Source organism: Pseudoalteromonas sp. SG43-6 (assembly GCF_014164365.1).
GTDB classification, from domain to species: domain Bacteria; phylum Pseudomonadota; class Gammaproteobacteria; order Enterobacterales; family Alteromonadaceae; genus Pseudoalteromonas; species Pseudoalteromonas rhizosphaerae.
Genome location: NZ_JACJEZ010000002.1, coordinates 1 through 115,343 on the forward strand (window position 1 = coordinate 1; position 115,343 = coordinate 115,343).

Annotated in this window: 87 protein-coding genes and 3 pseudogenes (1 of these 90 running past the window's edge); 50 read left to right on the forward strand and 40 right to left on the reverse strand. The window is 40.3% G+C overall.

The window, feature by feature from the left end:
• Positions 1-82: 82 nt before the first annotated feature.
• The gene (locus H5201_RS00810; RefSeq protein ID WP_182783487.1) at positions 83-2,545 is read right to left on the reverse strand and encodes a prolyl oligopeptidase family serine peptidase; all 2,463 of its coding nucleotides are present in this window, start codon (positions 2,543-2,545) and stop codon (positions 83-85) included.
• Positions 2,546-2,710: 165 nt separating this feature from the next.
• Between H5201_RS00810 and H5201_RS00815 the strand changes: the two genes are divergently transcribed.
• The 9 genes from H5201_RS00815 to H5201_RS00855 all read left to right on the forward strand — a co-directional run bounded on the left by H5201_RS00815 (position 2,711) and on the right by H5201_RS00855 (position 18,667).
• A complete protein-coding gene (locus H5201_RS00815; RefSeq protein ID WP_182783489.1) occupies positions 2,711-3,718 on the forward strand; it encodes a LacI family DNA-binding transcriptional regulator in 1,008 nt (335 codons plus the stop codon).
• Positions 3,715-4,935, forward strand: coding sequence for a glycosyltransferase (locus tag H5201_RS00820; RefSeq protein ID WP_182783491.1), 1,221 nt, complete (start codon positions 3,715-3,717; stop codon positions 4,933-4,935). Before H5201_RS00815 ends, H5201_RS00820 begins: the two co-directional genes overlap by 4 nt.
• A 117-nt stretch (positions 4,936-5,052) precedes the next feature.
• Positions 5,053-6,279 (forward strand): threonine/serine exporter ThrE family protein, encoded by a 1,227-nt coding sequence (locus H5201_RS00825; protein WP_149980016.1) that lies wholly within the window; start codon positions 5,053-5,055, stop codon positions 6,277-6,279.
• 153 nt (positions 6,280-6,432) lie between these two features.
• Positions 6,433-8,481 (forward strand): S9 family peptidase, encoded by a 2,049-nt coding sequence (locus tag H5201_RS00830; RefSeq protein WP_182739532.1) that lies wholly within the window; start codon positions 6,433-6,435, stop codon positions 8,479-8,481.
• A 232-nt stretch (positions 8,482-8,713) separates the two neighbouring features.
• Entirely contained in the window at positions 8,714-9,139 is a 426-nt protein-coding gene (locus H5201_RS00835) for a hemerythrin domain-containing protein (RefSeq protein ID WP_149980014.1), read from the forward strand.
• Positions 9,140-9,446: 307 nt separating this feature from the next.
• Complete coding sequence (locus H5201_RS00840) at positions 9,447-11,771, forward strand: TonB-dependent receptor domain-containing protein (RefSeq protein ID WP_182757424.1); 2,325 nt, start codon at positions 9,447-9,449, stop codon at positions 11,769-11,771.
• A 250-nt stretch (positions 11,772-12,021) separates the two neighbouring features.
• On the forward strand, positions 12,022-13,032 hold the full coding sequence (locus tag H5201_RS00845; protein ID WP_182783493.1) for an alpha/beta fold hydrolase: 1,011 nt from the start codon (positions 12,022-12,024) through the stop codon (positions 13,030-13,032).
• 473 nt (positions 13,033-13,505) lie between these two features.
• On the forward strand, positions 13,506-15,647 hold the full coding sequence (locus H5201_RS00850; RefSeq protein ID WP_182717556.1) for a glycoside hydrolase family 16 protein: 2,142 nt from the start codon (positions 13,506-13,508) through the stop codon (positions 15,645-15,647).
• A gap of 74 nt (positions 15,648-15,721) precedes the next feature.
• On the forward strand, positions 15,722-18,667 hold the full coding sequence (locus tag H5201_RS00855) for a TonB-dependent receptor (protein ID WP_182783495.1): 2,946 nt from the start codon (positions 15,722-15,724) through the stop codon (positions 18,665-18,667).
• Positions 18,668-18,714: 47 nt separating this feature from the next.
• Here the strand turns inward: H5201_RS00855 and H5201_RS00860 are convergent.
• Positions 18,715-19,584 (reverse strand): annotated as a pseudogene (locus H5201_RS00860) (S41 family peptidase); the annotation flags it as partial.
• Between H5201_RS00860 and H5201_RS00865 the strand changes: the two are divergent.
• Positions 19,574-19,849 carry a hypothetical protein gene (locus tag H5201_RS00865; protein ID WP_259398454.1) on the forward strand — a complete coding sequence of 92 codons (276 nt, stop codon included), beginning with the start codon at positions 19,574-19,576 and terminating at the stop codon, positions 19,847-19,849. The pseudogene H5201_RS00860 and the gene H5201_RS00865 sit on opposite strands and share 11 nt — an antisense overlap.
• Positions 19,850-19,906: 57 nt before the next feature.
• On the opposite strand, the gene H5201_RS00870 is transcribed toward H5201_RS00865, so the two are convergent.
• Entirely contained in the window at positions 19,907-20,326 is a 420-nt protein-coding gene (locus H5201_RS00870; RefSeq protein WP_149980009.1) for a VOC family protein, read from the reverse strand.
• 196 nt (positions 20,327-20,522) lie between these two features.
• Here H5201_RS00870 and H5201_RS23525 point away from each other — a divergent pair.
• The 3 genes and pseudogenes from H5201_RS23525 to H5201_RS00880 form a co-directional block, all read left to right on the forward strand.
• A pseudogene (locus H5201_RS23525) lies at positions 20,523-20,713 on the forward strand (hypothetical protein); the annotation flags it as partial.
• Between the two features lie 208 nt (positions 20,714-20,921).
• Entirely contained in the window at positions 20,922-21,404 is a 483-nt protein-coding gene (locus H5201_RS00875; protein WP_149980008.1) for a DUF3015 domain-containing protein, read from the forward strand.
• A 76-nt stretch (positions 21,405-21,480) separates the two neighbouring features.
• The gene (locus H5201_RS00880) at positions 21,481-23,322 is read left to right on the forward strand and encodes a DUF4105 domain-containing protein (RefSeq protein WP_182717558.1); all 1,842 of its coding nucleotides are present in this window, start codon (positions 21,481-21,483) and stop codon (positions 23,320-23,322) included.
• Here H5201_RS00880 and H5201_RS00885 read toward each other — a convergent pair.
• On the reverse strand, positions 23,319-24,143 hold the full coding sequence (locus H5201_RS00885) for a sterol desaturase family protein (protein ID WP_182783497.1): 825 nt from the start codon (positions 24,141-24,143) through the stop codon (positions 23,319-23,321). The genes H5201_RS00880 and H5201_RS00885 overlap by 4 nt on opposite strands.
• Complete coding sequence (locus tag H5201_RS00890; RefSeq protein WP_182783499.1) at positions 24,133-24,582, reverse strand: SRPBCC family protein; 450 nt, start codon at positions 24,580-24,582, stop codon at positions 24,133-24,135. Before H5201_RS00890 ends, H5201_RS00885 begins: the two co-directional genes overlap by 11 nt.
• Positions 24,583-24,678: 96 nt before the next feature.
• Here H5201_RS00890 and H5201_RS00895 point away from each other — a divergent pair, with 96 nt between their 5' ends.
• A complete protein-coding gene (locus H5201_RS00895; RefSeq protein WP_013465771.1) occupies positions 24,679-25,677 on the forward strand; it encodes an AraC family transcriptional regulator in 999 nt (332 codons plus the stop codon).
• A gap of 93 nt (positions 25,678-25,770) precedes the next feature.
• Positions 25,771-26,532 (forward strand): ABC transporter substrate-binding protein, encoded by a 762-nt coding sequence (locus H5201_RS00900; protein WP_182783501.1) that lies wholly within the window; start codon positions 25,771-25,773, stop codon positions 26,530-26,532.
• On the opposite strand, the gene H5201_RS00905 is transcribed toward H5201_RS00900, so the two are convergent.
• Entirely contained in the window at positions 26,529-26,939 is a 411-nt protein-coding gene (locus H5201_RS00905; protein ID WP_182783502.1) for an NUDIX hydrolase, read from the reverse strand. The two genes, H5201_RS00900 and H5201_RS00905, sit on opposite strands and share 4 nt — an antisense overlap.
• A 203-nt stretch (positions 26,940-27,142) precedes the next feature.
• Between H5201_RS00905 and H5201_RS00910 the strand changes: the two genes are divergently transcribed.
• Together H5201_RS00910 and H5201_RS00915 are read left to right on the forward strand one after the other, a co-directional pair.
• A complete protein-coding gene (locus tag H5201_RS00910) occupies positions 27,143-29,032 on the forward strand; it encodes an AMP-binding protein (RefSeq protein ID WP_182783504.1) in 1,890 nt (629 codons plus the stop codon).
• Between the two features lie 118 nt (positions 29,033-29,150).
• Positions 29,151-30,419, forward strand: a complete 1,269-nt coding sequence (locus tag H5201_RS00915; protein WP_182783506.1) for a mechanosensitive ion channel family protein — start codon at positions 29,151-29,153, stop codon at positions 30,417-30,419.
• A 3-nt stretch (positions 30,420-30,422) separates the two neighbouring features.
• Here H5201_RS00915 and H5201_RS00920 read toward each other — a convergent pair whose 3' ends face one another.
• On the reverse strand, positions 30,423-31,307 hold the full coding sequence (locus tag H5201_RS00920) for a LysR family transcriptional regulator (protein ID WP_024601320.1): 885 nt from the start codon (positions 31,305-31,307) through the stop codon (positions 30,423-30,425).
• A gap of 110 nt (positions 31,308-31,417) precedes the next feature.
• Between H5201_RS00920 and H5201_RS00925 the strand changes: the two genes are divergently transcribed.
• A complete protein-coding gene (locus H5201_RS00925; protein WP_182783508.1) occupies positions 31,418-32,560 on the forward strand; it encodes an alkene reductase in 1,143 nt (380 codons plus the stop codon).
• Positions 32,561-32,642: 82 nt separating this feature from the next.
• Here the strand turns inward: H5201_RS00925 and H5201_RS00930 are convergent, their stop codons facing one another.
• Positions 32,643-33,173 carry a hypothetical protein gene (locus tag H5201_RS00930; protein WP_145234322.1) on the reverse strand — a complete coding sequence of 177 codons (531 nt, stop codon included), beginning with the start codon at positions 33,171-33,173 and terminating at the stop codon, positions 32,643-32,645.
• A gap of 324 nt (positions 33,174-33,497) precedes the next feature.
• On the opposite strand from H5201_RS00930, the gene H5201_RS00935 reads away from it, so the two are divergent.
• Complete coding sequence (locus H5201_RS00935) at positions 33,498-34,838, forward strand: L-cystine transporter (protein WP_149979997.1); 1,341 nt, start codon at positions 33,498-33,500, stop codon at positions 34,836-34,838.
• Positions 34,839-35,153: 315 nt separating this feature from the next.
• Positions 35,154-37,421: a catalase/peroxidase HPI gene (katG, locus tag H5201_RS00940; protein ID WP_182760760.1), complete on the forward strand. Its 2,268-nt coding sequence runs from the start codon at positions 35,154-35,156 to the stop codon at positions 37,419-37,421.
• A 147-nt stretch (positions 37,422-37,568) separates the two neighbouring features.
• Here katG and H5201_RS00945 read toward each other — a convergent pair whose 3' ends face one another.
• Both H5201_RS00945 and H5201_RS00950 read right to left on the reverse strand, forming a co-directional pair.
• Positions 37,569-37,766, reverse strand: coding sequence for a CPXCG motif-containing cysteine-rich protein (locus H5201_RS00945; protein ID WP_145234329.1), 198 nt, complete (start codon positions 37,764-37,766; stop codon positions 37,569-37,571).
• Positions 37,767-38,530: 764 nt separating this feature from the next.
• Positions 38,531-40,051, reverse strand: a complete 1,521-nt coding sequence (locus H5201_RS00950) for an aldehyde dehydrogenase family protein (protein ID WP_145234333.1) — start codon at positions 40,049-40,051, stop codon at positions 38,531-38,533.
• A gap of 189 nt (positions 40,052-40,240) precedes the next feature.
• On the opposite strand from H5201_RS00950, the gene H5201_RS00955 reads away from it, so the two are divergent.
• Entirely contained in the window at positions 40,241-41,143 is a 903-nt protein-coding gene (locus H5201_RS00955) for an AraC family transcriptional regulator (protein ID WP_182783510.1), read from the forward strand.
• A 306-nt stretch (positions 41,144-41,449) separates the two neighbouring features.
• Positions 41,450-42,832 carry a Na+/H+ antiporter NhaC family protein gene (locus tag H5201_RS00960; RefSeq protein WP_145234337.1) on the forward strand — a complete coding sequence of 461 codons (1,383 nt, stop codon included), beginning with the start codon at positions 41,450-41,452 and terminating at the stop codon, positions 42,830-42,832.
• A gap of 142 nt (positions 42,833-42,974) precedes the next feature.
• On the opposite strand, the gene H5201_RS00965 is transcribed toward H5201_RS00960, so the two are convergent.
• The 3 genes from H5201_RS00965 to H5201_RS00975 form a co-directional block, all read right to left on the reverse strand.
• Positions 42,975-43,214, reverse strand: coding sequence for a hypothetical protein (locus H5201_RS00965; protein ID WP_182717570.1), 240 nt, complete (start codon positions 43,212-43,214; stop codon positions 42,975-42,977).
• Between the two features lie 2,100 nt (positions 43,215-45,314).
• The gene (locus H5201_RS00970) at positions 45,315-45,788 is read right to left on the reverse strand and encodes an RES family NAD+ phosphorylase (protein WP_182739518.1); all 474 of its coding nucleotides are present in this window, start codon (positions 45,786-45,788) and stop codon (positions 45,315-45,317) included.
• Positions 45,788-46,222 carry an antitoxin Xre/MbcA/ParS toxin-binding domain-containing protein gene (locus H5201_RS00975; protein WP_182739517.1) on the reverse strand — a complete coding sequence of 145 codons (435 nt, stop codon included), beginning with the start codon at positions 46,220-46,222 and terminating at the stop codon, positions 45,788-45,790. Before H5201_RS00975 ends, H5201_RS00970 begins: the two co-directional genes overlap by 1 nt.
• 384 nt (positions 46,223-46,606) lie before the next feature.
• Between H5201_RS00975 and H5201_RS00980 the strand changes: the two genes are divergently transcribed.
• On the forward strand, positions 46,607-48,787 hold the full coding sequence (locus H5201_RS00980; protein WP_182739516.1) for an OsmC domain/YcaO domain-containing protein: 2,181 nt from the start codon (positions 46,607-46,609) through the stop codon (positions 48,785-48,787).
• A gap of 80 nt (positions 48,788-48,867) precedes the next feature.
• On the opposite strand, the gene H5201_RS00985 is transcribed toward H5201_RS00980, so the two are convergent.
• From H5201_RS00985 to H5201_RS00995, 3 genes are all read right to left on the reverse strand, one after another.
• Positions 48,868-49,272, reverse strand: coding sequence for a DUF1801 domain-containing protein (locus H5201_RS00985; RefSeq protein ID WP_182739515.1), 405 nt, complete (start codon positions 49,270-49,272; stop codon positions 48,868-48,870).
• Positions 49,273-49,422: 150 nt separating this feature from the next.
• Positions 49,423-50,013 (reverse strand): DUF1287 domain-containing protein, encoded by a 591-nt coding sequence (locus tag H5201_RS00990; protein WP_182739514.1) that lies wholly within the window; start codon positions 50,011-50,013, stop codon positions 49,423-49,425.
• 146 nt (positions 50,014-50,159) lie between these two features.
• Positions 50,160-53,039: an insulinase family protein gene (locus tag H5201_RS00995; protein WP_182739513.1), complete on the reverse strand. Its 2,880-nt coding sequence runs from the start codon at positions 53,037-53,039 to the stop codon at positions 50,160-50,162.
• A gap of 154 nt (positions 53,040-53,193) precedes the next feature.
• On the opposite strand from H5201_RS00995, the gene H5201_RS01000 reads away from it, so the two are divergent.
• The gene (locus H5201_RS01000; RefSeq protein ID WP_182739512.1) at positions 53,194-53,613 is read left to right on the forward strand and encodes an MAPEG family protein; all 420 of its coding nucleotides are present in this window, start codon (positions 53,194-53,196) and stop codon (positions 53,611-53,613) included.
• Between the two features lie 50 nt (positions 53,614-53,663).
• Here H5201_RS01000 and H5201_RS01005 read toward each other — a convergent pair whose 3' ends face one another.
• Positions 53,664-54,407, reverse strand: coding sequence for a peptidylprolyl isomerase (locus H5201_RS01005; protein WP_182783512.1), 744 nt, complete (start codon positions 54,405-54,407; stop codon positions 53,664-53,666).
• A gap of 263 nt (positions 54,408-54,670) precedes the next feature.
• Here H5201_RS01005 and H5201_RS01010 point away from each other — a divergent pair, with 263 nt between their 5' ends.
• Complete coding sequence (locus H5201_RS01010; protein WP_145234351.1) at positions 54,671-54,868, forward strand: hypothetical protein; 198 nt, start codon at positions 54,671-54,673, stop codon at positions 54,866-54,868.
• 77 nt (positions 54,869-54,945) lie between these two features.
• A complete protein-coding gene (gene ushA, locus H5201_RS01015; RefSeq protein ID WP_182783514.1) occupies positions 54,946-56,580 on the forward strand; it encodes a bifunctional UDP-sugar hydrolase/5'-nucleotidase UshA in 1,635 nt (544 codons plus the stop codon).
• Positions 56,581-56,658: 78 nt separating this feature from the next.
• Here the strand turns inward: ushA and H5201_RS01020 are convergent, their stop codons facing one another.
• Both H5201_RS01020 and H5201_RS01025 read right to left on the reverse strand, forming a co-directional pair.
• A complete protein-coding gene (locus H5201_RS01020; protein ID WP_182717579.1) occupies positions 56,659-57,606 on the reverse strand; it encodes a hypothetical protein in 948 nt (315 codons plus the stop codon).
• Complete coding sequence (locus H5201_RS01025; RefSeq protein WP_182717580.1) at positions 57,599-58,495, reverse strand: PhnD/SsuA/transferrin family substrate-binding protein; 897 nt, start codon at positions 58,493-58,495, stop codon at positions 57,599-57,601. Before H5201_RS01025 ends, H5201_RS01020 begins: the two co-directional genes overlap by 8 nt.
• Positions 58,496-58,716: 221 nt before the next feature.
• Here H5201_RS01025 and H5201_RS01030 point away from each other — a divergent pair, with 221 nt between their 5' ends.
• From H5201_RS01030 to H5201_RS01040, 3 genes are all read left to right on the forward strand, one after another.
• Positions 58,717-59,580 carry a S1/P1 nuclease gene (locus H5201_RS01030; protein ID WP_182717581.1) on the forward strand — a complete coding sequence of 288 codons (864 nt, stop codon included), beginning with the start codon at positions 58,717-58,719 and terminating at the stop codon, positions 59,578-59,580.
• A gap of 31 nt (positions 59,581-59,611) precedes the next feature.
• A complete protein-coding gene (locus H5201_RS01035; protein ID WP_182783516.1) occupies positions 59,612-62,788 on the forward strand; it encodes a TonB-dependent receptor in 3,177 nt (1,058 codons plus the stop codon).
• 275 nt (positions 62,789-63,063) lie between these two features.
• Positions 63,064-66,252 (forward strand): TonB-dependent receptor, encoded by a 3,189-nt coding sequence (locus tag H5201_RS01040; RefSeq protein WP_182760768.1) that lies wholly within the window; start codon positions 63,064-63,066, stop codon positions 66,250-66,252.
• 63 nt (positions 66,253-66,315) lie between these two features.
• Here H5201_RS01040 and H5201_RS01045 read toward each other — a convergent pair whose 3' ends face one another.
• Positions 66,316-66,747: a MarR family winged helix-turn-helix transcriptional regulator gene (locus H5201_RS01045; RefSeq protein ID WP_182760769.1), complete on the reverse strand. Its 432-nt coding sequence runs from the start codon at positions 66,745-66,747 to the stop codon at positions 66,316-66,318.
• Between the two features lie 129 nt (positions 66,748-66,876).
• On the opposite strand from H5201_RS01045, the gene hmgA reads away from it, so the two are divergent.
• Both hmgA and maiA read left to right on the forward strand, forming a co-directional pair.
• Positions 66,877-68,178 (forward strand): homogentisate 1,2-dioxygenase, encoded by a 1,302-nt coding sequence (gene hmgA / locus H5201_RS01050; protein WP_182760770.1) that lies wholly within the window; start codon positions 66,877-66,879, stop codon positions 68,176-68,178.
• Between the two features lie 7 nt (positions 68,179-68,185).
• The gene (gene maiA, locus H5201_RS01055; protein ID WP_182739507.1) at positions 68,186-68,815 is read left to right on the forward strand and encodes a maleylacetoacetate isomerase; all 630 of its coding nucleotides are present in this window, start codon (positions 68,186-68,188) and stop codon (positions 68,813-68,815) included.
• A gap of 6 nt (positions 68,816-68,821) precedes the next feature.
• Here maiA and H5201_RS01060 read toward each other — a convergent pair whose 3' ends face one another.
• The gene (locus H5201_RS01060) at positions 68,822-69,055 is read right to left on the reverse strand and encodes a TIGR02647 family protein (protein ID WP_145234371.1); all 234 of its coding nucleotides are present in this window, start codon (positions 69,053-69,055) and stop codon (positions 68,822-68,824) included.
• Positions 69,056-69,236: 181 nt separating this feature from the next.
• On the opposite strand from H5201_RS01060, the gene H5201_RS01065 reads away from it, so the two are divergent.
• Both H5201_RS01065 and H5201_RS01070 read left to right on the forward strand, forming a co-directional pair.
• On the forward strand, positions 69,237-69,539 hold the full coding sequence (locus H5201_RS01065) for a DUF1496 domain-containing protein (protein WP_182783518.1): 303 nt from the start codon (positions 69,237-69,239) through the stop codon (positions 69,537-69,539).
• A gap of 65 nt (positions 69,540-69,604) precedes the next feature.
• Complete coding sequence (locus H5201_RS01070) at positions 69,605-69,871, forward strand: VF530 family DNA-binding protein (protein ID WP_145234376.1); 267 nt, start codon at positions 69,605-69,607, stop codon at positions 69,869-69,871.
• A gap of 42 nt (positions 69,872-69,913) precedes the next feature.
• Here the strand turns inward: H5201_RS01070 and H5201_RS01075 are convergent, their stop codons facing one another.
• Both H5201_RS01075 and H5201_RS01080 read right to left on the reverse strand, forming a co-directional pair.
• Entirely contained in the window at positions 69,914-71,539 is a 1,626-nt protein-coding gene (locus tag H5201_RS01075) for a diacylglycerol kinase family protein (protein ID WP_145234378.1), read from the reverse strand.
• Positions 71,540-71,814: 275 nt separating this feature from the next.
• On the reverse strand, positions 71,815-72,816 hold the full coding sequence (locus tag H5201_RS01080) for a branched-chain amino acid aminotransferase (RefSeq protein WP_182783520.1): 1,002 nt from the start codon (positions 72,814-72,816) through the stop codon (positions 71,815-71,817).
• A gap of 363 nt (positions 72,817-73,179) precedes the next feature.
• On the opposite strand from H5201_RS01080, the gene H5201_RS01085 reads away from it, so the two are divergent.
• From H5201_RS01085 to H5201_RS01115, 7 genes are all read left to right on the forward strand, one after another.
• The gene (locus tag H5201_RS01085; RefSeq protein ID WP_182717590.1) at positions 73,180-73,719 is read left to right on the forward strand and encodes a sigma-70 family RNA polymerase sigma factor; all 540 of its coding nucleotides are present in this window, start codon (positions 73,180-73,182) and stop codon (positions 73,717-73,719) included.
• Positions 73,716-74,405 (forward strand): anti-sigma factor domain-containing protein, encoded by a 690-nt coding sequence (locus H5201_RS01090; RefSeq protein WP_182783522.1) that lies wholly within the window; start codon positions 73,716-73,718, stop codon positions 74,403-74,405. The genes H5201_RS01085 and H5201_RS01090 overlap by 4 nt, the downstream gene beginning before the upstream one ends.
• Positions 74,406-74,579: 174 nt before the next feature.
• Positions 74,580-76,172 carry a DUF4331 domain-containing protein gene (locus tag H5201_RS01095; RefSeq protein ID WP_182783524.1) on the forward strand — a complete coding sequence of 531 codons (1,593 nt, stop codon included), beginning with the start codon at positions 74,580-74,582 and terminating at the stop codon, positions 76,170-76,172.
• A gap of 11 nt (positions 76,173-76,183) precedes the next feature.
• Positions 76,184-76,699, forward strand: coding sequence for an Ig-like domain-containing protein (locus tag H5201_RS01100; RefSeq protein ID WP_145234389.1), 516 nt, complete (start codon positions 76,184-76,186; stop codon positions 76,697-76,699).
• A 51-nt stretch (positions 76,700-76,750) separates the two neighbouring features.
• A complete protein-coding gene (locus H5201_RS01105; RefSeq protein WP_182783526.1) occupies positions 76,751-77,758 on the forward strand; it encodes a hypothetical protein in 1,008 nt (335 codons plus the stop codon).
• Positions 77,755-78,873 carry a HupE/UreJ family protein gene (locus H5201_RS01110; RefSeq protein WP_182730773.1) on the forward strand — a complete coding sequence of 373 codons (1,119 nt, stop codon included), beginning with the start codon at positions 77,755-77,757 and terminating at the stop codon, positions 78,871-78,873. The genes H5201_RS01105 and H5201_RS01110 overlap by 4 nt, the downstream gene beginning before the upstream one ends.
• Before the next feature lie 140 nt (positions 78,874-79,013).
• Positions 79,014-79,601 (forward strand): GNAT family N-acetyltransferase, encoded by a 588-nt coding sequence (locus H5201_RS01115; RefSeq protein WP_182783528.1) that lies wholly within the window; start codon positions 79,014-79,016, stop codon positions 79,599-79,601.
• A 92-nt stretch (positions 79,602-79,693) separates the two neighbouring features.
• Here the strand turns inward: H5201_RS01115 and H5201_RS01120 are convergent, their stop codons facing one another.
• The 5 genes from H5201_RS01120 to H5201_RS01140 form a co-directional block, all read right to left on the reverse strand.
• Positions 79,694-80,308, reverse strand: coding sequence for a TetR/AcrR family transcriptional regulator (locus tag H5201_RS01120; protein WP_182739503.1), 615 nt, complete (start codon positions 80,306-80,308; stop codon positions 79,694-79,696).
• A gap of 137 nt (positions 80,309-80,445) precedes the next feature.
• A complete protein-coding gene (locus H5201_RS01125) occupies positions 80,446-81,855 on the reverse strand; it encodes an efflux transporter outer membrane subunit (protein WP_182783530.1) in 1,410 nt (469 codons plus the stop codon).
• A 5-nt stretch (positions 81,856-81,860) separates the two neighbouring features.
• Positions 81,861-84,986, reverse strand: coding sequence for an efflux RND transporter permease subunit (locus tag H5201_RS01130; protein ID WP_182717595.1), 3,126 nt, complete (start codon positions 84,984-84,986; stop codon positions 81,861-81,863).
• A gap of 12 nt (positions 84,987-84,998) precedes the next feature.
• A complete protein-coding gene (locus H5201_RS01135) occupies positions 84,999-86,156 on the reverse strand; it encodes an efflux RND transporter periplasmic adaptor subunit (RefSeq protein WP_182739500.1) in 1,158 nt (385 codons plus the stop codon).
• 408 nt (positions 86,157-86,564) lie between these two features.
• Positions 86,565-88,265, reverse strand: a complete 1,701-nt coding sequence (locus tag H5201_RS01140; RefSeq protein WP_182783532.1) for a cyanophycinase — start codon at positions 88,263-88,265, stop codon at positions 86,565-86,567.
• A 339-nt stretch (positions 88,266-88,604) separates the two neighbouring features.
• On the opposite strand from H5201_RS01140, the gene H5201_RS01145 reads away from it, so the two are divergent.
• The 3 genes from H5201_RS01145 (at position 88,605) to iadA (ending at position 94,284) form a co-directional block, all read left to right on the forward strand.
• Positions 88,605-91,535, forward strand: coding sequence for a TonB-dependent receptor domain-containing protein (locus H5201_RS01145; protein WP_182783534.1), 2,931 nt, complete (start codon positions 88,605-88,607; stop codon positions 91,533-91,535).
• Between the two features lie 163 nt (positions 91,536-91,698).
• Positions 91,699-93,105 (forward strand): putative basic amino acid antiporter YfcC, encoded by a 1,407-nt coding sequence (gene yfcC / locus H5201_RS01150; protein ID WP_182783536.1) that lies wholly within the window; start codon positions 91,699-91,701, stop codon positions 93,103-93,105.
• Positions 93,106-93,117: 12 nt separating this feature from the next.
• Positions 93,118-94,284, forward strand: a complete 1,167-nt coding sequence (iadA, locus tag H5201_RS01155) for a beta-aspartyl-peptidase (RefSeq protein WP_182717601.1) — start codon at positions 93,118-93,120, stop codon at positions 94,282-94,284.
• Positions 94,285-94,311: 27 nt separating this feature from the next.
• Here the strand turns inward: iadA and H5201_RS01160 are convergent, their stop codons facing one another.
• The 3 genes from H5201_RS01160 to H5201_RS01170 all read right to left on the reverse strand — a co-directional run bounded on the left by H5201_RS01160 (position 94,312) and on the right by H5201_RS01170 (position 97,671).
• Entirely contained in the window at positions 94,312-95,610 is a 1,299-nt protein-coding gene (locus tag H5201_RS01160; protein WP_182717602.1) for a hemolysin family protein, read from the reverse strand.
• A 131-nt stretch (positions 95,611-95,741) separates the two neighbouring features.
• The gene (locus H5201_RS01165) at positions 95,742-96,524 is read right to left on the reverse strand and encodes an ABC transporter substrate-binding protein (protein ID WP_259398455.1); all 783 of its coding nucleotides are present in this window, start codon (positions 96,522-96,524) and stop codon (positions 95,742-95,744) included.
• 34 nt (positions 96,525-96,558) lie between these two features.
• Positions 96,559-97,671: an arginase family protein gene (locus H5201_RS01170; protein WP_182717603.1), complete on the reverse strand. Its 1,113-nt coding sequence runs from the start codon at positions 97,669-97,671 to the stop codon at positions 96,559-96,561.
• Positions 97,672-98,100: 429 nt separating this feature from the next.
• On the opposite strand from H5201_RS01170, the gene udp reads away from it, so the two are divergent.
• Positions 98,101-98,856 carry a uridine phosphorylase gene (udp, locus tag H5201_RS01175; RefSeq protein WP_149979966.1) on the forward strand — a complete coding sequence of 252 codons (756 nt, stop codon included), beginning with the start codon at positions 98,101-98,103 and terminating at the stop codon, positions 98,854-98,856.
• Here the strand turns inward: udp and cdd are convergent.
• The 3 genes from cdd to ppc all read right to left on the reverse strand — a co-directional run bounded on the left by cdd (position 98,837) and on the right by ppc (position 103,240).
• On the reverse strand, positions 98,837-99,769 hold the full coding sequence (cdd, locus tag H5201_RS01180; protein WP_145234421.1) for a cytidine deaminase: 933 nt from the start codon (positions 99,767-99,769) through the stop codon (positions 98,837-98,839). The genes udp and cdd overlap by 20 nt on opposite strands.
• A gap of 48 nt (positions 99,770-99,817) precedes the next feature.
• Positions 99,818-100,195, reverse strand: a complete 378-nt coding sequence (locus tag H5201_RS01185; RefSeq protein WP_145234423.1) for a hypothetical protein — start codon at positions 100,193-100,195, stop codon at positions 99,818-99,820.
• 399 nt (positions 100,196-100,594) lie between these two features.
• Entirely contained in the window at positions 100,595-103,240 is a 2,646-nt protein-coding gene (gene ppc / locus H5201_RS01190) for a phosphoenolpyruvate carboxylase (RefSeq protein ID WP_182783538.1), read from the reverse strand.
• A gap of 220 nt (positions 103,241-103,460) precedes the next feature.
• Here ppc and H5201_RS01195 point away from each other — a divergent pair, with 220 nt between their 5' ends.
• The 3 genes from H5201_RS01195 to H5201_RS01205 are packed head-to-tail and all read left to right on the forward strand — an operon-like array spanning position 103,461 to position 105,184.
• Entirely contained in the window at positions 103,461-103,826 is a 366-nt protein-coding gene (locus H5201_RS01195; protein WP_149979962.1) for a thiol-disulfide oxidoreductase DCC family protein, read from the forward strand.
• Positions 103,826-104,560 (forward strand): SDR family NAD(P)-dependent oxidoreductase, encoded by a 735-nt coding sequence (locus tag H5201_RS01200; protein ID WP_182739495.1) that lies wholly within the window; start codon positions 103,826-103,828, stop codon positions 104,558-104,560. Before H5201_RS01195 ends, H5201_RS01200 begins: the two co-directional genes overlap by 1 nt.
• A gap of 9 nt (positions 104,561-104,569) precedes the next feature.
• Positions 104,570-105,184, forward strand: a complete 615-nt coding sequence (locus H5201_RS01205) for a flavin reductase family protein (RefSeq protein ID WP_145234432.1) — start codon at positions 104,570-104,572, stop codon at positions 105,182-105,184.
• A gap of 186 nt (positions 105,185-105,370) precedes the next feature.
• On the opposite strand, the gene H5201_RS01210 is transcribed toward H5201_RS01205, so the two are convergent.
• Positions 105,371-106,180, reverse strand: a complete 810-nt coding sequence (locus H5201_RS01210) for a peptidase S8 (protein WP_182783540.1) — start codon at positions 106,178-106,180, stop codon at positions 105,371-105,373.
• 230 nt (positions 106,181-106,410) lie between these two features.
• On the opposite strand from H5201_RS01210, the gene H5201_RS01215 reads away from it, so the two are divergent.
• Entirely contained in the window at positions 106,411-107,385 is a 975-nt protein-coding gene (locus tag H5201_RS01215) for a transposase (protein ID WP_182717609.1), read from the forward strand.
• A 197-nt stretch (positions 107,386-107,582) separates the two neighbouring features.
• Positions 107,583-108,092, forward strand: a pseudogene (gene ycaC, locus H5201_RS01220) (isochorismate family cysteine hydrolase YcaC); the annotation flags it as partial.
• A gap of 90 nt (positions 108,093-108,182) precedes the next feature.
• On the opposite strand, the gene H5201_RS01225 reads toward ycaC, so the two are convergent.
• The 5 genes from H5201_RS01225 to H5201_RS01245 all read right to left on the reverse strand — a co-directional run bounded on the left by H5201_RS01225 (position 108,183) and on the right by H5201_RS01245 (position 114,928).
• Positions 108,183-108,581 (reverse strand): hypothetical protein, encoded by a 399-nt coding sequence (locus tag H5201_RS01225; RefSeq protein ID WP_145234441.1) that lies wholly within the window; start codon positions 108,579-108,581, stop codon positions 108,183-108,185.
• Between the two features lie 70 nt (positions 108,582-108,651).
• Positions 108,652-109,596 carry an ornithine cyclodeaminase family protein gene (locus tag H5201_RS01230; protein WP_182717610.1) on the reverse strand — a complete coding sequence of 315 codons (945 nt, stop codon included), beginning with the start codon at positions 109,594-109,596 and terminating at the stop codon, positions 108,652-108,654.
• A 1-nt stretch (position 109,597) separates the two neighbouring features.
• A complete protein-coding gene (locus tag H5201_RS01235) occupies positions 109,598-110,683 on the reverse strand; it encodes a Xaa-Pro peptidase family protein (protein WP_182783542.1) in 1,086 nt (361 codons plus the stop codon).
• Entirely contained in the window at positions 110,680-111,729 is a 1,050-nt protein-coding gene (locus H5201_RS01240) for a proline racemase family protein (protein ID WP_145234449.1), read from the reverse strand. The genes H5201_RS01235 and H5201_RS01240 overlap by 4 nt, the downstream gene beginning before the upstream one ends.
• A gap of 205 nt (positions 111,730-111,934) precedes the next feature.
• Positions 111,935-114,928, reverse strand: a complete 2,994-nt coding sequence (locus tag H5201_RS01245; protein ID WP_145234451.1) for a TonB-dependent receptor domain-containing protein — start codon at positions 114,926-114,928, stop codon at positions 111,935-111,937.
• Positions 114,929-115,257: 329 nt separating this feature from the next.
• On the opposite strand from H5201_RS01245, the gene H5201_RS01250 reads away from it, so the two are divergent.
• A protein-coding gene (locus H5201_RS01250) for a dihydrodipicolinate synthase family protein (RefSeq protein WP_182767334.1) crosses the window boundary here: on the forward strand, positions 115,258-115,343 show its 5' end (the start). It continues 883 nt past the right edge of the window; the window shows 86 of its 969 coding nt (coding positions 1-86); it begins with the start codon at positions 115,258-115,260; the stop codon falls past the right edge of the window.

Sequence of the window (115,343 nt, forward strand, 5' to 3'; positions counted from 1 at the left end):
GGGAGGGTGCCCTGAGATTAAGGGTGGGTCTTCTTCCCCATATAATTAAATTAACAAGTGCGGCATAAACCGCGCTTTCAATTTACTCTGAAACAGAAGGTTCAGTATTTGCTTGAGCATCGCTTGCAGGAGCTTCGTCACTTAACAAATATTTATCCAGCCACTGCTCTTGTTCCCATAAAACATGTAATAAGCTTTTACGGGCACGATAACCGTGAGCTTCGTAAGGTAGCATCACTAAACGCGCTTCTTTACCTAAACCTTTTAGCGCAGCGTACATACGCTCGCTTTGCATCGGGAAGGTGCCTGAATTCGGGTCTTCTTGGCCGTGGATCATTAACATCGGCTCGTTAATTTTTTCAGCATGAAAAAACGGTGACATATTGGCGTATACATCCTGTGCTTGCCAAAAATCACGTTCTTCTCCTTGAAACCCAAACGGTGTCAAGGTCCTGTTATAGGCGCCACTGCGGGCAATACCGGTTTTGAATAAATCACTGTGAGCTAATAAGTTTGCTACCATAAAGGCGCCATATGAGTGGCCTGCAATGGCGATTTTATCTTTATCTGCAATGCCTTTTTCGACCAGCACATCTACCGCAGCTTTGGCACTTGCAACTAACTGCTTTCTAAATAAATCATTTGGCTCTTTACCATCAACACCGACGATTGGCATCTTCGGATCATCAAATACAGCAATACCTTTTGCGAGGTAAGGCATTGGCCCCCAATAACCTATGTAGGTAAATTCGTACGGCGATTCACGTACTTGCGATGCAACTGCTTTATCTTTATATTCCAGTGGGTATGCCCACATTAATACAGGTAATGGACCTTGCGTTTTATCGTAACCTGGAGGTAAATATAGCGTACCAGAGAGTTCAACACCGTCATCACGTTGGTAACGCACAAGTTCTTTAGTCACCCCTTTAAACGCCGGGTATGGATGCTCAAAGGTAGTGAGCTGAGTCAGAGTGTCGGCATCTAAATCGCGAATAAAGAAGTTAGGTTGTTCGGTCTTAGATTCACGAATAGTAATTAATCGCTCACCTTCATCATCAAGCATGGCACGAACTCGCTCGTAATATGGCGCTTTTGATTGCCATAAACGTTTGGTTGTATTGGTCTTAATGTCGTACTGATCTAAAAATGGCACATTCCCTTGCTCTGACGCACCATCACCGCGCAAAAATATATAACGTCCACCAACCACTTTAATAACGTTTACACCGAGATCATTTCGCTCATAAATAGCGTCGCCCGGATCTTTATAAGCATCGTTATAGCTGCGCTGTGAAAACAATACGCGGTTATTATCCGCATCGCGTGGTTGGATCACATAGGTACGTAACTGGCGATCACTAAAACGCCACTCGGTTAAAAACGCAACGTTTTCATTCGCCCACTCAATACCTGAAAAACGTCGTTCTAGTTTAGCAAATAGTTTTGGTTCACGTTTAAAAGGTGAGCGTAAACTATATAGATGATCATGATACGGCACATCGGTTTTCATATCGCCGCCATCTTGCGCCTGCGCCCAAATGATCTCAGCACCTTGGTCATCACGCCACTGAAAATCACGACGACCCGTTCGCACACTGTCATAACCTTGTGGAATGTTGTCGGCCAGTGGCTGTTTAGACAATTGCGCTAACGTATAACCACGCATGCCAAGCACCTGCCACGTTGTCGCAAAGCGGCTATAGGGTACTTGATACGAAAATGGTTCGTCGATAGTGGCTACTAAAATATTGGTTGAATCAGGCGAGATCGAAAATGATTTAAATAATGCTGGTTTGCCAATCGATAACGCACCACCGCTCAGGGGAATATAAGTTAATTGACCTTGGCCGTAAAACTTGAACTGCAACTCATCAAACGGGCTGGTTAATAAATTTTGGTAAGTCCGTGCTGGCGCTTTTTGACCGCTACTTTGTTGAATAACCGGCACAACGCTATTTGCATCACTAACTAATTTCGGCTTGCCAAGGTTAACCGCTTGGTTAGCAACAATTGCCGTGCTATCTGGTAACCATTGATAAGGAGTAGCTGTTAGCACTGAATTAAGAGCCACAGTTGACAACTGACGTGCTTGTTTAGTTTCGGCGTTATACACCCACAATTGCGCCTGAGTTGGTTGCTCAACAATAAACGCTAAATATTCGCTATTACTTGACCATTTAGGTGAGCGGATCACCCCTTGAGGTAAATTATTAACGGTAATCACAGCGCCAGTCGCAATATGTTTAACTTGTAACGCACTAAATTTAGTGCGAGGACGTGAGCGTGAAAAGTTTGCCGGGTTTAACTTTATACCCGCCAATTTCAATTCTTCTTTTGCTAAATCATCTAATGTTTCAACACGTTTACGCTCAAACAGCGCTAACCATTGACCATCAGCCGATAGGTAGCTACTCGGTGCTAATTTAGCATCAACCAGAGCGGCTAAATCACTTGAAGGGGTTTGATAGCCTTGTGCAGCAAGTACCGAGCCTGAAATACTTACGCTCAGCACTAACGCTAATAACAGCCTGATGCCTTTCATGGTGTATCCTTGATTTTTTATTATTAATAGCTGTATCTAAACATGTTTTGCAACATTCATAAAGTTTTTGCGATTCTCGCTTCAATAACGCCGATAGATGACTTATTAGCTCAAACTACGTTAAACTGGCGCCTTCGTTCAAGCAATTGCTGACGCATAATTAACATGAAAACAAAAACCGATAAAATAACTATTTTTGACGTTGCCAGAGAAGCTCAAGTTTCTAAGTCAACGGTGTCGTTAGTGCTTACACACAGTGACAAAGTCAGTGATAAAAGCAAAGAAAAAGTATTGCATGCCATTGATAAGCTTGGCTATGTATATAATAGAGATGCAGCAGCACTGAGAAGTCGCCGCTCTAACTTAGTGGCGTTAGTTATTAATGACTTAACTAACCCTTACTCTGCGCAAATAGCGGTAGGACTTGAAAACCATATTCATGCCCTTGGTATGCTGCCGATGTTAGTGAACACCGCCGAAAATGTTGAGCGCCAAACACAAGTTGTTAAAACACTCAAAGAATATAATGTTGCCGCATTTATCATGTGTCCTGCCCCGGGAACTACCCAGCAGTGGGTTGATGAACTTATCAATAGTGGTTTCCCGGTCATTCACATTATGCGCGAAGTGGCTTTTTGTGCCGCCCCGACAATATTGCCGGACAATAAAAAAGGCACTCATCTAGCCACTAGCCATATTTTACAACAAGGTATTGAGGATATCGCTTTTATAGGTGGAACTGATGATATTTCTGATCATCATGAACGTTTAAGTGGTTTTCACAGTGCCTTAAAGCAGTTTAATATCCATCAACACAAACCAACGATCACCGCCGCCACGAACCGTCAAGGCGGGCGCGATGCTTTTGCTACGTTGCATGCGCAATACCCTGCGACTAAAGCGATTATTTGTTTTAATGATGTTATTGCATACGGTGTCATAGAAGCCATTCGCCAACATGGTTTGATACCCGGTAAGGATATAAAAGTAGTCGGTTTTGATGATTTAGCTGATTCATGTTTAATGTCTCCCTCATTAAGCAGTGTCACCATCAATGCGGACGATATTGGTAAGCATACTTGCCAAGTACTGCAAGAATTACTTAATCAAGGCACTCCTGCGGTGCGTACCTTAGTCGATGTTCATCTGCAAGTAAGAGATTCAAGTCAATGAAAAAAGTCTTAGTAATTGGCTATGTATGGCCAGAACCAAATTCATCAGCGGCAGGCACTCATATGATGTCGCTATTAAAAGCGTTTAAAAATGAAAATTGGGCGGTTGAATTTGCCAGTCCCGCTCAAAAAACCGAGCATATGGTTAATCTGGATGACTACGGGATCAGCAGCGCAACTATTGCCCTTAATTGTGCAAGTTTTGATGAATATATTACCAACTACGCCCCTGATATCGTCATGTTTGACCGTTTTATGATGGAAGAACAATTTGGCTGGCGAGTAGATAAACATTGCCCTAACGCAGTAAAAATCCTTGATACTGAAGATTTACAATGCTTACGCAATGCCCGCCATGAAGCGCATAAAGGCAACCGAGCATTTAATCATAGTGATTTACATTCTGACATCGCCAAACGAGAAATAGCCGCTATTTTACGCTGTGATTTAAGTTTAATTATCTCAAGTTATGAAATGCAATTACTTGCTGATGTATTTAAAGTCGACAGTAACTTATTGCATCATCTGCCTTTTATGGTCGATTTAAGCTCACTCCCTGAGCAAACTAAATCGTTTGAGCAACGCCAACACTTTATGACCATAGGTAATTTTCGCCACGCCCCAAACTGGGATGCCGTACTCTATTTACAGCAAATTTGGCCGCTCATTCGTAAACAATTACCGCAGGCTGAGTTACATATTTATGGCTCTTACCCACCGCCAAAGGCCACCGCGCTTAATAACCCCAAAACTGGCTTTTTAATAAAAGGTTGGGCGCATGATGCCTATCAAGTAATGGAAAGTGCGCGTGTGTGCATCTCACCACTGCGTTTTGGTGCTGGCATTAAAGGAAAGCTGTTAGAGGCGATGATCATGCAAACACCCAGTGTTACAACGACAATTGGTAGTGAGGGTATGCACCATGATTTACCTTGGAGTGGTGTGGTTGAAAATGAGCCGCAGCAATTTGCCGATGCCGCTGTGGCTCTGTATCAAAATAAAAGTTTATTTACGCAGGCACAAACAGCCGGTAATACGATATTAAAAACGCACTACGACAAACAGCTTTTATCTAATAATTTAATCATTAAAATTCAATTGATTAAAGAGAAATTACAAGCTCACCGCGAAGCAAATTTTACAGGCCAAATGCTCAAACACCACACAATGCGCAGCACTCAATATATGGCGCAGTGGATTGAGGCTAAAAACAAATAAAAAAAACTAGACAGGCGGTGATTAGTGTTTAAAATTCCCGCCAAACTAGCTAGGCAAATTTAGATGTATTGTCTATATTTTTTAACTGAATAATTTAAATTTTGGCTCAATACAAATTTGAAAACCGCAACGTTCACAGAAAAGCGCAAATTTATCGTTAAACTGGGTAAGATGCTTCATAAGTATGGCACCCCAGCTTATCGACTCGAAGCTCACTTAATGGAAGTGGCTACTTACCTTGATCTTAAATCTTCATTTGTCATGTCACCCACTTCCGTTACTTTTGTAATTTGGACCGATGGCCATGAAGATGAATATACTCACGTTGCCCGTGTTGATCCTGGCGATCACGATTTAGGTTCGTTAGCTGATACCGATGATCTGGTTAATAAAATGCTCAATGGCGAACTCACGCTACAAGAAGTTGACGTTCAACTCGACGCCATTTTTATTATGCCAAATCCGTATAATCGCTTTACCACAGGGGTTGCCTTTGCCACCTCAGGCGGCGCATTTGCAATGCTGATGGGCACCAGCTGGAATGACGTATTTTGGTCAGCGCTACTTACCTCTGTCGTTTACTTATTTGTACTGTGGTCAGCGCGTTCAAAACGCGTGGGCCATATGTTAGAGCCATTAGTGGCGATAGTCTCGGCTATTTTGGCCTGCGCTGTAAGCGTGCATTTAGACGTCGGGATTAATATTCGTTTAGTGGTATTGTCTGCGATTATTGTGTTTATACCCGGGCTTGCATTAGCACTGGGCCTAGCAGAACTTGCAGCGCGGCATTTAGTTTCTGGTACAGCGCGTGTGATGGATGCTTTTATGCTGTTGTTTAAACTGTATTTTGGTGCCTTCATCGGCATTGCGATTGGTTTTGCACTATTCGGCCAAGCCGATTTCGTACAACCTGACCCTTTACCTAAATGGACGGCTTGGTTGGCAATCTTTTTACTCTGTAGCAGCTTAATCGTTATTTTTAGAACCAAACTAAAACATGCTACATGGTCTATCGCCTCTGGCTTTATCGCTTATGGCAGCAGTATTGGCTCTGCGATGTATTTAGATTACACCTTAGGAACATTTGTAGGTGCATTTGCGGTGGGTGTATTTAGTAACCTATTTAACCGCGTAGCAAACGCTCCTGCCTCAATTGTTGCCATGCAAGGCTTGATTGTATTAGTTCCGGGTAGCAAAACCTACATAGGTCTAAACTCATTAATTGAAGGGCAAGACTTTGTGTATGCCGAGCACATCGGCCAACAAACCTTCCTAATATTTATGTCATTGGTGGCTGGATTAATCTTTGCCAACGTTGCACTCCCACCGAAAAAGAGTTTATAAAGCAATTAAGTGCGGTAGTCACTATCGCACTTAAACCTTATCACTTTAATCTCTTCATTAAACGCCTACTTGTGCGTATTAATCGCATATTTTAGCATTTAAGGTACACCTTGTTATAATCCTTCGATAATTAAAACATGCGAAGGAAAATTCATGATAAAAACTAGCCTAGCACTGGCTCTTGGACTCTCAAGCTCACTGGCATTTGCAGCCACATCGCTTACTGTAGAAGATATCCCTAAAATTCAGTCAGTTATTCAAACCAGCATTAGTCCAAATGGTGACAATGTTGCATTTACCCGCTCAGTGCCACGTGAATTATACGTCGACGAGAATGGTGCCAATTATAGCGAACTCTATGTCGTCGATGATGAAGGTGTCGAGCGTCCTTTCATTACCGGCTCTGTAAGTATCAAGAGTATTCAATGGTCAAACGATAGCAAAACGATCTACTTTTTAGCAAAACTTAAAGACGACAAGTTTACCGCGTTATATCAAATTCCAGTGGATGGTGGTCAAGCGCAAAAAGTACTATCGCTTAAAGACACATCAATTTCTAGCTATCAGTTAAGCCCGAATAACAAACAACTCGCTATTTTAGCTATGCCAGCGGCTGATAAATCTGAAAAAGAGCTGAAAAAATTAGGCTTTATGGCTGAGGTGTACGAGCTAGGCTTAAGAGATAAACAACTATTTATTGTCGATTTAGCCAAAACAGATAAACCTCTTACACCAACAGCGCTTAACGTTGCAAACTATGTAAGTGATGTAAACTGGGCCGCAAAAGGCGATAAGTTATTAGTAAAAACCCAGCCTACAGCGCTAATTGACGACAAATACACTAAATCACAATGGCACTTATTTGATATTGCGACTAATCAAGTGACGATGTCGTTTGCTACTGAAGGTAAATTAGACGGTGCTGAACTGTCTCATGATGGTCGTTACATCGCAATTCTAGGTGCCGAAGATAAGCATGATCCAGCCGCTGGTCGTTTATTTTTAGCTGACACAAAAACAGGTGAAGTAAGTGATTGGTTACCTAATTTCATGGGTCATATCGTTGATTTTGAATGGTCACATAAACGCAACACGCTTAATTTTATTGCCAATGTAGGTACGCAAAGTTTTGTCGCAAGCATTAAAACCGGCTCTAATAAATACAAAAAAATTATTAATGAAGGCCAATTTATTGCATCAAATCTGAGTATTTCTGATTCAGATAAAACCTTAGCGCTACGTGCAAACACTGCAAAGCATCCAAATGAAGTATTCATTATTCGTGGTTCTAAAGCACAACGTTTAACGGATTCAAACAACTGGTTGAATGACAAACGTTTTGCTAAGCAAGAAACTATTTCACTTAAGGCTCGCGACGGTGTTGAGATTGATGGCGTATTAGTCTACCCATTAGATTATGAAAAAGGCACGCGCTATCCATTGATCATGTCAGTGCACGGTGGCCCTGAAAGCCATGACAAAGACGGTTGGGTAACAAACTACTCGCGTCCAGGTCAAATGGGAGCAGCACGTGGTTATGCAGTATTTTACCCAAATTACCGTGGCTCTACAGGTAAAGGCGTTGATTATTCAAAGCTTGGTCAAAACGACTATGCAGGTAAAGAGTTTGACGATTTAATTGACTTTAAACAGCATCTTGTTGAAATGGGCTTAGTTGATACTAAACGTGTTGGTATTACGGGTGGCTCTTATGGTGGTTATGCATCAGCATGGGCCGCAACAAAATTGACTGAACACTTTGCTGCGAGCGTGATGTTTGTAGGTGTTACCAACCAACTATCTAAATTTGGAACTACTGATATTTCTAACGAAATGAATCTTGTGCATGCACGTTCATACCCATGGGATAAATGGCAGTGGTATTTAGAGCGCAGCCCTATTTACTGGGCAGGCCAGTCTAAAACACCATTACTGATCATGCATGGTAAAGATGATCCTCGCGTACACCCTGCACAATCAATGGAACTGTACCGTTATATGAAAGTACAAGGCAAAGATGTACGCCTTGTATACTATCCTGGCGAAGGTCATGGTAACCGTAAAGTAGCCGCGCAATATGATTACAGTTTACGTTTAATGCGTTGGATGGATAACTATTTAATTGACGGCAAAAAAGACATGCCAGCATTCGAGATTGACCATGCAGGCAAGTTAAAAGCGGTAAAAGACGCCAATAAATAATCCTATTATTTTGTGTTAAATACGCTTTTAGGCCAACATTCGTGTTGGCCTTTTTGCTTTTAAATAACAATGAATATGGATGTAATATAAAGACCTAACTCGGTAATTTTTACAAGAAAACACCTTAACAAGCTCAAATATAAAAAATTAAATCAATATATTACAACAACTTAAAAGTTGGCTTCTGTCTTGCAATATTCATTGTAATTAATGAGTAAAGCAAGGAAAACCCATGAATATTTTTGAAGCACTTCGTAATGATCACGACAAACAACGTTCGCTTGTCGATGCGCTGATAAAAACCCAGGGGGAGTCACCGAATAGACAGTCTCTTATGGATAATTTAAAACATGAGTTAGTAGAACATGCTAAATTTGAAGAGCGTTATTTCTATAATCCTTTGATGTTTGATGATTTAACCCATGAAAAAGCCCGTCATAGTATTGCAGAGCATCATGAACTTGATGAATTGATTGAGCAACTTGAAGAAACTGATATGAGCTCACCAGTGTGGCTTGTGACCGCTAAAAAATTACATCATCTTGTACATCATCATCTGGCTGAAGAAGAGCATGAAGTATTTCAACTAGCCGGTAAAGCGCTAACCGAAAGTCAAAAAGAAAGTCTAGCCGAAAAGTATAATGATGCGATGAGTTAACTGCTATATGTGCCCGCTTTAATTTATAAAGCTCTCTAAATAGCAACAACTCTATACCATTTGCATTTATTAGGCACCTCTAACACGGTCAATACTTGGCTAAGCAAACACTCTTAAATTAACTAAGCCCGGCATCAAACGCTGGGTTTTTTAATGCTCATGCTCCATCCCCACCTTTATTTAATATGAAAATCATTCATTGAATGTAAATATTTCGCAATTGAACATACAACTGATAATTGTTATCATACCTACCTTGGTTGCTTATTAGATTAATAATCTTTATTCTTGTCATGAAGGAAGTACAATGAAATCCCGCCCGCTTTATCTGGCCTCACTGATCAGTGCATTATTAACATCAACAACACTTATTGCTGATGATGACACAGCTGAAAATATGGAAGTGATGGTTGTCACCGCTTCTGGTTATGAGCAAAAATTAATAGATGCACCTGCAAGTGTCTCGGTTGTCTCTCGCGAAGATCTACAAAATAAGCCATTTACTAGCCTTGCTGATGCGCTTCGTGATATCGAAGGTATCGATGTTGGTGCCGGACAAGATAAAAACGGTAATATTAGTATTACCATGCGTGGTTTACCCGCAAGCTATACTCTAGTGCTTATTGATGGCCGCCGTCAAAGTGATGTAGGTAATATAGGCCCAAACAACTTTGGTAACAGCCAATTTATGTATATGCCGCCACTTGAGGCTATCGAGCGAATTGAAGTCGTTCGTGGCCCAATGTCCACTTTATATGGCGCTGATGCAATCGGTGGTGTAATCAATATTATCACTCGTAAAAATCTTGATAGCACCCATGGTAGCGTCACGGTAAGCAGTAATATCCAACAAGACGATCAATACGGTAACGATAATAAAGTCGATATATATTTGACCGGCCCAAGCGGCGTTGAGGGATTAACTTACGGGATCCGTGGTAGTTTTTATGACCGTCAAGAAAGTGAGCCAACTTACAGCGAAAGTTTACCACTTCCAGATGGCAGCATGTGGGTTGATGATGGTAGCTTTGGCGATAAAAAAATCGTTGCAGCACGTAACTGGAATGCCGGCGCAACAATAAACTACCTGATCAATAATCAGAATGAAATTACCTTTGAGTACGACATAGCCAAACAGCGTTACGATAACACCGAAGGTCAAACGGGTACGTTAGATAGCCCAGTCAGTTTATGGCGTGTTAGCAAAGGCATTGTACAGCCACGCGTTGGTTATACTCCATATCAACGTGTTGAACGTGAGCAATTTGTATTTGCACATGTTGGTCGATACGATGTTGGTACGCTTACCAGCAGCATTACCCAAAGCAGCAGTGAAAACTTTGGTCGCTCATTACCTCTTAATGTACAAGAGCGTTTAGGTGTGCAGGCCATTTGGGACCAAGCAGTACAGGATCAAGGCATCGACAAGCCAGAACTAACGGATGCAATTTACGCTCAACTTGATGAGACTTTTTTACCACGCCCAATGCGTACACTAAAACTTGATAACTTAATTATTGATACTAAGTTTGAATCAAATATAGATAACCACTATTTTGTAGTAGGCGCACAATATTTTGATGCCGAAATGGAAGATGGTGTATTTGGTATGTACGGGGATGGCTTCCGTGAAGGTACGACTCAAGATCATCGTCAAACAGCTGTATTTGCTGAAGATAACTGGGAAATTACCACAAATCTAACTGCAACTTTCGGCGCTCGTTATGATCATCATAATATCTTTGGCTCACAAGTTAGTCCTCGCGCTTATTTAGCCTACTCTCCTGCTGATGAATGGACTTTCAAAGGTGGTATCAGCACAGGATATAAAACCCCAGAGCCAAACCAACTATTCTCTGGTATTACAGGTTTTGGTGGCCAAGGTACTAAACCTTTTGTTGGCACGCCAGACTTACAACCTGAAACCAGTGTAAACTACGAAATGGCTGCTTACTTTAATGGCAGTGATAGTTTTAGTGGTAACGTAACGGTGTTTTACAATGATTTTAAAGACAAAATCATTAACCAAGATAACTTACCAAACTGTGAAGTGGCCATAGCTGATGAACCTTGTGTTGAAATTGGCGCAGGTTGGGCAGGCATCGGTAGCACCACCTTTACGCAAGCTGCTAACGTAGATAAATCAGCTACTCGTGGTGTTGAAATTGCTGCTAATTGGCAGATTATTGAACAGTTGTCACTACGTGGTAACTTTACTTACACCGATAGTGAAGTGAAAAGTGGCCGTGATGAAGGACTACCTTTAGTTAATACACCTAAAAATATGTATAACTTAACGCTTGCATGGCAACCATTGGATGATTTGAGTATTTCACTTATTTCTGAAATCCGCAGCGATCGTTACCGTGGTACGGCAAATGTGTCTGGTCCACAGGGCCCTGAAACACAAAAGCTCTACTACAAAGCCTATGATTTATATCATTTAGCAGCAAGTTATAAAATTAATGATAGCCTAGCATTAAATGCCCGTATTAATAATCTGTTAGATGACGACTTATCAAGCCGTACTTGCTTATTAGCAACCTCAGAGGAAGAGTACGAATGTACATCTGATTACAATACCACCCAAAAAGCACGCAGCTTGTGGGTATCAATGAGTTACAGTTTCTAGAATAAAAAGCTATAAAAATAAAGCCCAGCAATAATGCTGGGCTTTTTATTATTACGATTTAACCGTGCCTTTTATACTTCATCACCCAACACAGATCCGTGGCCGAAGCAGATTAAAGCGTATACTCAATAAGGGTTCCCGATGAATAAGCAAAGGAAGCCTTAACTTATAGAATTAAATTTTAGAGTTTATTCGCTTAGTATGTAAAGATATGTTCTGAAAGATTTAATTTAAATCATTGAGGGATCTTATGTATAGAATATGGCTATTAAGTTTATGCTTTGTCTTCGGTGTTGCAAATGCACAAACGCCGCAACCACTGAGTTATGACGCATTATTAAGCAACTATAATTACGATTTTGACGTTAACTATTTTAACCTTGACTCACAAGGGCTGTCGTTAAAAATGGCGTATATTTACTTACCAGCAAAGGCTGGTAAACCCGTTGTGACTTTAATGCACGGTAAAAACTTTAACGCTCATTACTGGACTGAAACTGCACTATTGCTACAAAAACTCGGTTATGGCGTGCTGATACCTGACCAAATTGGTTTTGGAAAATCATCTAAACCACGAGATTATCAATTCTCTTTTGCAGCCTTAGCTAGTCACACCCATGCTTTAATGAGCCAACTTAATATAAATAAATCAATTGTATTGGGTCATTCTATGGGCGGTATGCTGGCAAGTCGCTTTGCGCTTATGTATCCACAAACAACCCAACAATTAATTTTACTCAACCCTATTGGCCTTGAAAATTACCTGCAATATGTTGATTATAAAGACACTAACTTTTTTTATAAAAATGAGTTAGCTAAAACACCTGCCGGGGTAAAAGCATACCAGCAAAAAAATTACTACGACGGAAAATGGAATAACCAATTTGCCGCTCTGACGAATTTTATCACCGGGCAAATTCAAGGCCCAGATAAAGAGGTAGTAGCGTGGGTTAACGCAAAAACATACGACATGATTTTTACTCAACCCGTTATCACCGAGTTTAAAAACTTCACCATGCCTGTTTCACTAATTATAGGTACAAGAGACAGAACAGGGCCTGGCCGTAACTGGAAAAAACAAGGGGTAGATTATGAACTTGGCCGCTACGATCAATTAGGTAAATCAGCCGCGGTATTAATTCCTCACAGCCAACTATTTGAACTGGCTGATTTAGGTCATTTACCCCATATTGAAGATTTTAAGCGCTTTAAAGCTGTATTGTTAAAAGCCTTAGAAGCAGGCTCAAAGCCACTAGAGTAATATTTAGGCAGATCAGCGGTTAAAGTTATTAACAGCTGATTTGATTACTCAACGCTGACCTTTGAAAACCAATTAATAAACATAAATGCCTACTATTAGATACCTTTTAGCGATAACAGAAAAATATTGTTAATTAGCATGTGGATTCACTTTTAATATTTTGATGGCACTAAAAAATAACAACTCACTGATATAATTAGACTAAAACCCTATCTCCATTAATATATTGCTATTCTGAAGTTATTTAAAAATTAAATAACTTTTCAGTTTAAAACTAAAAAAGCAGGTAATGTAAACTTAAAGTTAAAAAAATAAGCAGTCTGTTGTTGACCAAATTACAACCTTAGCTTACTCTATGTAAGCGCTTACAACACACACACTGATAAATGTAAGCGCTTACAACTTCGTTCGTAGACACAATAACAACCACAACGAAGTACTTTTAAATTTTTGTCGATACTGGGGTTCAACTAATGAACATGACAACAACCAAAGTAAGCCGCCTTGTTGCGGCAATATCCATGACCATGCTATTTGGCTGTGGTGGAAGTGCTGAGACAAAATCTGACTTCACAAAAGTCGATCCACAAAAGCCGGTTTCTGATTGGCAAATGGTTTGGAGTGACGAATTTGATGGCGCAAGTATTGATTCTAACAAATGGAATTTTGAATTAAGTTGTGCCGGTGGTGGTAACAACGAAAAACAATGTTACACCGATAACGAGCAAAATGCGTTTATCAAAGATGGCATATTAAATTTAGTTGCTTTACCGGCCGACGAAGGTGCCGAAAAGCCTTATACATCGGCACGTTTAAACACCCGCTACAACGCTGATTTTACTTATGGTCGTTTTGAAATGCGTGCAAAGTTGCCTTCAGGGCAAGGTAGCTGGCCTGCATTTTGGATGATGCCAACCGATGAAGAATATGGTACTTGGCCGCGCTCTGGCGAAATTGATATTTTAGAAGCGGTAAATTTAAAAACAGTTGCTGAAGATGGCACCGTTGAAGCAAATATTCATGGCACACTTCACTATGGTCGTGAATGGCCTAACAACTCGAACTCTGGTAAAGCGTACACATTTGCAGAGGGGATGAACCCTGCTGACGATTTTCATACTTACGCTATTGAATGGCAAGAGGGCGAAATTCGTTGGTACGTTGATGGTTACTTATATGCCACACAACGTCGTTCTGAAGTTCGTTATAACTCAAAAGACGAAGCTGTTGGCCTAAAACATAAAGGTTGGTTTGCTGAATACTTTGAACAAGGTAATGGCGAGCTTACAACACATTGGGATAATGCCCCCTTTGATAAAGACTTTTACCTTATTTTAAATAATGCCGTTGGCGGTGATTGGCCGGAAAACGTAAATAACTTAGGCGTTGACGCTGCAGCATTTGCAGAGGGTCAAAGCTTTGAGATTGATTACGTACGCGTTTATCAATGTGCAGCTAATACTGACACAGGTAAAGGCTGTGAGACAGTGCGCCCAGGTTACGACAACTTAGAAGATGCACTTGTTGAAGGTAAAGCGCCTGTACCTACTCCACCAAGTGATGGTGTTGCAAAAAACCTTGATATTTTTAATGGTAGCTTAGACGCAAACTGGATCGCTTGGGATTGTTGTGGCGGAACCACACCAGAAACCATTACCGACGCTGACAAAGGCGACGTGGTTAAATTTAATATCAACGATAATAACGGTACAGTATTAGGTTTTTCAACCCGTGGCGGTCACTTCCCTGATGGCTTTGCAGGGTCATCGTCTCCATTTGATGCTTCTTTACTGCTTGATTTAAATGGTCGTGTATCATTTGATATGAAAGTAGTGACTCCTCCAACATCTTCAACTACTTGGTTATTAAAGGCTGAAGCCGGTGATGGCGGTCCTAATACCGGCGATGTCCCACTTAGCGATAGTAATGAAGGCGTAACACCGGTTACAGGCCAATGGCAAACCTATACATTCCCACTTTCTTTACTACAAGAAAGAGGCCTCGATATAAGTGCCATTGATGTATTAATGGTATTTCCTACATGGCAAACAGGTGGCGGTGCCGAGTACTTAATTACCAATGTAGCTATTGAAGGTGACTTACCAAAAGTCGATCTTTTCAGTGATGAACAAAACCTAGATTGGCCAATGTGGGATTGTTGTGGTGGTTCAAAACCGGTTGAAGTAATGGATGATGAAGAACACGGTTTAACGGCTGAGTTTACTATTGGCGCAACAGCAACAGTAATGGGCTTTAATAGCCGCACAGCTGCAGGCGGAAGCGGTGAAGCATTCGATGCTACTTCGATATTAGAAAACGGTGTAATAGCGTTTGAGTTAAAGGTGATCTCAAAACCAAATAATCTTGATTCAGTTTGGAGTTTCAAAGTTGAGTCTGATAACGGTAGCTCTGCTGTCGAAATTCCATTAACTGACAGCGTCGAAGGTGTAGAACCTACTATTGGTGAATGGCAAACATATACCTTTACCCTTGCTGATTTAGCGGGTGCAGGTTTAGATGTTAGTGCATTAGATGTGGTGATGATTTATCCAACTTGGGACACAGGTGAAGGCGCTGTTTATCGTGTAGATAACGCATTCATTGGCATTCCATAACTAAGAATCACTTTATGGTAGGTGCGTATAAGCACCTACTTACCGTAAAAAATTTAGTAAAAAGCAGAGCAATTATGAACACAAATAAGTTTAAAAAAAGCCAATTAGCGGCTTCTGTGTCACTTATCATCGCTGCAAGCACATTTAACTTCGCTAACGCTGCGCAAGAAAGTACTGCCGAACCTGAAATCGAAGTAATACAAATTAAAGGTATACGTGGTTCACTGATCCGCTCTATGGACATGAAACGCGATGCATCTGGAGTAGTCGATGCAATTTCTGCCGAAGAAATGGGTAAATTCCCAGATACCAACTTAGCTGAATCACTACAACGCATTACGGGTGTATCGGTGAGTCGTGCAAACGGCGAAGGTAGCCAAATTACAGTCCGTGGTTTTGGCCCTTCATTTAATTTGGTAACACTTAACGGTCGCCAAATGCCTGGAACGGGTAACTCTCGTTCGTATAATCTTGAAAACATCGCCTCAGAAGGTGTAAGTGCCTTAGAAGTATTTAAAACTGCCCGTGCTGATGTGCCTAGCGGTGGTTTAGGTGCGACAGTTAATATTTCAACATCGCGCCCTCTGCAAAGACCTGGGCAGCACTTTTCAGCAACAGCAAAAGCAATTCATGACTCATCAAATGAAGTTGGTAGCGATGTAACACCTGAAATATCAGCTATTTACAGCAATACCTTTAATGATGAAATGTTTGGTATTGGCTTTTCATTCTCGCATCAACAGCGCGACTTTCAAAAACAAAGCGCTAATATTCAAGGTTGGCAAGCTAATGTAGATTTACCGACTCTTTCAGAAGATAAATTTATTGATGCTCGCCCAGTTGATGCAGACGGTAATCGCGTAGGTAATCACTTTTTTGCAAAAGACATGAACTACGCTATTGAAGATTTACAACGTGAGCGTACCAATGGGCAAGTAACACTGCAATTTGCACCCACTGATAATTTTGTGGCCACCCTTGATTACACAGCAAGTGAGGCTACAACAGGGTCAAAAACTCTCGGCTGGGGTATTTGGAACGACTTTGGCAGTAATATTAACGGTTACGAGCTAGATGAAAATGGCACCGCTATTTATGCCGATATTAGCGGTAACGATGCGTCATTTACCTCGAGTAAAAACACCACTGAAGTAAAAGCTCGTTCTATCGGTTTAAATTTAGATTGGCAAATTAATGATACATGGCAAATTGAGCTTGACTACCATGATTCTAAAAACGAAACCGACAATGGCGCAGACAAAGGTCTAGGTAGTGATGGGCAAGTTATTTTAGGTTCTGATCAGCTTGTTAATAAAATTTATGATTACCGCACTGGCGAAGTTCCGCATACGCAAGTTAATTGGAAAAACGGCACGAATGTATTAAGCCCAGGTGAGATTGATTCAAACTTTAGTCAGTTTATTCATTCACCGGGGGAATCAAATATTGAACAACTTCAACTACATGCAAGTTGGATAAATGAAAGTTTTGACATTGGTTTAATTGAAGTTAAGTTTGGTGGTTCGCGCACAGAGCAAAACACCGGTGGTTATGAGGCATGGAGTGGCTTAGTTGGTGGCCCTGGTTTTAATCCTTCTTACACTGAAATTTTCCCAGATGGTATGTTTACACTTCATGATACCTCAGGATTATTAGATCAATTTGCCGGTGGCGGTAGCAATTTACAACCAAACTATTACTACAGCTATGATTTTGACGAAGCCGTAGCAAGACAAATGGCATACTTAACCGCTGATGTAACAGGCGGCGATGCTTATGCACCTAATGCCTATCTTGATGGCATTGACAGTCAAAGCTCGGTTGAGGAAATTACCAACAGTATTTATGTTCAATCACGTTGGGAGTTTGACGTTAGTAATTACTACGTTAAAGTAAACGCAGGTCTTCGCTACGAAGAAACCGATGTAACCAGCTCTGTTCGTCAGCGTGTTGAACAACAAGTTAATTGGATCAGCGCTTCAGAGTGGATCACTCAATATTCAGCAGGTGGCGATGATAACTTCTTAGTGCAAGAAGGCAGTTATGATATTTTACTGCCATCAATTGACTTAAGTGTTGACCTAACTGATGACGTGGTTGCTCGCGTATCATGGGGCAAAACAATGTCGCGTGCACCTTTAGGCGATTTAGCTGGCGGTCGTTCACTAACAGGCAGTCCAAAACCGGGATCACGCGTAGGTAGTCAAGGTAACACGGGGCTATTACCGTTTGAATCAACAAATCTTGATTTATCTTTGGAGTATTACTACGCAGAAGGCAGTTATGCATCTGTAGGTTACTTTAAAAAGGACGTTGATAACTTTATTCAAACCACCATTACCCCAACCACCATTGAAGGCTTATATGATATTTTAAATGGCCCGCGCTATTTACAAGCTGTGAGTGATATTGAGGCACGTGGTGAGCAAGCAACAACCGATGCCATTTTTGCACAAATGCTTGCTAATGGTGATGGTAATGCCAATGGTCAAATTGAACCAAATAGTAACGATCCACTTATTACTTGGAACATTAGCCAACCACAAAATACCGATAGCAAATCAGTCGATGGTTTTGAAGTGGCAGTACAACACTTAATTGGCGAAACAGGCTTTGGTGTCGGTGTTAATGCTACATTTGTCGACGGCGATGTTGAATTTGATACAGACAGCTTAGACCAACAAGCTCCGTTAACGGGCTTAAGTGATTCAGCTAACTTCCAAGCGTTTTACGAAAAAGATGGCTTATCAGTAAAACTGACTTACGCATGGCGCGATTCATACCTTATTGGTGTAGGCCAAGCACAAGGTTCTGCTGATGCACCACCACAATATGCGAAAACATATGGCCAGTGGGATATGAGCGTAAATTATGACGTTAACGAGAATGTGACGGTATTCTTTGAAGGTATAAATCTCAATAATGAAACCGAGCAAGGCTATGGCCGTTACGAAGAGCAGTTCTTATTTGCTCGCCAGTATGGTCCACGCTACGCAGTTGGTGCACGCTATACCTTTTAATAAACCTAAGTAATTAAACAGTCCAGCCGCTCACTGAGCGGCTTTTTTTATAGCTGTTTAATTTTTTCTAATAGCTTATCGGTTGTCCAATCAATAGCGTTATAGGCAATATCGGGCTTATAGTAATCGCCCTTTGCTCTTGCTCTATCAACATACACTTTATTAGGGATAATAACTTTACCTAACCCTGAGGGTAACTCGGCGAGTCGAACATCCATATACAATGAATCAGCACTGCTTGGCGCGCCAAATAACTGAGTGTTTGAAAACTGCTTAAATACATCAATGGCATCAAGACACGCACTTGCACACTGTGGCGGCACAATAACAAAAACCTGTGTTTTAAAGTCACTTACTGGCACTGTAATTTCGCTTTGGTTTGATTTACTTTGCGGCTCTTCGATGTAAAATAGCTTATTGTTTTCAAGTGACTGCGCCATACCTGCAGCTATTTCTTTAAATTCTTTTTGTGCTTTAGGTTGATCTTTCAACACTTCAATTAATGATTTAACATGGTTAGTATTATCTTTTGACGCTCACCACCAAACCCGGCTATTTTGTGAGTAGTTATCCATTTTTTGTTCAACAACTTGCTCACCCCACAACGCTTTTGCAAGCTTTAAGCTCCAATACGACGAGCCACCTTGGTTGTGACGAAGATCTAAAACCACCGTTTTTGCACTGAGTAACTTAGAACGTTGATCAGTCACTTTTTTATACAGGTTATTGTAATCATGAGTTTGCTTATCGTTATTTGCAAAACTGGGCATAGCAATCCACGCTATGTTTTGCGTAGGCCAAGTTAAATCGGTTGTAAGCTCATCCCCATTATAGGCATGTGTTAAATGCTTACTTACACTCTTTGGCCGAACAGACCAATCAAGGGTTTTACTGTAAGTTTGCCCATTGGCTTTTATTACTCTGCTATTGAGCGGCGCAGCTTTCGCTGAAGATAACTGTTATTTAACAGCTATTGTAAACAATGTATCAACCCCTTTATTACAAGGTGTTGCATCAGACATAAGACTAGTAAAAGGGGTTAACCAATTTGAATTAGTATGTACACTAAGTAAAAGTGGTGTATTCACTTTTACTCGCCCTGCACTTAAGAGCTTTTCGTGGCAACAAGATGGCGCATTAAAAGCTCCCTTAAAAACGAATCATGCAGTACAAAATTATTAGCTAATGCTAGGTGAGTTTGATAAGTATGAGCTAGCAAACATGGCTAACTCAGCTATATTAATCCTTTTTAAATAACACCTGTGGATTAACCATTGTTTTCATTTCTAATACATTACCGTTTGGATCTTCAATAAAAAACGTCTCTTGTTCAAATTCATTGCCAACAAAACGACGGTATGGCTTATCTAAATATTCAAGACCTGCGTCTGCAATACGCTTTTTTAATGCTTGAAATTGATCTTCTGATAAGTGAATGCCAAAGTGAGGGACTGCCACCGCGCCCATATCAACATCATGACGTACCGTTGGTAAGCGCTCAACACTTTGATGAAGCGTTAACTCGTTACCCCAAAAATCAATGTCTACCCATCGCCCTGCTTCACTATTGCCCGTTTTACAGCCAAGTACGTCACAATAAAATGTTTTCGCTTTTTCGAGATCACCGGCAGGAATTGCTAGGTGCAAACAGTTGGACATAAATTACCTTTATTAATAACTTTTAACATATGAAATATGCTGCATTATACATAAACTGCAATTTATATAACATTAACAGCATTACTTTTAGTAATTAATTGCATACCACCAAATCTAAAACTAATACTTTATGATGTGTGTGCTATGCCTAAATCCATCTCCTTGAAGTTCATCGCTTTTGTAAACGCGTACAACATTGGCATTATCTATTGTTGTGTCTGCGGCTTTAACTGGCCTCATTGGTTCATTCCATATCCTGCAGATTATAAAAAACATTCTTATGCATCTATTTATACACGTAGTTTTGCCAGTATGTGTTTCACCGTTTTAATTAGCAACTACTGGAAAATTGCTATTATTTCTGCAACTGGCGCTGCGCTCACAACCGCTAAATAAAAGCATTCTAATAAAGAGTAATCCGTTCGCTCTTTGTCGTTTAATAACTAATATAAATATAAAACTATTAATGACCCTAAACCGCCTACGCTATAATAATTTCATATCTAGCCTTGTTATTTTTTACGTATATCTGTTAATATCCTCCGCGAACTTTATTTGCCCTAAATAAAGAATAATCATATACGGATTTATGAACATGAAAAAACTAATCGCAGTAGCAGCTCTATCTTTACTTCCTTTCTCAAATGCAATGGCTGACCAAGATATTGGTTGTGGTCTTGGTTCAATGTTATTTGCTGGTCAGCAAGGTAAAGGCGTGAAAATTTTAGGCGCTACAACTAACGGTACATCAGGTAACCAAACTTTTGGTATCACTTTTGGTACTCTAGGTTGTGATGGTACTGGTACAGTAACCTCTTCAGAAAAAATTGCTTTATTCATCGACGGTAACATGGAGCAACTTGCTCGTGATATGTCAAAAGGTGAAGGCGAAACTTTAGCTACTCTAGCTGAAGCTTGGGGCGTTGCAGATCAAGATAAAGCAGCGTTTAATGCGCTAGCTCAAGCACAGTATTCTTCAGTATTCACTTCTGAAAATGTGACTTCACAAACAGTTTTAGAAAACCTAAACACTGTAATTGCAAGTGATGCAAAACTTGCTTCTTATACTCTTTCTTAATCAGCTAAATTAGCCGGTTTTTATACGTATAAATAAAGCCGCTGGGGTTTATCTCTAGCGGCTTTTATTAGTGATTATGAAAAAAATATTATTTGTTTTACTAATTGCACTGTTCAGTGCTTACTCAAACGCTAAAAGTATTGAAATTAATACATTAGCAACAGATCCATACTGGCTTAAACTGGGTCACTATCGTCCGACGACGCTAGGTGGTTGGAAAAGTGAAGTAGACAGTGTTAAGTTTTTTTTATCCCCTAAAGGAAAGGTAAGCCCAAGGGATGAGCTCAACACCACTATTAACGCATTTAATGGCGATAATAGCCTCCCTCAACAAACACAACAAACTCGGTGCCAATTTCCTGCACGTTACACGTGGCTTAAAACAAAAATAAAAAATAACTGGCCAGAACTTAATTGCCCAGATCTACAAACTTGGCAAAAAATTATAAACCCTAAGGGCGTTACTTTAGTCTTTCCAACTGCATTTATGAATAGTCCATCATCAATGTTTGGCCATACCTTGTTACGTATTGATGCAAAGGATCAAACTCGGCATAAAGAATTACTCGCATTTGCCGTTAATTTTGCAGCAGAGCCAGATGGTTCTGATAATGCTGCAATGTATGCATTAAAAGGCTTAATTGGTAGCTATCCGGGCAAATTTTCACTGATGCCGTATTATAAAAAAGTACGCGAGTATAATGATTTAGAATCTCGTGATATTTGGGAATACAAACTTAATTTATCCGAGGAGCAAGTTAAGCTTATTTTATTACATCTATGGGAGCTACAATTAGCCACTTTTGATTACTTTTTTATAGATGAAAACTGCTCTTATCAGCTGCTCGCATTATTACAACTGGCAAAAAACGATCTCAATTTAACATCCTCATTTGACTTACAAGCCATTCCATCTGATACCGTTGCGGTACTTAGAAATAATAACTTGTTACAAACACCTAATTATCGTCCTGCGTTTGGTACTAAACTGTATCATTATTCTACTCAAATGACTGACGAGCAACTTAGTGATGCAAGAGCGCTTATGCAAGGTGGATCACTCAATACCCGAAACTACTCCGAATCACAATTGGTCGCTATATTAGAAATGGCCTATGAGTGGTTAAATTTTGAGTTTTACGATAAAAATTTAAACCGTGAAGAAATTGCCCCACGACTTGCTAAGTTACTCCTCATGCGTAGCAAATATAAAATAGCTTCGCCATTTACCAAACCAAATCGACCTGCAGCCTCTCCAGAGCAAGGTCATGGTTCTTCTAAAATAACGCTAGCAAGAACCCATTATAATCAACAAAGTGATTTAACAAGTTTTGCATATCGCCTCGCATACCATGACTTACTAGACACCTCTGCTGGGTTTATTCCTGGTGCTCAAATTAGCTTTTTTGATATTGAAGGCGCTATAAAAGATAACGGTAACACTCAGCTAGAACATTTTTATCTATTAGATGCAATGTCACTTGCACCCGATAACCGGATTTTTGATAGCTGGTCATGGAACCTTAAAATGGGCTTTGATCGACAGCCAAATAATGACTTTCAACAAGGCCGCTGGTTTACTAAAGGTGGCTATGGAAAATCAATCGGCAACCCAAACACCCTTCATGGCTATTTATTAGCACAAGTTGAGTTTAACAATGGCGATATAACGGATAAGTTAACAACGGGGTTTGGCACAGAAGCTGGTGTTATTTGGCAAATCAATAATAGTCATAAGCTTGCCCTTACAACAAATATAATGTGGCTTGTCGATGCAGACGTAGATAATCACGCTGATCTAACATTAAAATGGAATTACGCTTTGTCACGAAATTTATCTATACGCACAGAGCTAAAAAACCAGCGATGGTATACAAGCAGTACGTCGGCTAAACTAGCCATTCAATATTACTTTTAATCACTGGGTTTTACGGAGCTTGTTGGGTAACCAAACAGCACGTTTAACTTGGCTTTTAACCCTTTAGCTTGGTAGGTACTTTTAAATAAATACTGCCACTGATGAAAGGTGATTTTGATTGGGTTATTACTGTTTAGTTGGCCAATAATGCCGTATTTACAGGGCTTGTTTTCATCCTCTTCTACATAAGTGCCAAATAATTTATCCCAAATAATTAAAACGCCAGCGAAGTTTTTATCTAAGTAGCCATTATTTATAGCGTGGTGCACCCGATGATGCGATGGGGTATTAAATAATGCTTCAAACCAACCGAGCTTTTTTACCACTTGCGTGTGTACAAAAAATTGATAAGCCAAATTAAGTGCCACCACCGCAAAAACAATCACAGGCTCAAAGCCTATTAATATCATCGGTAACCAAAATAGCCACATTCCCGCCAGCGGATACATTAAACTTTGCCTAAATGCCGTGGTAAAGTTCATTTGAGTAGAACTATGATGCACTACATGAGCGGCCCATAACCAATGAATATGGTGTGATGCACGATGAAACCAATAGTATAAAAAGTCTTGCAGTAAAAAAGCGCCTAATACAGTAAATAGCGTCAATTCAATATCAAATAGCCGAAACTGATACAACCAATAAAAAAACGGCATTAATAATAATAACGCAATGGCATCAGCGCCTTGATGTAATAAAGCAAGTAACGCGTTGGCTAAGCTGTCTTTTATATCGTAGTAACGTCTAAATTTTATAAACTCAACCCCTACAAACAGCAAAAAAATAGGGCTCAGTGCCAATAAAATAATTTCAATGCTCATGACGTTTCTCCTGAAAATAGCTGGCTATTTTTTTAAGTGCTTGGCTAACATCTTTTTTTATAAAAAAAGCCAGTATAAAGTCGGGTAACCACAAAGGCGCAATACAACGAATATGGTAGCTGATCTCGGTGAGTGATGGCTGAGTATTATTGGCTTTTAAGTAAATATCACCACGGTGCTGTGCAACGGGTTTATCCCCTAAAATGCGGTAACAAATGTGGCTATTATCGGCCGTTATTATTTGCTCTTTAAATGTTGTACCTTGCATTTTTACTTGTCTAATAGTGCCTTTTCCACCACTTATTTCACCCGAATCTTGCGGTGTTAACACTTCAAACTGCGCATTAAAAAAGCGCCCCAAATCATCATGCGCTAATAATAAGATGCGTAATTGTTCAGGCGTTGCTGCCACACTATGTTTAACGTTTATCTCAATCATTGTGTGCCCCATATTATTTTTATAGATCTCTAGCATATAAAAATATTGCATGGCAAACTTGCGATTAGATGACTATTTTTTAGCTTTAGGCGACAAATGAAAACCTTAGCCGATCATTACTTTTCTAGCTGTTTGGATTATCTTCAAAGCACAGGATTAGATAGCCAAGAGATACTAACTGCCATTGAATTTGATGAATATACAAATAAGCAAACACAACAATTAGCGCCTCGTATTAGCTTAAAAAGCTATAATGCGCTGCTTAGTTATGCACAGCAAACGCTAAATGACTCCTTATTCGGGTTTGAATTAGGAAAACAAATACGTACCGCTGATTTTGGTGTACTTGGGTATTTAATTGAATCGAGTACTAATCTAGCCAGTGCCATTACTGCACTACTGAGCTACGACAGTTTAGTGGCTAACATAGGGCGTGCTGAGTTTGAACAGCAACAAACACTTTGCAAAGTAACTTGGTTAGCCGATCCACAGTGCAGCCCACAGGCCGTATTACGAAATATGACCGCGTGGGTAAGTGTTATACGCCAACTGCTTAATCCTCAGCTTTCGCCTAGTTGCGTTTATTTTACAGCACATTTTTCAGACAGTGAGTTACAACAATTAGCGCAATGGTTTAATTGCCCAGTAAAAGCTGGCGCTAACTTTAATCAAGTAGAGTTTCCAAGTAGTTACTTAACCCTTCCTTTTAAAACCGATAACTCCCAGATTAACGCTGTGCTAAAGCAAATGTCAGAGCAACAGCTATCCCAGTTTAAAAGTCAGCAATTATTAACAGAAAAAATTAATCATATTTTAATGGCTAAATATGATTTGCAGGACTGTTCACTGATCAGAACGGCTAGTGCTTTAAATATGACCCCGCGCACAGTGCAACGTCATCTAAAGCAAGAAAACACCAATTTTGCCGCTCTCCTTGAGCAAGAGCAAAAACGCCGTTTGTTAACATATATTCCTCATTATTCGCTAAGCAGTATTGCAACTATGTTGGGGTTTAATGATCAAAGCTCTTTTAATCGCGCCTTTAAGCGCTGGTATCAATGCTCACCTCGTCAATTTATAAAAAACAATAATTAAACAATTTGATTACCTAAAACACACATTTAACGTATACCTTTTTATTGATTTTATTTACACTAGCCTCATGTATTGCTTTAAAGACAATTATTTATGCGTTTGCGTATGATGTTAACTGTTTTTGTATTGGTTTTTTATAGTGCGGCCTGTCACGCAAACCCGGTTACCTTCATCGCTGAAGATTTGCCCCCTTATCATTTTAAAAACCCTCAAGGTGAAGCGCAGGGTGCCTTAGTAGATATCGCTAAAGCAGTATTAAAAGGCACGGCTTTAACAGCAACGTTTGAAATAATGCCGATGGCGCGTATGTTTCAACAACAACAAGCCAATCCTAATGCCATCATGCTGTCACTGTTAAAAACACCAAACAAAAACAGCCAGTTTAAGTGGCTGGGAAAAGTGTATTTTGCAGATGCATACCTAGTAAGTTTACGCAGTCATAACGATGAAGTGATTCACTTAAACTTTGCCAAAGAATACAAAGTAGCCACTATTCGCGGTTATTCTGCACAAGCTTATTTAGAAGCTCAAGGCTTTACTGAAAGTGAGAATCTAGTCTTAGTGAGTTACTACCAGCAGCTATGGAGAATGCTGTATAAAAATCGTATCGATTTTGTGGTGACTAACACCCTCACTCTTGAAAACGAGTTAAAGCGAGCAGGGCTCGACCCAAGCTTAATTACTAAGCGTATACACTTAGATGAGCTACCTTCTTCTCTTCACTTTGCAGCAAGTAAGCAGCTTAACCCGCAAACAGCGAAAATTATTACTGATAGATTAAACGCGATAAAAGAAAGCGGTGAATACCAACAAATTTTAAATAAATGGCAACTCCCTATTCCAATGCGTCTTTAGTATTGAGTAGGTAAAACGCCTTGCGTTAAGTAATTTTTCAATGAAGTAAATAAAGGTGAAGGTAAGTTATTAATATCGCACCAACGCCACTGTAAACATTTGTTAGGCTCTTTATTCACAGGCTCGCCATCTTCATACTTTGCCCGTACATATAAAGTAATATAGTGCTTGTTCTCGGCGCTAAAAATATCGTTGGTAAAATCGAGTTTACGAATATTAGTAACAGTAAGCCCTGTCTCTTCAGCGACTTCACGCACTGCACATTGCTCAACCGTTTCACCAAATTCTAAATGCCCCCCAGGGGTTGCCCAGGTATTTGCACCATGGCCGCCTATTCGCTCACCGAGTAAAATTTTATTATCATGCATTACTATCACTGCAACGCCTACTCTGACAACTTGACTCATTATTACCACATTAAATAGTTCATCATTTTTATATGTTACCTCATTTAAATCATCAAACTAGTCGTTAGTTCGTTATAAACCATAGCGTTAGCTAAAAACCACACAATCCGTTCATTATTTAACCGACCATAGTCGAATATCACTCCTGATAAAAAGCGCTTAGTTTTAAATAAAGTTATATTAAATTTTGCTCAGGAGCCTTTATGTCAGGTGAATACAAACAACACTACAACGAGTTTAAACAAAACCCGGCAGCGTTTTGGTTATCGCAAAGTAAACGCCTCCCTTGGTACCAGGCCCCCGAAACAGCTTACACACAAGATGAAAACGGTTTATATCACTGGTTTGCCGACGGCCAACTTAATAGCTGCTTTTTAGCGGTAGATCAGCATGTTATTGCCGGCCATGGTGATGAAACAGCGTTAATTTATGACTCACCCGTAACCCATACCGCGCGCAGCTACAGCTACTTTGAACTACAACAAGAGGTCGCTAAATTCGCAGGAGTAATGCAGTCTTTAGGCGTAACAAAAGGCGACCGCGTGGTTATTTATATGCCCATGATCCCCGAGGCCGTAATTGGTATGTTAGCCTGCGCCCGCATCGGCGCTATTCATTCGGTCGTATTTGGCGGGTTTGCAGCGCATGAGCTTGCCGTAAGAATTGATGACGCCAAGCCTAAGTTAGTACTCAGTGCTTCTTGCGGTGTGGAAGTGAATACCGTAATTGAATACAAAGAGTTACTTGATAACGCGCTCGAATCAGCCTCGTATAAAGTAGAAAATTGTATAATTTATCAGCGTGAGCAAGTAACTGCACCACTTATGCCTGAGCGTGATATTGACTGGGCTGTTGCAATGCAAACAGCTACTGGCGTTGATCCCGTTCCGGTAAATGGCGATCACCCGCTTTATATTTTATACACGTCAGGCACAACGGGTACTCCCAAGGGGGTTGTTCGTGAAAATGGCGGCCATGCCGTGGCCATGCATTACAGCATGGAAACCGTATACGGAATGAAACCCGGTGACGTGTTTTGGGCCGCTTCGGATATTGGTTGGGTTGTAGGCCATTCGTACATAGTGTATGCACCGCTTATGTACCGCTGCGCCACTATTTTATTTGAAGGTAAACCGGTTAGAACCCCAGATGCCAGTGCATTTTGGCGAGTGGTTGAACAGTATAAAGTAACGGCTTTATTTAGCGCACCGACAGCCTTTAGAGCGATAAAAAAAGAAGACCCCAATGCCGATGGGTTTAAACAATACGATACTTCAAGTCTGAAACGCTTGTTTTTAGCAGGCGAGCGCTTAGATCCCCCCACCTACGATTGGCTCAAAGAAAAAACAGGCCTACCTGTACTTGATCATTGGTGGCAAACCGAAACTGGTTGGGCGATAGCCTGTAATCCTGTCGGCATTGAGCACCTACCTACAAAAGCAGGCAGTTCAACGGTTGCGACTCCTGGGTTTGACGTACGTATTTTAGATATGAATGGCGACCAATGCGCCCCCAATGAACAAGGTGCAGTCGTTATTAAACTGCCTTTACCGCCAGGATGTTTACCTACTATTTGGCAAAATACCGAGCGCTTTAAAGCCGGTTATTTAAGTGAATATGATGGCTATTATCTTTCTGGCGACGGCGGTTATATTGATGATGATGGCTACCTATTTATTATGGGCCGCACCGATGATGTGATTAATGTCGCGGGGCATCGTTTATCAACCGGTGAAATGGAAGAAATTGTAGCCGCTCACCCAGCAGTTGCTGAGTGTGCCGTATTTGGTATTAATGATGCGCTCAAGGGTCAAAACCCCATGGCCATGGTAGTGTTAAAAAATGATTTTCGTGGCTCGCATAAAGAAGTAGAGCAACAATTGGTGCAAACCGTGCGTAATCAAATCGGCGCTATTGCGTGTCTTAAAAATATTATGTGTGTAGAGCGCTTACCAAAAACACGCTCAGGTAAAATTTTACGCAAAAACTTACGTCAACTTATTGATGGTGAAGAACTGCAAATTCCATCAACCATTGACGATCCGAGTATTTTTGAGGAATTAACTCTGCAACTTGCTGAAAGTAAAATATAAATATTATTTCTAAAACGTCTATTTAAGCACGGCTTAAATAGACTTTTCACGCCCCATCTGCTTAACTAGATTTCATTAAATAGTGAAACTCACGCAAATAAATCTCTTGGGAATATAAATGACTGAAATACGATCGCAGCTGCGAGAATTTTTACTGCAATGGTTTAGTCTTTATTTTCCTGGGAGTGCGTATTTATGGTACGACATATTAGTACTGTGCTGGGTTGGCTTATTTGCGCTCATATTGCACCTCATTTTAAGGTCAGTTTCAAAACGACTACTTAAAGGCCGCTTTAGTGATAAAGTTGTTCAAACCGATATCCACACGCCTGCCGACTTAGCGCTTAAATTAACACGTAATATTTCCTTTGTTTTACAAGGTGCTGTGGTTGTTATACAAGCAAGGCTCTGGGTTCCCGAAGGAACGGCTTTTTTACATATCATTGAGATGTTTACTGATCAGTGGATCATTTTATTTGCACTACTTTCGCTGTTCTCTTTGCTTAATATTTTTCAAGCGATATCTGACAGGCAACCCATTGCAGCTCACTTTCCATTACGTGGTTTTTTACAAACAATTAAACTGATCGCCAGCGTATTAACCGGTATTTTAGCGATTTCATTATTAATGAATAAATCCCCGTTAATATTACTCAGTGGTTTAGGTGCGCTATCGGCTGTACTGCTACTGGTGTTTAAAGACGCTATTTTAGGGCTGGTGGCCGGTATTCAGCTCTCAGCAAACAATATGCTTGCGGTTGGTGATTGGTTAGAAATGCCCAAATACGGCGCAGATGGCGATGTGATTGATATAGCCTTGACCACAGTTAAAGTAAGAAATTGGGATAAAACCATTACCACTATCCCAACTTATGCGCTAATTTCTGACTCATTTAAAAACTGGCGCGGTATGTCAGAATCCGGTGGCAGGCGCATAAAACGGAGTATTCACATAGAAATGAGCAGTGTGCGCTTTTTAGATGAGCAAGAGATCACCGCGCTGAAAAAAGCAGATTTATTAAGCCACTACCTCGAAATTACCCTACCGGTTATTAACGAGCAAAATACCACGAAAAAAATAGATATGAGCTGTACGTTAAATGGTCGCCGGCTCACTAATGTTGGCACATTTCGTCATTATTTAGTCGCGCTATTAAAACATCACCCACATATTCATCAGGGAATGACACTGATGGTAAGGCAGCTAGAGCCAACTAAAAATGGCTTACCCATTGAGATTTATGCATTTACCAATACAACTAATTGGGGTGAGTATGAAAATATTCAGTCAGATATATTTGACCATATATTAGCGATATTACCCGCCTTTTCGTTACGTGCCCATGAGGCACCAACAGGGAACGATATTCGTCAACTAATTAAATAGTCACTAAATCCGTTTTAATTGCGCTATTAACCACTGGTGAATATCGCTGTTATTTGAACGTGGATGCCACGCTGCAATCACCTTAAATGGCGGTGGTAATAATTCAACTTCAAGCTGTTTCACTTTGGCGTTTGGCAGTAAACGCGATGGGTAAAAAGCAATTAAGTCAGTACTGCAAAGCAAATCGGGGACAAATGAAAAGCCAGGCACTGACATAACAATATTGCGCGCATACCCCTTATCAGCAAACCACTGGTCGTGAGAGCCTCGTAAGTTAGCACGTGACGCTGAAACCACTAATTGAGGGTGTGCGGCCACTTCAGCAAGGCTCAACGTCGATGAAGAAAACACCGTGTTTTTCCCCGCAATACAAATATGTTGTTCTTCAAATAATGTGTCATAGATTAAGTTTGCAGGGATAAATTCAGGAAAACTAATTAATAAATCCAGCTCTCCTGCACTTATTAATTGATTAACATTATCAGAGGCAAAGTCACGAATAATCAGCTTTAATCCTGGCGCTTCGCGTCTTGTTATTTCTAATAATTGTGGCAAAAGAGCTGCTATAGCGTAATCAGTCGCACTTATTGTAAATACGCCCTTGTAGCTACTTGGGATAAATTGTTTAGGTATTAATAACGCTTCTACCTGAGTTAATATTTGATTAATGGGCTTCTCTAGTGCAATTGCTTTAGGTGTTGCAACCATTGTATTGCCTTGGCGAATAAAAAGCCGATCGTCAAATAAGTCACGCAATTTTCGCAGCTGCTCACTAATAGCCTGCTGGGTTAAGCCCATTTTGCGGGCCACATCCGACACATTTTTTAGTTTAAGTAATGCACTCAATATTCGTAATTGTTTTATATCAAGCCGAGATATACCATTCATAATTGTATCTTAAACAAAAAAGCATTGTTTCAAATTGTACCTTTTAATCCCTATGCTCACCAGCATTGTAATTGGCACTAAACAGCATTATTAATTTAAAAGGTATTAAAATGAGTCAACCAAGTAAAAATATCGACAGTCTATTTTCATCAATCAATTTAGGCCCATACACACTTAAAAACCGTATTGTAATGCCGCCACTTACACGTTCACGTAGCACGGTTCCTGGCAATATCCCCAACGAGGTGATGGCCACATATTATGCACAGCGTGCTAGTGCTGGTTTTATGGTTACCGAAGGCACTCAAATTGAACCAAGAGGACAAGGGTATGCCTGGACACCGGGCATTCATTCTAATCAACAAATAGCTGGTTGGAAAAAAGTAACTGATGCAGTACATGCAGAAGGTGGAATTATTTTTGCCCAGCTTTGGCATGTTGGCCGCGTTTCACATACTAGCTTACAGCCTAATGAAGCCAAACCTATTGCTCCCTCAGCTCTAACAGCTGATAGCGTTAAAGTCTTTATTGAAACAGGACCGGCTCAAGGCGCTTTAGCCGATCCAAGTGAACCACAAGCTTTAACAACCAATGAAGTAAAAGAGCTTGTTGGCATGTATGCACAAGCTGCCCGTAATGCGCTAGAGGCGGGGTTTGATGGCGTAGAACTGCATTGTGCTAATGGGTATTTAGTAAATCAGTTTATTTCTGAGCACACCAATAAACGAGATGATGAATACGGCGGCTCTCTTACTAATCGCCTGCGCTTTTTAAAAGAAATTGTCGCGGCAGTAAGTGACGTAGTAGGCCCTGAGCGCTTAGGGGTTAGATTTGCGCCCTTATTTAGCAGTACTGATGAAACCCGTGTTTATTTAGGCTTAGTAGAATCAGACCCGCACCATACCTACATTGAAGCAATTAAAGTACTTGAACAAGCCGGTATTGCCTACCTCTCAATTGCAGAAGCTGATTGGGACAATGCCCCTGATTTACCAGAGCAATTTTATCAAGCAGCCAGAGCTGAATTTTCTGGGCGTATTATTTACGCTGGTAAGTACACCGTTGAAAAAGCGGTGGCGATGTTAGCTAAGGGCTACGGTGATTTATTTGCTTTTGGTCGCCCTTTTATTGCAAACCCTGATTTACCAGCGCGCATAAAAAATAAATGGCCATTAAATGAAGCCGATGCAGCCACTATGTATGGCGGGACTGAGCAAGGTTACAGTGACTATCCTTGCTATAAAAATGATTGATAAAAATAACGGAGTAAGAGGCAGCTTAAGTTAAAAATAAATGACCCAAACATGCAGCCCATGTTTGGGTCATTACAGGGTATTACTGCTTTTTATCTATCACCATTTTTAGTTCATTTAATGCAGCAACCGAAAAACCCCGATCATAAAAGTAAATAATCTTACCGCTACCATCAATTAATACGATGCGGCTATTATTCGGATTTTCATTACCAGTGAACGCTTGTACTGCATCACCGTCTTTATAAATAGTGATCACCCCGCCCCACAGTTCTTTAGGAATGCCTTTTCTCATACCGCTATCAATAAAAGTACTAAACATACGCGGCACCATGCCTTGAATTGTGGGTAACTCATAAGCGGTGACGTTTATGCCACTCATATCCAAGCCAATAAGCCAGCGATCAATATCAAATTGACTATCTTGTTTATACCCAATTAACAGTAATGTCTGTGCGTTGTTAAAGTCTGTAGGGATAGTAAATTGCTGTTGCTCCAAGCTTTCACCACTGATAGTTGGAAACTGTTTACCGACTAAGTTCTGATTTGGGTATTGACTCGAACACCCACTTAAAAAAATAAAAAACATTAAACCAACAACTGATCGCAACATCTCTGTTCTCACTATTAATTAATAAACGATTAGGAAAAATTCTTTTGAATACAAATTTTTGATACGAATAAACACGCTATTAAGATCTAAATAACAACCAAAGAAGTCCATTCATACTGTTTTTTATCATTGCTTAATTTACCATTGATTATTAGCACCTTTAAATAGAAGCTCAACGGTTATATTTGTGTACAATAGTATTTTTTATACTCAAACATTATTAGCACATATCAATTTGTTCTATAGCATATCAAAAGTGTATTTTCGTTACCCGATACAAAACGCTAAAGTGCCGCGCTTATTCACAGCTTTAAAGAGGATGCTATGTCGCTTGCTGTTTTATTAATGCTGGCATTATTTGTCGGTTTGCTGTTTGCGATTTATCTTTTTTCGCAAAAAAGTAAAACCTTATCTCGCACTGTTTTATTTGGCTTAGTTGTTGGTAGTGCTTTTGGTTTAGCCTTACAATTTTTATTTTCCCACTCCCCAGAGTCTATTAATGACGTTTTAAGTTGGGTAAGTGTTGTTGGTAAAGGCTATGTTGGGCTATTAAAAATGATCATCATGCCATTGGTATTGGTGTTTATGATTGCCGCCGTGGTGAAACTAGAAAACCAAGGCTCTTTGGGCAAAATATCGTTCATTAGTATTGCTGTTTTACTCTTTACTACGGCAATTGCAGCCTTAATTGGTATTGCCGTAACCTATGGCTTTAATTTAAGTATTGAAGGCTTAGTTTCGGGAACCCGTGAGGCAGCAAAAATGAGCACGCTAGAGGGTAAAGCAGCCAATGTAGCTGATTTAAGTGTGCCACAAATGCTATTGAGCTTTATTCCAGAAAATCCATTTGCTGATTTAAGTAACCAACGCTCAACCTCTATAATTGCCGTCGTTATTTTTGGTGTCCTTGTAGGGATTGCCGCACGCAAGGTGATGCTTGAACGTAGCGAACTAGCAGATCCAATTCGCAACGGTGTTAACGCCTTACAAGCCATAGTAATGAACTTAGTAAGAATGGTGATAGCGCTAACGCCTTATGGCGTCGCAGGGTTAATGGCAAGCGTTGTGGCAAACTCAAGTAGCAATGATATTGTTAATTTACTGGCGTTTATTGTGGCTTCCTATGTCGCTATATTATTAATGTTTATTGCTCATGGTTTATTACTTAGCCTAGTTGGTGTGAACCCTAAGAGTTACTTTGAAAAAATTTGGCCAGTACTGACCTTTGCATTTAGCTCGCGTAGTTCAGCAGCCTCTATTCCTATGAATGTGGATGTACAAATTAACCAGCTAAAAGTGCCGCCTGCTATAGCTAACTTATCGGCTTCTTTTGGCGCCACTATTGGCCAAAATGGCTGTGCCGGTATTTACCCAGCCATGCTGGCAATGATGGTAGCACCCAGCGTAGGAATTGATCCGCTGACATTCGAATTTATTTTACCGTTAATTGGCATTGTTGTTATAAGCTCTTTTGGTATTGCCGGAGTAGGTGGTGGCGCAACGTTTGCTGCATTGGTTGTATTACCGACCATGGGATTACCGGTTGAGATAGTCGCGTTACTGATCTCAATTGAGCCATTAATAGACATGGCACGCACCGCATTAAACGTATCAGGGTCAATGACCTCAGGTGTTATAACGAGTAAATTAATTAAAGTGCACTAGATTTTTTGTAGTCGCCCAGCTTTGGCTGGGCTTTTTTATCTGTATTACTCCCTCCGCCTTAAGTAAAAACAATCCATTTATCTAATCACTAAAACAAAATCAATCATATTTATAGATTGTAGTAATCGCTTTATTTCGCACACACATTTCAGCCCGTTGCTATATTCTTTTCATTGCTTTGTTATTCAGGCTTGATTAAGCCTCACTTGAGCAAACAAATTTACAACTCAATAATTTTTAAAACGATTGAGATCTCTGTTTAAAGTAGTAATACGCTTTGTATAACGAAATTCGTTAACTTTAAGGAAGCTGACAATGAAAAACCGTTCATTCAATAAAAAAGCGCTTGTTGGATTTATAAGTATGGCACTTATATCTGGCACCGCTGTTAGCCAAGAAAAACCACAAATGTCAAAGCCACAAGGTGCTGTTGGCATGGGTGAAGCTAAAATGGGCGCAACCAGAACAAACCAGTTTTGGTGGCCAGATCAACTTAACCTTTCACCTCTGCGTGATCATGATGAACGCTCAAACCCTTACGGTGCCGACTTTAATTATGCCAAGGCATTTAATAGCCTAGATTTAGACACAGTAAAAAGTGATATTGATGCCCTACTAACACAATCTCAAGATTGGTGGCCGGCGGATTTTGGTAACTATGGGCCATTTTTTATCCGTATGACATGGCACAGCGCAGGTACTTACCGTACGCTTGATGGCCGCGGTGGTGCTGGTGGCGGTCAACAACGTTTTGAACCTCTCAACAGCTGGCCAGACAACGTAAGCCTAGATAAAGCGCGTCGTCTACTTTGGCCTATTAAACAAAAATACGGAGAAGCACTTTCATGGTCAGATTTAATCGTATTAGCCGGTAACGTTGCTCTAGAAAACATGGGGTTTGAAACCTATGGTTTTGCCGGCGGCCGGACTGATGACTGGGAACCAGACATGGTTTACTGGGGCCCTGAAGTAGAAATGCTTGCCAGCGACCGTGAAGATGCCAGCGGCAAATTAGAACGCCCATTGGGTGCAACTCACATGGGTTTAATTTACGTAAATCCTGAAGGCCCTAAAGGGGTTCCTGATCCAATCGGTTCAGCTAAAAATATTCGTGTGGCGTTTTCTCGCATGGCCATGAACGACGAGGAAACTCTTGCACTTATCGCAGGTGGCCACACCTTTGGTAAAATGCATGGTGCGCACAAACCGAAAGATTGTGTGGGTGCAGAGCCCGCAGCAGCAGGCATTGAAGAACAAGGGTTAGGCTGGAAAAACAAATGTGGTAAAGGCCACTCTGAAGATACCGTATCAAGTGGTTTAGAAGGCGCATGGACACAAGCTCCTACTCGCTGGTCATCACTGTACCTTAGCAATCTACTTAACTTTGAGTGGAAACAAACTCGCAGCCCAGCGGGTGCGATCCAATGGATCCCAACCGACGAATCTATGCACAAAACCGTACCTGATGCTCATGTGAAAGGTAAGTTTAATTCACCAGTCATGACGACTGCAGATTTAGCACTTAAATTCGATCCTGAATACCGCAAAATTGCTGAACGCTTTTTAAACGACCCTAAAGAGTATCAACTGGCATTTGCTAAAGCATGGTACAAATTGACTCACCGAGATATGGGGCCACCACGTAACTTCTTAGGTAAAGAAGTTCCTAAAGGAGACTTAATTTGGCAAGATCCTATTTCAGCAGAGACTCAATCAAACATTGATGCTGGCGCAGTAAAAGAGCTTAAAGCCAGTATTTTAGATTCAGGTCTTAGCGTATCAGAGCTAGTACGTGTTGCATGGGCATCTGCAGCAAGCTACCGTCATTCCGATATGCGCGGTGGTGCTAATGGTGCACGCCTTGCACTTGCACCACAAAAAGACTGGGCTGTGAATAATCCAGCTGAAACAGCAAAAGTAATCAAAACCTTAAAAGCGATTCAAACCGACTTTAATGATAGTTTCTTTAGCAAAAGCCAAGTGTCACTGGCCGACCTGATTGTGTTAGCTGGTAATGCAGCGATTGAAAAAGCAGCGAAAGATGCAGGCTACACAGTAGACGTACCGTTTAATGCTGGCCGTGGCGATGCTACGCAAGCTCAAACTGACGTTAATGCATTTAGTTTATTAGAGCTGCCTGCCGATGGCTTTAGAAACTACTTTGATGCTGAACAAAGCTACAAATCGCCAACTGAAATGCTAATAGATAAAGCAGATCAACTTGATCTAACAGTGCCTGAAATGACGGTATTAGTAGGCGGATTACGTTCGCTTGATGCGAACTATAAAGGCACTGACTACGGCGTATTTACTGACAAGCCAGGCACTCTAAATAACGATTTCTTTGTTAATTTATTGGATATGTCTACGGTTTGGAAAAAGTCATCAGATGCGGGGATTTATCAAGGCTTTGATCGTCAATCAGGTGAGCAAAAGTACACAGCCACTTCAGTTGACCTTATCTTTGGTTCAAATTCAGAGCTGCGTGCAGTTGCAGAAGTATATGCCTTTGATACATCAAAGCAAAAGTTTGTAGAAGACTTTGTTGCGGCATGGACTAAAGTAATGAACTTAGACCGTTAATAACCATTAAGTAATGCAACCATAGCGCTGCAATTAATTGCAGCGCTTTTTATGTTGGTTAATCATACTCTTTTATATATTACTGCATTGCTTTGCAGCTAAACATACTGCCCAAACCTTGCTGAGTGTAAGTGCCTATAAAGATAGTCAATAAGCTTCGTCATCACTAAAAACCGTCACTGAAAGCTCTTCATCTATATTTTCAAAAACTAAAAAATTAATAGGCTTACAACAGACTTGGCAGTCCTCAATATATTGTTGATCAACATCTGCCGGATCGAGCAGCACGTCAATATTCTCACCACAATAAGGACATGCTATCGTTTTTTCAGTTAATTGATTCATTGCTATAACCTCACATATTACTTGCTATACCCATTATCATTAGACATATAGTATCAAGCTGCATTTCTTTGTGCAGGCTCTTTGTTGAATTTCTTTGCAGGAGCAATCAGCATACTATACTCACTCATAGTACTGCCGATAACATACTTACACTCAAAGTGTTTTAACAAACAACTTAATTTATTGCTATATTAAACTCATTAAATTTAAGGGTGTTGGGTAAAACGAAAAAGCAACAGGCATAAATATCTTTGCCTAAGATAGTGCATATCTAGCCTCACAAAATTTAGGACATTAAAAGATATTTGCATAAATATATTCAAATTCATCATCTTTTTCATAAAATACGACATCACAAAGGGATCCTTTTGCTCCGCCTCGCTTTTTGCAAACTCAATATTTTTGCGCATATAAGAGCTCAAAATATCTAAATGACTTCAAGGAATTGGGATTTAATTTTTAGCAGCTTAGATTGCACTCCAGCCTCTATAAAAATCTAACGAGCCTGAAGAATAATTCGTTTTTAATTTATTTTTTATTGATGTACTAACCACAGTCGAATTCCTATTTTGATTCAATCGGTTACTTCTATTTCACGAAAAATATAAAAAGAGGACTTGGTGTTGTTTTAATTGGCATTTTGGAAGTTATTACAGGTGTTTGAGGATATAAAGCGCAGTGCTTTAGAAAAGTAAAAAAGCGCTGCAACAATACAGCGCTTTCATTACTCATAAAAATTATTTGTTTAAGCTTAACCGCTTTATTTAAAAGAAGCCGAGCGGATCTTCGCTGTAGCTTACTAATAAATTTTTAGTTTGTTGGTAATGGTCAAGCGCAAGCTTGTGGGTTTCGCGGCCGATGCCTGATTTTTTATAACCACCAAACGCAGCGTGTGCAGGATACATATGGTAACAGTTGGTCCATACACGGCCTGCTTCTATTTTGCGGCCAAAGTGATAAGCACGGTTCATGTTGCGGCTCCATACCCCTGCGCCTAGACCAAATTCAGAGCTATTAGCCAGTTCGAGTGCTTCGGCTTCGTCTTTAAAGGTCGACATTGAAATCACCGGGCCAAAAATTTCTTCTTGGAATACCCGCATATCGTTAGTGCCTTTTAACAGCGTTGGCTGAATGTAATAACCGCCATTTAGCTCATCTGTTAGTTGCTCTACATTGCCGCCAGTAAGTACTTGTGCGCCTTCTTTTTTGCCAATTTCAATATAGCTGAGAATCTTATCAAACTGTGCTTTAGACGCTTGTGCGCCTACCATGGTTTCACTATCAAGCGGGTTACCGCGTTTAATTTTTAATGTGCGCTCTAAAATACGCTCAATAAACTGCTCGTAAATATCTTCTTGAATAAATAGTCGCGATGGGCAAGTACACACTTCACCTTGGTTAAAGTACGCAAGTACTGCGCCTTCAATGGCTTTACTTAGGAAGGAATCGTCTTTTTCCATTACATCGTTAAAGAAAATATTCGGTGATTTACCACCGAGCTCAACCGTTGATGGAATAATGTTATCAGCGGCACATTTTAAAATGTGTGAGCCAACAGGAGTTGAGCCGGTAAAAGCAATTTTAGCTATACGCGTGCTGGTTGCCAGCGCTTCGCCCGCTTCTTTACCGTAGCCATTTACTACATTAAGCACGCCTGCAGGCAATAAATCACCAATAATTTCCATCAACACTAAAATAGATACTGGTGTTTGTTCAGCCGGTTTGAGTATCACACAGTTACCTGCGGCAAGCGCTGGTGCGAGTTTCCATGCGGCCATTAGAATTGGGAAGTTCCACGGAATGATTTGTCCAACAACGCCCAGTGGCTCATGAAAATGATACGCGACTGTGGTTTCGTCTATCTCGCCAATACTGCCCTCTTGGGCGCGAATACAACCGGCAAAATAACGAAAATGATCTGCCGCCAGTGGGATATCTGCCGCCAATGTTTCGCGAATGGCTTTACCGTTATCCCACGTTTCAGCAACTGCAAGAAGCTCAAGGTTTTGCTCTATCCGATCAGCTATTTTTAATAATATATTACTACGAGCCGTTACTGAAGTTGTACCCCAAGCAGCTTTTGCAGCGTGGGCTTTATCAAGGGCAAGTTCAATATCCGCTTTATCAGAGCGTGGTACTTTACAAAATACTTTACCATTAACGGGGCTAATATTATCAAAGTACTGACCATTTACAGGCTCGACCCACTGTCCGCCAATGTAATTACCGTACTGGGATTTAAAGTTAATAAGTGCGCCGTCGCTGCCAGGATTTGCATAGATCATTGTGTGTGTCCTTTATTCAAAATGTTGCTTTTTAAATTTAATCAAATTGACTAAGTTTGACGGGAGATTGTTGTTTATTTATCCGTCACCTGTTGACATTAGCTTATAAGAAGCATAAAAACTTGATTAGCTGTCCAAAAAACATGTCTGTGCGTCCAAACTCTGTTGGTCGTGTTTAAAGGAAATAAAATGAATACCACGTTATTGACTGAAAAACTGACTAAAAAGCGCCAAGCGGTTGATGTACTGATCGAAAATAAAATTACTTTTGCCTCAGACAACGCCGAGCTGAGCATTTACGACACCTACCAAGACGCACAAAAAGTAGCACTGCATTCCAGCGAACTGCTGTTTTGCGGCATGATCAGCGGTAAAAAAGTGATGCACGTTGCTGACAGTAACTACCATGAAGAATTTTTACCCCAGCAATCATTTGTATTAGCACCCGAACAAGGGGTTTTAATCGACTTCCCAGAAGCATCAATGCAGCAACCTACCACCTGTTTGGCTATCGAAATTAGCCGCGATAAAATCAGCCAAGTAGCTGACGCGCTAAATATGCAGCAGCAAATAAGCAGCGATGATTTTTTTCATTACATTCCAAAGCTGGTGCATACCCAACACAATCAACAAACCCAACAATTACTTGAACGGATGATTGGGTTATTTAGCGAAAACGAGCAAGATCGTCATTATTTAATTGATCTATCAGTAAATGAGTTAATCACTCGATTATTACAACAACAAAGCCGCGATTTAATGCTCGCCAATTGCCAACAAACTATTGCATGCCCATTAACCGATGCCCTACATTTTATTAAAGAACATCTTAATCAAACTTTAGATATCGATACTTTATGTAAAATAGCCTGCATGAGCCGTAGTAAATTTTACCAGCAATTCAAACTCGCCTTTGGGCAAACTCCGGCCATGTGGCAACAACAGCTAAGATTAAAGAGATCTCGCCAACTTCTACAATCAGGACAACAAATAAGTCAAGTTTGCTACGATCTTGGCTTTACCAACCCCAGTCACTTTAGCCGTTTGTTTAAGCAAAAATTTGGTGTTTCACCTAAACAATGCAAGCATTAATATTCATCTATTAAGAATTTTTAACTAAATTAAAAGTTTTTATTGACTCGAACGCAATTGCAGATTATTTTCCCGCTGATGTTTTTATCGGCATAACAATAGCGGCATGCATCCCCTGCACCGTCTGGCGCCAAGCCAACGCATTTTACTGTGTCGCAATTGTGCTAAACCCACCGCGAAACCTAACAGTGACTTCTGCGTGCAAAAGCAGTGACTTGGAATATCAGCCGTTGGGCTAACATTCTTTGTTTTTGTTAAGCAGTTTGAGCCAATTACTCAAATGCTTTTTATTTTGTGAATACTTAAATGCTCGAACCTTCTGCGTTAAGTCTTGTGCCGCCAGTTGTAGTGGTGGTTTTGGCGATCGTGCTACGTCGTCCTATTTTATCTTTGCTGATCGGTGCCCTTGTTGGCCTTGCTATGCTAAATCCTGTTGAAATGCTTAGCAACTTTGCTGCGGCATCGTTAAAAGTAATGGTAGATGAAACAATCGGCTGGCTTATTCTAGTGTGTGGTGGCTTTGGTGCGTTAATCGCATTACTAGTGCGTACCGGTGGTGCAGCAGCATTTGGTAGTTTTGCGCTGCGTTTTTGTAAAGGCCCACGCTCATCTTTACTCATGACCTTTTTGCTTGGTATCGTTATTTTTATTGATGACTACCTCAATGCGCTTACCGTGGGTGAAACCATGAAACGCATTACTGATAAATTTAAAATCAGCCGTGAAATGCTTGCCTACGTGGTCGACTCTACCGCAGCGCCAATCTGTGTATTAGTGCCGCTGTCTACCTGGGCGGTGTTTTTTGGCGGCTTGTTGGTTGATAACAACATAGCCGTCGAAGGCCAAGGTATTGCTGTGTATATTCAAGCAATACCCTATATGCTGTATGCATGGTTTGCCGTGTTACTTGTGCCATTAGTGGTACTTGGTGTTATCCCTTTATTTGGGCCGATGAAAAAAGCCCAATTACAGGCGATGCAAGAACAACCGCAAGTAGATCCTGCACAGTACAACGAAGTGCAAACTGCCGATGAATACGCAGTAAAAGCCGTTGAAGAAAGCTTTGAAAGCGCAGACAGCCACGGCAAACTGTACAACTTTTTACTACCTATTTTATTGCTCGTTGCGTTCACTGTGTATTTTGACATCGACGTGTACAAAGGGTTATTAGCGACATTCGCCGTGACGCTGCCATTTTATATGCTGCAAAAGCTAATGCCATTTGCCGAAATGATTGAAAAAATGCTCGATGGTTTTAAAAGCATGTTGCCAGCAATAGGAACTGTGATCGCCGCATTTATTTTTAAAGATGTGTGCGACCAACTACTATTACCACAGTTTGTAATTGATTCCTTAAGCCCATTCATGACCGCAGGCTATTTACCTGCAGTGGTGTTTTTAGCAATGGCAATTTTGGCGTTTGCTACAGGCTCAAGCTGGGGTATTTTTGCGGTAACAATTCCTATTGTGATGCCTCTGGCAGTCGCGGTTGATGCAAATATACCGCTGGTGATTGGTGCGCTGTTATCTGCCTCATCATTTGGTAGCCAAGCATGTTTTTACTCAGATTCAACTGTCCTTGCAGCACAAGGTTCAGGCTGTAACTTAATGAGTCACGCAATTACTCAATTGCCCTATACACTCATCGCAGCAGCCTGTGCATTTGTCGGGTTTTTAGTGATAGCATAACGACAAAGGTTAAAAATGGTCTAGCTTTTCAGCGCGGGAAATAAATACCCGCGCTAATTTTTTATCAAGGAAAGAATCGGATATAATAACGAAGCTAGAAATTTTGTAAAAGGAGTAATATTTTGCTCTACACTTGCCATTTCTAAAGCTTCCATATATGCCACACAAAAGGACGTATAGCAAGCGTTACATCGCCTTGCTGTTCATCTGGGCTTGAAGGAATATACCAACCTCGCATTACCTCTTTAATGAAGCCATGCTTAGTCAAGCGCTCTCTATCGGTGCGCTCAAGCATTTTCGATTGCACAGCAATAATGCCACTATCTTGCAATAGCTTTAATCGCTCTAGAGAATGTGTAAGCTTTACTGACACTTGATTCATGTTAACACAGCTAGTTTTTGCTGAAGTTGAAAATTAGCTTTTAGTGTAGTTAATTACTAGCTTTTAATGCAGCTGTGATAGCTTAGGAGAATTAGGTGCAGGAAAAAGTTAGCGAGGTGAAGGTTAAAAACAAACCCATTTAACTATACAGCCACTTTAATTGAGCAAACAAAACTGTACAACTAAATTTACTTTTTAGGCTCAAAACATTTCTATTGCTACTTGGTACTTGGTACTTGGTACTTTAATTTCAGCTATTAAATGGGTCATTATCCCTATTAAAGTCAAATTATTCGAAAAAAAAAATAACTGACTGATACTATTTAACTTTTTACTAAGTGGCCGGATTTTTAAGCTAACAACTATTTTGGCGTGAAATGCCTGCAAAACGTAAGATCTTTTAGATTGTTTGCCTGTGATTGTACTTTCTAAGCGTTTTTCACGCTGGTATGCATGAGTTGTAAAATAGGAACGCCCTCTTTATACTGAACGCATATATCCTTAGCCATCTAAAAAAGCCATAATCATTATGCTCAAGACTATTTATCCATCCAAAAGCTTGTTTATCCAGCTCTTATTTATTTTTATAATAGTAGCATCCATAATGCTTTCACATGAAGAAAAATCAAGCATAAAAACGGGGTACAGCCTTGAAACTCTCACTACCAAAATAGTTATCAACCATGGTTGGCCTCTAACTTATAAAAAAAGCCAAAGAGGGTGGCCTTCCATTATCTATTACACCAACTTGTCAATCATATTGTTAATTGCTTTTTTGGTCGGTTTGGTAATTCCTTTGGTGATTAATCTCGGCACTTTCTATTGTGAAAAAAGAAAAAAATAGAAAAATAAAGTTAAGAATACCATTAATTAGAGTGATATGGGATTAGGGGGCGGCTTTAACAATGTCTTTATTGGCTTGGCATACTCCTAGATAAATAAGCAGAGATAAAATCTGAAAGTTACTTATCTCTTTACTTATCTTTGCCTTCTACTTTCTACCTATTATGTCGTCGATGACACAACGTTTAGTAAAGTGTCTGTTAACGTAGGCTTTGCGCCAACTGCATTAAATGAAAGTTCATTTTAAGGCGACCTAACTATCTAATAGCTACGTTGCTTTCAATCAAAATAATAAGCCAACTATTACTCAATAATTACTCCTGTAATATTCCACTACGGGCCCTATGTCATAGTCAATCACGCACCTTGTTATTGAAAATTTATACACGCTAACAAATTGTTCACTAAATTTATATATTTGGTATTATTCGCTTTTTCGTATAATAAGTTAATAACGAATGAAGTAATAACAAACCTATAAGCTCACACACCGCTACTTCAGCAGTAGAGGTAGAACTAGTATAATAGAAAATAGAGGTTATTTTATAAACTCTTGTTGATAAGAAGTAACCAAACACACTAGGAAATATCAATAGTAATACCGAGCAGAGAATGATGAATCGTATGATCAAATGCTGATTTTTTAAAATAATATCTTCCCATGCTCGAACTACAACATACAGGTACGGAGCAAATATGAATGGGATATACAAAAAAAGATTTAAGCTCTCGTCGCTACGAGTGAGTATTCCGAAAATCAATAGAATACTAATAATTAGAAATAAAAGACTACAAATGACCGACAGTGTTTTAACAAAGAATTGTTTCATGAGTGCTTATTGTCGCCTAGATTATTAAATAAATTTAAGATGAGATAGGTTAAGTTATTCTATCTATCAAATCAATAGATTAAAGAATCGCCCGCAAGCGCCCCCCCGTTTAAAGGAGTCCTAACTAAGCACTGTGCTTTTCTTTATTATCTAATTCGACTAACTGATTTTTGAACACTCCCCTCCCGGTCTGCAATCAAGCACCCGAGGTTTTCGCTACGCTCTGTTAAATTGTGGCAGACACAAAGTTTAAGAAATTAAACCCAGTACAATTAGTGAATAGCGATTCTTGCTTACAGTCTGAACTGTTTTGTATAAATAGCACTTATTGGAAGCAATGAAAATAGGCTCTAAAAACATGCCTAAGTGGTTGAAAATATATTTTCAAGCTGATAGTAAGTGGTCGAATCAGCCACTTACTAAATCACTAAAGCTTTAAAGCTAATCTTTTAGGGTAACTAAATGGTTGGCATTCAACGCATTTTATTTCATGCGCATCAGTATGTGCGGGATTTATTATAAAATTATACTCATCTGAACAAACAGATGAAGGAACTTGCAGTACAGCTTCTCCCATACTCGTTAACCAGTCGCTACCCACTATTTGGGTTTTTAATATATAAGGGTGATCATCCCAGTCACTTGGTAGATCAGATACAACCAAGCGTTTAATTTTCAGTTTATCAGGTATCAATATAGATGTGACTGATAGCTGCTTGTTAAGTATATCCGTAGAGTCGTTCACTAACCTCTCAAGCATTGCAAGTGAACGGCTACTTGCTGTGTAAACAACAGGTTTACCAGCCATGTGCCATCTACCTTCTGCATAAAGCCCACCTAGGCCTGATAGCGCGTTATTTGAATTGTTATGTTCAGTTGGGGCAATTCTATAACAAATCATCAAGCAGTGAATCCATACTCTAGCCCATAAATAATTCGCTTAATTAACTCACGGCCGCGAATGGTATGCAAAAATTCTTTTGGCGCATTGCCATCGAACTGCGTATGAGCGGTGTTCAACCACTCATTCCAACGTTTTACATCACCAAAGTATGAAATACCTATAGACGACAAACGTGCAACTTCCAATGCATTTTGACTTAAGTTAATACCTAAACGTTTGCGCTCTTTTACATGTCGCTCCAATGTCCGCGTAGTAGTACCAATAGTCTTAGCTATTAGTTTTTGTTCCCATCCAAGCGATTTACTAAGAAGGAAAATAGACGAAGCTTTCAAGCCTGTAGTAGCAACAGTAATTTCTTCTAATGCATTAGAGTTATTAGTGATTAACCCACCACTCACTACTTTTATAAAATCAAACTTTAAAGTTTCCATAGACACCTCCAGCGACAATTGTCGTTAATTATAATACCAAGTGTCAAAACTAGCAAGGTGACATAGCGCTATTCACTGATAGCTGAACGAGATGGCCGCTGGGGTTCTTGCATCTCATGCGCACCATGCAATTTGTCTAATTCTGTATCAGTCTAATGTAAAGTACTCTCTTGAGTAAATTCAAACACACTAACAACTTTGGCCTTTAACCTTGCTAACTTTACCCTCGCGAGCATTACTCTTTTTCCAATTAACCACGACTATTACTTGTATCTGCTCCCCTAAAAAGCGGATAATTGCAGCTAAATGAAAATACACTGACTAAGTCTGGCGCAAACACCTGCAAGCCTTACTTATTAGTGCGCATGAAGGTGGACCAACTCAATGGAAATTAAAGTTAATTTTCTCGATAATCTTAGATTAGAAGCTAAGTTTGACGATTTCTCAGTCATTGCGGATCAACCAATCCGTTACAAAGGCGATGGCTCTGCGCCAAGTCCATTTGACTACTTTTTAGCATCTTCGGCTTTATGTGCTGCGTACTTTATTAAAGTGTATTGTAATGCCCGTGATATCTCGACTGACGGTATTCGTGTTGCGCAAAACAACATTGTTGATCCTGAAGATCGTTATAACCAAATCTTCCAAATCCAGGTTGAACTCCCTGAAAGTATTTCTGAAAAAGACCGCACCGGCATTTTACGCTCTATTGATCGTTGTACCGTAAAGCGTGTTATTCAAACCATACCTGAATTTAAAATTGATGCCGTAGAGAGCTTAGATAACGACGCGCAAGCCATGTTAATGGCAAAATCAGCAGGCAGCGAAAACACCTTTATTTTAGGTAAAGATTTACCGCTTGAGCAAACCATTGCTGATATGACTGCGATTTTGGCTGACTTAGGCATGAAGATTGAAATTTCATCATGGCGTAATATTGTACCAAACGTCTGGTCATTGCATATTCGTGATGCTGCATCACCGATGTGTTTTACCAATGGTAAAGGCGCCAGCAAAGAAAGCGCATTATGTTCAGCCCTTGGCGAGTTTATTGAACGTTTAAACTGTAACTTTTTTTACAATGACCAGTTCCTTGGTGAAGAAATTGCCAACAGCGAATTTGTTCATTACCCGAACGAAAAATGGTTTCAGCTCACTGATGATGACTCACTACCAGAAGGTATTTTAGACGACTATACCTTGAGCATTTACAACCCTGAAGATGAACTGTGCGGCTCGCACCTTATCGACACAAACTCAGGTAATATTGAGCGCGGTATTTGCTCTATCCCGTATGTGCGTCAATCTGACGGCGAAACCGTATACTTTCCATCAAACTTAATTGAAAACTTATTTTTAAGTAACGGTATGAGTGCCGGTAATAACTTTGCAGAAGCCAAAGTACAATGTTTATCTGAGATTTTTGAGCGCGCGGTTAAACGCCAAATTATCGAACAAGAAATTGTACTGCCTGATTTACCGGAAGAAGTACTTGCTAAATATCCAGGTATTGTTGCTGGTATTAAAGGCTTAGAAGAGCAAGGCTTTCCAGTTGTGGTAAAAGATGCCTCCCTTGGCGGACAGTTTCCAGTGATGTGCGTTACCTTAATGAACCCAAAAACCGGTGGCGTATTTGCTTCATTTGGTGCACACCCAAGCTTTGAAGTCGCCCTTGAGCGCAGCTTAACTGAGCTATTACAAGGTCGCAGCTTTGAAGGCTTAAATGACGTACCAAAACCCACCTTTAACAGCATGGCCGTATCAGAGCCTGAAAACTTTGTTGAGCACTTTATTGACTCAACAGGTAAAATTTCATGGCGCTTTTTCAGTGCGAAGCACGATTATGACTTTGTTGAATGGGATTTCTCCGGCACTAACGAAGAAGAAACCGCAAGCTTGTTCGGTATTTTAAAAGACTTAGGTAAAGAAGCTTACATTGCTGAGTTTTCAGACCTAGGCACAGCGTGTCGTATTTTAGTGCCTGATTACTCTGAAGTTTACCCAGTAGAAGACTTAATTTGGGATAACACCAACAAAGCCCTTAAGTACCGTGAAGACATTTTAAATCTGCACAGCTTAGATGAAGATCAGCTTGCCGATTTAGTTGAGCGCCTAGAAGACAGCCAGCTTGATAACTACATCGACATTATTACCCTAATTGGTGTTGAGTTTGACGAAAATACCGTTTGGGGTCAGTTAACGATACTTGAACTTAAGCTGTTAATTTACTTAGCACTGGGTGACTTAGAAGCGACGATGGAACTGGTTGAAACCTTCTTGCAATTTAACGATAACACCGTTGAACGCGGGTTGTTCTATCAAGCAATGCACGCGACTTTAGAAGTTGCGCTAAATGATGACTTAGAAATTGAAGACTACATTCACAGCTTCACCCGCATGTTTGGCCAAGAAGTAATGGATGCAGTAGTCGGCTCTATCAATGGTGATGTGATGTTCTACGGTTTAACTCCAACCAATATGCAACTTGAAGGGTTAGATCGTCATCAGCGTTTGATCGACAGCTATAAAAAACTGCATGGGGCTCGCGCTGCAAGAGCCAAATAACTATTGTCAGCGCGAGATTTGCGTAGGCGGGATTTTATATCGCGCTGTTACTCTTTCTGTCGGACAATAACTTCTTAAATTTAAGCACCTAGCAATGGCAGGTGCTTTATTTTTTTATAGCGCAAAGCCAACGATATACAATGGGCTAACTCTTTAACTGGCACGGTTTGATTAAGCTTAAACACCAAAGCACGGTTACCTTCATAGCTAAACGTATCACCATAAAGCTCTTTGAAGGTTTCAATAAGTTTAGTTTTACAGTTAAAGTAAATACAAAATTGCTCAGCTGATTTTGGTTTGTGATCAAAACGAATGGTAGTGCCTATTTTTGAAATATAACTCGGCTCTCCCCACTTGAGTGTTTCTTCAAGTTCAGTGATGCCATCCTGCACAGCTACCTGCAAAATCAGACTTCTGATCTCATGTAATACAACCGCGATATTTTCAGGGTACGTCGTAAATTTTTGTTTAACACTCTGATTCATTTAACGCTCCTTAAAGAGTCGTAAAATTAGGCTATTTCGTTAACTCAAGTATTTTTACTTTGTTTATCTGTGCTGAGTAAATTTTGCCCTGCCACTTCGGCTTTTTAGCTAACCATGCCGGCTTTTCTGAATGTTTCCAGATACCCGCAATCAATTAACGGCTGGCTCATACCGATAATGGCCGGTGATCTTATAACGAAACAGTACATCCTCAAGTTGCGGCCCTGCGCCTATGTTATGCACTATTAATGGGGTTTTGTTATCTGCAGTGTATGTATCTACCACGATACCGATATGCGGCAAATTGCCCGGCAGCATCCACGTGACAATATCGCCTGCTTTATAGGTCTGAGCATTATTAGTTATGGGCAGTACTGTACCGTGGCGTTTAAAAAAAGCCTGTAAATTAGGCACGCGACGATGATCAATATTACTATCGGGTTTAGTAAGCCCCCATATTCTTGTTGATGGGTAGACTGAAAAATTATCGCGCATATCTTCATGAACTAACTTTTGTAAATCGATACCCAGTGCTCGGTAGCTGCGAATAATCACATCTGTGCATACGCCAATATTGGCAGGTACATCGCCATTTGGATAGGCAATACGGTGATAAGCGCCGTCATAGCGCACGCTTTGTGTTGTTCTATCATTTGCAGCGTTTACAAAATCATCAGCAAATGAGTTGGCTAAGCTATAAAAAGGGCTTAGCAGTAGCAATATGCACACTATCTTATTCATCAAAATCCTAGCGGTTTGAGCTGTTCCTTTTTTATATAGTTACACTGTACATACATTTTGTAAATTATTTAAAAGATAATGATTCATAAAAAAGCCCAAGCAAATCGCTTGGGCTTTAATCTTTTTCAACGCTTCAATGTGCTAAATTACTTTTGCAATTTAATGCCATTAAAGTGCGCTTGTAAGTCTGTTACCAATGTTTGTTTTGGTAAATCTGCAAACGGTTTGTCGGCAAATTTGCTACCACGAAGCTGTACGTTTAAACGCGCAGCTTGTGGGTTTAACATAGTTTGCTGGTAGTAGTCTTTGATATCAGCAAGCGTGACTTTTTCAACTTCAGCGATTAACTTATCCTTTGAATCAAAATCAAAGTTTTCACGATACCAATCGCCAATCAGTGGGCCCATTTCATCGCTAAGATTTTTAGGCTGCTGTTTAAGCGACACTAATACGGCATTTTTAAGCTGCTCGAAGGTTTCTTCGCTCATGTTATCAAGCTCTACTGCATATTGCATTTTGAACTCTTCAAAACGCGCTTGCATGGTTTTTACATCTTTTACTGGGGTTTGAATAAACAAGCCAATCGCTGAGTAATCTTCAATCGGCCTTGCTAAACCACCAACCGCATACGCTAATTGCTCTTCAGTACGTAACTTGTCAAACGCGACGGTGCTAAAGTGACCTTGTAAGACTTGCGCTTGCGCTTTTTGCTTATAGCCTGCAATCGGGTGTACAGTCATATCAATGATAGCTACATCAGCCACATCAATATCTTTTTGCAATACAATCGTTTCGCCTGGTTGCGGTAACCACGCTTTACTGCGCGCAAATTCAGTGCTTATATGCGCCGCTGGTAAAACTGCCGTTAACTCTTTAGCTATCGCTTCAACATCTGTTTGGTTATAGTTACCATAAGTAAACACCCGCATTTCGTTATTAGCGAAGGTATGCTGTTTAAGCTGCTCAAAATCTGCAATGGTTAATGCTTTTGCCGTATTGATCAGTGCATCGGTGTCAAAGCTGCCAGTTCGTATTAATTTAGAATACTCACCAAACGCTTGATAATATGGGAATTGTTTTTGGGCGTTTAATAAATCACGTTGGTAACGATCAAGCGCTTGAGCAAAACCTTGCTCAGTTACTTGCACATCAATATTTGTCAGTGCTTGCGCGAGTAAAACATTTTGTTTATCGGTAAAACCACTCATTGAAAGGATAAGTCCGTTACTTGCTTCAAGGCCAACACTCATACCTGCCACGGCAGCTTCGGTACTTAGCTTGCTTTGTTGTAAGTTAAATAAGTCAGACCATACTGAATAAAGTACTTTAGCTTTGATATCCGTCAAAGCATCTGGGGTATTTAAGTAAACTTCGACCAAACCTTTCGGTTGCTCGGCAAAGTTTTGACTCGCTTGACGCCATACTTTTACGCCATTTTTATCATATACCAGCTTAGGGTGTTTTTGCTCTGCAAATTGTGCTGTTTTAATCGCAAAACTCTCTGGTAATAAACGGTTTACCGTGGGTAATGCTAAGGCAAACTGACTAGGCTTACTCCAGCTGGCAATTTCAGCATCACTGATATCTTCAATGCGGTATTTACCATCGTAAAAATGCAATTGCGAATCGGTTTCTTCTTGCTGTGAGGTATACCAAATACGCAGAGTATCAGCATTGAGTTGCGCAAGTACGTTGTTGATCGCAGCTGCATCAAACTTAGCATAATAGAAAGGCGCATTAATAACGTGGTTTAGTGGATAATCTTGCATGCTACCAGTTAAATTACTGACATAGCCAAATTCATCGCCTTTTTCTAAAAATTGAAATTCATTATTAAGTGAAGTGCGAATTTCATTAAAGTATTTACTATCTACACCTTCTTTTTTGATCAAATCAATATATTGCATTATTGTTGCAACGATCGTTTCACGGTTTTTCATGCCTTCGTCTGTTAATTGCACATTAACCGTCAGCGCACCGTAATTACCATATTGGGTTGGCGCTGCCCCGGCTGAAAGTTGTGAAACCCAGCCTTTATCACGCAAAATTTGCGCCGGGCTACCTTGCATTTCATTGCTTAATAAGTATGCTACAAAACGGTTAGGTTTAACGGCAAATTCATTGCTGTTATCGGTAATAGTAAAATCAAGTTGTAACTCTTTTACGTCTTCATTTGGCGCGTAGTGAACGCGTTTTCCACCTACGTTATCAAAATCTAGCTTTGTGGTAACAGTTGGTTTGTCGATCTTTTTATCTTCAATATCAGCGAAGTATTTTTGTGCTTTCGCTTCCATTTCCGCAAGTGGTAGATTGGAAATCATTGCTACTTTCATAATGTTAGAAGAGTAGTATTTATTATAAAAATCAACGGTTTCTTTATGTAAAGAGCTACCGTCTTTATCACCTAATGTTTCAAGATTACCGATTAAAAAACGATTAGCTGGATGATCGCCCATCATTTGTCGGGCAAGCTTAAACTGACCAAAAAAATCCATCTCGCGACGCATTGACCATTCGGCGTTTACTGCGTTTTTTTCTTTATCGGTGTATTCTGGGTAAAGCTTAGGGGATTTAAAAAAGTCAGCAAAACGATCCAATGCTTCATCGTAAGCATCGTTATTTACTTCAAACATGTAATTAGTAATATCTAACCATGTATAAGCATTGTGGGCGCCGCCGTTTTTAGTCATAAAATCAGAGTAACCCTTGGTATCTGGGTAACGATCTGTGCCTAAAAATAGCATGTGCTCTAAATAATGCGCCATTCCCTGCTGGCTAATTGGATCATGTAATAAACCAACACCCACACTCAATGAAGCTGCTGATTTTTCAGCAGTTGGATCCGACACTAAAATTACTTCAATCTCATTCGCAAGTTTAAGGGTTTTATATTGACGAGTATCGTTGGGACTTATTACCAGCGTATCTGAAAGTAATGACGTTTGCTGCTGTACCGCTGTGGTGGTAGTCCCGCAGCCACTTAATACTGCTAAAGCAATAGCGCTTAAAGTAATTATTTTTTTCATATTGAGAATGTGATCCATACTTATTTGTTGTTTGAATGATCGGTAAAATTCAAAAAGCTTGCAATCATTTTTCTAAATACTTTGTAACACATTGTGAATTATAAAGACAAACTGCTAGGCTTAAAGTTACGTTATTTATCAAATGAGACTCTTAATGGAAAAATATGTATTACTCGCGATGTTTTCTCAGGTACTACTCACTTTTACGGTAATGGTAGTCATGGGCCGCCGCCGTTTTAGTGCGGCGCGTAACAAAACGATTACTATGCAAGATTTTGCCACTATGCAATTAAATAATGCGGGTGATGATGTATATATTGCCGGTAGAAACTTTATTAATCAGTTTGAAATACCAGTGCTATTTTTTGTAGCCTGTTTAGCTGCTTTACAGCTCAATGCAGCGGGTTATGTATTTATTACTTTAGCCTGGGGTTTTGTGATTTCGCGCGTCATTCACAGTATTATTCATTTAGGCAGCAATAGCGTAAAACCTCGCTATTATAGCTTTTTGCTTGGCTGTTTACTGGTTTTAACTATGTGGGTGTTATTAGTAATGCGGGTATTTGCACTCTAAAGCGTTACGTTTGCTATCGGGACACATAACCCGATAGCAAGTATATACCTTTAAGCTGCGCGGCGGCGTTTAAAGCCAAGCAATAATAATGGTAGTAACCAGCTCATACTACCACTTGAGCTATCCCCATCATCAGGCTGAGTTGGAGTCGAATCGTCAATTAGCGTATTTTCTTTTGGAGATAAATTTACTGACGAATTTGGATCATCATCAAGTACCAGAACACTATTGATCGACACTAAATTAGCAATAGTCAACGTGGTATCTGCACTTGCACATTGGTCTTTAGTTAGATTAACTACCGGTATTTCACCGCAATGCACTAACGCAGAGATCTTATCAAGCACAGCATAACTATCTGCTGTAATCTGACCAAATACGGTAAAACCGCCATTTTGCTTATCTAAGTTTGCGCTATTATCTTTGAGATTAAAAAACCATTGACTTGTGGCACTATTCGCATTATTGCTTAATTTAGCCATGGCAATCGTGCCTTTTACATTCGATAATTCTGGCTCATTCACAACAGCTGGTGACGTTGTGATCGCTTTAAAATCATCGGTAAAAGTAAAGCCTCCACCTTGAATAATAAAATCCTTGATTGAACGGTGGATCACGGTTTGATTGTACGCATCACTTTGTATATAACTTAAAAAGTTCTCGACCGTTTTGGGGGTCTGTTGATCAAACAAATCAACCTTAATAGCACCTTGTGAAGTTTGCATTTCAACTACAGTTGCATGGCTTGCAAATGAGGTTGCGGTTAACAAACCGCATAGTAATAGTTTTTTCATTATTATATTTATCCTGAAGAATGTTGTGGTTATGTGAATTTAATGCAAATAGTAAAGAACTCTTGTGGAGATTACGATAGCAAAACGTACCTTTAAACAAATCAAACCGAATTGATTACATTTAAATTACATGTGGTTACAATGTGTTGTTATTCACTCACGTTATAAATAAATTTTGTTTAAAACGAAATCGTCTTAATAGCCGAGTTTATTTTGTTAGTATTATTTATAACAATAAAACACACACAACAGGATTAACAACTATGTCGTATGAAGAGCAACACATCTGTGATTTTGGTTTACACCAAGGAGAGGCGTACACTAAGTTACCGGCAAGCTTTTTAAACTGGATGGTGGGTAATAACCATGAAAAATCAGCATTAGCAGAACAAGAGTTACAGCGACGTCAATTAGCGGCAACTGGAAAGTTAAATTTCCAAGATGACATTAAAATAGAATAATTACGTTATTTTGCAATAAAACTAGTTTAAACTATGCGCTTAATAAATAGCACAACACTGACAACACGGGTCATATTATGCGCATATTACTTTCATTTTTCCTATTACTAAGCATTACTGCATGTAGTAATCATCAAACCTCCGTTCAACAAGCTGACACAGCAGATATTCACTATCTCACCATTTTACATACCAATGATAATCATGGCCGTTTTTGGCATAACGAAAAAGGTGAATACGGTATGGCTGCACGTAAAACCTTAATCGACCAGTTACGTGCTGATGCGCAGCAACAAGGTCACGCAGTGCTACTTCTATCTGGTGGTGATATAAATACAGGCATTCCAGAATCAGACCTGCAATTTGCAGAGCCTGATTTTAAAGGAATGTCATTAATTGGTTACGATGCGATGGCGATTGGTAATCATGAATTTGATAATCCACTGAGTGTTTTAAAACAACAGCAGCAGTGGGCAAATTTCCCGCTTCTTTCGGCTAATATAATTGATAAAAAAACCGGTAAAAATGCCTTCGAATCTTATAAGATTTTTAACAAACAGGGGCTGAAAATCGCCGTTATTGGTTTGACAACCACAGATACCGCTAAAATAGGCAACCCGCAGTATATCGGCGGCCTTGAATTTCAAGAGCCCGTTGCAGTAACCCAAGCTTTAGCCGAGAAAATCAAAGCACAATATCAACCGGATATCACGATTGCAGTAACTCATATGGGTCATTATGTTGATGCGAATTATGGTATAAATGCACCTGGCGATGTTACCCTTGCCCGCTCTTTACCAGCTCATACCCTTGATATGATCATCGGCGGTCACTCACAAGAACCTGTGTGCATGGCAAGCGAAAATAAAAATGACGATAACTTTAAACCCGGTATGACATGTAAACCAGACCAACAAAATGGTACGTGGATAATGCAAGCTCATGAATGGGGTAAATATGTCGGCAAAGCCGAGTTTAAACAAGAAAACGGCGTATTAACCTTATTAGATTATAAACTATTGCCAGTTAACTTATACGTTGATAAAACGCAAGCTGATGGTTCAATTAAGCCTGAGCTTGCCAACGAATACATCAAACCAGACGCTGCCTTAAAAACATTTTTAGCTGATTACCAAGCCAAAGGTGCAAAACAAATTGAAGGTGAAATTGGTTATGTTGATGCAAAGCTTGAGGGCGATCGCAATAAAGTTCGTTATCAACAAACCAACTTAGCGCGCGTTATTGTGCAAGCACAAATGAATGTTGTTGGCGCTGATTTTGGTATCATCAGTGGCGGTGGCGTACGTGATAGTATTGCTGCAGGTGCAGTTAGTTATAAAGATATTTTAAAAGTACACCCTTTTAAAAATCGCATCGCGTATGTTGATTGGCAAGGCCAAGAGCTTTGGGATTACCTTGAGACTGTAACTAGTTTCCCACCGGATTCTGGTGCTTATTTGCAATACCACAAATTAAGCTTCGAGCGTAACGATAATGCGCTGACTAAAGTGATGATCAACGGCAAAGTTCTGGATAAAAACAAAACCTATCGCATGAGCATTAATAGCTACAATGCATCTGGCGGTGACGGCTACCCGATACTGATAAATCATAAAGGATTTGTCAGCACTGACGAAACAGATGCACAAGCATTAAAACGCTTCTTTATTGAAAATAGCCCAGTCAAAGCCATTGAATTTGCTCCTAAATAATCAGAGCTTACCTCACACAGTTTAAGTATTAGCAGTGTGAGGTTTTTATTCTGAACTAACTTACTAACTAGGTTAAGGTTATTTGCCTATCACCTCTATATCATCTGCTTTGATATTCGATAAACCATAACTATGTAACCGTGACCGAGAGCCTTCCCCATGTGCCTTAGGTGGGTAATATTTCTCCTTCAGCTGTGAGTGTTCAATAAGTACCTCATCCAATGCAGCCCTAATTTCACTCAAGGTTTTTTCTAGACTATTAGTAAAATTAGGCCGTTTACGAATAGTATGGCCAAGTTGTGTTAATCGGTAAAAATACTTATTAGCAAGTTCAATTAACTCATCCGGCACATCTTTGTTTTGATTAAGTATCACGTCCGGATTCTCAACGCAAAACTCGATTAAAGCCAAGTAAAAACACAGTGGTTTGTTAGCTAAGCCAGCTTTTATCTCAGCGTTATCATTAATAGCCAAAACTTTGGCTTGCAAATCAATCACTAGTTTCACTTGCACATTAATCAGTGGAAGTTGCTCTACTTGTTCTTTTAATGCTAAGTGTTTCAGCGATGTTCGGTTAATAAGTTCAGCCCACTTAGAAAATAAAAAAGCCAATAATAACAATACCATAAAGGTATAAATATCGCTTATATGCCACCAACGCGTCTCAATTAAAAATGTAATCGCAACTTTTTGATCACTTGTTTCAAGATACTCTATCCGACTTTCGCGGCCATTATTTGTTAATGCCAGTGAGACATCATTGATGGTATTAACTTGAATTGGCTGTTGTATCAATTGCATATTCAAACGTTGTAGATAACCAACAATAGCATCATGATTACCCGAGTGTTTCAAAAAACGATTTGATAAGTCTAACCGAGGTAAATCTAGTGCAATTCGGTTTTCAATATCAGCCATTATTAAATCGTTATGTTGCGCCTGCTGCAGATAACTAGAGAGTTTAAACGTCAATAGCGCCGCACTAAAAATAAGCAGTGTCACGCCAAACAAGCGCTTATTATTCATCACGTTGCTCTCCTAAGAATTCAGCTTTACCCGCTGAACAATGCCAATATGGTTCAACATGATTAAAATAAGTCGACACTTGCTGCTTAGATAATTGGATTAATTGAGATTGGATAGCGCACAGCAAATCAGTGTTCTCATGCTGCATTTTAAAGTACCAACGTGTGCCTATTACATTATCGCTGATTGGAGTTATATAATTTTTAGAAAAATGCGCCTGATCTGCTTCCTTCCAAAAAGAGGCTATTAAATCAACCTGTCCATTGGCTAATAACTCCCTAAGCTCATTATGTGAACTGGCGTAAGTAATTTTTAAATTTTCAAGGTTGATCCCTAAATCTTTAAACTTTTGTTTAGGTAGTATATGCCCAGATCGGCTTGTAGGATAATCAAGTAAGCCAATCCGTTTCCCCAAAAAGTATTGCTTGTTAATTTTTGGCTTTTCTTTAGCTGAAATAAAAAACGCAGTATAACTTGGAAAGCCAACCACAGGCTGGTAGTTATAGGTCGATTCAGCTTTGAAGGCTGACATAATGTTGTTTTTTGCTAAAATTAAATCAGCAATACCTTTACCAATGAACTCAATGCTATCGGCAGTACGGTAACCCCATAAAGCGATCACTTCGCCATATTGTTTTGCTACAACGGGATCGTCACACAGGTTTTGTGTTAAAGAACGAGCAACCTTTTGCGACGAGGCATAGACAATTAATTGCAATTGGTTTTCTGTTGCCCTCGTCTGACAGCGACTAGATGTTTCAATTAAAGGCTTCAAGGTCCCCGTTGATGTAACCACACTCAGCTGGCCACTGAGCCAAACCAACAAAAAAAACAGTAACAAAACAGTAACAAAGAAGCTGTGTTGCAAAAGCAGCTGTTTAATTTTCAAAAGTTCAACAATCCAAAACGATTCATCCTCCTATTTGACCAATTTAAATTACTTATTACAACAAGTAATTTTACCCAAAACAGTTAAGCTTATGAATTGAAAGAACTATCAATGGGAAATTATGAATTTCTTTGAGTCCTTCCTATTTATCTCAAAATCAGGACAATTCGCGCCATAGAAGAGGCCGCTCTTGTCAAATAAGATCATTGAGGAAAACACAAATGTTACGCAAAATTACACATGGATTTAGTTATCTTTTAGTCGGCGCAGTACTTTTATCATCACAAAATGTATTGGCTTGGGGACAAAATGGCCACAGAATTGTCGGTAAAATTGCCGAAAATCACATAACAGACGCAACTAAAGCAGAGCTTAAAGAACTTTTAGAAGGGCAAAGCCTAGCGCAAATTGCTACTTGGGCTGATGAAATGCGCTCTGATCCGAGTCCTTTTTGGCAAAAAAAATCTTCTCGTTGGCATTACATCAACGCGCCAAGCAACTCAACTACATTTACTCACAACCACGATGAAAATTTAAATAAAGATAATGTAAGCAACATTCTTGAAGGGATGTATTTTGCCATCGATACACTAAAAAACAAAAACAGCTCAATAGATGCCAAACGTTTTAGCTTACGCTTTCTTGTTCATTTAGTTGGCGATAGCCATCAGCCGTTTCATGCCGGACGTGCAGAAGACAGAGGTGGTAACCGTGTTAACGTTACCTTTTTTGGCCAGCCAACCAACCTGCACTCATTGTGGGACACTAAATTAATCGAAAATGAGAACCTATCATTCACTGAATTCGCGCAGTTTATTGATACTAATAATGCAGAAATAATTGCTGAGTACCTAGCCAGTTCACCAGAACAATGGGTAACAGAGTCACACAATTTAGCTGACAAACTATACAAGCTAAATAATGACGAGATTGGCTTTAGCTACATTTACGAAAACACACCGATTATTAAAACTCGCTTACAACAAGCCGGTATTCGATTAGCAGGATTATTAAATACGTTATTTGATAGTTCAGCAAAACCGTTAGCAAAGGCACTTAAGATGTCAGCTAACACAAACAAGTAATAAACCTTAACTTTCCACGGGAATCAACAAAATGAATAAGCTTCGCCTTTCGAAATTAACTGGGGCTGTGATCCTAGCCTTAGGTGTTTCTACAAGCGTAATGGCAGCAGATACCTCATCCGCTATGCGTGGTAAAATTACTACACCTTCTGGCACTGCAGCTGCAAATGTGAAAATTAAAGTTATTCACCAACCAACTGGCACTGTAAGCGAATTAACAACCAATGAAAGCGGTACCTTTATTGCCAATGGTTTACGTGTTGGCGGCCCTTACACTGTGTTTATTGATTCAGACCAATTTACCGATACCATGCTTGAAAATATATATTTAGAACTGGGCGATACATATCGTCTTAATTCTCAGCTTCAAGCAGCTAACATCGAAAAAATTGAAGTATCAGGCTATAAAATTATTCAGCAATCTGGTGGTTCAAGCAGTACCTTTGGCGAAGATACAATCAATAACATGCCAAGCTTTAACCGTGACATTAAAGATATTGCCCGTCTAAATCCTTTAGCAAGTATCAATGGTAATGGCGAGTTAACTTTTGCGGGGAGCAACCCTCGTACTAACGGTCTAACTGTTGATGGTATTGGTCAAAACGATGACTTTGGTTTAAATTTTGGTGGCTACCCGACGTCTCAACCTCCTGTTTCACTTGACGCAATAGAGCAAGTTTCAGTTGACGTATCGCCTTTTTCAGCTTCTAAAGGTAACTTTGGCGGCGGTACAATAAACGCCGTAACGAAGTCTGGTACTAATGAATTCAAATTTTCAGGTTTCTATGAAACATCTACACCGGATATGGCCGGCGATGTTCAAACAATTAAAGAAGAAGATACTGATAAAGCCGGTTATAAAACTTATTCAACGAATAAAGTAAAACCGATTCAAACTGAACAACGTTTTGGTTTTAATGTCGGTGGCGCAGTTATTAAAGATGAACTATTTTACTTTGTAAACTACGCACAGTGGTCAAGTGAGCAGGATTTAGATTATGGCTTTAAGGATTCTGGTGCTGCAAATGAATTTAAAATAACAGAAGACAGCTACAATCGTTTTATTGCTATTTTAAATGACGAATATGGTTTAACCGATTCATTAGCAGGCGCGCCTGAAGACACCAACAAAAATTTATTAGTTAAACTTAGCTGGAATGCCAGTGATGAGCATCGCCTAGATTTCACATATCAATGGCAAGACGATCAAGCTGAGAAAAATGAGAGTAAAGGTGGAAATAGAGTAGTCTTAAAATCAAATACATATGCATATGTTACTAAGTTTAATAATTTTGCCACTAAACTTTATTCTGATTGGACTGAAGACTTTTCAACAGAGATTGGTATTGCCTATAAAGATGTGACCTCTGACAGTATTACTCGCTCAAACTTAGGTAGCATTACCGTAGAAGAAAATAGCAGAAAGGGCCCTAACTTTAATTTTGGTACTGATAGATATCGCCATGCGAACAAATCTGAAACTGAAAACTTAACACTGACACTTGATGCAACTTATCTAATGGACGAGCATGAAATTAACTTTGGTGCTCAATATGAGTCACTTCGTTTATATAACTTGTTTGCTGAAAACTCATTAGGTACATGGAAATTCACTAGTCTAGAAAATTTTGCTAACCGCGAAGTAAGTGCTTATGACTTCTCTTATCAAAATGCGTACACTAATAATTCAGCAGATACCGCCTATGATGTAACACGTAGTCAATTAGCTTTATATATTGAAGATACCTTTTACTTAAATGATGACTTAGAAGTGACAGCTGGCCTTCGCTATGAGCGCTTATCATCTGATGATAAACCGACTCTTAATGAAAGCTTTCTAAGCACCTATGGTTTTAGTAATCAAGAGAACCTTGATGGTTTAGATATTATTCTACCTCGCGTTGGCTTTAAATATTATGCAACTGAAGCATTAACTATTAACGGTGGAATTGGTCGTTTCCAAGGCGGTATTCCAAATGTCTGGTATAACAACTCATTTCAAAAAGATGGTATTACCCTCGTTTCTGCACCAAATAGTGTAATAAACGACTACTACCAAAATAACCCAGCAGATATCACTCAGGTCCCTGATGTTATTAAAAATTCGTTAGAGCAAGGGGCAGGAAGTACTGCTTACATTGATCCTGATTTCAAGTTACCTTCAAGTATTCGCGCTCAAGTTGGCTTTGAATATGAATTTGATTCTGAACTATTAGGTAATGGCTTTAAATGGCAGGCCGAAATTGCTTACCACAAAAAAGAAAATGAAGCTGTATGGCATAATACCTCTATCCGTCCTATCGGTTTAGCGGCTGACGGCGAGCGTGTAATTAATGAAACCATCTACAGTGGTGCATTGAAAGATAATGTTGATATTGCAATGACTAATTCAACCGACGATGGTCGCTCTATCATTATCTCTACTGGTATTGCTAAAGAATGGGATAACGGTTTATTTGTTTCTGCAAGTTATGCTCATCAAGATGTTACTGAGTCTTCTGTTGGATCAGCGTCGCAAGCCGAAGGTAACTATAAGCACAATATTACTGCTAATCGTAATCAAGATGTGGCAGCACGTGGCTTTTATGAAGTTGAGCATAGTTTCAAAATTAACTTAGGCTACAATGCTGAATTTATTGCCGGTTATGCGACTAAATTTAATATGTATTTTGAACGCCATTCTGGTCGTCCATTTAGTTATACAATGAATATGCATAAAGATGCTCACTTAGGTGACACAAGTTCTTTATTTAGTAGCAGTGCTTATTTGGCCTATATTCCAACGGGTGCTGATGATGCGAATGTCAATTGGGCTGATTCTGAAATGAATTGGGCACAATTAGCAGAGCGTTTAGATCGCGCAGGTATCTCTCAACGTGGCGGCATTATCGGTAAAAATACTGGAACGCAGCCTTGGGTTACCACCATGGACATCAGCATTAAACAAGAAATCCCTGGCTTTGCTAACGGCCATAGTGGCGAGCTATACCTTATGATTGATAATTTCGCTAACCTACTTAATAGCGATTGGGGTATAGAAAAAAGCTTGGGCTATTCAGACCAATCTATTTATGATTTTGGTGGTCTTGATGACCAAGGACGCTATATTATTGATAATAGCTTTGGTGGAGCTGATGTAAGAAACTATAGCCAAATAACGAGCTCATCAACATGGCAAGCTAAGATTGGTATCAGCTACAAGTTCTAATTTTTAAAACTCTATGTAAAACCCGCTTTTAGCGGGTTTTTTTATGCATAAAGCACTGGGTTTCATACTTTTGTCATATTTAATGAGTAAATTGACCCATGGGTACTAAATTGCTCGAAAAACCGCAATTTTGTTCTAAACTACTTTTATTACAAATTTATGTGCAATGTAACTTATTTGTAATGAAATAATAGGGTACAATTTAGCTGCTTGGAAAATCCGAGTAAATTAATACCAAAACTAAAAAATATTACACCTTACACGGGAAATTAATAATGAAAATTCAACTACGCAAAACAGCACTTTCACTTGCTATCGCAGCTTGTGTTGGCGTAAGTGGCGCAGCGTTTGCAAATGAAACGACCTCTGCAATTAAAGGTCAGATCAAGGGACCTAATGGTAACCCTGCTGCAGGCACAAAAATTACTATCGTTCACGTTCCATCAGGTTCAACAAAAGAAACTGAAACAAACGATGCTGGTTACTTCACCGCGAAAGGTCTTCGTGTTGGCGGTCCTTACAGTGTTGTTGTTGATTCAGATGTATTTGCTGACCAATCATTTAATAACATCAACTTGCAAGTAGGTGCTGATTACCCAGTAAACGTAACGCTTGAACCACAATCGAGTATAGAACAAATTGTAGTCACTGGCCGTGCTATTAGCACAATGTCAGGTGGTACAGGTCCGGCTTCAACATTTACTCTTACGGACCTTGAAAACCAACCTGCAATTAACCGTGATCTAAGAGATATTATTCGAATCGACCCACGTGTTGCTATCGATGACAGCCGTGGCACAATCAACTGTGGTGGTGGTAACCCACGCTTTAACAGCTTAACGCTTGACGGCGTTCGTATGAACGATAACTTCGGTCTTAGCTCAAATGGTTACCCAACTGTTCGTGCACCTTTCTCTTTCGATTCAATCGAGCAAGTTGCGGTAGAGTTAGCGCCATTTGACGTTCAGTACGGTGGCTTCACATCATGTAACATTAATGCCGTTACCAAGTCTGGTGGTAACGAAATCCACGGTGGAGTTTTCTACGATTACACTAACGATTCGATGAAAGGCGACAAAATTGAAGGTGATAAAGTTGATAATGGCGATTTCAGCGAAAAGCGTTACGGCTTTAATGTTGGCTTACCATTAATTAACGATAAACTATTCTTGTTTACCTCTTATGAAAAACTTGAAGGTGTACAACAATTTAATTACTCATCGTTAGTTTCTTCTGATGAAATTGAGCAAATTAAACAAATTACTAAAGATGTATATGGCTATGATGCAGGCGCTACACCATCTAGTTCACCAGTTGAAGATGAAAAAATCTTAGTAAAACTAGATTGGAACATTAACGACAATCACCGTGCAAACCTTATCTATAACTATAACGATGGATTTACATTGTCACAATCAGATGCTGATGGTGATGAACTCGCTTTTGATAGCCATTTTTATGAGCAAGGCGCCGAGTTTACATCAATCGTTGCTTCTTTATACTCTGACTGGAATGATAACTTCTCTTCAGAAATCCGTTTAGGTAAATCAGAACTAGACGCACGAGTTGAATCTTTAGATGCAGCAAGTAGTTTCGGTGAGTTCCAAATCAGCACTGATAATGCAACTGTATACGTAGGCCCAGATGATTCTCGTCAATCAAATGACTTAAACTACGATACTACTACAGCTAAGTTTGCCGGTACTTACTACCTTAACCAACATACAATTACAGCTGGTTTTGAGTATGAAAAGCTAGAAGTATTTAACCAATTCGTACAACACACTGAAGGTGAGTGGCGTTTTGCATCAATTGATGCGTATAGAAATGGTATAGCTAATGCAGTTTATTATAATAACTCTGCAAGCACGAATAACCCTGATGATGCCGCAGCTAACTTTGCTTATTCACAAAATACATTTTATGTCCAAGATGAATACAGCTTCTCAGATATCGATGCTTCTCTAACATTTGGTCTTCGTTACGACAGCTATTCAAGTGATGATAAACCAACACTTAATCAGAACTTTACTAATCGCTATGGCTATAGCAACCAGTCAACTTTTGATGGTATTGATTTAATTCAACCGCGTGTTGGCTTTGAATGGTATGCAACTGATGCATTAGAAGTGCGTGCGGGGGTTGGCTTGTTCTCAGGCGGTAACCCAAATGTATGGCTATCTAACTCATACTCTAATGATGGTATTACCAATATTGGTACTTACATTAGCGATATCAGTAACTCTTATAAAGTTGGCTCTGGTGATGACGAAGTTACTCTAGTTGACTTATTTGATACGCCAAATGTAAATAGTGGCACTCCAGGTTATGAAGTTCCACAAGATATGTTTGATAAAGTTGCAAACACTGAAATTGGTTCTGGTGATGCAACTGCAAACGCAGTTGATCCTAACTTTGAAATCCCATCTGAGTGGAAGTACTCTTTAGGAGCAACTTACACAACTGAAAACGATTACGTGTTTGCTTTGGATTATTTGTATACCAAAAAACGTGATGCTGCTACGCTTGTAGATATTGCTTTACAAGATTCTGGTGATACTACTTTCGATGGACGCCCTATCTATGAAAGAAAGGAAGATCCATTAAACCCTGGTAAATATCGTAGTGGCGAACTATTACTAACTAATGTAAATGGTGACAGTGGTGATTCGTCGATCATATCCGCAGCAGTAAGTAAGTCATTCGATAGCGGTATCTCAGTACAATTCTCTTATGCTTATACTGATGCTAACGACGTAAATCCAATGACCAGCTCTGTTGCTAGCTCAAACTACGGTAACTTAGCAACAACTAACCCAGGAAATCCTGGAGTAGCTACATCAGATTACGAAATTCCACATCGCTTTACATTAAACCTTGCTTATAATCATGAGTTCTTCAATGGTTATAACACCCGCTTTAACCTATTTGGTGAAGCTTATAAAGGTTTACCATATAGCTTTACTTATAAGAGCAATAGAAACACAAATGCAGGTGATATCCAGTTTGGCGATAGAAACTCTAATGGCGCACGTCAATTGCTATATGTACCACTAGAAAACGATCCTAATGTTGTTTACAACATGAGCGCTGATGAAATTAACGAGTTTAACGACTTTATCGCTTCTGAAGGTTTGAAACGTGGTGAAATTTCTTCTCGAAATGCGCAAAACTCTGATTGGTTTGTTAAATTTAACTTCAAACTTACTCAAGAAATCCCAGGCTTTATGGACGGTCATAAAGGTGAAGCATTCTTCGTTATCGATAACTTAACTAATATGTTGAACGATGATTGGGGTGTATTGAAGAAAGGTTCTTTCGTTGGTAATAAAATGGTTGAAGTGAACGTCAATGACCAAGGTCAATACGTTTACTCAAACTTCAGTGCACGCAGTGCAGAGCAGTCAATACAACGCAATGCCTCTTTATGGGAAATGCGTGTAGGTGTTCGTTACACGTTCTAATTTGCTAAGGTAACTTACAAATTAAATTAATTTTAAAGCCCATCTTTTGATGGGCTTTTTGTTTTATTCATCTAATTTACTAGTTAACTTATCTAAACAACTAAGCAAGGTTTGATACTCGGCTTGAGTTAAAACATCCAACAGATTCTTCTCCCACGCTAAAGCAGCTGGGGCTAACTGCTGATACAAGCCCAACCCTTGCTCACTCAACGCTAACAAGCTGGCGCGTTTATCTGCCGGATCGATTAAACTCTCTACATAGTGCTTATCTATCAATGCCTTAATTGCCCGTGATACAGTGGATTTATCCATTGCAGCTTGCTCACACAATGCTTTTGCGTTGCTTTGTCCAAACTGGGCTAAATTAAACAAAATACGCCACTGAGGAATGCTTAAATCACTTTGCTGTTGATACACGGGTGCAAACTGTTCACTCATTTTACTGGCTAAGTTAGCCAGACGATAAGGTAAAAATGTCTCTAAATCGAGAGCCATGGCGGCTATGTCCTGTTAATTTACAATCATGTTTAAGTGTCCATAAATATGTACAGTGGCAAAAAGCATGATGTTTGAATTTAGTCTCACTTGAGAGTATCTTACAGTAAAACATAAAGGAGTCGAGTGATGACCAGCGAATTAAAATATATGACAGGATTTGGCAATGAGTTTGAAACCGAAGCTCTGCCTGGCGCATTGCCTATTGGGCAGTTTAGCCCGCAAAAAGTAAAATACGATTTATACGCTGAACAATTTAGTACCACAGCATTTACTGCGCCGCGTGCTGATAACCGCCGTACTTGGATGTACCGTATCCGCCCATCGGTTGTCCAAGGTGATTACAGCGCAATTGATAACGGTTTAATTCGCACCGCTCCAATTACCGAAGTCCCGACTCCACCTACGATGCTTCGTTGGGATCCAATTGATATTCCAACTACGCCAACCGATTTCATTGATGGTTTGATCACTATGGCTGCAAACGGCAGCGCCAATGGCCAAACAGGAATTGGCATCCATGTTTATGTAGCGAATAAATCAATGACTGATCGTTATTTTTATAATGCCGACGGCGAAATGTTATTTGTGCCTCAGCAAGGTCAGTTACTGCTGAAAACAGAATGTGGTAATTTAACGGTTAAAGCGGGTGAAATCGCAGTGATCCCGCGTGGCATTAAATTCCAAGTCGTTTTGCTCTGTGATACTGCTCGTGGTTATATCTGTGAAAATTATGGTCATGCTTATGTGTTAGCTGAGCGTGGCCCAGTGGGAGCCAACGGCTACGCTAACGACCGTGATTTTCAATACCCTGTTGCTGCCTTTGAAGATAAAGAAGGTGAGTTTGAGTTGGTTGCTAAGTTCAACGGTAATATGTTCCGCTGTGATATAGGCCACTCCCCTTTAGATGTTGTAGCCTGGACGGGCAACAGCGCTCCCTATAAATATGATTTAGCACGTTTTAATGTAATGAATACAGTGAGCTTTGATCATCCTGATCCGTCTATCTTCACAGTACTGACATCCCCGTCAGGCACAGAAGGTGTTGCTAATATTGATTTTGCAATTTTTCCTCCACGCTGGATGGTGGCAGAAAACACTTTTCGCCCACCCTATTATCACCGCAATATTATGAGTGAATTTATGGGCTTAATTGAAGGCGTGTACGACGCCAAAGAGCACGGCTTTGTACCAGGAGGCATGAGTTTACATAATTGTATGTCACCGCATGGCCCAGAAGCTGATGTATTTGAAAAGGCCTCTAACGCAGAGCTTGAACCGCAACGCTACGAAAATACCCTCGCGTTTATGTTTGAATCACGTTACGTTATTTCACCAACAAAATACGCATTAGAAGGCAAAGAGCGCCAACCTAACTACACTGATTGCTGGCGAACTATTAAAAAACACTACAGTGGCCCACAAGGATAATTGAACCATGAAACTTTATACATATTTTCGTTCATCTGCCGCATATCGCGTTCGTATTGCGCTTAATTTAAAAAATATTAAGCATGAGTTAGTAACTGTTAACTTACTAAAATCTGAGCAACAAGCACCTGAATACCTAGATAAAAACCCGCAAGGGTTATTACCTGCGCTGGAAACCAATGACGGTGTACTCGCACAATCGATGGCAATTTTAGAATACCTTGAAGAAACACACCCCGACACACCACTATTATTTGGTGATGCCTGGCAAAAAGCCCAGATCCGTAATTTATGTTATGCCATTGCCTGCGATATTCATCCTATTGATAACCTACGGGTACTGAAATATTTAAGTGGTGAACTTGGTGCTGACGATGCAATCAAAAATACCTGGTATCGTCATTGGGTAGAGGTTGGTTTTGAAAAAATTGAACAGCTACTTGATCATACAAATGAATATTGTGTGGGTGATAAACCTAGCCTTGCTGATGTGTGTTTAGTGCCGCAAGTATTTAATGCTTATCGTTTTAACGTCGATATGACTGCGTATCCGAAAATAGCAGCCATTTATGAACGTTGTAACAAGCTTGATGCATTTATTGATGCTGCACCACAAAACCAACCGGATGCAGCCTGATATTTTTTAATTACCCAACGCACTGTGTAGCACGGTTACGTGCTCTATCAGATCTAAGCCCAGATCGGTTAAGTAACCGCCATCTGGGCTATCTATAATACCTTTATCAAACAATCGTTGTGCCGCGCTTAATAAGCTTTCATCAGCATCACTATGTAACTTAATACCTTGCATTTTACTGGTTAATGGAAATTTTGCTAACAGTGTAAATTCGTCAATCATCGTTTGTTTAAATTGCATGTGTTCACCTTGTCTTTAGAAAATTATTTTTGTGGATTTTACCCTAACACATTTTATGGCCAAGTCACCCTAAAACCCTAAGTGGGCTGGTTTAAACGCATTTAATTGCAACTGAAACTAGTATTTTGGGGTAACTTAGGTATAAGCTTAGTGTAGTTATTTTTTAATGCAAAGGCTAAATATGCGAATTATAACGATTATAGGCATCTGTTTTATCAGTGTAATTTACTCGGCTAATAGTTTCAGTAATAATCAAAAATCGGCCTTGTTTCTTGACGCAAAAAATAAAGTTAGCGAGCAGCAACTATGTTGGTTTGAAGATCAACGCTACAGTGAAGGTGCGATTATTTTAATGGCTAATGTGCGGGTGATCTGTGCAGCAAAAAACCCTCATCACAATAATAGCGCGTTAAATTGGTTAATGCTCAACGAGCAAAATGAAATTATTTACCCAACCGCCCCTAAAACAATTCGCGTTAATTAATAGAATTGGTATCAACGCACAGTTACGTTACAATAGCAGCGACTTTTATCAAGCAATAGTGACTTATGAATCAGCAAGCAAACAACCCGTTACATGGCATTACACTCGAACAAATAGTAGTAAAACTCGAGCAAACACTTGGCTGGAAAGCAATGGGTGAGCATGTTGATATTCGCTGTTTTAAATCTGACCCAAGTGTAAAATCGAGCCTTAAATTTTTACGTAAAACACCTTGGGCGCGTACCAAGGTCGAGCAGTTATACCTCGATAACTGTGTCGATGCACAACCGCAAAACAGCGGTTTTGTGTGGCCTAGTATTAAAAAGAAGTAACAGCCATTGCGCGTTATAGCTTATAACGCGCAACAAGTTCAGTTACTCGACCTGCTCTGCACAGATCACCGCCAGTGATTGCGGAGTAATTTCAATGATCAATTTATCAGCACTTTTAACTTCACCATCAAGTACATATTTTATTTCCTGAGTCGCCGATATTGCAACGCGGCGCGCATTGGTATGATGTGAATTAATCGCAAAATGTGCTTGGGTAATACTGCTAAATACCAGCTCAGCAATACTTAATACATTGGCTGATGCGTCTTGGTTTGGAGTGAGCCAATTAACATCGAGCAAGCCATCGTAATGATCTGGCTGTCCCCCACCTTGCGCTAGTAAAGTAGTAAAAGGTGCAGCATTAGCGACAATTAAACTATTGGTATGTATTTGCTGCGGCTCGTTATCATCTAGCTGTACGGTGAAATCTTGGGCTTTTTGTTCGCCTAAAGCTTGCCAGAAGCCCTGTAAATATGCGAACTGACCAAGCTCATTTTTAGTATCCCGATCGGCTTTTTCAATCATGTGTTGTTCAAAGCCAATCCCTGCTAACAGCAGCATTAACTCACCATTGCAATATGCTGTATCCATTTGCTTGGTTTGCCCTTCAATAATCAAATCACATGCTACTTCCACAGGGATCAACTTTGACTTAATTCCCATTAACACATGTGCTAGAGCATTGGCCGTGCCAAATGGGATAATACCTAATTTACAGTCTGTGTTTACCAAAACACTTGCCACTTCTGCCACGGTGCCATCGCCGCCGCAGGCGATGATCATATCTGGCTTATCAGCTATCGCTTGTTTGGCCAACACAATCCCATTTTTCTCGACTGATGTGATCATCACTTTTAAGTTATAATAAGCAGATAAACGCGCAACAATTAAATGCTCTTTTTGCTGCCATAACTTAGTGCCGGAAACTGGATTGGCAATTAATACCGCTTTATTTTTGATTAATAACTCACCCTTTCTATGGCGTTTAACTAGTTGACGTAGTTGGTGTTTATTTAAATTAGCGGTTTCGCGTGTTTCTTTTATTTGCGCAAGCACTTGATGTACATCAGCCTCCTTATTTTGACTGAGTAAATAAGCCGCCATCACAAACACTGAACGACCACGACCCAACGCACAATGCACCACCACACGACGATTATCTTTAATATGATGGGCAATCCAGTTAATCGCTTGATTAAGCTGCGAACGTGTTGGGACTCGATGATCAAGCACTGGGATATTTAAATAGTTTATGTTTTCTTGTGTTGATGACCATTCAAGTCCATCAAATTCACAGGTTACATCTAAAATCGCGGTAATACCGTTATCTTTTAAAGTATCTATATCTGAAGGGAATAAGCGACAGGCTAAAAATAAGTGTTCGTTAATTTGTTGTAATGGCGGTACTTTATCGTGCTTTCGGCTCCACGCGTTATAAACTTGTGCCCCCAATAAAAAAGGTATGAAAGCCCAACGAATGTAAAACGGGATAACACCGTTTTCTCGTTTACGAAAAATTTTTGCAATATTAAAAAAATAGGCACCGCTTACCAGTAATAAAGATAAAGCCGTCCAATAGAATAGCAGCGAAAAATAGCTAGGACTAACCTGCCACCCCATAATGATAAATACAATTGCCAATAATAAGTAACTTATTGCGGCCCACATAAACGCTCCTTTTGTCGTTAGTTATACCCAAATAGAAATGCAATCTATGCGCCACTAAAAAAATCAAATGGAAATAAATATTCATATATATTTCATAGTATTAAGATATCAGCTGATTAGTTTCGTGATACTTGCTGTGTATACATACGTTATTTTTACACACCTGTGCAGCTAACTTACACAGTTGAAAGTATAGATTATTAAATAACTTAGACCATAAAAAAGCCTAGGTTATAAATAACCTAGGCTTTTTTGTAAAAACATATCGTTTAACTTTACACGTCGATTTTGGTTAACCAGCCATGGGTGTCTGGTGCTTTACCCCATTGAATATCGTTCAAGGCTTGGCGCAAACGCATTGTCGTTGGCCCTGCTTCACCAATGCCCACTTTGTATTCTTTATCATTATGAATAAAAGTACCCACTGGGGTTAATACCGCAGCAGTGCCAGATAAAGCAGCTTCAGTACCCGGTTTTGCAGCACGCTCAAGTAATTCAGTGACTGTAAAATTGCGCTCGGATACTGTCATACCTAAATCTTTAGCGATGGTTAAAATACTGCTGCGCGTCACGCCATGTAAAAAGGTGCTGTCTAGCGCTTTAGTAATAATTTCATTACCATCAATTAAAATAAAGTTTGCGGCACCAGTTTCTTGTACATCACCGCCTGGGCAGAATAGAATTTGGTCGGCTTGATGTTGCAAGCGTGCTGCCGTAATGGGTGCTAATGCACTAGCGTAGTTACCACCACTTTTGATCATACCCATGTGCGGGGCACAGCGCATACCATCTTCTTCTAGTAATACTCGCAACGCAGTCGCGCCACCAGCAAAGTAATCACCCACAGGTGATAATAGCACATACAATAATGAACTTAATGACGGCACAGCCGCTTTACCAATGGCAGCTTCAGTACCGATATGAGTTGGACGAATATACATAGAGCCCGGTGGTAACGGCGTTTCATCAGCATACTGGCGGACAATATCAATGATCATTTTTTCAAGCTTGGCTCCATCAACTTCAGGTAAGCTTAATAAATGCGAGCTTTGTTTCATGCGGGCAATGTTAGCGTCCATGCGGAAAATATAGACTGAGCCGTCTTCATGGCGAAATGCTTTTAACCCCTCAAAACATGTACTTGAATAGTGAAGAACATGTGCACCAGCATGAAGTTCAATTTTATCTGACGGAACAACAGAGCTTTCGCTCCAAGCGTTATCAGTAAAACGTGCTTGAATCATCTGCGGCATAAATACGGTACCGAATGCGGCCATTTTAATCTCTCTTATGTGGTCTACTTTTACCCCATTGTATGACATTCATGCACTGTTTAACCATAACTAAAACAAGGCATTTATTGGAAGTAACAGGATTTTTTGCAATTTCGTCAGTATTTAACTTTGGTAGGTCCTATTATTCTGCTTTGCGGCGTCATTTCCAGCTCTCTAAACGATGAATGTAGGACTGCAGTCTCAGATATAAAACTGATCTCCGCAACTTGATAAGCCGTATTTTACTGCTAGGCTAACTGGTGGAAAAGCATGAAAATAATGATAAGCACCCATCATTTAGTTGGTTTTTTGCATCCATTTTACATCATCATACGTTTACTAACTGACAATAATAATAGGAACTCTATGGAAACCGACGAATTATTACCCCTACTAAGTGCAACCGCGCAGGGCAATAAACAGGCATTTGCTAAATTGTATAATGCCACAAGCGCAAAGCTGTTTGCGATCAGCTTAAAAATGTTAGGCAATCGTGCTCATGCCGAGGAAGCGCTGCAAGATGCATTTGTGAAAATTTGGCACAATGCATCTGATTATCAAGTAACCAAAGGCACAGTGATCAGCTGGATGATCAGCATTGTTCGTTATCGTAGCTTAGACTCTTTGCGCTATCACAAAGTGCGTAAAGAGCAATCCTTAGATGACGACTCTGCAATCTCAGATGATTTAACTGACTCACCTTTAGCTATTGATTACGAAGATAAAAGTAAACTCGTTGATTGTATAGAGCAACTAGATGAACAGCAAAAACAAGCGATCCACTTAGCCTACTACAAAGGCTTGACTCACAGTGAGTTAGTTGATCATATTGATACTCCGCTTGGCACAGTAAAAAGCTGGATCAGACGCGGCCTGCAACAGTTGCAAAGGTGCTTAACGTTATGAATTTTGACAATCAAAAACTTATCGATATGTTGGCGGCTGAATACGTGTTAGGGACCTTAAAAGGCTCTGCTCGTAAACGCTTTCAACGTTTAATGCTCTCATCAAATCGTGTTCGAGAAGCAACCTGGATGTGGGAGCAACATTTAAATAATTTAGCCAGCTCAATTAAATCTGTGCCGCCTGATAGCCACGTTTGGGAAGCAATTTCACAGCGTATTGACCCACAGCAAGCAGTGGTACCAAACAATGTTATTCAACCTAAAACAAGTATTTGGCAAGCGTGGTCGTTAATTGCTACCGCAGCAAGTATCGTATTAGCTTTGATTATTTGGCAGCCACAAACGCCTGTCGGGCAAAACACTCAGCAAATTGCGCTGTTTAAAGATGCCAGCGAAAAACCATTATGGTTTATCGATATCAACGAACAAGGTTTATCAATAAAAGCCAGCGACAAATTGACCGCCAGAACTGATAAGGATTATGAACTGTGGATGATATTAAAAGGTCAAGATGCACCTATTTCGTTGGGCCTTTTACCAAAAGATGGCGTTAAATCGCTATTAAAAGACTCACGTTTCAACGCGCAAGATATCGCATTACTTGCCATAAGTTTAGAACCTATTGGAGGCTCACCAACAGGCTCTCCCACCGAAGTACTGTACACAACTGAGTTAATTTTACTGTAAGTAAACCAACAACACGCAATAAAAAGCCAGCAAAAGCTGGTTTTTTATTCCATTAAATTCAACGAGGTAATTTTAAATATACATTCCATTAATATTTTTTACTTTTTATTGCATCCAATGGTAATTGCTTTGCGTATTAGTAGTGACCACTATCTAAAACTAAAGGACAAAGTCATGAAAGCTTTAACTCCCTCAATATTAGCAGTTGTAGTATGTAGTACCTTAGTAAGCGTCCCATCAGAGGCGTCAAGTCACCGTGAAGCTCCAAATATCAGTCGCTTCCCGACTTTAGATTCAACAGATTTTTATGCATTTAACAGTTATGAACAAGGCCGTGGTGATTATGTCACCCTGATTGCAAACTATATTCCACTGCAAGATGGCTATGGTGGACCTAACTATTTTGCCATGGATCCTGATGCAACCTACAGCATCCATATTGATAACGATGGCGATGCGATTGAAGATATTAGTTTCGCCTTTAACTTCAAAAGTATGCTGCCTAATGACAATCAAGGCGTTGCATTAACCATTGGCCCTGAAGGCAACCAACGTACTGTTGCTGTACCACTTAAAAATATTGGTGGTGTTGCAGCTGGCAATAATGCCGCAGTTAACTTTAGCGAATCATACACTATGACGATGATCGCAGGTGATCAGCGTACAGGTAGCAAAACCATGCTAACTAATACCATGACCAGCAGTAATGAATTCCACAAGCCACTTGATTATATTGGCGATAAAACGTTTTCATCAATGGATGGCTATAAAAGCTACGCAGCGCAATTTGTATATCAAGTAGCGATCCCGGGCTGTGACGGTATGGCAAAAGTATTTGTTGGCCAACGTAAAGATCCATTCGTGGTGAACCTAGGCAAAACCTTTGACTTAGTGAACTATGTGCCGGTAGAAGGCGACAGTGCGCCGGGCGCAGGTGATGGCGAGGGCTTCCCTGGAGGCATTACACAATCGGCAGATAATGATGACTTAGCAGATAAAAATGTGACCGCAATTGCTATTGAAGTACCTAAAAGCTGTGTAGTTGGTAATGGCAATGGCACTATTGGCACATGGACTACAGCTAGCTTACCACAGGCGCGTATTTTAAACCCAAATGCTAAATTTGCTAACAATGCGGTAAACGGTGGTGCGCTTACTCAAGTATCTCGTTTAGGTAATCCACTTGTTAATGAGCTGGTAATTGGTTTAAAAGACAAAGATACCTTCTCAAGTTCACAGCCTAAAGACGATGGTCAATTTATTGATTATGTTACCCACCCATCTTTACCAGAGCTATTAAATATTCTGTTCAAAGATGCGGTTAACACCACCTTAGGGGCAAATCTAGCGACCCTTGCACCAACGAATTTTCCACGTAATGACTTAGTAACTGCATTTTTAACTGGTTTCCCAGGCGTTAATCAATTGGCCACTGTTGCAGGCGCTGAAATGCTGCGTCTAAATACCAATATCGCTGCAAAAGCACAAGCAGATCAATCAGCATTCGGTGTTGCTGGCGATGATTTAGCGGGTTTCCCAAATGGCCGTCGTCCTGGTGATGATGTAGTTGATATTGCGCTACGTGTGGTAATGGGTCGCTTATGCTATCCAATTCCAGTAAATGGTACAAATACTGATTTAGGCCTGTGCACATCTGATGATGCCAGTGTAGGTAACGTACCATTTACTGATGGTGCACCAGTGAACGCTACGATGATGGATGCAAGCTTCCCATATCTAGCAACTCCACTTGCAGGGTCTAAATAAGGAGAACACTCATGCAACATTTTAAATTATCACATCTTGGGTTATTGCTTGCTGCGCTTACACTCAGCGGCTGTAGCAATGATGACGACCATAACACCGTCGAGATACCACCGATGGTAAATAAAGCACCCATAGCAACAGCTGATATGGTAACCACACAAACCGAAGTTGTAATTGAAGACATGCTACAAGGTTCTGATCCTGAAGGAGATACTCTTACCTTCAGTCTGGTTACTGAGCCAATGCTAGGCATGGTAGTGGTTAATAGTGATGGTAGTTACACCTATACGCCGAACCTTGAAACGACTGGCTCTGATAGCTTTACCTTTGCAGTCAGTGATGGGGTAAACAGCCAAGTTACCGCAATGGTTGATATCACTATTGAAGCACTTGAAGTCGATTTTGCACAACTAGGCCGTGCAGCATTTAACCAAGCGGCTACCGATAAGCCACTGAGTGTGAACGGCCGTACATTCACAAATGCGGATGAAAATGCCACATTTGACGATTTGTTAGGTAACAACTAAATCACACAATAAAACTTGCAGGCCATGGATGGCCTTTTTAAGGAGAATGCTATGATCACCCGTGCTTTTACTTACCTTTGTTTATTGATCTCTGTTAATGCAGGGGCTGAACCTTATACGCCAGCAGATGACGAGATCATCGCAAAAGCCCGCACAATAAATACCGCACACCTTAATCAAGACGAATTAATGACGTTACTGATAAATAGCCAACAAGTAGGTCAAACTGAGCTTCGCCAAGGCTTATTAAAAAACCAGTTACAGCAGCGCTATGCGCAATCTCCCACACCACAAATTGGCTACATGTATGCACGCGTTTTACAACGTGAACATCAATTTTCAGCAGCCTTAGCAATCACCGATGCAGTACTAAAACGCGATCCTAACCATGTTAACACCCATCTATTACGCGCCAATATGCTAATGGTTCAAGGTGACTTTAAAGCCGCCAAACAACAATGCTTAAAACTCTTGGCTCTAACAGCAATGGATGTAATTAATACCTGTACATTTGATGTACTAAGCCAAGACGGTCAATTAGCACAAAGTTATCAAAGTTTAGCAAACAGTATTACAAGTAATAAACAAAGCGATAATACCCGCCATGTATTGGCTGAAATGGCACTGAGACTCAATAAACCCGATGAAGCGCTCGCTCATATCCAGTCATTGCCATTAAAAACAGCCCCCGTCAGCCTTGTAGTGTTATGGGCAGATATTTATTTAGCGCAAGGGAATTATCAAAAAGTGCTTAACACTTTGCCCGCACTGGTAAATGAAAAACAAAATTTAGAGGATGCCTTGTTGCTGCGCTTAGCAATTGCAGAGCAACACTACAACGATACCTCGCTGAAACAATGGCAAAATTTAATGGCGCAAAGAGTCGCGCTGCGTGAATTACGCCAAGACAGTTTCCATGCCAGTGATTTAGCTCACTATTATTTAGACATCAATAAACAGCCAGAAAAAGCCCTATACTGGGCAAAAATAAATTGGCAACAAGCCAAGCTTAATGCCGATCAGCAACTACTTACACGTGCACAAGGAGCCTCTTTATGAACGCATTTGTAACTGCGTTTTTTTGTAACCTGTGTTTATTTTTCATGTTGCAAGGAACAGCTCAAGCACACCAATTAAGTACCAGCTATATTAATTTAAACGCAATTGATGACAGCCATTTTACAGGTAGTTGGCAAATCAACGTTGCCGATTTAGAGCAACAGGTGGCGTTTGATTTAAACCAAGATGGGGCTATCGCATGGCATGAGATCAGTGCAAAACATAGCGCCATAAGTGATTTTGTCCTGACCTCACTGACGGTAACATCAGCGGACGAGCAAGTATGTACGCTTACCAGCGACGCTCCGTTGCAGCTTGATAGTCATTTTAATCAACCCTATGTGGTTGTTAAATTGCAATTATCCTGCCCAGCTCTGGACACGAACCACAGCGCCATAGCATTTCATTATCAGGCATTTTTCGATACTGATGCCAATCATAAAGCAATTGTCACTATCAATGAACAAACTCGCGTGATGAGTAAAAATAATGCCCTTCAAACTTTTGATTTTACTAAAAGCAATTACCTCACCACTTTTAATCAATATGTTTACCAAGGAGTGCTGCATATTTGGCTCGGACTTGACCATATCTTATTTTTAATTGCATTGTTGCTTACCTGTGTATTAGTAAAAAAATCAGCAAAATGGCAAGGTGTAGAATCAAAAGTCACGATCTTCAAACACACCGCATGGATAGTTACCGCATTTACTTTGGCGCATTCAATCACTCTGACCGCCACTGCAATGCAATTAGTTACACCTAACAGTCGCTGGGTAGAATTGGGAATCGCTATATCGGTGTTGTTTGCAGCTCTTAACAATATTTGGCCATTAGTTGTGCGTTTAGGTTGGGTCACATTCGCCTTTGGTTTATTGCATGGCATGGGCTTTGCGAGTGTATTAGGTGAATTAGGGCTATCCAGTGACTATCAATTACTCAGCGTGCTAGCATTTAATTTAGGTGTAGAGATAGGCCAACTGGCTATATTAGCAGTTACATTACCAGTCCTTATTTGGGCAAGAAACTATCACTGGTATCAAAAATGGGTGATGCCTGCAGGCTCACTCGCCATCGCAATAATCGCGGTACAGTGGTCAATGGAGCGGATTTGAGGTTATTGATTTATAGCTGAAATCAACAGATTAATTGTAAAATTCAATGTGTAAGTTGCTATCATTGAATCCTTATAGGATCATCTCTATGTACAAAATGTTGAGATATTAAACAATGGCCCTAGGAGTAAGGGAAATATATGCAGTGGTTAAAACCAATGCCATTGGTTGGGCACTTTATAACGCTTGAGGTGTTAAGCTTACATCATATTGATGAATTAAAACATGCGGTGCTTGATGGAGAGTCTTGGAAATTATGGTATGCCAATGTTCCTTCGCCAGAACAAATGCACAGTTATGTTGAACGGGCAATTATTGAAGCCAAAAACGGCAATAGCGCCTTCGCCGTAAGGTGTAATAGTAGCCATAAAATAGTTGGCACAACTCGATTCTATAACGTAGACGCACAGCATAAGCGCGCATTACTAGGCTACACATGGTATGCCAAGGCTGTACGAAGAAGTCCTGTAAATACTGAATGTAAACTTTTGATGTTGAAGTATTTATTTGATACTCACAATGCCATTGCAGTTGAGTTTAGAACACACTTTTTTAATCAACAGTCGCGAAAGGCAATTGCAAGGCTAGGCGCTAAACAAGATGGTATTTTACGCAGCCATCAAATAACAAGTGATGGATCGATTCGCGATACTGTTGTTTATTCAATTATTGCATCAGAGTGGCCAGCCGTGAAGAGTCATTTACTGAATAAACTAAAATATACTTAACTTATAATTTAAAGTATTGCGCTTTAAGCCAAAAATTAACTCAGCAAAGAAGATTAAACGACACCTCTTTGCGGTTAAGGGCTCGCCTCTAATTAGAACGGTACAAGCAACACCCGCATTGCCGGGCGAAGCGCTAATAATAGCGTGGCTTTATCAACATGTGGATTAAGCGTTTTACGTATGGTGATCCCATTTATCATTGCAAACATCACTTCGATACGGCTTTCAAGTTCAGTTGCACTAAGGTCTTTTATCAAACTGCGTTCACTCAATAAAAGATTTCGCATTTTCTCTCTGGCGTAACAATCAGACTTTCGCAACTGCTCTGCCACTTTATCGTTGCGCGCAGCTTCAGCGAACATCTCTAAATCCAGTGCACCTTGGTTTACATCAGTATGATGATCCACTGCGTGGTCTAAACCATCGAGTAGAATCGTTACTAAGTCACCAGGTTGATCTTCATACTCCTGAAAAATAGAGAACAGTTTTTCCATATCCTGTTCTATAATCGATTCAATGATCGCTTCTTTACTGGCAAAGTAATTGTAAATATGTCCTGCGCTCATCCCTGCGGTCTTTGAGATCTCGGCCATTCCTGCGCCATGATAGCCTTTTCGTCTAAAACAATCGGCCGCAGCACTAAGCACTTGCTCACGGCGTGCTTGCACAAGTGCAGGGTCGGTTTGTCTTTTAGATTTTTCTTTCATAGTAACTCCGAAAAGCGCTGCTTTTCTTTAACCTAATAATTATCACTAGCTTATATGCCCTTTGACATCAACTTTGTCAGTTGCCACAAAGAACTTAATAAACTAGTGATAAACTATACAGTGGTGCAGCCTAGCGGCTATTCACTCTGTTGAGCCGACCGTTGCCAACCGCCTCCAACCGCTTTATACAAACTAATTTGGCTCGTAATATAGGCTTTTTTACCGCTAATGAGTTGTTGCCCTGCACTGTACCAATTACGCTGTGCATCCAGCACTTGTAAATAGCTATCGGCGCCTTTTTCAAAGCGAGCTTCAGAGAGTGTAAACGACACTTGATTACTGTTATACAGATCTTCAAGCGCACTTAGCTGCTGCATATAGCCTTCCCTATCGGCAAGCGCATCAGAGACTTCTTTAAATGCCTGTTGAATCGTTTGTTCATAGGTTGTTAGCGCAATCTGTTGCTGAGTTTGCGCAACATCTAAGTTTGCTTGATTACGACCCATATTAAATATCGGTATCGTGATCGATGGCATAAAGCTCCAAGTGCCAGTGCCACTTGAAAACAAATTATCTAGATCACTCGACGCACTCCCGGCATTAGCCGTTAAGCTAATACTTGGAAAAAATGCCGCCTTTGCAACACCGATATTAGCGTTAGCAGCTAATAACTGAAACTCTGCTGCTTTAATATCAGGACGTTGTTCAAGTAACTCGGATGGTAAGCCTACAGGCACGGTCGGGAAATTTAGTACTTCATCTAAACTCTCAACAGGTAACAACTGCGCTGAAACCGGCTGACCTACTAATAAATCAAGGGCATTTTTATCACGCTTTAACAAGCGCTGATAGTTAGCAATATCAACTTTTGCGGTGGCTACAGTGCTCTCAATTTGTGCCAACGTTAACTTTGATGCCGCGCCAAGTGCATAGGTTTTTTCGGTTAACGCCAGTGATGCCTGCTGACTTTTTAGGGTTTGCGTAGCAAGCGCTAACTGCTCTTTATCAGCAGCGTAATTTAGCCACGCAATTACCAACTCAGAAATTAAGCTAATTTTTACACTCGTTTGAGTTTGCTCTGACGCGTACAAAGTTTGCAGTGCTTGATCAGATTGATTACGAATTTTGCCCCATATATCGAGCTCATACGCGGTCATCCCCACGGTAGCTTGATAGCTATCGCTAATTTGTGCATTACCGGTTGACGTTAAGTCTCCCGGTAAGCGCTGACGCGTGCCCGACGCAGCAAAATCGATTGACGGATATAAGGCAGAGTCTTCGATTTGATAAAGCGCACGAACTTGCTGCACATTAAGTGCGGCAAGTTTAAGGTCTTTATTATGAGCTAATGTTTGTTCAATCAAGTGTTGCAACTTTTCATTCGCAAAAAACTGCTGCCATCTTAAATCAGCCGTATTACCTTGTTCGCTCTGTATTGCGTAGCTATCAGGCACCGGCAACACGATATCTTCACGCGGAGGTGCCATTTGGCAAGCACTGAGCACAAATATGCTTAGACTCGCTAGGCTTAACGTTTTGAATGTCATTATGATTACTCCTGTGTCACAGTTTTATGTTTACCTGGAAAAACTCTGCGCACTAATACAAAGAATAACGGTACAAATATCACAGCCAATATTGACGATGCGAGCGTGCCACCTATGACAGAGATACCTAGAGCATTTTGTGCACCAGAACCAGCACTTGATGCAATAGCTAAAGGTAGAACGCCACAAATAAATGCCATAGAAGTCATTAAAATTGGTCGTAGTCGTAGCTTAACAGAGTTAATTGCAGCATCCACCAGCCCCATGCCTTCATCCATTTTATGAATTGCGAACTCAACAATCAAAATGGCATTTTTAGACGCCAGTCCTATGGTAGTCAACAAGCCTACTTGTAAGTAAATATCATTTGATAAGTTACCTATAAAGGCAGCCATTGCAGCGCCGAATACACCTAAAGGAACAATCATCATTACCGCAGCAGGCACCGACCAACTTTCATACAATGCAGCTAAGCACAAAAATACCACTAATAACGACAACGCATACAATAATGGCGCTTGACCACCACTTAAACGTTCTTCATACGAAATACCAGTCCATTCAAAGGCAATCCCGGTTGGTAACTGGCTAACCAATTTCTCCATTTCATCCATGGCTTGACCGGTACTATAGCCTGGCGCTGCTGCACCTTGAATTTCCATTGCCGAAAAGCCGTTATAGCGTTCAAGACGCGGCGAACCATAGGTCCAGTACGACTGAGCAAACGCGCTAAATGGCACCATATCGCCATTACTATTACGTACATACCATTTATCTAAATCTTCCGGCACCATACGAGACTCTGGCGTACCTTGTAAAAACACTTTTTTTACTCGACCACGGTCGATAAAGTCATTCACATAGCTACTACCCCACGCGGTAGACAAAGTACTATTGATATCTGCTTGGGTCAGCCCAAGTGCTTGCGCTTTTGCTAAATCAATATCCAGTTCAAGCTCTGGTTTATCTTCTTGACCATTAGGACGAACGCCCGCTAATACAGGACTTTGTGAAGCCATGCCTAGTAGCATATTTCGCGCTTCGAGTAATTTGTCGTGACCAAGCCCAACCCTATCTTGTAAAAACAAGGTAAAGCCATTGGCAGTACCAAGCTCAACAACCGCAGGTGGTGGGAAAGCAAAAACAAAGGCTTCTTTTATCGTAGAAAAATAACCCATAGCTTTACCTGCAACTGCACCAACCGATAAATCATCGCGTTGACGCTCATCCCAGTGTTTTAAACCAACAAAGCCAAGCGCTGCATTTTGCCCAGAGCCTGCGAAGCTAAAGCCAGTTACACTAAACACAGAACGAACAGCTTCAGACTGATCTTCTAGGAAATGTTTTTCCATTTTCTCAACGACTTTTAATGTCTGCTCAGTGGTTGCTCCTGCTGGTAAACTTACTTGATTGAACAAAATACCTTGGTCTTCATCAGGTAAAAATGCTGAAGGAAGTTGTGAGAAAATATAGATCATACCGCCAACAATTAAGCCGTAACACAATAAATAGCGCTTACTTTGCTTGATCATACGGCTTACAAAGTTTTGTGCGCCGGTATTGGTCTTTTCAAAGCCACGGTTAAAGCCCATAAAAAAGCGACCAATAAATGATGAGTTATTATGTACGTGGCTCGGTTTTAACATGGTTGCACACAGTGCTGGTGTTAAAATAAGTGCCACTAAAACAGATAAACTCATAGCAGTTACTAAGGTTACTGAGAACTGACGATAAATAACCCCTGTCGAGCCTGCAAAGAACGCCATTGGGATAAATACGGCCGATAACACCATAGCAATACCAACTAGTGCACCTTTGATTTCATCCATCGATTTTCGCGTAGCTTCAAGCGGTGAAAGTTTTTCTTCGGTCATCACCCGCTCAACGTTTTCAACCACCACGATGGCATCATCAACTAACAAGCCAATGGCCAGTACCATAGCAAACATGGTCAAGGTATTAATTGAATAACCGAGTACTTGCAGCACAGCAAATGTACCCAATAAAACCACAGGCACTGCAATAGTAGGAATTAGAGTTGCTCTAAAGTTTTGTAAAAACAAGTACATAACTAAAAACACTAACACCACGGCTTCGATTAATGTACTCACTACTTTTTCAATTGATAATGATACAAACGGAGTGGTGTCGTAAGGTACAACACTGGCTAACCCTTCAGGGAAAAAAGGCTCTAGTTCAGCCAATGCAGTTTTAACACCCGCAGCAGTATCAAGAGCGTTTGCACCACTGGCAAGTTTAATACCTAAACCTGACGCTGGTTTACCATTAAAGCGCGCCACAACACCGTAGCTTTCACCGCCAAGTTCGACTTTTGCGACATCGCCTAAGCGAACTACAGAACCATCCTCATTGTTTTTGACAAAAATATTGCGAAATTGTTCTGGTGTTTGTAAGCGACTTTGCGCAGTCACAGTGGCATTAAGCTGCTGCCCTGAAATCGCAGGTAAAGCACCAAGTTGACCTGCCGATACTTGCGCATTTTGAGCACTAATAGACGCACTAATATCTGCAGGAGTCAGTTTATATTTTTGCAGCATACTAGGGTCTAACCAGATACGCATCGCATACTGTGAGCCAAATAACTGCACTTCACCTACGCCATCAACGCGCGACACGATATCTTGCACATTGGATGCAACATAATCACCAATGTCGATATTATTCATGCTGCCATCTTCAGAAACAAAACCAACAACCATTAAAAAGTTACGTGCAGATTTAGCAACAGATACACCTTGGCGTTGCACTTCTTGTGGCAATAACGGGGTTGCCAAGGCAAGTTTATTTTGCACTTGAACTTGTGCAATATCTGGGTCGGTATCAGCATCAAACGTTAGTGTTAAAGTTGCCGAGCCATTTGATTCCGAGGTTGATGACATATACAACAAGCCATCTAATCCTTTCATCTTTTGTTCAATAACCTGCGTAACAGTATCTTCTAACGTACGTGCGGAAGCACCTGGATAATTAGCTTGAACACTAATTGCCGGAGGCGCAATAGACGGATACTGAGCAATAGGTAGCGCTTTAATTGCAAGTATACCCGCCAACATAACAATAATGGCCAGTACCCATGCAAAGATAGGCCGGTCGATAAAAAATCGTGACATTAAAATGCTCCGTTATTGAGTTTTAGCAGCTGAGTCGGCAGGCACTGCATTAACAGGTGCGCCCGGTGCTATTTTTTGTAAACCTTCAACAATCAGTTGATCGCCGTCGTTCAAGCCACTTGTCACTAACCAGTTAGCACCTACTGTGCGGTCAGTTTTTAATACTCGCGCTTCAACAGTATTGTCTTTACTCACCACCATCGCTGTAGGCTCACCTTTGCTATTACGACTCACACCACGTTGTGGTACTAAAATAGCATCAGACTTAACACCTTCAACAACCACAGCTCTGACGTACATACCTGGTAATAATAGCTTTTCTGGATTTGGAAATTCTGCTCGTAAAGTCACTGAGCCAGTGCTTGGATCAACAGCCACTTCAGAAAACTGCAAAGTGCCAGTGTGCGGATACACTGAGCCATCTTCCATAGTGAGTTCAACCTTTGATTGCGCAGTAAGATCTTTGTCAAGCTCACCATTGGCAATCGCTTTTTTCAAGCGAGTCAACTCACTACTTGACTGTGTAAGGTCAATATAAATTGGGTCAAGCTGAGTGACGGTTGCTAACACGGTTGCTTGATTAGCACTTACCAAAGCACCTACGGTCACGTTCGATTTGCCAATTTGACCACTAATAGGTGATGAAACCTTACTATAGTTAAAATTGATCTGTGCGGTTTTAAGCTGCGCTTGAGCCGTTAATAAATCAGCCTGGGCGCCTTTATAGCTTGCGTCGGCTTCATCAAAATCTTGTTGGCTGACCGCTTTTATTGCTAGTAACTCAGAATAACGATCTGATTTAGCCTTTGCATTAGCAATGCTTGCTTGTGCCTTACTAATAGCGGCTTTACTGGTTGCCACTTGCGCTTCAAATGTAGCTGGGTCGATTTGATATAAAGCCTGACCTTTTTTAACTTCAGCACCTTGAGTGAATAAACGTGATTGAATAATACCGCTTACCTGAGGACGAATCTCCGCCACTTGAGACGCAGTTACTCGTCCAGGAAGCTCCTTAGTAAGTGTTAATGGTTGGCTTTTTAATGTAATTACGCCAACAGGAGCTGGCTGCGAAGCAGGCGCATTCGCCTGCTGAGTTTGATCGCAACCGGATAAAGCAACTGCACTTGCCAAAGCGGTGACAGTAAAAAGAACGACGCGAGAACGCTGCATGTTAACTACCCTTAATTTAGAATGAACGATCATTCTAAATTAAATTATTACATTTTCCAATGTTAATTGAGAATTATTTTTAAAAGATCTAAGAGCATGTAAAGTGATGTAAAAAGACTTGACGGTGAGCTAAAAAACAGAACAACTCGATTGCTAATTGCAGGTACAAAAAGAGTTAATTTTATCTTTAATGAGCATAACAATGCAGATGCAGTAAACATTAAAAGTAGTCATTTTGAACGTCTGGAACTAAAAGCGACACAGCAAGCAGATGTTCAATCATCGGTTGTAAGATTTGAGGGTAAATGGGTAGCAATATATCCAAATTGGTGTTGTTGACAATTTAACACATTACTTAGTCATTTAAAGAAAAGCTACTGTGAGTAACAGTAGCTCTTCATCAAAGCATCATTGAATCGTCGTAATATTAACGCTAAGTCGTTCAATTGCACAGCCATAACTGCTTGGACTTATTCTCTGATACTGGGTATTTTTGCTGGCATTTAAAGTCACTATAAACTCATCTTGCTGACCTACCGCTGACTGCTCATTAGCTAAACACATTGCTTGAGTAAGCGAGCGCAATTTAGCATCAGTGAGTATGTTATTAAAACGCTGCATTGGCAAAGGCGGTATTTTAATTGCAGGCAAAGCACTGTCTATAGTACGTTGGTTTAATTGGTAGCCTTGAGGTGTTACATCAATAATCGCACCAGCTGGCCAAAATGAATAATCAAAACTGTATTTATCTTTGCCCTTATTTAAATGCACAACCCCATGCTTACCTAGCACTGTCACAATCGTACTCTGTTGTGATTTTATGAACACTAAAGCTGTCGTTTCATCAACACCAAAGCCATACTGTTGCCCTGTTTTTGCAAGCAATGTCGCTAAACGCACAGTGCGATTTCGCTCACTAAAATGGGTGTCAACTATACCTGCACTAAAGCTGCCCAGCCCACCATTAGTTTGATAGGTTAATGTATCTGCGCTTAGCCCTTGATTACAATCATCTTCACAACGTTCACTCGGTGCAGAAACTGCGTGCGCACCATCACGTAATGCAGCTAAACTAGTGCCATTAGTGATCATAGCAACACTACCAAACTGGTTACTGCCGCCACTTTGAATGGCTGTGCCTGCACTTGTACCTACCAATAGCGGACGTGAACGTATAGCATCGGTCCATGGATACGGCTTGCCCGTATCATCAAATAACACTTTTCGAGTTAAACTTTGATCGCCACCATTGAGCATAATACCTGTTGCTGATTCGATTTTTGCAACTAAATTATCAACACCCGCGTCGCATAGTTGTTGCTCAGCTTGAATACGGTCAGGATAGATTTTGTGGCGATTAAACACCTGCATGTTTTGCTGGCGAAATTGCGCTAGCTTTTCACATTGCCCAGTTGTGATTGCTTGCGCTAATGCCGGAGTTAATGCCAGCCATGAACTTTTAATACGATCAAAATCCAGTAAGCCTTCGTAAAAGTCAGCCGATTCATAAGGGTCGCGACTCGATGCTGTGATAGCTAATAAGCTCGGCTGTTTACTATTTACTTTAGCTGTTGCAGAAATAAAATTAACTATATCATTAGCAGCCGGCTCATTATTTTGTTTACTTTGCACCGTTTCTTTTATGCGCTGGCCTTTAGCATCAACAACCGCCACTTCCAGCATATCAGTGACAAAGTTATATTCTCGATCAGTTAAATTATTGAGCGAGCGGCTATCTAAATCCCGCCAAGCCCATAGCAACGACCCTTTATCGATAAGATTAGGCTGTTGCTTGGCAATTTTTGATAAAACCCGCAAGGTTTCATTGCGATTATTAGTACTATCATCAGGCCATTGGCTTTTTATTTCTTGTAGTGCTTTGCCCGTCAATTGAAATTGATTCGCTTTTTTTCCTATTAATGATGTTTTTTCAATGCAATTTTCAGGACTAAAACTTGAACAAGTCGTTAATGCACCACCAATTAACAGCAAGGTTTGCTCAGTTTGATTTGCAGATATATTCGCCGAAAAAGCAGCCATTACCAGTGTAAAAGCAGCAAAAAAACCATATTTAGGGCTCTTTGCAAGATGTTCCCGAAAGTTTTCCATAATGTTATACTCATGTAAAAAATGATAAAAAATAGCTTGCAGTAAAACTTTATGCTTGCTATAAAAATAAGGAACTTTTAAATCGCGAGTAAGCTAGCACCCAAATACTAGCTTTGTCAAAAACCTTTTGGATTGGAATTATGTTTAAAAACGCAACATCGCTGTGTACATATTTCTACTCTCCTCACTACCTTTCGGAGTGGTTTGACGAGTAGCCACTACCTCACATTCTCTGTGAGGGGCTAACTGTGTCTATCGATCACGGCCCTGTCTAAATAATCAAAAAATAAGCACTGTGCAGTACACCTGTGCTTAAAATAAAGACAAAGGTAAACCAATATGTTTCGTCAATTAACTATTGCAACGGCAATAAGCGCAGTGCTTTGCCCAACTTTTTTGTATGCGCAAGAAAACACTAAAGCTGAAAACATTGAACGAGTAGAAGTCACCGGATCACGTTTAAAAGGCGTCGATCTTGAAGGAACGATTCCACTAACGGTATTAGACCAAGATGCCATCAAACGCTCTGGCGCCAACACGATTCACGAATTACTAAAGGATTTATCCGTGTTCAAAGGTGGTAGCGGCACTTTTTCCACTTCAGAAAGCGGTGGCACGTCCACTTCAACACCTGCGGGACAATCTGCAGCAAGCCTACGTGGCATGGGCCCATCAGCCACATTAACACTGATTAATGGTCGTCGTGTTGCGCCCAGTTCATTTGCCGCTGGCACGGAAAACTTTGTCGATGTGAACTCAATTCCACTTGCAGCTATCGAGCGCATTGATATTCTTGCAACCGGTGCATCAGCGGTTTACGGTGCAGATGCCGTAGCAGGTGTAATTAACTATATTTTAAAAGATGACTTTGAAGGCGCTGAAGTAAACGCATCCTACGCAAACAGCTTTAACAGTCATGATGAAGGTAAAAAACAACTTAACCTAGTATACGGTACAAACATTGGTGAGAGTAACTTAACGGTTTTTGCCGATATTTTTGACCGTAACGCCTTTAAAGCCACCGATCGTGATTTCACTGCATCATCACCACTGGTGAATAGTTATTCGTACTTACCAAAACTTGAAAACGCGCCAAATATTTATTATTACAGCTCGCGTGATGGGAATGAATTGCCAGCGCCAAATTGCCAGACTGAATTAGTTACAACTGAATTTGGTGAAGACATTTGTGCCTATTACCCAAATCAAGACGATTATCTGGATACGCCATTTGAGAGTCTATCGACTGGCTTTATGTTCAATAGCAGCTTAGGCGGTCTTGATTGGCATACTGACTTTTTCTATAGCCAAACAAAGGCAAAAGCGTACTCGTCACCCTCACCGATTAATCAAATAAATGATGAAGATGGTCCTTTCATTTTAGAAGATGCGCTGTTCATTTATGATAATGCAGATGGCAGTAATGATTTGATGGATCAAGTGTTTATTGACCCATTTGAATTTGATACGCAAGCTGGCCGCGAAGTTTACGGCTTTGGCTTTGATGCGCGTTTTAATGCCCCACGTACTGTCGAAGTAGAAACTAAAAACTTCCGCTTAGTGAGTAGCCTTGCAGGTGATGTTGGTGACTGGAGCTGGGAGTCAGGCGTAACCTTTTCTCGCTCAAGCTCTGAGCAAGAAGCCATTGATGGTATTTACAATCGCTATCAATTTCATGCCGCCATTACTGGTGAACTATGCTCAGACGGTACATTAGCAAACTACGACGGCGCAAACCTTAACTGTGTATCAGGCGATTTACTGCCATTTTATAATCCATTTGTGCAAGGCGATGCCGCCAACGATGCGGTTTTAGCAACGGCACAGGCACGTCCAACACGCAGTGGCGAAAGCACCGTATACGGCTGGGATGTAAACTTTAACGGTGAGCTATTCACCTTTAATGATTTACCCGCTTATGCATCATTTGGAGTTGAAGCTCGCCGTGAAGAATTAACTGACATTCCATCACTTGACTCGCAAGCACGCCCTGAAAACGGCTACTTAGTGGATGTATTTGGTTTTGGCTCGAGCTTATCAGAGGCTGATCGCACTCAATACGCGGCGTTCGCAGAAATAAGTGTATCATTGACCGATCAAGTTGAGCTACAGGCGGCAGGACGTTACGATCATTATGACGATTTTGGCGGCACCTTTAATCCAAAAATAGGCTTAAGCTATCGTCCTAACGACTCGTTAGTGTTACGTGGCTCATGGTCTACGTCATTCCGTGCCCCTTCTCTTACGCAAGCTGGTGTTAAATTAAGAACCACTCAATCAACCTTCGATTGCGGTGCTAACCAAGCAGTATCTGATCTTTATTGTATGGGCCAAGGAACAGAGGTAAGTGTTAACTCACTCGAGCTTGGAAATAAAAATCTTAAAGCTGAAGAATCAGAAGCTATTAGTGTTGGTTTTGCTTGGAGCCCAAGCGCTGATACTAACCTAACCGTTGATTACTGGCAGTTTGATCACGAAGAAGTGATTGATACTAATATGACTGCGGTGCTAGATCGTGCCATTACTGATGCATCACTGCGCCATTGCGGTATTGTCCCAGAAGGTCAACAAGGTATTTCTTACGATAATGAGCTATGTGATATCAGTGACAATAGTGGTTTAAGTATCGAGCAAGATGGTGCCAACCTAAATGAAATTTTAGATAACTATATTACCGAGTTTAACCCACGTGATGATGAACTATTTTTACCATTATTTCGTGACCATGTTATCCCACTTGAAAATACCGGCACACAAACATTAGCAGGGATTGATATTAAGTTTGATCACCGTTTTAGGCTTTCAGGTGGCGATTTAACTTTTGCATTTGATGGCACGCACTATCTTGAATTTGAGCGCAGTAAACCAGGGTCTGATGCCATTGAAAAGTTAGTGGGTACATATCGCTACCCTGAAAACATCGGTCGTATGTCAATCGATTGGGAAGCTCAAAGCTACTACCTAAACCTTGGCGCAAATTACACCAGCAGCTATGATGATGACATTGAAGGACTTAGAGGCCGTGAAATTGATGAACTGGAAAGTTTAGGTAAACTTGACTCACAAGGTAATCATCAAGTTGACGATTGGCTCGTATGGGATTTATCTGCAGGTTACTACGTAAATAAAGCCCTTACCTTAAGAGCGCGCATTGATAATATTTTTGACAAAGAGCCGCCACAGCTATACGGCTCAAGTCGTGGTTTTGATTCTATAAACCATAATGCTTATGGCGCGCGTTATACATTTAGTGTCAGCTATCGTTTCTAAAAATTATACGCGCCGTGCTAGTCGCTGTGCGTAACACCATCCAAATTGTACTAAGTGGCTTTGCTTTGTAGAGTAAGGTCACTTATTCAAATAAACTTCGTGTTAAAATAAGCAGGTGTGCGGCTTAGTCTAAGCAACCTATTTCTTTGCGAAAAGTGAAATTATGAAAAACAAACAATTTACTATGCCTGATGCAAGTATCATCTTGTTATCAATTGCATTAATTGCCTACTTGGCAACCTTGTTTATTACTCCTGGGATGTTTAACGCCCAAAAAGATAGCCACAGTGTTGAACTTTCTCAATACCAAACAGTGGCTGTAAGCGAGCAAACGCCGCTGTTTGCTGAAGGCGGTGAAATTGGCCTGGCAAATGTGTTGTTTGAAGGTTTAGTATCGGGTGACAAGTACGGCGCAACCATCGGTGTCATGGCATTTATATTAATTACCGGCGGCGCGTTCGGTATCATTATGAAAACAGGCGCAATTAATAACGGTATTATGGCGCTTATCAATAAAACTCAGCGAGTTGAATGGCTGTTTCTACCATTATTATTTGTGTTATTTTCGTTAGGTGGCGCAGTATTTGGTATGGGCGAAGAAGCCATTGCTTTTTGTATTGTCTTGCTACCGATCATGAAACAGCTCGGCTATGATGCCAAAGTAACGGTTTTAACTACGTATGTTGCCACACAAATTGGCTTTGCAACGTCTTGGATGAATCCTTTTAGTATTGCAATTGCACAATCTATTGCTGAAATACCGGTTTTTTCTGGTGCTGGCTTTAGAATGATCGCATGGGTTGTGTTTACACTATTTGGTTTATTTTTTACTATACGTTATGCCAACTCGATCAGAACCATTAACACCGCGCAAAGCGACTCCCATACTGATATAAAATTAGATACCGCCGATAAACTTATCTTGATTACTTTTATAACGGGTATTACTTGGGTTGTGTGGGGTGTGATGGCGCGCCAATACTATATTCCAGAGCTCGCAGCACAGTTTTTTTGTATTGGTGTGATCAGTGCTTTTATAGCCAGTATTTTTAATAAACAAACAGCTAACCAAAGTGCTGATGCATTTAAACATGGCGCACAAGAATTGTTGCCCGCAGCCATGTTAGTCGCTCTTGCCAAAGGGGTGGTATTATTACTTGGCGGCAGTGATTTAAATGCACCGTCAACCTTAAATACATTACTTTATCATAGTGCTAGTAGTATCGCTGCGGTACCAGACTTTGTTGCGGCATGGGGAATGTTATTATTTCAAAGTGTGTTTAACTTTTTTGTTTCTTCAGGGTCCGGCCAAGCCGCTATCACTATGCCACTGATGTCTCCATTAGGCGATTTACTCAATGTCTCACGACAAATTGTGGTATTAGCTTTTCAGTTTGGCGATGGCTTAACGAATATATTCATTCCAACCTCAGCCAGCTTGATCGGTTGCTTAGGTATTGTAAAGCTTGATTGGAGCGAATGGGCAGCCTTTATTTGGCGTTTCACTTTAGCATTATTTACTTTAGCAAGCGGCTTCATATTTCTTGCTTATTTTATCAATTATCAATAAAAAGACTTCACTATGTTGACATTAATTCGAGGTGCAAACCTTTATACTCCAAGCCCTCAAGGGCAGATGGATGTACTCATCGCTGGTTCTAAAGTGATTGATTTTCGAACCGAGATCAAACTAGAAAGTAATACCGAAGTAAAGATTATCGATGGCCGAGGAAACATTCTAGTACCAGGCTTTGTTGACTCTTTGGTCCATATTACAGGCGGTGGCGGCGAAGCAGGTTTTACTAGTCGAACGCCAGAAATGAACTTAACTGATGCCACCTTAGCAGGTATTACAACCGTTATTGCAGCGCTGGGCACTGACTCAAGCAGTCGCACACTAACCAACTTAGTTGCTAAAGCGAAAGGCTTAAAAGAGCTTGGTCTTAATGTATTTTGCCATACTGGCTCTTATCACTTACCCGCTAAAACACTGACGGGTAGTATTACAAATGACCTAATGTATATTGACGAGTTTATTGGCGTAGGCGAAGTGGCAATTTCAGATCACCGTAGCAGCCAACCCACCGTTCAACAACTCGCAGAGTTGGCAGCAGAAGCAAAAGTCGCCGGCATGCTAAGCGCAAAAAAAGGCACCGTGAGCATTCATGTCGGCCCCGTTAATAGTCACTTAGCGATTCTGCATGAGGTTGATAAAAATACTGATATTTCATTGAGTCAGTTTTATCCAACACACATGAATAGAAATAAAGCGCTGCTTGACGCTGGGATTTTATTTTGTGAAGCCGGCGGTACAATTGATTTTACCACCAGCACAACTGAGTATGATCTTGCTCATGGCGAATATGCTGCCGCGCAAGCGTTAGCTTACTGTTTAACACACAATGTTAAGCCAACACAATTGACTATGAGTTCAGATGGCCATGCCAGCCTGCCAATATTTGACGAGCAATTTAATTTGCTCGGGCTTGAAATTGGTAAAGAAGCCTCTCTGTTAGGTGCTTTTCAACAAGCTGTACATCAATATGAGGTGAGTATAGAGCACGCATTAATGGCCATAACCACTAATCCCGCTAATGTACTGGGGATTAAAAAAGGCACTATTAGCAAAGGCTCAGACGCCGACTTAGTTTTACTTGATAGCAACACTTTAGCGCCACAACATGTATGGAGTAATGGCATTCATATGGTTGAGCAAGGGTTTGCAATAATAAAAGGCGCTTTTGAATAAATAATGAGGCGCATAGCGCCTCACGTTTTATTGTAAGACTGGTTCTACCGGTAGTATTTTAGACACCAATAATTGCTCAACTCGGATCCCTTCAACATCCACCACTTCAAATTTAAAACCTGCGAATTGAATATATTCTGCACGTTTAGGAATTCGCTTCATGGTATAAATTAAAAATCCGGCAACAGTTTCATAATGCATTTGCTCTGGAAATTCATCCACACCGAGCACTTTTGCCAGCTCAACGGCTGGGGTTAAACCATCAACTAACCATGAATTTGCATCACGTGCGATAATTAATTCATCACCATTATGGGTGATCAAATCTCCCATAAAGCCTTTCATAAGATCTTTAACTGTCACAATTCCCACGACAAGTGCGTATTCATTTACCACCACTGCGAAGGGTTTTGCTGCGCCTTTAAAGGCATTTAATGCCTCTGACAAACTCAGTGTTTCTGGTAGATAAAAAATCTCTTTTTCGAGCATTTCGTCGTTAATATTCGCTGCATCGCCTTTGAGCACTTGGCGAAGAATATCTTTTGATTCAACTGAGCCAATTAATTTATCTAAATTGCCATTGCATACCAAAAAATGATTATGTGGATGATCAATGATTTTGCCCGAAATACTATCGCTGGCTTCGTTAATATCAAAGTAGACTATTTGATCTCTAGGTGACATTACACTCGATAAAAAGCGCGCTTCTAAATCAAATACATTACCAATTAAATCATATTCTTGTTGTTGTAAGCTGCCATATTCTGCGCCTGCATCCATCATTGCGACTATGTCTTCGGTGGTTACAATGTCTTCACGCTCTGCCGGCACATTGAATAAGCGTAAAACAATGTTAGTTACACCATTAAAAAACAATACTAACGGTGTTAATGCATACGTTACCCAACGCATAATCGTGACTACGCGAACCGCAACAGCCTCTGGTAGGATCATAGCTAAGCGTTTTGGTAATAAATCAGCAAATAAAATAAACAATGAAGTAATTGTCAAAAACGACAGTAAAAAGCTAATTTGCGCCAGTAACGGTCCTTGATAAAATAACACAAGCACACTTTCAACATAAGGTGAAAGCGCTTGTTCGCCCACTATACCGCCTAAAATAGCAATTGCATTAAGGGCAATTTGGATCATGGCAAAAAAAGCACCGGGTTGCTCTTGCAGCTTTAACACTGCAGCCGCTTTAGCATTGCCTTCGTCAGCCATGACTCTTAATTTAATTTTACGTGATGCTGCGATGGCGATTTCCGACATAGCAAATAACGCACTGATCAAGATTAATAAACCAATCCCGATTAAGTCACCCATTTATAACTCCAAAAATAAGCGCTTTTATAAGCAAAAGCAGCTGGATTATAACCCCTTTTAAAGGTTGGGCAATTTAAATTTAATTAATATTAAAAGTAATTAAATATCAGTGCATTACCAACAATAAAAGCTTACTGATACGCGTTGAATGCGTTGCTGAGTTTGGTTTGAGTTGGCTTATCTAGCGCTTTGTTACAAGCAAAATACAGTGCTGGTTGCGTGATCTTGAGTCTTAAAATTGGTGTTAACTTGTCAGTAACCTGCCTTTTAGACTGTTCAAATTTAACGCGTTGTTCAGGTAATACGACGATATCGATAGTGCTTTGACGGCTTTGAACTATTTTAAAAATATTATCAAAACTATTCATCAGCATTAGATTTACACCTTCTTCAAAGCCCTGTGATAATAAAAAGTGATGGCTGTAATTATCTTTTAATACCGCAATTCGGTATTGCTTTGCTTGCTCTAGGGAATTGATAACAATGTTTTTTGAATTCAATGCATACAGATAAGTATTCAACTTTGCTAATTCTGCAATCCAAATAAATTGCTTTTCACGAGAAGTTGAGCGCGCCATAGAAAAAATGCACGTTTGCGGATCGCGCAGTACCATATTAAATGCAGTACTCCAACTATGCACTGAAATTGTATAATCGAGTGTTGAAGAAGCTAACACCATTTGAACTTTATCAGCGATATAGCCAACAAGTTGTTCGTTTTCATCAAGATATTGAGCAGGCGGAAAATATTCCGTCACCACATTTAATTTAGCGAGACTTTGATTACTTAAGATTATAAATAAAAAATAACACCACTTAGCCACTCTTGCCCCACCGATTATTACTTTAAGCATCTGTTGATGTAAATTAAATATAACGGCAAATAGCTGATTTGTGAATTTAAAAAGCAGCATGCCGTAGCAGGCTGCTTAAATGAACTGTTATTGACTATGCGCGGTTCATGGCATTAATTAAAAATGCTGAAATTTTTGCACCTTCTCTAAGCGTTGTATCTGAACTCGATTGACCAATCAGTGAACTGTCAGTAAATGGGGCAATTTCCATCATATCAGCGCCAGTGATCGGAAATTCATCAGCCAAAGCAACCAAGATATCCAAAGCATGCTGCGGCGTTAAACCGTTCCCTTCGGGTGTGCCTGTTGCTGATGCAAACTCTTCATCGAGGGCGTCAATATCAAAGCTGACGTAGAGTTCATCAACATTGTCAGCTTTAAGCTGAGCAATGACTTCTGCGGCAATTGCCGGCGCGCCTCGTTCGATGATCTCATGGGCCCAATGTTGTTTAACGCCAAAGGTAGATTCCCAGTGCTCTTTTGGCTTACCGCTTGAACGAATACCAAATTGGATCAGATGATGCGGTGCAGGTAAAAACTCTAAAATATGAGTGCACCACGAGCCAAAACATAAATCGATACCTAAACGTTCAACGAGTAAATCGGTATGCGCATCAAAGTGAATAATCGCAGTGCGTTTACCTTGCGCACGCTTTGCCTTCAAATACGCTTTAGTTAACGGGTAACTAATTGAATGATCACCACCAATACCAAAAATGCCTTTATCAGTAAACGTTGCATAAAAGCTATCGCATACATCTTCAGTGATAGACAACGGGCTGACATAATACTCACTGCTTGGATTATCATATAATGCCTGTTGGCAATTACTGATAGTCGCGTCGTTTAAATATTTATCATGCAGTAAATGTGGGATAACCCTTACATCACCTAAATCAAACGACTTTGCCTGAGGCTGCTGATCAATCAATGTTGAGCGTAAAAACAATGGCCCCCAGTTGGCGCCGCGTAAAATGCCACCACCACAGTCAGAGCTAATACCTAAAGTCACCGCTTTATGCTCACTTTGACTAAGTGTATCGAGTGATGCACGCCATAGCGTATCGATATTATCTTCTTGCCCATACAGTTTCATACGCAGCGCCGCTTTACGTTCTTTTGCAGTATTAACCGTAAAAACGCCATCGCCCGGCGGACATAAACAGTGCTCAACTTTACTTTTAAATGTGTGCCATTGTGTGCTCATTGCAATTCCTTACTGTGTGCTTTTGCGTAGTTATGCAAAAGAGCGTTGTTGAAAATAAAATTAATAAAAGATTAACGCGCCGATTTTCACTCGCAATTTTATTACTCTCGCCGCTTTAGCTACATTTTAAATAACTATATAAACCTTTAAAATAACAATTGGTTATACTTATTTATCCAACAACGTATAAACTAAAATAGAGTGCCTAGTAGGATTGATATAGTGTCTATGAATACAAGTCAACTACCGGCGATGACACAAATTAAAGTCAGTTGCTTGAATATTCAAAGAGAATGAATAAATTTGATAACGGACATCCGTCCTGTACAAGGCAATGCATTGTAGTAATTATGCTAAATTGACAACAACTCTTTATAAATTAGCGTTATTAACTGACGTTAGAACAAAAGTTATAAATAAGGCCCCGCTATGGAAAAGGTATTTCACTTAGGACTCACCCGCGACGATCTACACGGTGCAAAACTTGCAATTGTACCGGGCGATCCAGATCGTGCAGCACGTATTTCAACTTTTCTCGAAAACCCAACTTGCCTCGTCCAAACCCGAGAATTTCATGCTTACTTAGGTCAACTTAACGGTAACTCTGTGGTTATTTGCTCAACCGGTATTGGTGGTCCTTCAACCTCCATTGCAGTAGAAGAGCTGGCGCAATTGGGAGTTGAAACATTCTTACGAATTGGCACAACTGGCGCTATTCAACCTCATATTAATGAAGGTGATATTTTAATCAGCCAAGCATCTGTGCGTTTAGATGGTGCGAGCCAACATTTTGCGCCATTGAACTACCCTGCGGTGTCTGACTTTTTCGCCACTCAAGCGATGGTAAATGCGTGCGGTAATTTAGGCATTGATTTTCATATTGGTATTACTGCATCAAGCGATACTTTTTACCCAGGTCAAGAACGTTACGACACTTACTCGGGTTATGTACCAAAAGCATTTCAAGGTAGCTGTGAAGAATGGCAAAAGCTGGGCGTGATGAACTATGAAATGGAATCAGCAACCTTATTTACAATGTGTGCAGCACTGGGGCTAAAAGCCGCCTGTGTAGCTGGTGTGTTGGTTAATCGTACTCGCCAAGAAATCCCCAATGTAGATCACGGCGAGATTGAGAAAAAATCAGTCGCCGTGGTACTCGAAGCCGCTAAACTGCTGTTGGCTTAATATTTAAACTAATACTTTGTAGTACTGGCAAATCAGTGTAACTTGCCAGTACTGCTTGACTGACACTTAACTGATTTCCCTTACCCTGCGTTTGTAGTAACTCAATCCCTTTGACAACATCTTTAGTCATTGCCAAACCGGCTAAATGCAATTGACTCACCGCACTTTGCAGTGGTGATAAGCTCGGGCTATACGCGGCATTTTCCGCATAACAACCATAAAAATTACCATTTTCGAAAGTACTAATTTTCACTGCGCTGTAATTTTCAGAGTAAGGTACATATGCAGCCAACGCATAACTTAACAACGTTTTATCCAGTTCATCAGTTACAACAAATTCATGCTGTTGTGGAGCGGGGTTAAACAAGCTATAAGAATTACCTAAATCTTGCGGACCAAATGAGTGAGGGAGTAAATCAGCCAGCTTGAATTGCTGCTGCGGTAATAAAATATCAAAGCTCTGCGCATCAGCCAACTCATTCATAAATTGACGACAATAACCACATGGCGCATCACTGATAGCAATTTTAGCTATTTTTTTCGCGCCATTGAGCCAAGCGTTATTAATTGCCGATTGCTCAGCATGAACCACTAAGCTTAATGCTTGTTGTGCAAATTCAACGTTAGCCCCAAAATAAAAATGTTGCTCACCGTGTTTATCGTAGCCAACTACAATTGCCCCAACAAAAAAATGTGAAATAGGCACAACTGCAAATTTTGCAGCAATAGGTAAACAGGCACGCAGTATAACCTCGACAGGTTGCTTATATTGCGCGCACAAAGCTGTGATATCAGCGGTATTTAAAATACCCTTGTGCTGTTTTACGTGAAGATATAACTGCTGCTGTTGTTTTTCACTGAAGCTAAAAACGCAGCTAGTTTGAGTACTTACTGTAGGCGTTAATGAAGACATAGACTAGTTTTATGATTTAATGGCTAACTAGTTTAGAAGGTTCAACGCTTAAATGCTAGGTTGATTTACTAACCAATTTTTCGCGCTGTTAAAACAATCAAAATTTTCTGCTTTTATATCAAAGCGCTGTGCTTTTTGCAAAAACAAATCGTGCATAAAACCATCAAAACTAACGACGCGAGCAATAAAGCAACTAGCTAACCACTGAGATACTGCTGGCATAATAGTCAGCAGTTCACTTGCCGGAAATTTATGCGTTAATTCAGACACATCAACGAGTAATTTATTACTGCCGTAAATAGATACATACTGCTGCGCAATTTGATAAAAGTTCATCACATCCTGTGCACTTGCCGTCCCTCTAAGCGTCATCATTATTAATGACGTAGATGCATCATACGTGATGCAAGTAGACACATTTGACATAATTACTACTCGATTATTAGTACAATTGCCATAAAATGACAAAACAACCGACATTCTAGATAAAAAAAACAGACAGTCAATATCTAGTAGCAAATCAGGTCTGACCAGAGCGTTAATACAGAATAAAGGATGGTTTTTTTTGCTAAAATGATACCAAAAAATACCTTGTTGTAACTAAGTTATAACCTGAAACAGCTTAACGATAGGAAGTAACTGTATTCAATACATCTAAGCTGAACTAAGATTAAATAAGATGTTTAATGCGGATAAATATAACTTACTTGGTAATATATGCGCCGAACCTTACCAGCACAGCGCACTGTTAGTGCTCAATTAACTAATTAATGGACCTCTCGCTGCTAAACACAGCAAAGAAGTCCACACTTAATTATTGGATAATCAACCGGTATTACGCATACCTGCGGCAATCCCAGTCATAGTAATCATTAACGCGTTATCAATGTCACCAGAGCTGCCTTCTGCCGCTTCGCGCGAACGTTTTAACAACTCAACTTGAAGCACATTCAATGGATCCGTATACGGGTTGCGCAAACCAATAGACTCTTTTATCCAAGGTTGATCGGCAAGCAAACTTTGCTGTGGACTTAACGATTGTACCAGTGAAATAGCCTGCTTGAGCTCTTTACGCAGTTTTTCACCTAGTGGTTTGTATTGCTCTTCAACTAAAGCGTCGTCGTAATGCGCACTTAACCAACAGTCCGCTTTACTGAATACCATTTCAAGCATTTCTAGACGGGCTCTGAAAAACGGCCAGCGTTGACTCATCTCATTAAGGGTGTCTATGCCGTGTTTTTCAAGTGCAGCTTGTAAACCAGTTAGTGCCCCAAGCCATGCTGGTAGCATTAAGCGATTTTGACTCCAAGCAAAAATCCACGGAATAGCTCGCAGGCTTTCAACACCACCATTGGGATTACGCTTTGCTGGACGCGAACCAAGCGGTAATTTTGATAGTTCCTGCTCTGGTGTTGCCATTCTAAAGTACGGCACAAAGTCTTCATCAAAACGCACTACATTACGGTAATGCTCACATGACTTTTCACTGATCAACGCCATTACATCACGCCATTCATCTTTTGGCTCTGGTGGTGGTAACAAATTACTTTCAAGCACAGCACCGGCATAGATGTTTAGACTTTCCAGCGCCACATTAGGTAGGCCAAATTTAAAGCGGATCATCTCCCCTTGTTCGGTAACACGCAGGCCACCTTTGAGTGAACCTGGTGGCTGTGAACGCAAGGCTTGCGCAGCAGGTGCGCCACCACGGCCAACAGTACCACCACGGCCATGGAATAATATCAGCTCAATACCACGTTGCTCTGCCAATTGTACAAGCTTATCCATTGCCTCGTATTGCGCCCACCCGGCAGCCATCATCCCAGCATCTTTGGCTGAATCTGAGTAACCTATCATAACATTCTGTATGCCCTCAGCTTGGCCTCGATACCAGTTATTATCTAGCAATTGAGTAATAACATCGCTGCCTGCATTTAAGTCATCTAAGGTTTCAAATAATGGCGCAACAGGCAGTTTAAAACTACAACCACTTTCTTTTAATAGCAGTTGTACTGCTAATACATCAGAGGCTGTGCGTGCCATTGAAATAATATATAAACCAAACGTCGACGCATCTTGCTTGGCGATTACATCAAAGGTGTCGAGGACTTCTTTTACATCAGCGCTTGGTTGCCAATGTTTAGGAATAAGCGGGCGACGAGAGTTAAGCTCGGCTAATAAAAATGCCTGCTTATCTTCTTCTTGCCATTGGTCGTAATCACCTAAACCCAAATAACGAGTGAGCTCTGAAAATACCTGACTGTGGCGTGATGAGTCTTGGCGCACATCTAGTTTAGCTAAACGAATACCAAAGCTATTAATACGACGTAACACATCTAATAATAAGCCATTGGCTACCACCGCAATGTTACTCTTAAGCAAAGAACGGTAGCATGCCTCAAGCGGCTGCTTTAACTGCTCAATGTCAGTGACGATGTCTTGTGCATCGGTGCGCTTATTCATAATTTTAGCGCCAAGATGAGCAACGGTTTCACTCACTTGCGCTTTGAGTACTTTTAATACCGCACGATACGGTTCAAAATCTTGTCCAGCGAGCTCGACTAGCTCATCACTGGCTTGTGACATAGAAAGCTCAGTGCTTAAAGTGTCGATATCGCGACTGTATAAATCCAGTGCCATCCAGCGCCCATGATCCAGCACTTGCTGCGTCACTAATGCTGTTACAAATGGATTGCCATCGCGATCGCCCCCCATCCATGAGGTAAATTCAACGGGGCTGTAATCGTTTGGTAACTCTAAATCAAGGTGCTCTTTTACTTCTTTATTAAAGTCTCGTAAAAAACGCGGAACGGCATGCCATAGGCTATTTTCGATAACTGCAAAACCCCATTTTGCTTCATCAATTGGGGTTGGACGTGAACGACGGATGTCGTCTGTATGCCATGCTTGGCTGATCAACTGTGCGATACGGTTTAATATATTTTCACGCTCATAAGGCAGGTTATCGGTACGCTCAAGAGCTGCTAAACAATCACTTAATTCAACGTGTTTGTTAATAATTGTACGACGAGTTACTTCAGTTGGGTGTGCAGTTAAAACTAAATTGATATGCAGTTTAGCTAAACTTTCTGCGATTTCATTGGGATTTATTTTACCCTGCTGTGCGTGGCTAGCTAATGTTTTTAAAGTTTGTGTTAACGGGCTTAGCTGACAAAAACCCACGTCATTAAAACGAGAAATAGTATGAAACTGCTCTGCAACATTGGCTAGATTCAAAAAGTGATTAAAAGCACGTGCCACTGGCAGTAACTCTTCATCGGTTAAAGCATGCAGAACATTAATTAAGGTATGGCGGTCTTGCTCGTTTCCTGTGCGGGATGACTTAGCTAAAGCTCGAATTTCTTCTACTTTATCTAAAATCGCTTGTCCTTGGGCGTCTTTGATTGTTTGGCCTAATAATTGCCCCAATAAATTAACGTTCCCACGCAAGGCGGCATATTGTTCACTCATTCCTGATACTCCATTGTTGATGTTTATACCATAAAGGTACTAATAATAAGCCGTGTTCAATTTTTAAGTGTGGAGTGTAAAATGCGGTAAAAAATCGACACTTTGCTTACCTTTATATTTGTAAGACTCTATTAATATCATCCAAATGGATAATTTAACAGATCCAAGGCTTATTCTATTTCGTAACAAGACATAATGAATCGATGAATTTTGAGTAACTATGATTATTTTTTACGATGGTAATTGCCCGCTTTGTGTTAAAGAAATGGATTCACTTAAGCGTGCTGACACACACAACAAAATAATACTCGAAGATATAAATAAAGATGATTTTGAGCAGCGCTTTAAAAACATAAAACGCCACGATGCCATGGCGTTTTTGCATGGCCAGCGTGATAACGGTGAAATGATTTACGGATTAGATGTCACATTTGAAGCATGGCAAACGGTTGGCCGTCATTCATGGCTAAAGCTGCTACAATTACCCATAATACGCTTTATTGCCGATTTAGGTTATCGCCTGTTTGCTAAGTACCGCAGACAGATCACACGCATTTTCTGTCAATCAAGTTGTGGGATAAAATAATGACTAACGCTTATATTATTTTCGGTGCAAGTAGTGAAATTGCAAATGCGTATCTAAAAGAAATTGCCAAACACGATCCACAGGCTATAGTTTTTTGTGTAAGTCGCAGCTCTATTGACACATCCGCTGTCGGTATTGTTGTTGAGCAGTTTGTTTGTGACTATTCCAAAGCACGCTTAAGTGAATTAACAAACTTACTTAAAGAGCGCGCAATATACCCAACTCAGGTAGTTATTTTTAACGGCCAGCTACATTATGCGCAATCTATGCCTGAAAAAAAACTCGACGATATCGATGAGCATTATTTCAATACCTTACTCAACACCAATACATTGACTCCTATTTTGTGCCTGCAAGCAATAGCGCCGCTACTTAGCCACAAAATACCTTGTACCATAACGGCCTTAAGTGCGCGAGTAGGTAGTATTACAGACAATAACTTAGGCGGCTGGTACAGCTACCGCGCCTCAAAAGCAGCACTTAATATGTTATTCAAAACAGCAGCTATTGAACTGCAACGACGCGCAAAACAAACACGTTTAATTCTTTTTCATCCGGGCACAACAGATACTAATTTATCTAAGCCGTTTCAAAAAAATGTACCCGCAGGTAAGCTCTTTACACCTGAGTTTGTAGCATCACAACTTTATACTCTTTTACAACAACCTGAACAGCTCACTGAGGTAGGTCAACCCGCCTACATTGATTGGCAAGGTGAGCACATACACTGGTAAGGATAAACCATGCACTTTACAACAGACGCCATTAGTCAGTTAGATAAACACTACCGTACGCATTTAATAAACTCACTATCTGGTTTTAAAAGTGCCAACTTAATTGGTACTCAAGATAGTGCAGGCAACACCAACTTAGCAATTGTAAGTTCGGTTATTCACCTTGGCGCGCATCCACCGCTTGTAGGTATGATTATGCGCCCACATAGTGTACCTCGTCATACTTTCGAGAATATTTTAGCAACCGGTGTTTACACTATTAACCAAGTGAATAGCGAGATTGTGGAACAAGCTCACCAGACTTCTGCCCGTTACGATAAAAATGAATCTGAATTTGATGCTACAGGCCTTACAACCGAGTATCTGGCTAATTTTTCGGCTCCGTTTGTTGCTCAAAGCCGTTTAAAGTATGCAGTTAAATTTGTTGAGCATCAACACCTTGCCGTAAATGGCACTGAGTTAGTAATCGGTGAGATTATAGACTTACATGTTGAAGACTCAGCAATTTTAGAGGATGGTTTTATCGATTTAGAGTCAATCAACACCGTCACCATTAGCGGCTTAGATAGTTATCACAAAACACACGCTATAACGCGTCTACCCTATGCTAAAAAACCTCGTTAAATAGAGCAGCTGAGCTTTGAAAATGATTGTTAAGAGTGTCATATATACTTTGAATAATTAAATATCATACTTTGATATGGTTGTTAACACTGCGCTATGGAGTAAACCTCAGCAGCAAGTGCAACGTATTATATTGAAAGTCGCAACTACCTTACAATAGACTGTTTTGGTAATTGCGACCCACACTTAAAATATTATTTTAAACATTTCTAATGAGCAAGGATACATTGCATTACAACCTATAACTGTAGGCAGAACATTGGTTCCAAAACCACCATTATTGACCGCTTGTACGTAATAACCATTAATCGATTTAAGCGCGATGTTGTCACCATTTTGAATTAATGCACCAGGGTTATTTGGTAATTCTATAGTGAACGTTTCCCATATTGATGCCGCAGTTCGGTTTGCATTAAGTGCAGCCCCACCACCTTGCTCTGCCACAAAATAGTATCCTGATGTTGTTTGGATATGTATTTCATCACCACTTAGCAAATCACCGCCATTAATATCTATTAAATTAAATTGCTCCCATGGACCAATTGCAAGACGATTTGCATTCACTGTATCCCCCCCATTATTCTCAGCCACAACGTAATATTGGCCACCTGTTTCTAGGGAGATATTGTTTAATATAGTGGGGTTACATGGTAGCGTGGTAAAAGTGAGATCTTCACCTTGCAGTGTTGATCTGGGCGGTTTTGGATCACCATGAAACCGAAAATGATACTGCGTTCCACACTCTAAATTAGCTACTTGCGCACTCACAGGGCCATTAACTCCTGCGGGTGTGACTAAAACACTAAAGCCATAGTTTGTGGTTTCACCATAATCAATTATTTCACCACTTAAGCCAATAGTAGATGCCGAATAACCATTTAACTGCGCCGTTGTTGTCGTAATATTGCTTGCAGGTTGTGTTGTGTACTGCGTACCAGCATGCGCAATCGATGCCGTACCAAGTAAAACCACAAATAAAAGTTTTGAAGTAATCATTGTCGAGTTCCTGTGACGTTTATGCTGCTAGGATTAACAGCTCTATAAGCGTAAACGTCGACATGAAATAAAACATTACACCTCATTACAAGTCGCATAATGATAAAAAATTTACATGACACCCACTTAAATCTAAATTCAACAACTGATTCCAATTCAAACCCATCATAAAGTTGCAGTCCTATATAAAGTGACTAGTATTTTTATAGAAACACAACATTGGAGGTTTTATGGCAATCGCTCGAAAAAGACAAATTAGCCTAAGTGATACTCGCTACTATCACTGTATATCTCGTTGCGTAAGAAAAGCTTATTTATGTGGCATAGACAAGCATACGGGCCAATCGTATGAGCACCGCAGAGAATGGGTTGAAGATAAAATTATAATGCTCGCTTCAATATTTTGTATTGATGTATGCGCCTATGCTGTGATGAGTAATCATACACATATCATCCTTCATGTAGCTAATAATAAAGCTAACCGCCTAAATGATAAAGCCATTGCTTTACGCTGGCACAAAGCATTTAAAGGTACTTTATTAACTCAACGCTTTGTGAAAAATGAGGTACTCTCTTCTGTCGAACTGCAATTAGTAAAGTCTAGCATTGGAGAATATCGTTCAAGGCTAATGGACATTAGCTGGTTTATGCGATCACTTAATGAGTACATTGCTCGCAAAGCTAATAAAGAAGATAATTGTAAAGGTAGATTTTGGGAGGGACGCTTTAAATCTCAAGCTTTACTTGATGAGTCAGCACTAGTGGCTTGTATGGCCTATGTCGATCTAAACCCAATCCGTGCTGGAACCGCTTCATCACCTGAAAACTCAAATTATACAAGTATTAAAAAACGTATTGCAGCAGCACAAAATGCCAAACAACCTAGGTCCTTATTTCGCTTTGCAGGTTTAACAACAAAACACACTGTAAATGGTTTGCCTTTTGAACTGAACTCTTACCTAAACCTTGTTGATAAAACAGGGCGCTGCATAAAAACAGATAAAACAGGTTATATAGATCATTCTTTGCCACCGCTACTAGAGCAACTAAACATATGCCCTGAAAACTGGCTAAAAATCACCAGTAGGTTTACTAAAGTCTTTCATGGTGCAGTTGGTAAACCAGATGCAATTGACCGGTATTGTGAACACCAACACTTTAAACGACGAAGTAACCGCAAAAATTGCGAAAAACTATTAGCGTAATACCATATAAAACAACTTTTTACTTTTTATCAGCTCAAGGCTGAAGCTTGTGCTGCCAGTTATTTGCTATACTCGCCCAAAAATGAACATTTACTATTCTGAGAAGAGTTTTTTAATATCATTAGACACATAAAAACTCTTGTAACTGTATTGAAGTTAGGTGTCATTTTAATTTTTAAAAGTAGTGGATGTCTTTTAACTTACTCGCATTGGCAGACTGTGCAAAATACTTTGCGATGCCAACAATTTTAACCACCAGCTTTGAAGAAGGCCCCAACGGCCCGCTAGTACCTGAGTTAAAAGAAATGTTTCCAGATTCGCCCTACATTGCTCGGCCTGGACAAATTAACGCATGGGATAATGAAGAGTTTGTTGCCGCTATTAAAGCTACAGGAAAAAAACAAATCATTATTGCTGGAGTAGTAACTGAAGTATGCGTTGCATTCCCAGCTTTATCCGCTTTAGCAGAGGGTTTTGATGTATTCGTGATCACTGATGCTTCAGGCACCTTTAATGTAATGACTCGTGATGCAGCTTGGGATCGCATGTCAGCTGCTGGCGCACAACTTATGACCTGGTTTGGCGCAGCTTGCGAATTACATAGAGACTGGCGCAATGATGTGGAAGGACTGGGGACTCTATTCTCAAACCACATTCCAGATTATCGCAACCTAATAAATAGTTACTCAACCTTCCAACCTAAATAACATACTATTTAACAAGGGGCTGGCCCCCTTTTTTTATAACTAAAAACTAAACAATATAAGTGAGTTGCATACCAAGCATGCTCGTTTACCTCACGTTAAAAAATAGCTCCCCACGCACAAACTTAGACCGCTAACCAACCAAACTAATGCATAGCTTTGCCATAGTTGTGAGTTGTTATAAACCTTTTGCGGGTTATTTTTATCAACCAATACACTGCAAGGCTCGCCTTGTTTGAATCGTGTGAGCAGGGTGTTGTCGTGACTGACCAATACGCTATACAAATGATTGTTAAATCTAAAGCTAACTAACATTGACTGTGACGGCAATAGTTCATGAGCACCAATACGAGTATTAACCGCATTAGTGATGTTATCAATCACACACACGCGCCAGTGATGTTTGCTTATTTTACACTTTAACCACCTAAAAAGAGGCAGTAACCCTGCAAAAATAAAACACACACCCAATATCAATAGCACAGTATTCATCTTTCACTTACCTTATAAAACTAAAACAGACACACAGCACACACATTAAAAACTCACCACAAATTATCTATTAGTTCTGTAGAGATTGATAAACTTGATTTGCAGCAATCAAGTCACTCAGTGCTGTACCAACTGATTTAAATACCGTTATATCCGTTTCGTTAAAACGGGCTACGGTATTTACCTTCGCTAAATCAGCTAATTCAGCACATACGCTTTGCTCGCAAAATACACCTTCACTTATTGGTATTAATAATTCACCTGCTTCTCCTAATACATTGGTTTTACTATCAACATAAACGCGGCTACGAGTAATTGTGGCGGTGTCGCATTCGCGATGGTCACTCTGATGATTACCGATTAGGTCAACATGCGTGCCTGATTTTAACCAGTTGCCATCAAATAATGGCACTTGAGAGCCGGTCGCGCAGCTGATCACGTCAGCACTGTAAATTACTTCTTGCGTACTTTGCCCAATGACAAACTCAACATCAGGATATAACTGCTCTAAACAACTTTGCAGGGCGACTACTTTTAAATGATTACGCGCCACCAGCGTTACTCGTTTAAAATTACGAACAGCCAAATGCGCACGCACCATATACTCGGCTAAGTTACCACTGCCAAAAAATACTAAATGATTACTATTCTCTCGGGATAAATAACGACTCGCAAGCGCCGATACGCTTGCCGTACGCCATAAAGTAATACTCGTGCCATCTACCAGTGCCAACGGTTCGCCGTGCTCGCGCGAAAACAACATTATTTTAGAATACAAAGAATCAAAGCCCGCCTCGCCATTATTAGGAAAATAAGTAAATGCTTTTACGCCAATCACTTGTTCATTCCATGCAGGTAACACAGCAAACGCATCCCGGCTACCGCTGTTGCTATCTAACTCATAGACGTTACGCTTTGGCATAGTAAAATCGAGGGCAAAACCTTGCTGCATAGCAGTGATTAACGAGTCAAAATCAAGGGCGTTATCAATGTGTTTTTTATCAATAACTTGCATTTTATAACTCCAGTTCGAATGGTTTAGGTGCGTGAGTTAAAATTTCATAACCCGTGTTGGTGATCAAGATGTCCTCCTCTAAACGCACCCCTCCATATTCAGAGATATAAATACCTGGCTCTATGGTGATCACATTGCCCACTTCTAATACGTGCTTAACGTTGCTATTGATAAACGGCTGCTCGTGTAAAAATAGCCCTAAACCGTGGCCAAGCCCTTGTCCTGCCCATTTTCCAAAACCAGAGCCATCCAATACTTGTTGTGATGCATTTTGTAAATCAATGCAATCAACTCCTGGCTTAATTAAATTAATAGCAGCTTGTTGTGCAGTCGCTACTGCATTGTAAATTTGAACTTGTTTGCTTGACGCTTTACCTAATACATAACTACGTGTCATGTCTGAGCGATAGCCATTAACAACAGCGCCAAAGTCTAGGGTAATAAAGTCGCCTTCTTTAAGTGTTCTATCACTGGGGCTACCATGGGGCAGCGAGGTACGCTCTGCGAACATTAAAATCGTTGCAAACGACATTCCTTCAGAGCCTAATTTTTGCATTCTAAACTCTAGCTCTAAGGCTAAATCACGTTCGCTTACACCTACTTTAAAATATGGAATAGTGTGTGCAAGTGCTTCATCCGCAATCGCAGCCGCAGCTTTTATTTGTGCTACTTCCCAGTCATTTTTGATCATGCGCTGACGTTCAATTACTCCTTGAATTGGCATTAATGTGTGACCACTCAAATCACTAGCAATTTGCTGCCACAATGCCACATTAATAAATGCCGCATCAAAACCTAAATGGCTGTTAGCAGGTAAAAAACGGTTAATACAACAGCCTAAACTTTCGCTATCACGGTCGCGGCTGATCACTTCAAACCCTTGGCACTCAGATTGTGCGCGCTCAAAGTAACGATAATCAGTAATAAGTATGCAGCTAGCTTGCGTCACAATTGCATACGCGGCATTACCACTAAACCCGCTCAAGTAGCGAATATTCTCATGCCCTAACACTAATAACGCCGTTAAGTTTTGCTCTGCCATACATTGTTTTAGTAATTGTTGGCGTACTAAAAAATGATTATTCATCGAAAAATAAATCCTTGTTTTAGGGGATCTGTTGGATCAATTAAAAAGGTATGTTTACCCGTCACAAAGGCTGTACCCGTAACACGAGGAATAATCGCAGACCGTGCTTTAACCTCACATGTTTGCTTAACCATTACATTAAATGCTGAGCCTAAAATGCTCTCAATATTTACACTTTGTCCTACCGCTAATTCGCCTTTGGCAAAAGCTAATGCAGCACGAGCGCTTACGCCCGTGCCTGTAGGGCTTCGATCAAGTTCACCTTCGGCAAATACACACACATGACGGCTAAAGTGGTTAATTTGTGATAACTGGCTATTGGAGTAAAAAATAACCCCATATAAAAAACCCAGTGCCTGATCGGTTGGGTGCGTTGGCTGATATTGATTAGTCACTTGCTGTTTAATGGCTTTCCCAAGGCTAATTATATGTCCATGATTGTCAGGTGCTAAGCTTAAATTAAGAGTATCTGCATCAACAAATGCGTAGTATGCACCGCCAAACGCTATATCACAGCTAACCGAACCACACATCGGCAAGCTTATTTTAACGTCTAATTTATCAACAAAACTGGCGACATTATCAAAATATACTTGCTGTAACTGATTATTGTTAAGTTCAACATACGCTTTTATAAGCCCAGCTGGAGTGTCTATTCTTAGTTCATTATAGCCATCTTTAAAGTCAACAAGTGCGCAATCTTTTGCAGCGGTAGCCAGTGCAATAATCGCATGCCCGCACATGGTGCTATAACCTTCATTATGTAAAAAAAGTACGCCAAAATGGCTATCTGAGCGCACAGCACAAGTGATCACTGCGCCATACATATCGGCATGACCACGAGGTTCAAACATCAATGCTTTTCGTAAATAATCAAAACGCGCTAAACAATCGGCACGCTTTTCAAGCATCGTATCACCTGTAAGTTGCTCAAAGCCATCAACTATAATACGCAATGGTTCACCACCAGTGTGCATCTCTAAAGTATGTATTTGTAACCAATCATTATTAGGCTGCTGCCAATGGGAAAATAAAGTCTGGGTCATAATTAACTCCTTCACTTTTGTATACAATATATCTCAATATTTTTTAGTGCAATAACTTTAATAAAAAATGCTGAGCAGTTACCTACTCAGCATCAAGGCTGTGTTACTCTTAATGAGAATGTGCTTAAACATTTTGTCAGTTTTAGTTTTCGCTTGTTAGATACTATTTACTAAAACGACAATTTACAGCCACTTACCAGGGAACTTAAAATTCTATACGTGCGGTTAACGATACATATCGAGCACCTTGGCGGCCAGTTACTAAACCATAATCTGGGTTGAGCTCTAAGCCATTATCGCCATATTGAGCTCGCTCCTCGTTTATCGATACCGCGCTATCTCCATCGAATAAGTTATATACCGTGCCTTTTAAGGTCATGTCAGAGCCAAAAAAGTCAGTATAATAAGTCAGTGACATATCCACATTAGTTAACCACGGTAAGTTACCTTTGCTTCCGCGTGGTGCCGGGTTACCATTTTCATCATAGTGCGATGCTTGGTCATAGTATTTACTCACACATGCATCCCACGGGCTTCCTTGCTCGCAGCTATCAACACCTTCAGGGTGAACTGAGAAGTAGCTCTTTGGACGACCCGATGTAGTTCGCGCAACTAAACCTACAGTCAGTGAATCGGTAATATTATACGCGCCACTAAATTTGATTGCGTGGCGGTGGTCATTTGGTAAATTACCATAGCCATGATCCATCAAATCGCCATAGTCGTAAGAGGTCGTCCAACCAGGATCTGCTTGGTCGTTATCCGTTTTAACTAAACCTTCCGTATTACCGTAGCTATGTGACCATGTATATGAAGTATTGATACGCAAGTCATCGGTTACATTGCCATCTAAGGTAAACTCAAGGGCCAAATATTTGCGTTGTGCTTCGGCAAGTGCAAGCTCATCAGCACTTAAATTAACGTTATCTATTTCTCCATCACCATCAAAGTCATACGACATTTGAATCGCTTCACCAGGATTATTAAGCACATAATATGAACCCTGCCCTACGTTATCGGTGATCCCCATTTCGGCAAGTTTCTTGGCAAGTATAGGGCCTACATCCGTGTCTTCAACACTGCGCCCAAGGTCGCGGTAAATAGCACGTACGCCGGCAGACATAGAATCAAAAACTTCTTGTTGATACCCTATTGTGAACTCATCGCTGTACATTGGTTTTAAAGAAGACGAGGCAATTAACCCAGGTTCAGTAATACCACGCTGGCGCCAGCGTCTATCTCGTAACATATCACCTCTGCTAGGTGAGCCGTCAGCTAATAAAGTAGGCGAGCCATTGCCTTCTAATTGATCTAATTCAAAATACTCAAACCATTCAATTGATGCAGAGCCTTGAGTGATATTCATGTTCGCAGATACTGGCTGAAAATAGCGCCCGTAAGTGGCAAATATTTTAGCGCTACCGTCACCCGATACATCATAAATAGCCTGTAAGCGTGGCGCTATTTGATTATCAATATCAACAAATGCTCGGCCATCTGTCACCGTATTTTCAAACTGGCTATAACGCAAACCCATATTAAGGACTAAATTATCAGTTGCTTGCCATGAGTCATTAATATAAAACGCCAGTGAAGTTGTATCTGAATCGACCTCACGGCTACGGACCCGCCTTTCGATAAAGTCACTCCCCAGCGCAGCACTTGATATATCATTTTCACCAGCAGTTTTTATAGTCCACCAGCCTTGTGCATCCCCAATACCATTTTGGCCTTCAAAATAATCAACCTTCACATTGGTGTAATCAATACCAAATTGAATTGAATGCATATCCAAGTCCCAGTTAAAATCAATTCTGGCTTGGTCACGAATATACTCTTCTTCCGTTATACCGGAATTTGTATGCTGGCTTAGAGTTACAAAACCGTCACGTTCATCCCACACGCCGGGATTAGGTGATGCTACAACGTTCTCAACATTTTCAGTAACACGACCAACAACGGCTGACACTGAAAAAGTATCTGTGAGGTAGCCATTGTAGTTAATACTGTATACATTGCCGCCATCTTCGCCTGGTGCATCGACACCTTGTTGATCACCTACCACATTATCTTGCCAACTATACGCAAACGTTTTATCAGTCCAAGTACGTTTATTGTTCATTGCAGAGAAACCAATAGAGTGATCTTCATTAATAAACCAATCCACTTTGGTGAACCAACGGTCTTCATCACGCTCAAAATCAGAAAAAGTGGTTTGCCCTGCGCTATTAGACTCTTCTCTGCGTGGTGCAAATAAACCATAAAAGAACAGGGTATCTTCAATAATTGCACCACTTGCCCATAGCTGTACTTCTTTAAAGTCGTAACTGCTTTGCTGTGTATTAGTGTTTATTGTCCCACTATCTTGAAATATTGAATCATGTTGACTACGAAGGCCATCAGGATCCCAGCGCACCTCTGCACCGAATTTAAAGTCGTTATCGCCCGATTTAGACACAGCGTTTACAATGCCGCCTAATGCACCACCAAATTCAGGGCTTACACCACCGGTTTTAACTTGAGTTTGGGATATAGCTTCCCAAGGAAGGCGAATGGAACCTAAACCAGTACGAATACTCGTTACATTTAAGCCATTAAAATAGTAGCCATTTTCAGCAGCCGATGAACCACCAAAACTTGATGCGCCTTTAAAATTAGAGCCACCAGGTGCAGCGGTACCTGGCGCAAGTAAAGCAATGCTCTCAAAGCCTGTATTAACCGGCATTGCTTTAAGCTCAGCATCACTAAACGTTAAACCGGAGGTAGAGGAAGCCATATCTACACGACGAATTGCCGAACCTGTTACCGCGATACGCTCTATATCAGTACCAGCTTTATAAAGTTGTACATCGAGAATGATTGATTGACCAATGGTCACTGCTACATCTTCTTCAATTAGTGTTTGATAGCCATCTTTTACAATCGTTACATCGTACATACCCACCGGTACATTACGTAATAAGTAATCGCCTTCAGCATTACTCGTAATAGTGTAAACAAGCCCTTTACTCTTGTGTTTAAGTGTAATTGTTGCGCCAATCAAATCATTACCAGAGTGTGCAACAATATGACCTTTTACAATACTACTACCATCTACGGCCTGCGCAGCTGGTGTCATTATTAATGCAGCTGTAACAGCTGTTGCCAGTAGGGTTTTAACACCCACTCCCCGAGTTTGCTTTTTATTATTCGTAAACATGAAATGTTCCTTTGATCCTGTTGATTTTTTGTTGCCAGGCTAACCTTGACGTAAAAAATATACACTCATTACATATTGTATACAATATGTAATGTACATTTAATTTACGTAAAATTAAAAAACAAGATGGTTCATGTCAAACTTATTCAAAAACAATATTTATAATCAATTGCTTGCAAACTCACACTGAACACCTAAAAAGTAACGAAGTGAGCAAAGTAATTAATACAGGGTTTAGTTTATTTTTATTCCGGCCTTGCCGAAAGCAATTTAGCTGATACAATCTAAATGTATAATGTATACAATATGTATTTATAAGAGGAAATATGATGCAAACGAACAGTAAAGATTGGCGATATACAGTTATGCCGGCCGTATTTACATGGCTAAAAGAGTCAGAGTCCGGAGCCCTGGA

Bases quoted from the DNA above. Each gene is read 5' to 3' on its own strand.
- H5201_RS01140 (WP_182783532.1), bottom strand. From the start codon at position 88,265: ATGGAAAACTTTCGGGAACATCTTGCAAAGAGCCCTAAATATGGTTTT.
- H5201_RS01170 (WP_182717603.1), bottom strand. From the start codon at position 97,671: ATGAGCACACAATGGCACACATTTAAAAGTAAAGTTGAGCACTGTTTA.
- H5201_RS00950 (WP_145234333.1), bottom strand. From the start codon at position 40,051: ATGATCTATGCAAATCCTGGCAGCGACGGCGCACTTATTAACTTTAAA.
- cdd (WP_145234421.1), bottom strand. From the start codon at position 99,769: ATGTCTTCATTAACGCCTACAGTAAGTACTCAAACTAGCTGCGTTTTT.
- H5201_RS00895 (WP_013465771.1), top strand. From the start codon at position 24,679: ATGAAAACCTTAGCCGATCATTACTTTTCTAGCTGTTTGGATTATCTT.
- H5201_RS00935 (WP_149979997.1), top strand. From the start codon at position 33,498: ATGTCGCTTGCTGTTTTATTAATGCTGGCATTATTTGTCGGTTTGCTG.
- H5201_RS00975 (WP_182739517.1), bottom strand. From the start codon at position 46,222: ATGGAAACTTTAAAGTTTGATTTTATAAAAGTAGTGAGTGGTGGGTTA.
- ushA (WP_182783514.1), top strand. From the start codon at position 54,946: ATGCGCATATTACTTTCATTTTTCCTATTACTAAGCATTACTGCATGT.
- H5201_RS00855 (WP_182783495.1), top strand. From the start codon at position 15,722: ATGAACACAAATAAGTTTAAAAAAAGCCAATTAGCGGCTTCTGTGTCA.
- H5201_RS00840 (WP_182757424.1), top strand. From the start codon at position 9,447: ATGAAATCCCGCCCGCTTTATCTGGCCTCACTGATCAGTGCATTATTA.
- H5201_RS00960 (WP_145234337.1), top strand. From the start codon at position 41,450: ATGCTCGAACCTTCTGCGTTAAGTCTTGTGCCGCCAGTTGTAGTGGTG.
- ppc (WP_182783538.1), bottom strand. From the start codon at position 103,240: ATGAGTGAACAATATGCCGCCTTGCGTGGGAACGTTAATTTATTGGGG.
- H5201_RS00870 (WP_149980009.1), bottom strand. From the start codon at position 20,326: ATGTCCAACTGTTTGCACCTAGCAATTCCTGCCGGTGATCTCGAAAAA.
- H5201_RS00945 (WP_145234329.1), bottom strand. From the start codon at position 37,766: ATGAATCAATTAACTGAAAAAACGATAGCATGTCCTTATTGTGGTGAG.
- H5201_RS00820 (WP_182783491.1), top strand. From the start codon at position 3,715: ATGAAAAAAGTCTTAGTAATTGGCTATGTATGGCCAGAACCAAATTCA.
- H5201_RS01020 (WP_182717579.1), bottom strand. From the start codon at position 57,606: ATGAATAATAAGCGCTTGTTTGGCGTGACACTGCTTATTTTTAGTGCG.
- H5201_RS01080 (WP_182783520.1), bottom strand. From the start codon at position 72,816: ATGGCCGCATTCGGTACCGTATTTATGCCGCAGATGATTCAAGCACGT.
- H5201_RS01070 (WP_145234376.1), top strand. From the start codon at position 69,605: ATGAATCAGCAAGCAAACAACCCGTTACATGGCATTACACTCGAACAA.
- H5201_RS00905 (WP_182783502.1), bottom strand. From the start codon at position 26,939: ATGAGTCAAGTTGTCAGAGTAGGCGTTGCAGTGATAGTAATGCATGAT.
- H5201_RS00925 (WP_182783508.1), top strand. From the start codon at position 31,418: ATGAGTCAACCAAGTAAAAATATCGACAGTCTATTTTCATCAATCAAT.
- H5201_RS01085 (WP_182717590.1), top strand. From the start codon at position 73,180: ATGGAAACCGACGAATTATTACCCCTACTAAGTGCAACCGCGCAGGGC.
- H5201_RS00915 (WP_182783506.1), top strand. From the start codon at position 29,151: ATGACTGAAATACGATCGCAGCTGCGAGAATTTTTACTGCAATGGTTT.
- H5201_RS01230 (WP_182717610.1), bottom strand. From the start codon at position 109,596: ATGCAAGTTATTGATAAAAAACACATTGATAACGCCCTTGATTTTGAC.
- H5201_RS01095 (WP_182783524.1), top strand. From the start codon at position 74,580: ATGAAAGCTTTAACTCCCTCAATATTAGCAGTTGTAGTATGTAGTACC.
- H5201_RS00885 (WP_182783497.1), bottom strand. From the start codon at position 24,143: ATGAGCATTGAAATTATTTTATTGGCACTGAGCCCTATTTTTTTGCTG.
- H5201_RS01145 (WP_182783534.1), top strand. From the start codon at position 88,605: ATGTTTCGTCAATTAACTATTGCAACGGCAATAAGCGCAGTGCTTTGC.
- H5201_RS01130 (WP_182717595.1), bottom strand. From the start codon at position 84,986: ATGTCACGATTTTTTATCGACCGGCCTATCTTTGCATGGGTACTGGCC.
- katG (WP_182760760.1), top strand. From the start codon at position 35,154: ATGAAAAACCGTTCATTCAATAAAAAAGCGCTTGTTGGATTTATAAGT.
- H5201_RS01185 (WP_145234423.1), bottom strand. From the start codon at position 100,195: ATGTCAAATGTGTCTACTTGCATCACGTATGATGCATCTACGTCATTA.
- H5201_RS00930 (WP_145234322.1), bottom strand. From the start codon at position 33,173: ATGTTGCGATCAGTTGTTGGTTTAATGTTTTTTATTTTTTTAAGTGGG.
- udp (WP_149979966.1), top strand. From the start codon at position 98,101: ATGGAAAAGGTATTTCACTTAGGACTCACCCGCGACGATCTACACGGT.
- H5201_RS00980 (WP_182739516.1), top strand. From the start codon at position 46,607: ATGGAAATTAAAGTTAATTTTCTCGATAATCTTAGATTAGAAGCTAAG.
- H5201_RS01135 (WP_182739500.1), bottom strand. From the start codon at position 86,156: ATGCAGCGTTCTCGCGTCGTTCTTTTTACTGTCACCGCTTTGGCAAGT.
- H5201_RS00900 (WP_182783501.1), top strand. From the start codon at position 25,771: ATGCGTTTGCGTATGATGTTAACTGTTTTTGTATTGGTTTTTTATAGT.
- H5201_RS00890 (WP_182783499.1), bottom strand. From the start codon at position 24,582: ATGATTGAGATAAACGTTAAACATAGTGTGGCAGCAACGCCTGAACAA.
- H5201_RS01235 (WP_182783542.1), bottom strand. From the start codon at position 110,683: ATGAATAATCATTTTTTAGTACGCCAACAATTACTAAAACAATGTATG.
- H5201_RS01060 (WP_145234371.1), bottom strand. From the start codon at position 69,055: ATGCAATTTAAACAAACGATGATTGACGAATTTACACTGTTAGCAAAA.
- H5201_RS01040 (WP_182760768.1), top strand. From the start codon at position 63,064: ATGAAAATTCAACTACGCAAAACAGCACTTTCACTTGCTATCGCAGCT.
- H5201_RS00815 (WP_182783489.1), top strand. From the start codon at position 2,711: ATGAAAACAAAAACCGATAAAATAACTATTTTTGACGTTGCCAGAGAA.
- H5201_RS01035 (WP_182783516.1), top strand. From the start codon at position 59,612: ATGAATAAGCTTCGCCTTTCGAAATTAACTGGGGCTGTGATCCTAGCC.
- H5201_RS01240 (WP_145234449.1), bottom strand. From the start codon at position 111,729: ATGACCCAGACTTTATTTTCCCATTGGCAGCAGCCTAATAATGATTGG.
- H5201_RS01100 (WP_145234389.1), top strand. From the start codon at position 76,184: ATGCAACATTTTAAATTATCACATCTTGGGTTATTGCTTGCTGCGCTT.
- H5201_RS00990 (WP_182739514.1), bottom strand. From the start codon at position 50,013: ATGAATAAGATAGTGTGCATATTGCTACTGCTAAGCCCTTTTTATAGC.
- H5201_RS01200 (WP_182739495.1), top strand. From the start codon at position 103,826: ATGACTAACGCTTATATTATTTTCGGTGCAAGTAGTGAAATTGCAAAT.
- H5201_RS00845 (WP_182783493.1), top strand. From the start codon at position 12,022: ATGTATAGAATATGGCTATTAAGTTTATGCTTTGTCTTCGGTGTTGCA.
- H5201_RS01165 (WP_259398455.1), bottom strand. From the start codon at position 96,524: ATGCTGCTTTTTAAATTCACAAATCAGCTATTTGCCGTTATATTTAAT.
- H5201_RS01120 (WP_182739503.1), bottom strand. From the start codon at position 80,308: ATGAAAGAAAAATCTAAAAGACAAACCGACCCTGCACTTGTGCAAGCA.
- maiA (WP_182739507.1), top strand. From the start codon at position 68,186: ATGAAACTTTATACATATTTTCGTTCATCTGCCGCATATCGCGTTCGT.
- H5201_RS01075 (WP_145234378.1), bottom strand. From the start codon at position 71,539: ATGTGGGCCGCAATAAGTTACTTATTATTGGCAATTGTATTTATCATT.
- H5201_RS01115 (WP_182783528.1), top strand. From the start codon at position 79,014: ATGCAGTGGTTAAAACCAATGCCATTGGTTGGGCACTTTATAACGCTT.
- H5201_RS00850 (WP_182717556.1), top strand. From the start codon at position 13,506: ATGAACATGACAACAACCAAAGTAAGCCGCCTTGTTGCGGCAATATCC.
- hmgA (WP_182760770.1), top strand. From the start codon at position 66,877: ATGACCAGCGAATTAAAATATATGACAGGATTTGGCAATGAGTTTGAA.
- H5201_RS01225 (WP_145234441.1), bottom strand. From the start codon at position 108,581: ATGAATACTGTGCTATTGATATTGGGTGTGTGTTTTATTTTTGCAGGG.
- H5201_RS01090 (WP_182783522.1), top strand. From the start codon at position 73,716: ATGAATTTTGACAATCAAAAACTTATCGATATGTTGGCGGCTGAATAC.
- H5201_RS00830 (WP_182739532.1), top strand. From the start codon at position 6,433: ATGATAAAAACTAGCCTAGCACTGGCTCTTGGACTCTCAAGCTCACTG.
- H5201_RS00910 (WP_182783504.1), top strand. From the start codon at position 27,143: ATGTCAGGTGAATACAAACAACACTACAACGAGTTTAAACAAAACCCG.
- H5201_RS00955 (WP_182783510.1), top strand. From the start codon at position 40,241: ATGAATACCACGTTATTGACTGAAAAACTGACTAAAAAGCGCCAAGCG.
- H5201_RS00995 (WP_182739513.1), bottom strand. From the start codon at position 53,039: ATGAAAAAAATAATTACTTTAAGCGCTATTGCTTTAGCAGTATTAAGT.
- H5201_RS00970 (WP_182739518.1), bottom strand. From the start codon at position 45,788: ATGATTTGTTATAGAATTGCCCCAACTGAACATAACAATTCAAATAAC.
- H5201_RS01245 (WP_145234451.1), bottom strand. From the start codon at position 114,928: ATGTTTACGAATAATAAAAAGCAAACTCGGGGAGTGGGTGTTAAAACC.
- H5201_RS01045 (WP_182760769.1), bottom strand. From the start codon at position 66,747: ATGGCTCTCGATTTAGAGACATTTTTACCTTATCGTCTGGCTAACTTA.
- H5201_RS01005 (WP_182783512.1), bottom strand. From the start codon at position 54,407: ATGAAAAAACTATTACTATGCGGTTTGTTAACCGCAACCTCATTTGCA.
- yfcC (WP_182783536.1), top strand. From the start codon at position 91,699: ATGAAAAACAAACAATTTACTATGCCTGATGCAAGTATCATCTTGTTA.
- iadA (WP_182717601.1), top strand. From the start codon at position 93,118: ATGTTGACATTAATTCGAGGTGCAAACCTTTATACTCCAAGCCCTCAA.
- H5201_RS00985 (WP_182739515.1), bottom strand. From the start codon at position 49,272: ATGAATCAGAGTGTTAAACAAAAATTTACGACGTACCCTGAAAATATC.
- H5201_RS00880 (WP_182717558.1), top strand. From the start codon at position 21,481: ATGAAAAAAATATTATTTGTTTTACTAATTGCACTGTTCAGTGCTTAC.
- H5201_RS01065 (WP_182783518.1), top strand. From the start codon at position 69,237: ATGCGAATTATAACGATTATAGGCATCTGTTTTATCAGTGTAATTTAC.
- H5201_RS01105 (WP_182783526.1), top strand. From the start codon at position 76,751: ATGATCACCCGTGCTTTTACTTACCTTTGTTTATTGATCTCTGTTAAT.
- H5201_RS01205 (WP_145234432.1), top strand. From the start codon at position 104,570: ATGCACTTTACAACAGACGCCATTAGTCAGTTAGATAAACACTACCGT.
- H5201_RS01110 (WP_182730773.1), top strand. From the start codon at position 77,755: ATGAACGCATTTGTAACTGCGTTTTTTTGTAACCTGTGTTTATTTTTC.
- H5201_RS01010 (WP_145234351.1), top strand. From the start codon at position 54,671: ATGTCGTATGAAGAGCAACACATCTGTGATTTTGGTTTACACCAAGGA.
- H5201_RS00920 (WP_024601320.1), bottom strand. From the start codon at position 31,307: ATGAATGGTATATCTCGGCTTGATATAAAACAATTACGAATATTGAGT.
- H5201_RS01000 (WP_182739512.1), top strand. From the start codon at position 53,194: ATGGAAAAATATGTATTACTCGCGATGTTTTCTCAGGTACTACTCACT.
- H5201_RS00810 (WP_182783487.1), bottom strand. From the start codon at position 2,545: ATGAAAGGCATCAGGCTGTTATTAGCGTTAGTGCTGAGCGTAAGTATT.
- H5201_RS01125 (WP_182783530.1), bottom strand. From the start codon at position 81,855: ATGACATTCAAAACGTTAAGCCTAGCGAGTCTAAGCATATTTGTGCTC.
- H5201_RS00875 (WP_149980008.1), top strand. From the start codon at position 20,922: ATGAAAAAACTAATCGCAGTAGCAGCTCTATCTTTACTTCCTTTCTCA.
- H5201_RS01210 (WP_182783540.1), bottom strand. From the start codon at position 106,180: ATGATTACTTCAAAACTTTTATTTGTGGTTTTACTTGGTACGGCATCG.
- H5201_RS00835 (WP_149980014.1), top strand. From the start codon at position 8,714: ATGAATATTTTTGAAGCACTTCGTAATGATCACGACAAACAACGTTCG.
- H5201_RS00965 (WP_182717570.1), bottom strand. From the start codon at position 43,214: ATGAATCAAGTGTCAGTAAAGCTTACACATTCTCTAGAGCGATTAAAG.
- H5201_RS01215 (WP_182717609.1), top strand. From the start codon at position 106,411: ATGGCAATCGCTCGAAAAAGACAAATTAGCCTAAGTGATACTCGCTAC.
- H5201_RS01195 (WP_149979962.1), top strand. From the start codon at position 103,461: ATGATTATTTTTTACGATGGTAATTGCCCGCTTTGTGTTAAAGAAATG.
- H5201_RS01030 (WP_182717581.1), top strand. From the start codon at position 58,717: ATGTTACGCAAAATTACACATGGATTTAGTTATCTTTTAGTCGGCGCA.
- H5201_RS01160 (WP_182717602.1), bottom strand. From the start codon at position 95,610: ATGGGTGACTTAATCGGGATTGGTTTATTAATCTTGATCAGTGCGTTA.